Here is an 83,789-nt window from a genome sequence, read left to right on the forward strand (position 1 = left end):
TGCTTTATTGATTTTATTGTTAATTTATAGACTCATCTAAGCGGAGAAGAGCCCTACAGGTATTGCAAAGTTAAAAAAAGCCCACTTTACTGAGTGGGCTGATAATTAATTCAATAGCTGTTCAAACTCTGATGAAAAATCTCCGTTTGAAGACTGGTGGTTATAGAATGGTAATCCCCACACTATAAACTCTTTACCCTGCCAAACTTGCTCAATTTGATGAGTAGCCTTTAAATCAAGTAGAAAGTTTTGTTTCCAAGCATCGTTTTCAAATAAGTGTAAACCTTTAGGTTCGATAAATACTTGATAAGTTAGTTCAAGCTCTTGTTCTTTCTTAGTTAGAAGCAATAAGAAATCAGGCTCAAAAGCACGACCATCATCAAAAGTGTAAAGTTTGAAATGTTTTTCATTTCTTAACAAATATACATCATCATAAACTGACTTAAGATCACCTATCATTGTGTCTAAGTATCTAACGAAATACTTTTCTTCAGATGTTCCATAGTTTTCATTGAAGACAAACCAATCACAATCTGAAAGATCTAAAGAAAGTTCGTCATTTGTTGTTTCACTTTGAGCAATACCAAACTCTTGCTCTGTCAAACCATCATTTGATATGTTTAGAATCTTATTCTTATCATACAATTCATTAATGGTTTTTGGTGTGAACTCTTTTGTTCCTTCGTAATCAATACGATTTACATTTAACTGTTCAGCAATCTTACCAAGAACTTTCTTACACAGCTTCAATTTTTCAATTTGTGGGACATTTTCTAAAATATCCTCTCGCCCACTAATCTCAACTTTTATCGAGCCTAGAAAATCCTTTGAAACAATAAACTCGTCTATTGTTTTCAAACTTGGGAACAATATTTTTAGTTCATTAAATTTATAAGCAGGAATGGTAGCCATTGCCTTTCTGACAATGTGTTTACCAACATCAATTAAGTTAACTCTCTCTCGTTTTACCTTAAGATGTTTAACTGTAGCACTTTCAAAAATTGTAAGTTCGTTCGAGTGTTCTGTCTTAATGGCATACGAGTAATTAGTGTTTACAATAGAACTGTCTAGACCTTTAACCTTTGAACGATCATAGGAAACTCGCTTGTTCACGTAAATTAAACCAGATTTATAAAGCGATGTTTCTTTGAACTTATCTTTTACTCTTAGCGAAAGCTCTTTACGAGTTTTAGGCTTGATACCGATTTCTTGAAGTGCAATGTTTAAATCACTGATATATTCAGGGTTGTGAGCTGAGTGATAATATAACTCTTCACAAATCTTAAGTTCGTTCGCTTCTACAGTATCGTCTAGAATGTCATACTTGCGTTGGTATAGTGGTTGTTCATCTTCAACCTTGAAAGGACAGTAACGAGCACCACGACCAATCAACTGTGCTTCTTGTGTAGCGGTTTTACCCCATTTGTTACGAGTATCGTATAAACGAACAATATCGAAGAGGTTGAGAACGTCCCAACCTTCATTAAGCTTATCTACCGCAAAAATCGCACGTATTTCATTATCAGAATCTTCTAATGAGTTAAGTTCAATTTGGTATGTTTCAGCTTTTTTACTATTTACTTCTATTGTCTTTTCTACTGTAAAGTCTTCTTGAAGCTCTAGTGCTAAAGATTCTAACGTAATATTATTATTTTCAAAGAACTGGAAAGCGGTATAAATTACATCACCTTCCTTAGAGGTGTTTTTGATTGCTTCTAAATCTTCTTCACCAATTTTTTCAATGGTGTCTAAAAACTCTTTATGAAAATCTGCACTATCAGCGATAGTTTTTGCTTTAAACAATATTACAGGCTTAATGACAAGTTTATGTTTCTCAAAAACTTTACGGCGATATTGACTTAATATAATTGCACGTAAAGATCTTGGAAAAGCTTCACTATCTGATTGTAATACTTTAACTTCTTTAGAGTATAAATCTTCTCTAAAGTTTTTTAGAGGGTAATCAAAAAGAATAATATCTTCATATTTTTCTTTTATATTTTTGTCTGCTATGTCTGCTGTAGCAGTAAACTCTAACATAATATTAGATTTATTTGCTGAGAAAATTTCTCTAATTGTATTTTCCCAACTATCTACAGAATGCTGCTCTTCTTTACTTTTCTTCTTTATCGTTTCAGCATTAATATGGTGTGCTTCATCAGAAATCAAAACAACTTTGTTATCTTCAAAATCTTCCATTGAAAGAGCGTTCTCTTTCGGGTTAAGAATTACAGCGTGAAGACCTTGGATCGTAGTGAACACAATGTTTATGTCACTTGAATTAGTCATTGCAAAGTTATCAACTTGTTTTATATTTACTTGTTCACCATCAACATTAATTGTACTGTTGAAAAGATACTTAGAAGAACCTTTGTTCAAAAAGTTTTCTTTTGTCTTTTTAATGATATTAGTGCTATTAACAAAGAAAATGAAATTACGATACCCACGCTTGTATAGCGTGAGCATTTCACCTGCCATAATCAATGTTTTACCTGAACCAGTAGCCATATGATACAGCACATTTATTGGTTCATTTTTTGGTCTATTCTGGTATTTATCAAGATAGAACTCAAAACGTCCAAACGCTTCTCTTTGGTATGGACGCATTTCAAAACTTGGGTTTAGATTATCTTTGATATAATCAGGTACAAGATCAGAAAAAACGTTTTCACCAAGCGCAGTTTTCAGAGTGCTTAATGTTTCATGAAGCATTGCCATAATGATTATGCTCCGTAAAACATTTGGTTGAATTTCTTATCTTGTTCAGAAATCTCATTACTTTCATCGTCAATATCTGAGTAATTGACGTAAAGTTGGTTCTTATCAATTACTTCAATAAGAAAACGTTGTTGGTTTTCAAAAGAAAGTTCATTGAAAGAATAAATGTTTTTGTCAAACTGTTTAGGATCGACTTTGTAAGAGAGATTTGAACTCTCTTTTAGTTCGTCCCAAATAGAAATCAATTCTTCTGAGCTTTGAGCTTGTTCAATTCGATCTGAGTATTGTGAAGCTAGTTCAGCCAATTCACAGTAAACAAATGAACCGCCACCTTGCCAGTTAACGTCCTGAGAGATTCCGTTTAGATCACCATCAACTGTTTTTTGCAATCTTGGAACGGTGCAATCGTGAATGTAAGACATTTGCTCTATAGTAATGAACTGTCGTTTCATTTTCAGTGATGTTGCAGCAGTTGAACCACTTCCTGCAAAGAAATCAAGGACAATATCATTTTCTTCAGAACCTAGATGTAAAATTCTTTGCATCAACTTTTCAGGTTTTGGAGTAGAGAAAGTATTTCCTTTCGTAGATATGATTTTCTTCAATTCTTGTTTCGCAGTTTGGTTATGACCTACTTCTTCATACGTCCATATTGTTAAAGGAGTAACACCATCTTTTACTTCAGATAAGAACTTTTTAACAGAAGGAACGTTTTTCCCTTCAGATCCAAACCATATACGATTATCAGACACCAACTCATTAAACCGTTGTTTACTTACCCCCCAACAACGTGATTCTGGGGGTGTTATCTCTCTGCCCGAAGGAGTTGTAATTGTATAATCGTTGCTTGCTGAATAGGTCTTTACCGATAAATCTGTAGATTTCCACAAACCACGGGGATCATTGTCAGGATTTTTGTAAGCTTTGTTTTGCTTATCACTTCTTGGAAGAGGGTTCGGTCTCCAAACCTCTTTATTTTTCGCAAAGCACAAAATAAAATCATGGTTATCTGAAAACCAACGTGCGTCATTTTGTGGAGAGTATTTCTTTTGCCATATTAGTGTGCTGACAAAATTTTCACTACCAAAAACTTCATCACATAAAACTTTTAAATATGCTTGTTCATTATCATCACAAAAAATGAAAATACTACCATCATCGCTTAACAAATCTTTTGCAACATTCAATCTATTCTTGATAAATGTGAGCCAAGTAGAATGATTAAAGCTATCGTTATAATTAAATCCATCACCATTAGTATTATATGGCGGATCAATTGTTATCAACTTAACTTTACTCTTAAATTGATTTGATAATGAGTGTAAAGCTAGAAGATTATTACCTTTAATTATTAGGTTATCATTCTGTTCTAAATGAAAATCTGCGTGTTCACCGCCTTGTGAATACTTAATAAAACTCTGAAGTGCTTTAGGCGCAAGAAGTGTATCTACCTGTTCTGGTGCAAGAGTTTCATTCCAAAATACTTCATTTCGTTTTTGGTCGTCTTTTGTCTGACCACCTTCAAGCACACAGTCTTTGTATGGCCAAGATAGAACCACATCGTTAGATTCATTTAGGTAGTGATTGTCTACAGAAAGGCCAATCTTGTTTTTGAACTGAGTGAAACTGTCAGGAAGGAATGATTTGTTGTTTACAAAACGTTGAAAAGCCACCTTGTCGAAAATCAACATACCATCAACATCTTGGAAGAAATGACCTTTTAACTGATCATCGGACAAGAGCAGTTTCAGTAGCGAAGGATCAAGGTTCAAAGCCAGTTCAACGATTTTGTTCTTAGCAAGCTTGCCGTCTATAACAAGTCTTTCATCTGATTGCAGAGCGTTAGTTAGAGCACTTAGAATAGGTAACATTATGTTTTCTTTAATATTTATATCAAAAAGATAAGTTTAAAAAGTTTAGAAGATTATACTAAAAAATGAGCTAATAATCATTGCATTAAAATAGACTCCACCCGCCCTAAAAATACGATTTTTAACCTCTTTCACAAAAATAGCATTGTCTAGCCCCCTTAAAGGCGGATTAGAATTAGTAAGGGAAATTCATATGAACAGTATGTGAATGAGTATTTACTCTGGATGATAATGGGGCAGAGATTAGCCAGGCAGAGAATCGCTAAGGTTCCAACCTGCATAGAAAATGCGTTGAAACCTTAGTTTCTATGAAACACCAACTAGATTGAAAATAAACAAACTAAAACCAATCATCCTCAAAGGAAAATAACTCGGATGGATCCATGTTTAAAAGCTGATTTTCAAAGCGCGATGCTTTAACTCTCTCCTTTAAATGCACCTGCAACTGCTTAACAGTTTTTACATCTTGGCATTTTTCATGTAACTCTATCGTTTCTCTTTCTAACGTAGCCCGATACTGTCTTAGGCCTTTTTCGCGTCTGGCCTTGTTACCACCACCAAACTTTTGCCAAATAATACTTTTTAGATCATGACCATGTTGGAGCTCTTGATACGCCATATTCAAATGCCTAAGTTTTTCTTCGAGCGTCGCTTGTAAACGCTCAATCATTTCACTATCCATTATCATCTCGTGATCTGGTAAGTATTGCTGAGCCATTAACAATAACGCTACGACATCTTTATCTTTCTTCGCCTGTGATAACTGCTGCATTAAAGCGCTTTTTTCAATCTTCTTTTTCTCGTCCGTTTCCCTATCTGGATGCAACTGCTTTGCCAGCTGGCGATAGAGTTTTGTCATTTGCTTATCACTGTAAAGCGCTTGACTTTTTTCGTTATAAGGCGACTTAGAGTTTACTGGCTCATTGTCCTGAGAAAAAAAGTTATCAGCTCCCCAATCAATATCATCGTCCGCTTCTGACGGCTCTTTTTCGACTTTTTCAGCCATCAGTGCTTGTAGATAGTCGTGAAACTTACGAGGATCCTCAACCATCTCCAACAGCTGTTCATTACTGATGTTGATATCCTCACCAAGCATCATAGAGATCTCTTCTCGGAGCTCATTAAGCTGCTCTTCAGTCATCGAGCCCGTACCAGGTTGACTGGTAACATCGGACATCAACGCTTCATCAAAGGCGTGGCGCAGTTCATCGGTATTGATAGGGTTAAATGGGTTGGCTTCTAAAATACTCAATTCTTCTAGTATCCAGTCATACAGCGCTTCACGTTGTGCACCTTTAATCGTTTTACGTTGAGTAAAGGAAATTAAATGATGAATCCACTTTTCTGTCGCTAAACAAACCGCTTGCTCTTGTGGTTCAGCATACGTTTTAAATTCGAGATGAAAACTGTCTAACTTGGCTTGATATCGCTCGTTACGACGTTGTTTTTTTTCGACCTCCTCCCACAGTTGATTGAGTTTGCTCTTCTTCTTTTTCGAAGCAGGGAGGGTTGTTAAGGAAGATATGGTCACAGCATTCATAGTCATAAAATATTTAAGAGTGTTGGTAGCAGTCTACCTTTAACAAATCGAAATAAGTAGTGTGTAGGGTTTTCAACTAACATTATGATGGCTTAACTGCTCTCTGACACTTTAATTAAGCCCTCCCCCATAGAAATGAATAAAGACGATCAATTGAAAATAGGTCAATTAAACACCATGTAAAAGATTCTGTACCTAAACTTGACTCATAATAACCAAAAATAAAGGCAGCTCCATTCCCAATAAAAGCAATCTCACCTCATTACAAGACTTAGCTCGCTGGAATCAAGATAAACGAATAGGACGACGTACAACACACAATAAAGAGAATGTTGTCAATCGACAGTACCACGTACCTCAAAGCCGTCTAGAGCAAGCTCTCGTGGATTACGCGTCTGGTCAGTTTCGATTTAAAAAAGAAGTCGCTAAAAAGTACAAAATGTCAGCACAAACCTTGGTTCATCATGCCAATCTTCGGGGGATCAGTTTCATTAAAAAAGACACAGAAGATTAAATTGAAGCCCAATCAGCTCGGCAAATATGTCGCACTGGCGACTGATAGCTGCGTGTTTTAATCTTAAACCGTCTATACTAAAGAGTGCTATGCCTTTCCCTAAAGATACAAACGAAACGTTTATTAAAAAAGCCATTAAGCAATGGGGCAACCGTTACGACTACTCTTTTGTCCAGTATGTGAACAGCCGAACACCTGTTGTTATTCTTTGTAACAAGCATCAGCAAGTGTTTGAACAAACCCCTAAAGCCCATTTTGCAGCGAAACGCCATTGCTGCCCACTGTGTTATCAAGAGGTGGTGGGAAGTTACCAAAATGAGTGGCGATTACAGAATAAGTCAACCTCAATTGACCCCAATTTAGATAAGCTCGCACCCATAATTGACCGTGCCTTTCGTGATGATGAGCCATAGACTGACGTGTACCAGGCCTGCAGCTGCCTAGTTGAAAGGCATCTTCATCGGACTTTATTTTTGAAAATCACCGCTTTAATTCCAGCACGTGTCACCAACACAAAGTGGTTGACACGCTTCCTACCCTCTTTTAACCTAAATACTTCAAACGTTGAATACTGACGCACCAGTATTAAGCACACGGGTTTAACCGCCCTTAAATGGCTCTCTGAAACGTGTCGCGGCTTCTTTTTAAAGAAGTGAAAGCATACTGATAATCCATCAGCTACCCCTCACCACCCATAGGAAACCTTTCCTTTGGGCTAGTGTTTCCTTGTTTTATAACAGGAGAAACACATGGACTACACAACCCTACTCGATAACTTCGTTTTTTGGGGCATCTTTCTACTGGTCTTTTGGCTGGTTTGGAAAAGTCATGCACCCATGACGTTTTTTGCTGCGCATTGGACACTGTTTCAACGCAACGCTGCGCCGATCCTTCGCATGAAGTTCGCACGCCAAAGACGTTAACACTCAAGCTATCTTGCCGAATCACCTCACCTTTTTAGGAGCTTTCTCCTAAAGGGGGCGCTCCTTTTTTATTAGGAGCGATTATGAGTCAAACTACCCCACCGCTATTTGGTCACTATGTACTTAATGACGCCCTCGATCCTTCGGGTTTTATTGATATCACATCCACGGCCAAGGACGCGGGCTTTTACTTCCCGTACACAGGCATCAGTCAACAAGCGTACTTTCAAGCGGTTGATGTGCCGGACGTTATCATTGAGTGCAGCAAAGAGAAGCTTACCCTTCAATTGCTGAAACTGGCGCGGCGAGCCGCCCGTAAAGTACCGGCTCAGTCGCAGGTGCCCTTTACGGTGTGCCAACCACCCAGTCTCGATAATCTGTACGTAAACCGCTCACTCGACTTAATTGCGAGCATTGAGCGAGACCGACACGATCAACCTATGCTCATCATCACGACCAAAGAGGACGAGGTGCACGACGCATAATCATTGACCGTCAATGCGGTGGTGCTCTGCACCACCTTTACCCATGAGGGGGCTTCCCTTCATGGGTGCTCCTTTTTATTAGGAGTACCTGTATGCGATACCAATCCTCCTATGGCCAAGGCAAATTGCAAGAGCTGCAAGACGCCCCTGGCGAATACTACCAACTCACCGAGCCGGTGAGTCCCGATGAACTGCTGGATATGGCAAAAGCCATCGCCATCGACCGTTTATCACGCGGGGCCACCTTAGACAGCCCAGAGCAAACAAAACGGACCCTCAGTGGTTTACTGCAGGGAATGGACAGAGAAGTCTTTGGCGTGCTCTTTCTTAATACCCAACATCAGTTGATTGAGTTTGAGATCTTGTTTTATGGCACCGTCAACTCGGCCAGTGTCTATCCAAGAGAGGTCGTGAAACGCGCCCTACTCTGGAATGCCACCTCGGTCATTTTATGTCATAACCACCCTAGCCTATGCAGCGAGCCCAGTCAGGCGGACCGGCGCATCACACGGCAATTGTCGGATGCTCTGGCACTGATTGACGTGCGCATCCTCGACCACTTTGTGGTCGGTGAAACCGTCACCTCGTTTGCTGAGCGCGGCTGGCTTTAACTTTTATCATTCCCTAACCGGAGAGGTCTTCCGGTGGGAGGCCTTTTGACGTTTAACTCAGGAGGCCAACATGGTCCAAGTACCCGGCACACTCACCATCAAAACCGTTAGCGGGCGTTATGGCGACTTTAACGTCGCCATGCTCGATACCGACATTGGTCAATTCTCCGTTCGAGACGCGGTCTTAGATGAATACAGCGAAGGCACCTATCAAGGCACCTTTGGATTACAACGTATCTATCCAGGCAGTTATCAAACCAGCAACCGATTTGTGATTGAAACGCGCGCCGAGCTTAACGGCATTTGGCTCAGTGATTACAAAGAAGAGGCGCTGCCACGAGACGAGCCGATGGAAGAAGACCCGTTAGCCAAAGAGCGCAAGGCGCAGCAACAGCTGACCGAGCAGCGAGACGTGGCCAGTCAGGCGTTGGCGTCGCCTCACGAAAGTCAAGAGGACTTAGTCAGCTTGTTTGGGGCGCTGTGGCCATTACCAAGTCACATTGGTGACATCGTCAAGCTCACCCCAGAAGTGGGGCGAGAAGTGATGGGCAAGCAACTGGCTTACCTCAAGCGTCGCATCAATGATGAGCGCGTGTGGAAGTTTGAGCCCAAAGCGCAACATTGGATGCGCCTTCGTCTTGATGAGGAGGCAAGCTAATGGCCGTGATGCACCCGCGCGTGGCGCACAACTACCTTAAAGACGGGTATTACCCGACCGATGAGGCGACCTTAACCCAGATAGCTAAGCGGCTGCGGTTCAAAGCCGGCACTCAGCGCTTGCTCGACCCGTGTTGCGGGGAAGGCAAGGCGCTGGCTCAGTTGGCGAGTCAAATCGTCGACCATGAGCAGAGCGCGCTTCACACCTATGGGGTGGAGCTGGATGAGGCGCGAGCCGTCACTGCCAGTCAATGTCTTGATTCGGTGCTGCGCAGCAATGCGTTTGACACACAAATCGGCTCAGGCAGTCAAACGTTGCTGTTTTTAAACCCGCCGTATGGCGCGGTGGTCACCGACCAGGTGGACAAGCAGCATCGTGACATGGCCAGACTGGAAGTGCAGTTCACTCAACGCCTGCTCCCCACGCTAAAGCGTGACGGCGTATTGGCGTTGGTGGTGCCCTATCCCTCTCTCTCGCCTGCATTTAGCCGTTATCTTGCGATGCGGCTACGACAGGTCGAGGTGTTCGCCGCCTCTACGGGCCGCTTTAAACAAGTGGTCATCTTAGGGCGCAAAGCGGACATGAGAGGGCCTGAGCATCAAGCGGAGCGCACACAAACAGCGACCCAATTGATAAGCGCTGGCGAAGGTAAAGCAATACTGCCTCACCCTGCTCGACCGTTTGAGATAGCTCCGGTCAATGACGCGCCATTTCGTTTTGAAATGATACGACCAGACACCGGGCAACTAGAGCAAGCGTTTGGGGCGCATGGGGGGCTTTGGCCGACCTTTGACACCCAATTTAACCTCGCGAGGCACCACCAAGTGCCTCGGCCGTTAAGGAAACTGTCACCTTGGCATTTATCGTTGTCGCTCGCGGCGGGACAAATTGCCGGCAAGGTGCACAGCAACGATGGCGCTCAGACACTACTGGTCAAAGGCGGCACTCAAAAAGTGCAGCGCACCGTGACCACTGTTGATGAAAGTCAAACCATCACCACCGTGATAGACCAATTTCAACCGATCATTCGAGCGATTGACCTCACCTCGGGTGAGCGCTTTGGTCGCATCGTGGTCATACAATAACTTCACTGCCCGTCAGGCGCTTTTCCTGACGGGAAGGCGCCTTATTTTTTAATAAGGAACCTAACCATGAAGACTCCACTGATTTCGCTCGATAACGGGCTTTATCTCGATGCGGTGGTCACCACCGCTGATAACCAAGTGCAATTTCTCTCCGTATGGGGACGCGATGGCGCCATGCAACACTTTTTCGCCGCGCTCACGCTACCGATGAGCGAAGGCGGAATACGCGTCATGACCGTCAAATTACCGGAAAGCAATCTGGTGCTCGACTTTGCCCAGGCGAAGTCACTCACCAAACGCACCACGCGGTTACCCAAACACACGCCTGTGGGCGAATGGGTGCACACCTGGCTGATTCACCCGTCGTTACTGAAACCTAGCGGTCAAAGTATGACGGTGATGAGTCAAACCCCGCTTTCTCATACCGCGTTGTGGCCAACGCTCAAGCAGCTGTGTCATTTGCCGCTGTTAGAACATTGGCAACCGGCCCTGCAACCGAGACTGCAATCCATGATTCATGATCTGCCCGCTTATGGGGTGTTTGCGTATCACTTGGACTTGCAGATTGATGTGATGGAGCCCTTAGTCAGTGAAGCGCTGCAGCAAGGCGTGTTAACCGTACCGCAAGGAGCGATGGGATGAGCGACTCGACAGACACCACTCAACAAAACGAGCAAGACAACGTGTTGTCTCTGCATGACTTTATCGACCAATTCGGTGACGGCCTATTGGCCAACATCGAAGCGGCGCACCCGGCGCGTTATCAGTCGGCGTGTAAAAAGCGTGCGGCGGTGATGCAATCGCTTAAACGGGTGCCATTTGAGGCGCAAGCCGAAGCGATCCAGGCCATCAGTACCCTACTGCTCGATGAGCGTGCCCCTGCGGGCATTCTCAATGGCGAAATGGGGACCGGCAAAACCATCATGGGTATCGCCACCACAGCGATTGCCTACCATGAAGGTAAAGCTAAGCGCTTTTTGCTGTTAGCCCCGCCGCACCTGGTGTACAAATGGCGCCGAGAAATTCTCGATACCGTTCACAACGCCAAGGTGTGGGTGCTCAATGGCCCTGATACGTTGCGCTCTTTGCTCAAGCTGAGACAAGCTGCGCCTCATGATGGGCCTGAGTACGTGATACTGGGCCGGGTTCGAATGCGCATGGGGTATCACTGGGAGAGCGCTTATCAAACTAAGACGCTCAAACGCACGTTAGGCCATGACGGTCTGCAGGCGCAAACCGCTCAATTGGACTTTGTTCGTTGCTCGGATTGCGGCGCATTAGCCAGAGATGAAGAGGGCGAGCTTATCGCTCCGACGCATTTTTCGGTCGATGTGCAACAGAGCTGTAAAGTATGCAGCGCACCGCTGTGGACGCTTAAACGTCAACGCCAACACGACAACCTGAGCAAGACCATTTCACGCGCCCTGCAGACCTTACCGACCATCGGTAAAGTCACCGCAGGGAAGCTGCTCGATGGCGTGGGTGAGCGCGTGCTGGCGAAAGCGCTGACGGACAACATCTACGAGCTGGTTAACTTGCTCGATGAAGACGGGGAGTTTGTGTTTAACGACCGACAATCGGAACGCATTGAGCGCAAGTTGGCCAAAACGCAATTTGCGTTTGGTCAAGGCGATTACCAAGCGAGTGAGTTCATCAAACGCTACTTCCCGAAGGGGTTCTTTGACTGGCTCATCATCGATGAGGCGCATGAATATAAGAACGCAGGGGCGGCCCAAGGCCAAGCCATGCAGGTACTCGCCGGTTGCGTAAAACAGTGCTTACTGCTGACGGGAACACTGATGGGCGGCTATGCGGAAGACCTTTTTTATCTGCTGTGGCGCACCATGCCATCGGTGATGATGGAAGAGGGCTATCGTTACCACCGAGGAAAGCTCGGCAGCGCCGCCCTCTCGTTCTCGCAAGAGCACGGCATCATCAAGGAAACCATGAAAGTGACCCACGATGTGAACCACAAAACCGCGAAAGGTAAAAACGTCAAAGTGAGTCAAACCCGCGCGCCCGGCTTTGGGCCGATGGGGGTAGCCAAATACGTCTTACCTTACACGGTGTTCGTCAAACTGGCCGACATGGGCGACGGCATTTTACCAGACTACCAAGAGCACTTCATTGAAGTGGCCATGGAGGATGAGATGCAGATGCATTACGCTGACATGGAGCAACACTTAACCACGAGACTTCGTCAAGCCTTAGCCGCTGGAGACCAAACCCTATTAGGCGTGGTCATGAGCGCGCTGCTGGCGTGGCCAGATTGCGCGTTTCGAGAAGAGAGGGTGACTCACCCTCGCACTCAAGAAACCCTGGCTTACATTCCGGCTTTGTTTGATGAGCAGACGTCCACGCCCAAAGAGCAACAGCTCATTGAAATGGTCAATGCGAACAAACGTAAAGGCCGACGGACCTTGGTGTACACCGTTTACACCGGCAAACGCGACACCGCATCGAGGCTCAAATCACTGCTAAGTGACCAAGGCTTAAAATGCGCCGTGCTGCGTTCAAGCGTAAAAACCGAGGACCGAGAAGATTGGATACTGGAGCAGGTGGACAGAGGCATTGATGTGCTCATTACCAACCCAGAGCTGGTCAAGACCGGACTGGACTTGTTGGAGTTCCCTTCGATTGTGTTTACCAACACCGGCTATAACGTCTACACGCTGATGCAAGCGGCCAGGCGCAGCTGGCGTATCGGTCAACGAGAGGACGTGGACGTGAGCTTTTTAGGCTACCAAGACAGCGCGCAAATGGCGTGTCTGGAATTGATGGCCAAGAAGATAGCGGTCACTCAATCCACTTCTGGCGACATGCCCGACAATGGATTGGATGTACTCAACAGTGATGGCGACAGTGTGGAGGTGGCGTTAGCCAAATCCTTACTCAAGCAAACAACGCGTTAAGACGTTAACGTCTTAACTTAACCCAATGGGCATCTGATGCCCATTGGAGCTTGGGTGCCCATCGACCTTTAAGGACACAATGATGACGCAACCCATATCAACCGACCATGCCTTAGCCTTTGCGTATTTCAAAGAAGGGTTCCCGTATGGCGACGACAACCACTTATTGTTTGAGCAAGTCTCAAACGGTGGGGACTTGGAATTTTTCACTCTCGTACTGGAGACGGTCATTCCTGTAATAGAGCAATATCTGGCGCAATTTGAGATAGACGCGCCTGATAAGTTGTACCTCTTCTACGGGGAGGTATTTCCTTGCCAACTGAAACGGTTACTTGAGCGAGAGCCCAATCCTACCCGACAAGCGTTGGAGCAATGCGCTGACAAGACCTTGCAACACATCGCCCAGGTGATGCGTGAGATCCGACAATAACTCAACCCTAACCGGGAGCTTGCCTCCCAGTACGCTCCCTTTTTTATTTTAACGGGAGCAAACCATGAACTATTGCATCAACTGTGGAGAGCAGGGCGCATTACAGCCCCTGGATGTTCCAGCCAATGACGAACCACCGTTCTTAGAGCGTGGTGAGTTTGGAGCAGATAACCGCTATAGCCAAGAGCAGCCTGTCACGATTTTACAATGTCAGCACTGCCAACATGAGATGATTGACTTATCATCATAATTAAAGGAAGGAGTTTTCTCCTTCCTTTTTTCTATTATGGCGTTCGATAATGTACAATTGTTCATAAATCATTCAGCGAGAGAGCATCATGCCTACTGCAGAAATCTCCTCCGGTGTTAATGAATTGATATTGCTACTTAAACTATTTATTGTTGAGTATTCCCAATCGAATCCTCTTTTAGCCTTACTGTTGGTTATGACGGTGAGTAGCTTGATTTTTTCTTCGTTATTAATACCGTATAGAATATACACCATCAAACATACCACTATTCGCCATAAACATGTGCTTGAGTACAAGCTCAACATGGCTAAGGTAAAAGCGGAGAAACAAATAAAAATAGCGGAATTAGAGCAAAAAATTCAGGAGAACCCCAATGAGTAATCTATACATCGTTAGCATCATTTTGGTATTTATTTACTCTGTATGGTGTTTTTTTTCAGCTAGGCATTCTCTAAAGAAGGTAGCCGACGAGCTAGATATCTACCTGCAAAGTAATCATCCAGATCTATTTAAGTCTTTACTTGTTGCTTTATTTGATAGCTCACTCAAGCACACTCTGGCTTACCAACTCTTTGCATCCAGTATGTTGGGGTTTAAAAAAACGGCCTCTCCATTATCAAGTACTCGACTAATGTCGGAGTATCAAGAGCTAACAGTAGAGCAGCAACATGCTTTCTCTCGTCTATTACTTTCCATACTTTTGGTGAATTTTAGACTTTGTCCTATTACATATTTTGTATCTACGGTAATCTTTGTTGTTATTTGGACATTACGAACTTTACTTAATCAGTCTGAAAAAATTGTTGATCAGTTACTCTGCACCAAAGAGCAGGTCATAGATGATATTGGAGCATGGTATATAAACCGAATCATCTAACCCATACAAGAAAGGGAGAGCATCACTGCTCTCCCTTCTTTTTTTGACTCTATCTCACCAAGCAAACGTCTGAAGCAACCTAACTACGGTTACCTATTTCCAATAAGACTCAAATCATTGTTCACCGATAGATATTGAAGCAATACCTCTAATGTCCTGCGCCCAAGCTCTGTGGTTCAAAAGGCTAGTGTTTTGTTTCAAAGGGTAGGCTGCGCCAAAGGGGAAAGGGGTCAAGGGAAGGGTTTTCCCAAGGGAAAAGCCCTATCCAGAAAGGGTGAAAGGGGAAATGCGGATTGCCATGATTAATAAAAACCAAACACGGTTAGTCGCTGTTTCTACAAAGATAATAAACCTTTTCGCACTCTAGGTTTATGAATACCTACACTTAGACTGTCTCCGATGGAGACAGTCTAAGTTATCTCTATCTAAGGTTGATTAATAAAATAACATACGTATACTATTGATATGTATTATTCCCTTGGAGTAACGAAATGAGTTCAAAAAACCCCCTAATATTAGGTGTTTTTCAGCAAAAAGGCGGTGTTGGTAAAACGGCAGTTTCTTCTATTGTTGCTGAATATGCATCTATAAAAACACATATGAATGTCTTAGTTGTTGATCTAGATATGCAATGCAACAGTTCGGATTATTGGGTAGGAATGGAAAGTTCTTCTCAATCTACCGGTGGTCAGCTTCCCCCTATCCACCCAGATTGGAGCGCAGATGACCCCGATTGTGAAGATATAGAAGAGCGTTCAACAATCGCAGATACGTTTTACGGTAAAGAAGTATTACCTTACGAGACTTTTGTAAACCCTAAAAACGGTTTTACAGGAAAAGTTGATTGTCTACTGGGACACCCTGCTCTTCTTGAAAAAATTAACACTGAATTTTCTAATGAAAGTGGGCAAATAGAAAAAAAAGTCATAAATCGTCTTAAAGAGGTCTTGTTTAACGAGTATGTCGGTGAAGATTATGATTTGGTTGTTTTAGATACAGGACCGTCAAGAAATCCAGTTTTCAGATCGGCTATTCGTTGCGCAACTCACGCTGTTATCCCCTTCGAACCAGAAGAAAAATCAATGCAGGGTATTAATGCAATGATACAAGTTATCCAATCCGATAACTTTGCAAGAGACGATGAAAATCAGTTGAATTTGGTTGGTTTAGTTCCAAACAAGGTTAAAATTAACACCAAACTTCACAAGGGCACTTTAGACATGCTTCACGAAAGCTTAGGTTCTATTATGCTCCCCGACGATATCTACCTACCTTATTCAATCGCTTACCCTGAGCGAGACTTAAAAGGCATCTCTCCTAAATCAATATTTCAAATTAGTAAACATCACACAGCTTTAAAGCATAGTGAGAGTTTATGCAAACACATCTTATGTGAAATATTTGGTTCTGTAGAGATTAATAATCGTCTCAAACAACAGTAAGTGTCTCCATCGGAGACAGTAGACAAAAAACAATTTATAGGTGTCTCCATCGGAGACAGTAAGGATTTAATGTGGTTAAAAAGTTTGGTTCAAACAAAAGTAGAGCAGGGACTGGTAAAGTTGAAGCTGATGGTGACGTAAGTAGCAGTAAAAAATGGACAAATGCTACTGCTTCCCAACTCGACAGTAAGAGCAAAAGCATCTTAGTTAAAAACCTTCCAATCTCCCATATAAAAACTGACCAAGATAACCCGAGAAAATTAGCGATTGACACGGTTCTTGTTTCGAAAATACAAGCAAAATATCCGATTAATCTGTCATTAGAAAAGGAAGAAGATAATGGCTGGATAGAAGAATACGTTGAAAAAGTAGTAAAGGACTTTGGACTTAAAGAAAAACAAATTGGTGATTTAACGTCAATTATTGAGTTCTGCGCAGTTCTTAAATCCCCTACTCGACTCTTACACCCAATCGTTGTTTGGCAAGAGGACAGTGTATTTCACTTAATCTCTGGCGAAAGGCGTTTACTCACTCACATTATGTTGGGTGAACAATATATTTCTTCAAGAATTAATGAGGAACGTCTAACTAAAAACGAAATAGATGTTCTGCAATGGGAAGAAAACGTTCACCGTGAAGATATGACCATCTTTGAAAAAACGATGAGACTTGAAAAGTTGATCCACGGAACGCACGGAATAGAAAAAATATCCGTTAGGAAATTAGGAAAAGTCTCCGGCTTATCGACAGCAGACGCCCAAAGATATCTAGCGATCATTAAATATAAAGTCAAACACAAGACAGATATTTTAATAAAAGCTATTGAGGAAGGTAAAATTACCAGTCTTCAAAAATGTGCAGCATTAGCACAATTAGAACCAGAAGACCTGAAAGCAAAACTTGAAGGCAGACCAACTAAACAGTCTTTAACGGCTCGCAAACCCGTCATTAAAATTAGTAAAGAAGCTGATGTGGATATCATGAAGAGAATTATTGAAGCAGCCACTAAAGAGTTTAAAGCAGAACAAGTGTTAGAAAGTTTAGATTTAAATAAATCTAAAGACCTCAATGAAGCATTCAATTTATTAGTTACTTTTTTGAAAGATGAGAAAAAGTAGGGCAGTTATAAATGATTAAAACAAACAAGGCATCTCTACAACCAGTCAAGCGTATAGCCGTAAGAATACCATCAAAGATGGTAGAGAAGATTGAAACTAACCTTCTTGCTTCTGGTTACAATAAAAAACAACGTCTTTATTGGTTTGAAGATGTGTTAGCCGAATTGTTTGAAAAGGACGATTTTCATAATTTAATTGCTGAAGAGTTCATTGAACCTGGAACAACAAAAACGATCAATCTGAGTCTTACTATCAAAACCTTCGATATAGTGAAGAAAGTAGTTAAAGAAGTAGAAGCCCAAGAAGACGTCAAGACAGATCGAAGTTCGGTGATTAGAACAGCTATTATTCAACGATTGTTGAAAAAGGTTTAGATATGGCTAAAGATTTGATACCAACAGAACAATTAGAACTATTTGTCGCTAATATCATTGATGCGTCTCCAAAAGGGGAAACGCATTCTATGGAGTTTCCTTTGTTTAGCATTAGTTCTAAAGTCGATACTGATACATATCATTATCATAATAAAAAGACAGGTGCATCAATTGAGATAGTGCCAAATGATAAGGGTAGGGCAACGATACACGATAAAGATTTATTGTTGTATTGCTTCGGTCAAATAGCAGAGGCACAAAATAGAGGGCAAGCAGTCGGTCAAAAGATACATATTACACTGTATGATTTTCTAAAAAGTACGAATAAAAGTACTGACGGTAAATCCTATAAAGCGGTACTAGAAAGTTTAAAGCGTTTAGCAGGCACAACCGTTTATACCACTACACATAATAATGGTTTAAAGAGGGATAAAGGTTTTAGCTTCGTTAGTGACTACGACTTAATCACTGACGAAAAAACAGGTCGAATGAAATATGTAGAGCTTATTTTACCTTCTATTTTGTTTGATGCCGTAAGTAACAATCAGATCTTAACTTATGCGCCCCAATATTTTTCTTTAAGATCACCATACGATAGACGATTGTACGAACTCTGCAGGAAACATTGTGGAAATCAATCGAAATGGGAGATAGGGTTAGAAAATCTCTATAATAAATTCGGGGTTAAATCTCCCTTACGAGAATTTAGGCGAAAAATAAAAGAGATTGATAAGAAACAGTCCATTCCTGATTATGTCGTGACCTATTCAACAGCAAAAGAAACAAAAACAGTTGAAAAAATAATTGTTTATAAAGACAAAGAAGGAAGTATAAAAGAAGAATATAAAAGGTTTAAAAACACTTAAAACTCGGGGTTTTAACCACACGCTCCAAAAACAGATGCTATTTTGAACAAAAACTTCGAGGTTTTAAACACATAATTTAGAAAACATACGCTTTAACACTTATGAAAAATACAAAGTGACTAATAACATACCGTATATTTTTAAGTTTTGTTTTTATTGTTGGTGTTCGGGGTTTTGACCACAAAATAAACTGTGCATAACCTGTTAACAATAGGTGCGTAAGTCATTAATTGACTCGTGGTTTGAAACACAGTACGAACGTGGTTGTGAACACGCACCATCGTGGTTGTAAACACGCCACTAAACACGCGCCATCGTGGTTTAGAACACAATCCATCGAGGTTCTGAACACAAAATGACTCGGAAAGCCCCGTTATACAAGGTCTTAGGGAAACGTAACCTTTTAACTGATTAACTATATTACTAACTCTTTATAACGGATTTTTTCAAATTAGAAACTATTTAACTATTATTAAACCACTTTTAATAATCAAATAATCTTAAAAAACTTGTGAGACCAATCGAAAGGCGAGTACCCGTTAAAAAACGCCTATATCAGCATCAATTATTACAAAAGATTGGCCACAACGTGTGTGGGAGCGTCAACGTAACGTGTTGATATTCACACTCAGGAAAGACATGTTGTTACTTTCGTATCCACCGCTCTGTGGCTTTTATGCCACAACTGCTGCAAAAGCGAGATTTACACGTCTGGTGAATGTATTTTTGATGGGTACAGTTGACTTGGCTGTATCGATAATCTTTAGATCCAAAAGTAACGGTACTGCAAGCGAGCATCTTAGTGACGTTTTCAATGACGACGGTTCGGAGGGTTTCTCGGTACTTATTGAGGTAGTTCAACCAAGTATCGTTGGCATTGAAGAGTTGTTTGATGGGCTTATTCGGATGCATGACTGATAGGATAAACGATTCATGCAAAGCGACCTAGCAGGTTGAGTCTCTTTGTTTTCGGCCGTAGGCCGCTAAGGCGACAACGTCGCCGGCTCAACGTGGATGAATGTTAACTACGTATGGAGTTGTGAAAGTAAGTACCCGTGTAGGCACGGGGGGATCTTTAATTATAGAGTAAACCAAACTACACACGACAGACTAATTAACTAAATTTTTTTGTTAGTCTAAAGTCCATTCGAGAATCGATATTTAAGACAATAACTTTCGTATCGCAGGAAGATAAACGGACTTCTCTTTGTTACTTTGCTTTAATAAATTGATTATTTCTTGTTCAATTTCCGATAAATACTGATCTTCTGAATAGATCTGAAGAAGTTGATTAGCATCAATTCCTAAGAGAGAACATAGACCTCCTAAATTCTCAACAGAAATTTTCCCTGTTTTAGCCCATCTTCCTACTAATGATCTAGAAACATTAAGATTCTTCGCTATTTCATAGTTACTCAATCCACTTTTATTGATTGTTTCAACTATTGCTAATTCTATCTTTGTCATGCCTGGCAACTTATATCATTTAATAGTCTTGATCTTAATCCTATTTTTGGTTACTAATAAGTTCCACAATTAGAACTAAACAGTTAAATATATTGAACGCATGGTTAAACAGTAATAGTATGGGTTCTGGCTCTTTAAAAACCCACTCATGCACTACACCCCGACACCAAATTTAGTGCGCGCATCCCACTGCGCACTATTGCGAGCCCCTACTGCTCTGGGGCTCGCACCTTATTCTTGTGCTCTTATGTGACAATAGTTCCAATTCAAACATTTACCTAATACCAATGAAGAGGGACGTCTTTCCCCTCTGTGATGCTTAGTCAATCGCCTATTGGTCCAGATGAACATGACTCATAACCACATCAATATTGAATCAACAAGCGGTGTCCTGCCTTCTCAATTTCCCACCCAAGAGGTTGATCTCTTCGTTCAACTTTTATACAGTGATTAACGTCTGCCACTGCGCAGTCAAGCACACGGGGTTCACCCCCCTTAAATGGCTCTCTGAAACGTGTCGCGGCTTTTTCCAAGTTCAAACGGAAAAAGTGAAAGCATACTTAACTGCCCTTAGCCTACATCGCTTCGGTGCTATCAAACCCGACGAGCTTAGCGCTCGACTTAGCGTCATACACAATTCGTGCTGTGTCGCCTACCAATATCCAGAGTACAGGGCTATCACGCCTTGATTTTTTCGTCTCTGTTACTTTTATTTCGTGCATGAAATGGGTTCAAACCTAGGGGGCAGTGTTTCTGCCTCTAATTGAAACAGGTTTTTGAGCTGTGTTTCAGTGCAATGAAATGACATTATTTATGTTTATTTATACAGTGATTTTGTTTTTTTATGCAATAAGGCGCCTTTTTTGCTGTATTTATATACAGTATAATTTTATTTTGGGAGTCAAAAAGGTAGGGTAGGATGTTTAAATATATTAAACGGTTCATTGATTGGCTTTACGAGGATGAACAACACAATCAATCCGATGTCTCTACCTCTGGTACGCTGAGCGCTCCAGAGGGTTTTGTGTTGCCTGCGACTCGGGCTGAGCTTGAACACGACGAGATTATCCAGGACAAACTCCGTGTCTTAAAACGCAGCGGCCTTGCGCTGCCGTTTGAGGTGTGGCCTGAGTTTGTCGTCGATACGGTCGTGAACTACGCCATGTGGTGTCAAGATATCCCTGCTTCAGAAAGTTATCACCACACCGGTAAACGCGGTTTACTGCTTCACAGTCTCGATGTGGCCATTTACGCCATGCGTCTGCGCCGTAATGCGATATTACCGCCCAACACCCCACCAGAAGAGGTTATCCATCGTGAAATTGTGTGGGTCTATGGCGTGTTTTTATGCGCGCTGCTGCACGACTCAGGCAAGATCAATGATGTGGACATCGAATTGCATCAAGAAGGTGGGGAGGGGGAGCGTTGGAGTCCAGTGATGGGCGCCATCACCAGACCGTACCGCTGCCGATACCACAAAGCACGCCAGTATTCGACGCACCAATATATGGGCCATACCCTACTGACTCAATTGTTAAGCTCTGATGCCATGCTGGCTATCTCCAGCGACAAAGCCTTGTTTCATACCATGGTTGAGTACCTATCAGGTCATAAGAACCCGGACAATGTCATTGAGCAAATCGTCACGCAAGCGGACGCGGCCAGCGTCGCGCAAGACTTGGGCGCCGACAAAGAGGGGATTAATCTCGCCGCTGAGCAAGCGCGCGGAGCGACGGTGTCCCTAGCGGGACAACTCAAGTTGACTTTATCGCACCTTCTGCAAAGCGCGACCATCCCACTGAACAAAAAAGGCGCCGAAGGTTTTGTGGAGGGGGAGCTTCTTTACTTGATGAGTAAGCCCATCGCTGACCGTCTACGCAGCACGCTGCTTGAGCGTGGCATCACCTCCGTCCCATCGGATAATTCCCGTTTGTTTAACGAGCTGCAGCAACATCAACTCATTCGACCTAACGCTGACGACCTGGCGATTTGGAAGTGTGAGGTGCTGCTTTCTGAGTTTGACTGGCGTCAAACCTTTACCTTTATCTGTGTGCATTGGCCGACATTCGCCCCAGAAGCAGAGCTGGAGAGCCTGGTGGGACACATTCTTCCTGTTGAGGTAGACGTTGAGGGAGAAGCGACACCTACTCAACCTCAGTCAATCGTGCCTGAGGATGAAGACGCGCCTATGGCAGACACCACTTATCTTGAAGCGCCCCTCAACAATGACGCCATCAGTGATGACCTCATGGCTTTCATGCAGCCCGCTATGACGCAGGCTACATCGCCCATCGAGCAAGAGGATGAAGACCCAGAAGCGATACCTCCTACAGCAATAGAGCCCGCAGCGCCGGTGGATGAGGTCGAAGCCGCGTTGGAAGCGTTAAACGCTGAGCCTGTATCTGTGCCTGAGTCCAGCGAGCCTCACGCTCTCCTGCAGAAGATAGATTTAAGGGAGACCCACGGCGAAGACTTGGGCCGTGCTTTCTATGAATGGTTAGATTCAGTCCTTAAAGGCGGCGTGCACCCGGTGAACCGTCAAGACGCGTTATTCCATCGCCTTGAACAAGGTTTGTTTGTGGTCTCGCCTGGCGCCTTTCGTACTTTCATCGATGAGCGTTGCCAGTACGCCAAAGCCAACAGTTACAGCGAAGTTCAACAAGGGTTGCAACCTCTAAAGCGTCATATCGTCACCAAAGAGGCGCGTAACGTACACAAAGCGCGCATTCAAGATTCCAATCAAGCGCTGAACGGCTTTTTGTTTCCTTTGACCGAAGCGTGGGAAACTCGCTACGCGGTCAATCCACTTGTGATGTTGGAGGGGGTGTGAGCATGAAAAAAGATGATCTTACCAGTGAAGTGTGTCAGGTCGTGATCACTAAACTGGCTTACTTGGCCGTCTCTGGTCAAGAGGAGGTGCTAAAAGCCATTGGAGTGAGTGATGCGCAGATTTCTAGATTAGAGCGCCTTTCGTATCGCGAGCTGGATGGTTGGATTAGACAGCGCAAAGGCGCACTTGATATCACACCGTTGATGCAGGCGTTATTTTCTGATGCAGAGCCGCCAGAAGAGCATAAAACGTTTTTATTACATGGTGCGAACAACAAAATGATGATGCATTTTTTCGGGGTTCGAGCCGAAGAGTGCTGTGCCTTTCGAGATAAATTATCCATTGATAAATCATATCGAGGTCGAAGCATTTCCCATAAACAACACAGTGCCGTATGCAAAGCGCTGATGGAGCAAGGGGATTACCGTCAAATCAGTGCAGAGGCACTGTTACAGATAGCGAGGACGTACCAAGTCAGTTTGGGCGCGTTATGGAAAGAACTAGAAAAGTGGGATAAAGAGCATGAGCAATAAAAAGCAGCAAAGCAATAAAATGGGCGGCTTGGTGGCCAGCGCCGAAGTGCAATTGCACAGCGTCGAAACCGTCAAACTGTGGAATCCATCGAAACGGAGCAAAGCCCCCGGTGTTGGGTTGTTTTTTCAACGTCTCTCGACACTGGAGCATGCGGCGCGCCATGACGATCCCTACGCGGATTTTGCCCTGCTTGAAATCGAGCGCGCCATCAATGCGGCGTTTACTCTGTGCCAATCCACGCTCGATGTACTCCCTCAGCGCAATAGCTCTCGCATTTTGTATCATGAGACCTTGAGTCGCGCGCCGGTGAAAAAGTCGGTATCGGTCAAGACGCGCTTTGGTTGGCGCCTGCTGGCGCTGTTAGAGCAATTTGATATTGCCATGGTGCAGCTCTCAGATGCGCACTTTAAAGCGCAGATGACCCGCAGTGATTTTGAACAACATCGCCTTGCGTGCTTGAAAGCCCTGCGTGGGATCATTTCAATGAGCGTCACCTTTCAGCATTCGGGGGTGACCCGACAAGATGTGACGGACAACAATGCGAAAGCGCAAGCGGCTCAGGCTAAGCTCGGCGCTATCCCTTTTGAAGTCCTTGAAGGGGTCGAGCGCGCGGAGTTTGCGCCTGTGATTAAGGTCTCTCATGGCTAAACGAACCGTGTTTCAGGGGGCGCCAGAGCCCCTAACGGCTAAGCCAAGCACGGTCTCTTTTGCAGTGGAGCAAGGCGCGCCTTATCACCCCGATGAAGCGTATCAAGTCTTGTCGGGCGAGAGACTCGCGCCAGAGGAAGAGCAAACATTGCAAGATAAGGCTAATGAATATGAAGAGCAGCGATATGCGCGCGAAAGCAAGCGTTCACGAAAGCGCTCTGAGCTCTTGGTCGAACTCGAAAAAGCCAAGCAAACCCCAATGGGCAAGGCCACCCAACCGCTCTCGGATTATGAAGCGGCTTTGGTTGCGTTCCATCATCGCCCTGAGTATGCGCTTGAGCGCTGGAAGAAAAGTGGCAAACCGCCTAAGCTCCCAGCGGGTCTAGCGGATGTCTTTCGTGCGGTGTTAAAACACGGCGCTCGGGCTAATGGTGGACTCTACTACCAGTTGCAGCGTCAAGGCAGCACGGTGTTGTATCGTAAAGATGCGGCGCAAACCTTCGATCACTTAGTGCTCTATATGATTTGCAACACTTGTCTCAGCACGCGTTCGTTCTCACTAAGAGGCACCCAGTCACAGATTGGCGAAGTGATTGGTAAAAGCCAATCCACGGTCTCTCGTTGGTTCTCCTTACTGATCAAGTGTGGGTTGCTTCGTCATGCCTTTATTGGGGATAACCTGGCGACCGACCCACGTGGTGGCCTGGTGCACGACAAAACAGATGGGCAAAAGCGTAATCTCAACAACGTTTATGTCTTAACGGATGACTTCGGGACTTTAGTTGGCGGAGAAACCGCTGGAAAGAAACTTTGCCAAGAATTTGAAGCAGCGGATAAGCGGGCGATTCAAGAGGGGGCAGGGAGCCTACCTGCACGCTTGGCCATACTGCGTAATACACTATGGGAAGGCACCATTGAGCGTCGTAATCAGGCGATTGGGGCAGCCAGTACCAAACAGAAAGTTCAACAAACCAATGATCGCTCACGAGCGTTGAGCCTCGTTGTTAAAAAAATGCTCGATGAAGGGTTAGACAGAATACTGAGTAAGCAAGAGTTCGAGGTGACAGCGAATACCCGCCTTAAACATTTGGGCTTCTCTCCTACCGCTTCACCGCCCGAGACCCTCGCGGCTTAATCTCCCTTCTTTTTCATCTTTTTGCTTCTTCGAAGCGGCTTTAGTACATCCCTCTACCCACTTAATTTGACCTTCATCACGCTCTATTAGTTAGATTTTACCTCTATTGTTTCTCTTTTCGACTGATTTTCAGTCTGCGGTGGATAAAATTCTCCGATGGGGAGCGTTTTGCTGGCTTTGTACGTTATCCACACAAAATGGATACTAACTATTGAGATATATAGATACTACGACGGTGAAAAGTAGATACCCCATTTTATAACTTACATTCGATACTTTTCTTTCTATTACTAATTTTAAAAATCTGTGGATAGAGTGGATAAATCAAAGAGCCTTAAACTACCTCCCATTCTTATCGTATCAAGTCTCTCGATAAACTCACCTTCAGACGATATCACGATAAGAACGGGCCCCACTTCCACTGATCCTCCGGTAGCACAGCGATACACTCCGAAGACGCGTTAATATCACCGCCTTATCTTACTCGCTACGCTCGCGCATTCTGGCAAGGCGAGGGGCAAGATTTAAGCCATGGTGACTGACAGTGCGACCTTTTTTATGAAAAGCGCAGCGGTCAATATTTTTTCGCTTTGCTCATTCTGTATGTCGTCGCGCGCTCCTCCATGGCTCTACCTAGCGAGCGTTATGGGATTATAGATGAGTCTGAAATATGAAGAGGTTTACTTAAAAGCTTACACGACACATTGTGAAGCCGAACTTGAAATCGGCAACTACATGATGTTTTATTATGGATATTAATTCCGCATGACGTCGTACTTTCACAATAAGTTGGCTTTCCCCATTACAATGTGTCATTCATATGAAAAAGGAAAAACGATGCGAAAAACTAACATGGCGTTGTTAGAGAATCCTTTCAGGGAGTTGTTAACAGAGCTTGTAAGCTCTGCAGAATTTGAAGCTGATATTCAGGGCTTAAACGGTAGTGAGAAAGATGTTTTTGTTGTTGAATATATAAAGGGTTTTACAATTGAGGAAGATATATACCTTAAATGCCCTACATGTAAGAGTACTTCCGTGAGGGAATCCGTGACAGAAGCACCGGGTAACTGGATTTGCCTTGATTGTAGAACTCAATGGATTATAGAATGACGAATGTTTATGAAGGTTGCACAGTGTCGTTGTCTAGCGTTGTTAGATATTACATAGAGAAAGAATAAAAGTAAGTGTGTATATGCATTGAGTGTTAAGATAATGACATGAAAAAAACAACGCCAACCCCACATGATGCGCTTTTTAAGCAGTTTATGACGCATCCAGAAACCGCTAAGGACTTACTGGATATTCACCTGCCAGCTGAGCTGCGTGACATCTGTGATTTGACGACGCTCAAGCTCGAATCTGGCAGCTTCATTGAAGAAAGCCTGCGTCCTTACTATTCGGATGTGCTCTATTCTCTCAAAACCTCTCAGGGAGAAGGGTACGTCTACGCGTTAATCGAACACCAAAGTCGGCCAGATAAGCACATGGCGTTCAGGCTGATGCGCTACGCTATCGCCGCCATGCAGCAGCATATCGATGCTGGCCATGAATATTTACCTTTGGTGATACCATTGCAGTTTTACCATGGCAAAATATCGCCTTATCCCTATGCCATGAATTGGTTAAAAGGCTTTGCTAATCCAGACCAGGCTAAAGCGCTTTATACTCAAGACTTTCCATTGGTCGATGTCACGGTCATATCCGACGATGAAATAATGCAGCATCGCCGTATCGCCTTGCTTGAGCTGGTACAAAAGCACGCGAGACATCGAGATATCATGGATTTCCTTGAGCCTCTGGTCACATTGCTCTTAACCGATTACACTACAGACAAGCAAGTACAGTCATTGATGAGCTATTTACTCCAAGTGGGTGAAACGAACAATCTAGAGGCGTTGATCACGTCGCTGGCCTCATCAGTACCGAAACACGAGGACACACTTATGACGATTGCAGAGCAATTACGCCAACAAGGCGAACAACGTGGCATTCAACGTGGCCGCCAAGAGGGCATCCAAGAAGGACGCCAGGAAGGACGCCAGGAAGGTATTCAGCTAGGCGAGCAACGCGGCCGCCAAGAGACACTCAATGAAATGGCGCGGAAGATGATGCTTAATGGGATGGACCAACAAGCCATTATGGACGTGACTGGATTGAGTAAAGACGAACTCGCCCAACTTTCTCACTAGTCTAGAGAGATAACGTATCAGCCTTGCCCGTTTAAAGGTAAGGCTAACTTCCGTTTCACTCAGCTCTCATTTTTTGACAACACCACCATTCGTTGTTTTTTTGAACCTTACCTTTCTCAAAATCAGGTACAAACGGTATTAAGCCGTTTGTAGTCCTAAGTCTTTAGTCAAACATATTTACGGAATAGTTTCCATTAGTCAAAATACTTTACTAAAATAAATGCTTTGGTCAAACATTTTGACTAATCAGTTCGGAGGTCTCTCATGAGTTTTGTACCAGACTATAAACTCTCAGAACTCAGTAAAATGGCTGGGTTTGACACTGTTGACGAATTGGCCAGGTACGCATCTACAACGCGCCAGAACCTAGATAATTGGAACAAGTCCCAATCAAAGCAGGGTTTTCTTCGAGTTGTGATCATGGGAGCCAAGGTTTTGAAGGCTCAAGACCTTAAGCGCCGAGTGACTATGTCTAGCTAACAAATAATAAACATCGCCCTATCTAGGCGGTCACTTGTCAATCAAACACCTTCAGCAATAGGTGGTTATATTGTTTCGTCCCTCCTCGAACATTGAAGTTATCCGTCCCACACCCCCTGACTTCATTCTTTTTAGTGGCTTTTTGTGGTGTACGTTTTGCCTTCTGCACACGACTGCAAAGCGGGCAACCGATCTTTTTTACCGTGGCCAGAAAATTATTGGGTGTTGTATGGAAGGGTCCGTGCTCTGGGCATAATATTTCGACAGGGGTAGAACGATTGACGTACTTCATTTTCGAAAAATCGTACCGCTCACCGTACTTTAGTTTTGCTTTTTGGATAAAGAGGTTTTCTCGATCTTGTCGTGATGGTCTTAACATAGCGTCTTGTTGTTTTTTATTAATTTAGAAACTTTGGAAATAGTGTGTCTGGAGCAACCTATAAGCGTTTCAATCTGGCTGTAGCTTTTGCCTTCTCGAAGCAGGCCTTCTATCTTTTGGTGCAATTTGACATTAACCGGTCGACCTTTGTATTTCCCTTCTTTTTTCGCTCGTTGTACGCCTTGCGCTTGGCGTCGACGTCTATCTTCATAATCTTTTCTTGCGACAGCGGCAAGCATATCGAGCATCATGCTGTTGAGTGCAGCAAGCATTCGTTCTGTAAACTCATCGGTGGTCTTCATGAATTGATGACTCGTCGGTAGGTCTAATGCCACCACCTTTAGCCCTTTATTGGCGATGATGTTTTTCAGTTGCTCCCAATCTTTGGTGTTCAAACGACTAATTCGGTCTACCTGCTCAACTAGGATGATATCACCGGCCATGGCGACATCGAGTAGTCGAAATAACTCAGGACGATGTAATTGAGCGCCAGATTCATTTTCTTCAAACCAGCACGCGATCGGGAACCCCATTTTGTCTGCAAAGTCAATAAGGTCATTTTTTGCTCGTGAAGCATCTTGCTCGTCGGTCGATGCTCTTAGGTAACCATAAATTCGTATATTACTGTTCATTGGTGCATTTTACATTGGTTTAGTTATGTTGGTGCATTATACATCTATTTTTGCTATTTACAGCACTAAAATAACCTGGTGCATTAAAGGTGTACCTAAAGGAAACCATCTTTAAATGAATTGACAATACTCGCTTGTCCTCATACTGTTGATTTAAACAGTGTTGTGATGTGATTGAATATAAGGTAGGCAAAAATGCGTGTTGAAATGATGGTCGATGAAAAAGTATTACCGAAAGGCGGGTTAGGAAAAATAACCGAGGAGCTAGAGCGTCGTTTAAAGCCTCTTTATCCTGATGCTCGGATACGAGTTCGTAAAGGGACGAATAATAACTTAGAAGTGTACTCCAGGGATAAAGATGAGAAGAAGAGAGTAAATAAGGTGATCGAGCAAGCGTTCAATGAAGCTGATGAATGGCTGCTTGTATGATTAATGAAGAGGGTATAGGTTTGAAATTGTGCTCTCTTTTTGACTTTGAGTCGCTTGGTGGTCACACACTGTGCTCTCGGAATTTAGATGATAATTTACTGCATTACGTATTAGAACAATCAAAGCCTAAGATCAATTTTTTATCATTTATTTAAAGTATGCTATATGGGAGGTTGGGATTTCTCTCATATCTAACCTTTAAATTACGGTTGGATAGCCGTTGGATTTCATAATCATTAGTTTCACTATAACAAAGTGAATAATCGGAAAGAGCGTTATGTTTTTAAAGGAAAAATCAAATGGAACAGTTACTCGAAGCTTTAGAATGTTGGGCTAGACGTCCAACATGGTTTAGCCCCCATCCAAGTGATCAGCAAAACTTAAGAAAGGCGGTGTTAAATATTAAGAAATTGCCTTTTACTCCTTCAGTTGAAGATATTTATGCTTCAATTCTTCATCATGTCCAAGATGCACCTGTTATGTTGGGTACTCCCTCTAATATCGAAGGTGAAGTTATGAAATTTGCAAAGAAAATTGCGGTGAAGCTAGAGTAAGTTATTTGTCGAAATAGAAGCGGAGCTAGGTAATTTAGAGGATTGGGTTATTGCTAAGCCAGTTTATGAGTAAGATTAGCCTAAAACGTTGTTAATTACGCCGCTTACGATTTTAAGCCTCACTAAAATCATCAATATTCTGGTGAGGCTTAGTAAAGTGTTATGGATTCAACACTTCTTTCAGCGCTTTACCTGCTTTAAATGTTGGGCTTTTTGATGCGGCAATTTGAATGGTTTCGCCCGTTCTAGGATTGCGGCCTTCACGCGCTGCTCGATGGGCGATTTTGAATGTGCCAAAATCAACCAAAGTCACGTCATCACCATCGGCGAGTGTTGTGGTAATGCCTTCGATGATGGCTTTCAGTGCGGCATCGGCTTCTTTTTTTGTGATATCGACTTCTTCTGCGATATGATCCACTAATTCTTTACGGTTCATCTCTTTTCCTTGTTTTATGGTTTCTTTTTCTTCTTCATCCCACTTGCCAGTCGCATAGCGAAAGGCGAGAGGCTTATCGACAACGTCGCTAATTTCTATTTTAAACGTATTTTCGGTTGCTTGTCCGGTAGCGCTGGTTTTGGCTGCGGTTAAAGAGCGCATGTACACGGTTTCGGACTTGAGCGTATTTCTTTCTTTATCCAAATAACGGATATTAAAGACCGCCATCCCCCCTCCTGTTATATAAATGTCAAAAGTGTCATGAAGAGTCGCTATGTTTCAACTAAGGCGGCGAAAGTGAGCATTATAACCTCATTTTTGAGTCGTCTAGCCAGCCCATCACATTGTTTTATCTTATGTTATACTAAGACTGTTGTAGTTGAATACTGACTGCACAGTATTAAGCACACGGGGTTAACCCCCCTTAAATGGCTCTCTGAAACGTGTCGCGGCTTCTTTTTAAAGAAGTGAAAGCATACTTAACTGCTCAGGCTCTGCGCCTGTTCATTCAACTGCTTGATTTTATATCAATTCAATATGGCCACTGCGTCATTATACTGCTCTGATTTCTAAGGGCTAAATTCTACTTTGTGACAGCCTGTTGCAAGCACATAACCTTACTTGATGCCCAGGTTCTGAGGGGGACCATTGCGTCAAAAGACTTAACTTAAGGAGTGAACCTTTATCTTTAGCACTACCAGTCAGCGTGCAAGCTGGCGAGCCTAAATCATGCTTGAATGATTAATTCGTGGGGTAACTACGTCGCCGTAAGGCGTAAACTTACGATGTACAAAGGGCATTCATTTGAAGCACAAATGAATGCCCTTTGTCGTTTTTGACAAGCTTGATATCAATGGTGAAAGTGGGGGGGCTGGAAACAAACGTTCTTGATTTGAAAGGCTTGTGGTAGAATTTGTTTGGGCGCTCTTGGCTTATTTGCCATGAGTGACTGACTTTTATGTTTGCTTGTGGCAGATAAACAAAAGCCCCGTTATCCGGTTACTGTTGACGCAGTAACTTTCATTTAACGAGGCCTAAGTGATGATCCACAAACTCATTGTAGAGCCTCTTTACTGTGGAGGCAACAAAATATGCCGAAAAATAAAACAGCACTCGCAGGACTTATTGTCCTGTGCTTTACGTTCTTGTGTAGCTTATGGTTAGTTCGAGACTCACTCTGTGAGGTTCGCTACCAGGATGGTGGCACAAGTTTTCTGGCTCAATTTGTTGTCTACGAAGCAGTAAGGTAGAGCTGGGCAGGAGGGGGTAAAACCCCTCCTGATTCAGTTTTGTGAAGCATGGTCTAAGAGCGCCCTTATTTCTACGAACACGTACCTCGATGAAGATAGTGAGGTGTGATCTCTTTTCTGAAATGGCCAAGCTCTTGGCTGATGATTTCCAGTTTTTCTTCGTAACTTTTATCGGGAATAGAACGATTAAGCCGATCTTGTGCGTAAGTATATCTTAACCCATGAGCACCGTGTGACCAGCCTAGAACTCGCTTAGACAATTGACTGAAAGCATCGGTAAATTTTTTCCCGCCAGTGATGTTGTACCGGTTAGTGATAGTACATTTTCGGTCTTTGATTTGTCGGGGTTCACTCAGACGATGCCTCTCTAATTTTTTCGCTAAACAATGCGGGATCATGACGGCTCGATATAGTCCCCCTTTGCCTTTCACTACGTATTTCTCGCCTTGCAAACCCGAAAACAAATCACTGCGCCATTTTCGATCTTTTGACGCTGAAGCTTCGTCAAATCGTTGGAGGGTGAGGAGCTCTTGTACTCTGAGCCCCGCTGTAAAACAAAGCGCGGTAGCTAACTGATTTTCTGGAGTTTGATGTGTCATGATTTGATGAATTTGTTCGTGAGTATAAGCTCGATTTACCCACTCTCTAGGATCGAGTTTTTCTTCTATATAAAGCCTACGCTCTGGCTCATGTAAATAAACGATCCGCTCTAGTACACGCCGCTCATTTGCAAGCATTTTACTACAAACTTTACCGACTCGGGATGATAAATAATCCAATGCCATTTGTGGCGTAATATCTATTAGCATGGATGCGCCCATCCGCTCTTGAATAAAGGCAGCTGTCTCCACATGTCGAAAAAGAGTGGATTGACTTCTTAATTTTCCTTTCGCCTCTTTTTTGTTTTTACCTAGCCCAAAATAGTGGAAATTGAAAAAATTTCTCGCCTTGCGCTCAAACTTTTTTCGTCGGGAGCTTTTTTTGTTTGGCATATTCCGCCTCCCATTGTTTAATTCTTAAAGCAACTTGAGTATGAGAGCGGTGAACGTTTTTATGTATTGCAAGCCACTTTACTATATCGTGATAAGAGCAGCCCATCTCGCGCCTGAAAAATAATAGTTCAGAACGATAGCGATCTAAAGGCGATCCTTTTTTCTGTGATGGTTTTGTTATTTGGGTATATTCATGATCGATAACAAGATAATTGTTATCGATTAATTCATTAAATAATTGATTACTCATACTTTGCCATGGATTTAATATCTTTTAGGAAAGGATCATCTTTCCAAGCGACAGAAGTCATATAGTGGATCTGGCTCAAGGATGCTTTCGTACTATGTTTATTGTCAAGCCAAATTGAAATTTTTTTATAACTTAAATTAACATGCCTCAAGATGAGTATTTCCTTTTTGAATGATTCAAGTTTAGAATTTTTCTTTTTCTTATCACGTTGAATCTGCCTCATTTGATTAATAAGACTTTCGCGATATTTAGGTTTCATAATAAAGACTCAAGTAAAACAGGTTTCTAGATAACCTTAAGGTAAGAATTTGCTTCAGTAAACCATTAAACGGCTTCAATGTGGCGCAAACAGGCCCCCTCAGCGGTGAGCAAGGCGATCAGCGCTGAGGGGGCACGGGGTGAAAAACGGGGGATTTCGGTATTACGTTGAGGCAAGGTGTAAATAAATGAGGCAGTAAATAGAAATAACACGTGTGAGGCAGTAGCAAGGTGAAAAATGGAGCGTACGCGACAACCTTGTTGATGGAACAATATATTGTAGTTTGAGGCAGGAGGGGAAAGGGAAAGCAAAGGGGTGAGGCAAAAGAAATAAAGCGTTAAGCGATCAGTTTTGTGTATTGATACGTGATGAGTATAATAATAAATTATTGTTGGGCGAAACTTTAAATAGTGTAACACAAAATAAAAAATAAATACTCGTTAAAAATACATCCACCAATGTATTTTTAACGAGTATTTTTCTATTGCCTTTTTGATACTGTTTCTCGTGATTTTATTCAAAGGAGAAAAACAGATGGCAAAAGGTCTTTTTATTTTTGATGGCAATATTGGTATGACACCAGAATTGCGTTGGCAGCCGGCGAATGACCGCTCGAATGGTGAAGCTAGACCGTTATTAAAATTTAACGTCAAGTACGACCGTTTAATTAAAACACAAGATCCAGAGCGTCCTTATGAAGATAAGGGCGGTTTTTGGGTAGATATCAGTTATTGGGGGCGTGACGCTGAGGCGTTAAGTAAGTTATTACAAAAAGGCATGCGCGTACGTATTGAAGGCGAACTCCGCATCGACGTTTGGGAAGATAAAAATAACCCAGGCCAAATGACGTCAGGCATGGCATTAACGGCTTCGTTAATTACCATCATGGCGCAGCGTGTGGATGCGGTGTTATTAAAAAAGCCACAACAATCAGGGGCGAATAATAACCCAGCCTCTCAATCTGAACTTTAAATAGGGAGTGATAGATGAGAGGAGTGAATTTATCTAACGCGATTGCGGCGCTTCGATTTCGTGTGCGGTCGCGCCGAAGTGGTGACGCCGACCAACGCGCTCAAGCGGAGCTCGGCGTGAAAGCGCAAGAGCCATTTTGTTCGCAAGTGCAGCAAGCTTTAATTGGCAACCGTGAAGGCATGACGCTCAGTAAGGTCACGCCAGGTTGGGTGAAGAAACAACTCGCCAGCAAGGTGACGACATCATGATGGGTGACTTGTTATTGGGTCAGTGCTTTCTTTATCAAGAAGGCGCTCTAAATGTGACGCGGTCACCTTATTTGTGCGTCGGTTGGAGGTAAACCATGCGTGTGTTTTTATGTGAAAAACCGTCCCAAGGACGCGACATTGCCAAGGTATTGGGTTGTCATGAAAAAATCGAGGGGGCGCTGCGCGGTCAAGGTGTGGTCGTGACCTGGGGGTTTGGTCATATTCTGTCTCAAGCCGACCCGGAGCATTATGACCCCGCATTAAAAGCTTGGTCTTATGACACGCTCCCTATCGTGCCATCGACCTGGCAAATGGTCGTGCCACCGGACAAGAAGAAACAGTTCAATGTCATCAAGAAATTATTGGCCAGCGCGACAGAGGTGGTGATAGCCACCGATGCTGACCGTGAAGGGGAGGTGATTGCTCGTGAGATTTTAGAGTTTGTGGGTTACCAAGGCCAAGTCTCTCGACTTTGGCTCAGCGCCTTAGACGAAGCCAGCATTCGAAAAGGTCTGGATAATCTCAAACCCGGCAGTGAAACCGAATCGCTCTATTGGGCGGGGCTTGGCCGCAGTCAAGCCGACTGGTTGTTGGGTATGAACCTAACGCGGCTTTGCTCTCTAGTGGGACGGGAAGCCGGTTATCGCGCCGCTTTATCGGTGGGCCGTGTTCAAACGCCCACCTTACGGTTGGTGGTTGAGCGAGACTTGGCCATCGCTCACTTTGTCTCTAAACCGTTTTATGACGTCGTCGGTGACGCAGGATTCTCGTCTAAATGGCAAGTGCCAGAAGCGCAAAGCGATGAAGCAGGGCGTTGTTTGTCTCGTGAGGTGGCCGAGCGTGTGGCTCGTGACTGTCAGGGGCAAGCCGCGACAGTGACGGCGTTTGATACCAAACGCCAAAAAGCCAAACATCCTGCGCTGTTTTTCTTGGGCTCTCTGCAGAAGGCCATGTCGGCTCAGTTCGGTTACACCGCGCAGCAAGTGCTCGATACGGCGCAAGCCTTGTATGAAAAGCACAAACTGACTACCTATCCGCGTACCGATTGTGCGTTCTTGCCGGTGAGTCAGCAGGGCGAAGTGACTCAAATCTTGAAGACGCTGGGTCAGACTTCCGAGTTCGCATCGATGTGCCAGGGCGCGGACGGGGCAATAAGCAGCGCGTGTTGGAACGATAAAAAAGTGGCGCAAAGCTCGCACCACGCCATCATTCCCACCGCGAAAGTGCCGACGCTCACCGGACTGACCGAGTGCGAAAAACACGTGTATCAAGCCATCGTGCAGCGATACGTGGCTCAGTTCTATCCGCATGCTGAAGATGACGCCACTGTGATTGAATTGCAGTGTGTGGGTCACCGCTTTAAAACCTCCGGCAAAGTGGAGCGCGTTAAAGGCTGGCGGGTTGTGGCGAAAGAAGAAAAAGAAGAGGGGAAAGGGAAGAGCGAAGACAGTGCATCTCAATCTCTGCCTTCCTTAACGGTCGGTCAGTCGCTGACGTTTTCCCAGGTCAATGTGGTGAGTAAGAAAACCACGCCGCCTTCTGCGTTTACCGAAGGGACGCTCCTCGATGCGATGGCCAATATTGCACGCAGCGATAATGTTCCGGCTCAATTCAAAGCGATTTTGAAAGAGACGGCAGGGCTTGGCACGCAAGCAACGCGCGCGGCCATTATTGAGACGCTCAAAAAGCGCGGCTTTGTGGAAGCAAAAGGGAAAAAGCTCCTAAGTAGCGAAGCGGGACGCGGTTTGATTCAGGCGCTGCCGAACGAAGTGAGCAATCCGGTGATGACCGCGATTTGGGAGCAGTCGCTCGAAAGCATTGCCAAGCGAGAGATGAGCCTCGATGCCTTTATGCAAAACCAAGAAGGATTTGTGCGCGCCATTGTTAGTAAGGTGAAGTCCGGAGACATCACTATTACCTTACCGAAAGTCGTTGAGCCCGAAGCGCCCTGCCCGTTGTGTGGCAAAAAAATGCGCCTTCGCTCGACCAAGAAACCGTTTTGGGCATGTGAAGACCGCGAGCAATGTGGCCTTATCCTCGATAGCGTGCGCGGCAAGCCCGCCAAAAATCAAAAGTGTGCCTGTGGCAAAGGTGTGTTGGTGCGCAAGTCCGGGAAAAACAAAGGCAGTTTCTATTGGAGCTGCAGTGCGTGGAAACAAGGCTGTCAGAAGCGTCATTTCGATGACAAAGGCAAGTTAGGAAAGGAGATGGGTTCATGATAGTCGCCCGTTCGTTATCACCGGCTGAGCCCGACCTGATGGAAGGGCGCACGTTGGCATTGCTTCGTATTCTGAGCTTGGAGGGGGTGGAAATGGTTCAGTACCACGCCCCCAAAGGCGGCTGGACGCACGATACGTTGGAGTGTGTCGACTATTTCTCAGTGAGTCCTGATGGTTGGGATGCTTACCTCGATGAGCAGTGGATTGGCTCTTCTGAGGTTTGAAGTCAAAAAGGATTAAATTATGAGTCGGCTAGACGACACAAAAAATTCAGCTTTAAGCGCTTAATGGGTGAAAGGGGTATGAGGCAGTTTCTCACAGAAAGGCACCTGAATGCGTTGTTGTCGATGTATTCAGAGCGGGACTTTCCTAACAGTACTCGAAAGGCGGTGCGCCTTCGTATTATTCATGGCCACACTTACGAGTTGGCGGAGTTTATCACCGGCGTTTCGCGCCGCAATATTTATAACGGGGTGAAAAAATTGAAAGTCGCGCATGACGTTATGATGAAAACTTATGGAGGGGAAGGATGAATCCGTCTATCGAGATGACGTTGCTTGAGTTTTTCAAGCGAGCCCGTCGCCCACTGTATTATAAATCTAAATTGAATCAGCTTCGTAATCATGAAGTCTTGTCACTGGGTGGGGTTCGTCAATCTATCGGTCAACGTCGTTTTGCGTATGGCCAAGCCTACCTCAAGAAACTGACGAAAGGCCAATATATCTTTGTTGGGTTATGGACGTTACCTAGTAAACCTGAGCGTCAAGATTGCTGGATACAAGGCACCTTTACTTTAAGTAAAGGCGTGATGCGTTTTGAGTCAAGCGTGACAATCGCGCATTTGCACGGCTTTTTTAAAGTCTGTCGTTATCTTGGGGTGCATAAGCGAGCCTGTGTCACGCGATATCACCGTGCCAGTGAGGCCTATAGACAGGCGCAACGTCAATGGGAGCAACAGTGGGAAGACTCGGAGAACGAATATACCACTCACCTTGAGCCAGAAGATTTTTCTTACACATTGTCGATAAGGATAGGGCCTAGACCTTCTCGTTCTGATTTTGGTTGTTGGTTTCTTGCGCACGAGCACTCGCCGATTTTTGATGGTGAAGTGATGAGCTTTCATCACTTGAATCTGGATAGGGTGGACTTTGACACACACGACCGCATGGTGACGCCTCCGCGCAGCGCGTTAATTCAAAAAAGGGAGGGCCGATGAACACGTTAACGGCCTTGCCGCCACCCCAAGTGTTACTGTCATCGACGATGGCTTCGTTTCACGGTATGGAGGGTGAACAAGAGCAATCGAAGGTGCTGGCATGGCAAACGCTCTACCGCTTTTTAAACGACCAGTCTTGGCGAAGAATGGTCAAACGCGAGCAAGATGGAGCATTCGATACGTTAGTGCTGGCTGGACTCTTTCGTCTCGTTAAGCACCCCAATCAAAAAGTCACTATGCAGCGTCTCTCGTTAACGTGGGATGGGGAGCATAATCTCCACGGGTCTTGGGTTGGATGCCAGTATTCGCCTGATTTTATGATGCAATCTCGTCAGGATTCATTGGCGTGGCGGTTTTACAACATATTGGAATACGTGATAGGCGCGCTATTGTCGGATTTGGAAAAGCAAGGGATTCAAGCGCTCAGTGTGCCAGTGAAAGCGCCGAAAAAAGGCGATTATGACGGGATGGATATGACACCAGTACCGATGGCTTATCTTGATATGGGGAAAACAACCAAACAGTGGGTTTCAAAGCGGTTTGGTCAGCAATTTGGTTTTCTTGAACATGGCATCAAGCTAGGTGGACGCGCGCTCTATAAACACCTGTGGGATTTTGTCGATAAAGAGAAGTTGTCGCTCTACCTGCAAATATACCAATGCTCGCTGAGCCAGGTATCTTTTGGGCAGCTGCATTCCTTTAGCAATAAGGTCAAGGATGTGAGTGCCTATCAACGTCACCGAGTATGGTTGCCCTGGTTAAGTGTGTTGCCAGGAGGAGTCAACCGCCACATACATCCTAATCTATTCAGCTACGAACATTTGCTTTCCCATTTGCCTACAGAGGTCAGTAAAGGCGTCATTCGAAAAATTAATCGTCAACCAAGAAAAGTACAAGCTTTGCTTATCCAAGCAAGGATGTGGACACCTTCAGAGCTGTCGCTGCTTGATGCGCTTACGGGGTATTCCACCACGATTCAGGTTCGCCTCTTATCAACCATAAGGGACCAAAAGGCGCGACATGACCATCACGGGGTTTTGGATTTTGAGCGCCTTCAGCGTGTGGTGTTTCGATGGGCGCAATACTTCAAGCCCATGATTGGGCGCGTTAAGGTGCGCAAACAAAAAGAGCAATGGCGCCGAGCCCTCAACCAATTTAATGATGTGTTCGATTGGGTAGAGCGCGAGGATGCCGTCATCCACAAAAATCAATCTTGGTACGCTTTGGTCCAGCAACATGAACGCTGGGTGGCCAGAATGAACACCGACAGGTTGGATGCGGACGCGCAAATGAATGCGTTGACGTGGGAAAGAGCCGAGTGGGAGACGTTTGACACGCAAGGCATAACAGTGGAAGAAATCACCACAGGACTTGGGCTGAGAAGGGAAGCCAGAGAAATGGAACACTGCGTATTTTCTTACCTCGATGACTGTGTGAAGCAGCGTTATCGCGTGTTTACATTGACCTCTGATGCAGAGCGAGCGACGTTAGGGCTTTATCAAGACTCCGTGTCACGCCTCGTACAATACGATCAATTGCGCGGTGCAAGAAACGACTTGAGTAGCCAAGCTATGGAGCAGGTAGCGAAGCAGTTGATTGAGACAATAAATAAGACGAAAAATGAAGGAAGTTAACATGATAAATTCAATTGCGCCGACTCAAATTCCAACATTAAAAGAGGTTGATCCTAAAGCTGACATGAGATGTGACATTCCCATTCGATTGCATTATTGCTCAGAAAGCCATCATGAGTACCAATCCCAAAAAGCGCAGATATCGGTAGGAGCCATTTCGCCTGACGACGACATTGAAGAGAGACTGGAACAAAGCCAGCTCACGTTATCTGTTGAAGCATCTCGCTATCTGCTTGCGCATATATCCTATGCGTATTTTGATTACGGAATTGATGTGGTTCATACCAGCGTGCTCCCTTATAAAGGGAAAATTTCGCATTTACCTCTCTGTTTATTATTACCTTACGTGCTAAATTGCGCACGCGTGAAGTTGTTTATTAGGTTTTATAATGAAAAAAGAAACAGATTCTCTCATTGTTGTTCAGCGGATTCGCCTTAAAAAGCATATTAAAAATAGTAAATCATTGAAAAGTAGACTGCGTAGGGCGAAACGGACTAAAAAGCAAAACAAGGATGCTCAGAGCATTCAGGGTTACAAGCTACACATGCCTGATGCTTTGTTATGCAATGAACTCTCAGTGTTATCACCCAAGAGTCAACCTAGCTTTTTCGCGATCAATAATGGTAAATATAAATTTAAAGTACCTGGTTGCTTTGACTTATTTGCTGCTCCTGAAGAAGTATTAACGGCTATTGCAAAATTTAGGTCGGCAGCTCTTAACCCTAAAATTGATGAAATCAATATTTACCACCGAAATGTGGTTTCAAATTGTTTAGCTAGTGAGGTTTTGTTAGGAATAGTTGCTAGTGAGGTTAGAAATTTTAGAGGACGACATAAGCACCCTTTGAGGTATCAAGGTGTCTTGCCGAAAAGTCGTTCACGAGCAGCTAGAGTACTACTTGTTCATACTGGTTTGCTGAGGCAGCTAATGGACAAAGATAATGAAGACGCTAAACAAATTAGTCACAACCGAGACGTTCATGTATATCGTGCTGAGAATCGATTTGAACAAGCTTTAAGCTCCACAGGTGATGATAAGACAACAGAGGTAGCTGAAGAGTGTGTGGAGCACTTAGAAGAGTGTTTAAATGAACACCTATTAACTTTGAGCGCTTCAGCTAAGTTCCGACTTGTCGCCTGTCTAGGGGAGATTCTAGATAATGCTAATGAGCATTGTAATAGAACGTCAAAGGTTTGGTATGTGCGCAGTTATCTGAACAATAACTGGAAGAAGCATCGTTATTTTGAGTTGTGTGTATTTAACCTTGGTCAATCTATAGCTGAAAGCTTTGAAGTGCTTGATGATGTTAGTGCAATAAAAAGAGAAGCTCTTTCGTATGTACAAAAACATATCAACGTTCCGGGGCTGACGAAAGAATCGCTACTTACGGTTGCTGCGTTACAAGGAAACGTAAGCTCCAAAAGAGATACGGATGATACTCGTGGTCAGGGTTCGGTTACGTTAATTGAAACCTTTGAAACAATATATAACGATTATTGTAGCTTACGTGTAAATGGTTCTGATAATGCACCTTTGCCTCAGATGAGTTTAATATCAGGCAATACGGTTATAAACTTTGATAGTACATACTCATCTCTAACACATGAGCATGACGATGGTTCGGAAAGTTTTGTAATCTCTTTCAATAAAAGTAATACTCTAGATGAAAGACCAGATCCTGAGTACGTACGAACTATGAAAGAGGTTAAGTTTCCTGGTGTGATGATAAATATCAGAATACCGCTGCAGGGACACACGTTACCTCTTAGTTCTGAGGAGTGATAGGTGAACCAAGATAATGGTAATAATGACATGCTAATAATTGACTTCACTAAACTGGAGAGCACAACCCTTTTTACTGGGCGTAAAAATGGTAAGCGCGCAAAAGATAAATTTGGCATCAAGACAGCAAAGAAGTTTCTGTTTAAGGCGGCTCCGGAACAAGTGATTACTAGCTCATATTTTTTAGGCTTAGTAGGGGATGAGCTTAAACATTTACTGTTGGGTCTAAAAGATATAAATGAATTACTTGAGCATATGGATACTGATAGCTTAAATGAAATTAGTAAAAACGAATGTATTAGGGCTGTACGACGCGGCTTGGTTTCAAGTAGCAGCTTGAGCTAGTTTGATGGTACATCATATTCGCCTTCTAATATTGAGCCTTACAATTTTAATTACTTGCGTATCCTGCTCATGGTATGCAAATAATTATACCTTGACGAGTAATAGCTCAAAGGTTATCAGCTCAGAAAGTGTTGTTGTTACACTTTCTGAATCAACTCCGATCAAAGGAGTTTCAATCTCTCTTCCTTCCTCAGATTTTTCTACAAATAAATCGCCATCATCCATAGCAGCTGAGGTTCCTGTAAAGTTGGAGTCTTACGAGTTTGATGACCTTAATAAACAACATGTAATAAGGTTAGTGGTTAGTCCTCCACACGAGGTTTTAAAAGAAACAGAAACTGTAGGTGCGAGCAGAGTTTCGTTGTCCGATTTAGGAAGTATAGGTGCTCTTGTTATTGCAATAGTTACTTGGTTCGGGACTAACAAACAGAGCAAACGTCTTCAGCGTCAGTCTATTGAGGAAGGCTTCTGGATGAGGGAGGTTCTGATACCTCATTTTATGGATGACTTCTTAGAGTTTGTTAAGGATGCACCTAAGCGGTTTTCCGAAACCGGAAATATAACTCAATTTTACGCTAATTATGCTTTGGCTGAACTAAATAAACTTCGAGAGTCATTGATACTTGTAAAAGCGATCAACGCAGAATTGAAAATGAAATTTGAAGAAGCGATTGAAGATTTTGAAGATACAATTGGTGAAGATGAATCTATGGATGGGCAAGCCTTAAATCAAGCTCTTACAACAATGACAGTCACAGTAACGAACTCTATCCGCAAAGCTCAAATTAACATAACGTAAGCAAATAAAGCATCTGAAGTTCTATTGGACTCAGCCCTATCACTCTTTAAGAGTGACAGGGCTGACAACGCCCGCCAATACTAAGCTGATAAGCCTTATCTACGAATGCTAATCGAATGACCACGGAGCTATAGACGCTCTCAGCGCCTCCTTTCTTGCTTGTTACTACCTTAGATACAATAATCAGGTTCAATCACTTCAATACAGCAGTCGCTGTCAGGATGATTGCAATAAAACCCAATACTTTTATCGCATTCTAATTTCTGGCCCACTCGGGCTATACAAAGTAGGCTACTTATCCCTGAGTAATTCTCGGTATATAGGAACCGACTGAACAATGACTATATCCAGGACTTGAGCCTGTTGGATTATGATGAAATCAGAGACTTGGTTCAATGGATGAAGAAGTATAAAGAAGAAGGCTGGTATCTCGTGGGGCTTCACGATATTCACATCTCAGGAGAGTTATGCGAAAACATTCAGTTTACGTTGTTTTTAAGCCCCTATGTGTTTGCGCTTGAAGATAGGTTAGCGGCACTGACAGAAGGTCACGACAAAAAGTAAGTGGTTTTTGTTTCAGCTCAGCGACTCTTCATCCAGGTTGAGCGTAGGTTTTGGATGCTGCTGCAGTACTTTAGACAGCACGCCACGGTTCACGTTGAGCGTTCGGGCTACTTTGGTTTTATTTTGGCTGATGAGATCGACGGACTCTTGGAATATGACGGGTTTAAAAGCGTCCAGTATGACGCTGACGTCTGGTATTTCAGCCTTCTCGTCAAACTGAGCCAGATACGATTTTAAACTGGCTTTGAAGGCTTTTTTAGCTTGTTTCATTTCGTCAGAAGGGGGCGTTTGCATGAGGACTACCTTAGAGCGTGAGTTGGAGCGTGCAGCGGGAATCGAACCCGCATCATCAGCTTGGAAGGCTGAGGTAATAGCCATTATACGATGCACGCAACGAAGCGCCTGTGAGGAGAGCTCCGGCCAATGGCGTTCCTGTACCCCACTGGCGCAAGCATTGTAACGAATAATCGTTTTGGTTCAAGGGGGCGTTAACGTTATCATGACGGTTTTGGTGGTTGATGTTAACGGTTGGAGTAATAGATGGCTTTTAGTGAATTTGAGTGCGCTCGCTATTTGAAGATGATGGAGCAATTAGTCGAGGACATTCGGCCTCCTCTGGCGATAAGGTCGGAGATCGATTATGTGACTGAGCTGGAGAAGCAAAGTCTGATGCTTTATGAAATGTCCCCTTCATTTTCTGGTGATGGGACAACGCAACGTTTCCCCGTTGCAAAAATAACGTACGTAAAAACCAAGAAGCACTGGGTACTTTATGGGATGCGTGCGTCAGGTAAATGGATGCAGCACTCTACCCATCATTTACTGGATTTGGCGATAGGAACACTTAAATTAGATCCTGATAGTAATTTTTTTGGTTGAGAAGATATTTAAAATATCCGTTACTCACGTCAAGTAGTATCAAACACGCGGGTTGGTAATGTGATCAGAAAATATATTATCAACATTTTACCCGTGGCACTTTCTAGCTCGAAAGTGGCCCATTGTTGGATAGACCTTTTACTCATTCACATCCTGTTTATGGGCTTTCCCCTACTAAAAATTATCAATTCTTCCAATGCTGTTTGTTGTAAATTCCCGTGTTGTATCACGGGGGTAAATTCGACGTACTTAATAGCTATCACTGAAACTCAGGCTCTACGAGCTTCTCTATAAAGAACTGCCGTATTTTTTTTACGGCAGTTCTAAGTTGCCTATGTTAGACTGTTATCAGGTAATTATTTATAGTACTGGGGCATTTTATGTTAGCCAATTTTGCTGTATCCAATTTCAGAAACTTCTCTGAAAGATTTAACTTTAGCTTTGAAACAGAAAAGCATTATGAATTCAATACTGATAATGTACAAGATTGCATAATCAAGCATTCAATAGCTTATGGCCATAATGGGTGCGGCAAATCAAACCTTGGCATAGCAATTCTTGATTTAACGTGTCACATCAACGATGTAAACATAATGCATTCATTGAAAACCAACTACTTAAACGGTGATGCACGTAAAGATGAGCTAGCCGTTTTTGAGTATAAGTTTAAGTTTGGGAATGATATCGTTGAGTATTCGTACGGAAAAAGTGATGTTGCAAACACTAGATACGAAAAGTTAGTAATAAATAATGAGCTTGTAGTTTCATTAAATCGTGATGAAAGCGAAAAACTTTTTGTTAAGTTGGCAGGTACAGAAAGCCTTCGCTCTGAAATTACAAACCCCAATATATCAGCTATAAAATATATTAAATCCAATTCCATTTTAGATATGGAAGATAAGAACGCTCAGCTTTTTACTAAGTTTATCGATTTTGTGTCTGGGATGATTTTCTTCCGTACCCTCACACAGAATGCTGACTACTTTGGTCAAATTATTGATACAAATAAGCGCCTATCTCGTGCAATCATAGAGGCAAATAAACTTGGTGATTTCGAGAAGTTTCTCAATGAATCAGGTGTTAGATGTAAGCTAACTGTTATCGGTGAAGAAGAAGATCAACGCATTGCATTCGAGTATAAAAATAAGAATGTAGAATTTTCATACGCAGCATCTACCGGAACAATGTCTTTAGGGATTTTTTATTACTGGTGGTTAAAAGTTGATTCAGGTGAATTAACTTTCGCATATATTGATGAATTTGACGCGTATTACCATTATTCATTATCCCAAGCCATCGTAACTAAAATGAACCAGAGTTCAGGTCAAACAATTCTGACGAGCCATAATCTAAGTATTCTTTCAAATGATTTACTAAGACCTGACTGTTACTTCGTCTTGGCTGATAAACAGTACCCACTCTATAAACTTGTAGATAAAGACTTAAGAAAAGCTCATAACTTGGAGAAAATCTTCAAGGGTTTAACCTATGAATATTAAAAGTTCCATTCTTTGCGTTTTTGAAGGTGAAGTAAGGGAACCGCTATATTTCAATGGTCTTAAACAGTGCTTCTTTGGTGAACAAAGTATAGTTTACTGCTGTTTTGGTAATAATATTTACGAACTACACAGTAAGATGCTAGAAGATGAAGACTTAGATATTTTTGAGGTTATTCAAGAATATAATACTGTCGATAGCAATAAGGACTTGTTTGAAAAATTTAGTCGCGATGATTTCAACCAAGTTTTTCTCTTCTTCGATTTTGAGTTTCATGATGATAAATTCAGCTCTGAAGACTTAACTAAAATGGTTGAAACGTTTGACGAGGAAACTGAATCCGGCAAGTTATTCGTAAGTTATCCGATGGTTGAAGCTATCAGGGATGTTCCTTGTCACAACTCATTTATAGAGCACAAGATAAAGACTGAACAATCCAAAGGTAAAGTTTATAAAGGCTTGTCTACACAAGGTATGACCGACTATCTTGACCCTAGAAAGATAAACGAAGAGAGGTGGACAGACTTAGTTCGCCTAAATGTCGAAAAAGGTAACTTTATTCAAGATGGGACTCGAAATAACTTTAAAAACCCAGAACAATCTGACGTTTTAGATTGCCAGCTCAAGTTGGTTGAAGGCTCAAATGAGTTGTATGTCCTTAGCGCATTTCCTCTTTTTGTCTATCATCAAAAGGGAAGTCAATTTAACTTTGCTAAAAAATAGAGGGCTTGAAGCCCTCTTTTTATTTCACTCCAAATTGGCTCTCTATCTTCTAGTAGCCACCTCTTTCAACCAACATCTTCGAAAGACACCTAGCATATCTAAGTAAGTGAGATGTCGTTTCTAGTTCTAATTCTGACTGTATCTCTAACAAAGCGATGCCAAGTAAAACTTGTTGCGCTGTGACCAAATCGCCCGTTGGTAGTTCTAGTTTGTCATAATGAATTTTAAATTGCTTCCAGTCACTAGTAGGACTGAGTTCTCGCCCTTTTGCCATACGCATAAGCCTTTTACACTCAGGCGGTATTGGTTTTCCTTCATCTCACCCTGTGACCGTTCTCACAGTTTTAAAACACAGTTCAGCAACTTCGTCATTTGGCACTCTAACTCTCGAAAAATGTAATTCTTACTCATTCGCGATACTTCAATGATAAAACCTCTAAATACAAGAGGTTGCACTGATTTAAGGAGATATGCACTATTGAACATTAGCAGGCAAAGTGCGCACTGTAAGAAGGCGTATTAAGTGGCAATATTTGTTTTCCTAAACGAATTATTGTCCAAAACCTTGTTAGGAATTAATAAAACCATTGCGCGGTAAAGCGATTGCCTGCCGATATCAGACACTAATAATGATGAAAAATGAATCAAATAAGATGTGATATAAATCACTTTACAAGCCCATTTGGACTGTTATCCTCAAGATGTTAAACGTTGAATACTGACGAATAGTATTAAACACACGGGGTTAACCCCCCTTAAATGGCTTTCTGAAATGTGTCGTGGCTTCTTTTTAAAGAAGTGAAAGCGTACTTAACTGCCCTCAGCCTATTATTGATAGAGCTTTGGCGCTATACACCGACTTTTTATCACCCCACGGGAAAATTATTTCCCATGGTGGGATGTAATTTTTTCTCGTGCAGCCTGTCTCGGAGAAAACATTATGTCTGATAACAATCAAAACACTTATTTCGACCTTCACACTCATGGATTTGGTTTTCTAAACCGCGTGAGAAAAGTGACACCGAAAAAAGGTGACCCGTTCTACGCAACCACCATCACGTGTTTACGTGGTGATGATAACGAAAGAACGTACATTGACTGCAAAGTAGTAGGGAAAGAGGCGATTGAGCTTTTTGAAGCGCATGGTCTTGATAACTACGACTTTAGCCCACAAGGTGGCGATAAAGGCTCACTGAGTTTTACTATCAGTGATATCTCGCTCGACACCTTTACTTATCAAAGCAACCACAGTACGAAAGCGGGTCAGTTTGGCGCAACCATTAAGGGGCGTCTACTCAAAGTGAAGTATCTGAAGGTGAATGACGTTGTACTTGTACAATCGCCAACACCGACTGGTTCTGATGCAAATCAGCAAGCGGCTTGATGTTTAACTGCCCCAATACACTTTCGTGTGTTGGGGCTTTTTATTACTGTCATTGATTACCCACAGGGGATACGTTCCCCTGTGGCGACGTTTCTCCTTTTTGCCAATATTAGGAGAGCGACAATGAACAATACAATGATGATTCAAGAGACGTATAACGCCTTTGTACTAGAGAGCGTACTCGACACAAATGGTTTCACAAATGAAGAACCCTGTCCTTGCTGCGGTCAAGCTGCTGTAAGACGTGAATTTGATGAGTTACTGGGTGGTTGCATTAATTCAGTTTACTCATTGGATTGTACTCACTGTGACCATCATGAGTGTGACCAAGAGTTTTGCTCTAAGTGCGAAGCCAACATGGAGGAAAATAAACGCGGTTATCTCAAAGCTTGCCACTACGCTGATTTATTCGAAGACATCGAACAAAAACTCCGTAACGGTAAAGCGGTAACAGGCGTTTATTTAACTGAATTGAAACAGACGCTGTACAGCGAGCCCGAAGTGGTGAGTTGGCTGTGTACGTTTTATCTTCTTGATGCTGATGAGCCGCAAGCGGTGGTTCATTGGTTGAAAAAGACCATGCTGGACGCGCGTTTTGATGCACGCCTAGAGGCGCGTATTGAACAAGCGAAATTGAATTAACTATTAACCCAACCCACAGGGGACTCGCTCCCCTATGGCGGCGGCTCTCCTTATTTATTTTCGAGGAGAGCAAGATGGACAAACTCAATCTTTTACAGAAAAAAGCCCTGGCGCTTTTTTCTGTGGCGAGGGGCAGTGATATTTCACCACCAGAGCTGGCAAACGCTGGTTTTATGATGCGTGAAGGGCGCTTTTACCCCGTCGAAGACATTGAAGTGATCCAACAACGCCTTAGCCATGGTTTCATGGTGTGGGATGAATCTACCCCGTTTGTGAACACGCTGAGATTTCAGCGTCGCTCGCATTAGGGGCAACCCATAAACCCATAGAGGGGAATGCCTCCTCTATGGGGGCATTCCTTCTTTTTTACATTAGGAAGAAATGAGATGACTCAACTTATGGTGACGGTAACATTGGCCGGTGGGCAGAAAATCGATTGTGACGTCTCTAAACATCACTATCGTAATAACAAGCAAATCGCGCTCCAGTTATACACAGCCGATACAAAACGAAATGAAGCTTCGGATTCGTTTCCAGGAGAGCCTATGGGCACTCCAACGGTGTGTTTACCAAATAATCACTTCAACGAGAATGAAACGGCCATTAAAGATTGCGACGAGTACGCTGGATTTTTAGGCGCGCTTGAGCAAGCAGGAGTGGTTCGACGTACCACGAGAACCATTCATGGTCCGTATGTTTCGTACAACGTCGTGGAAGTGTTGATCTAACCGTAATGTAACCCATCCGACAGGAATCTCATTCCTGTCGGGGATTGGGGTTTTCTGTCTTTTTTGTTATAGTGTTAACAGAGAATAGGAATAGATAATGACGATGAGTAGTCCAAACGAATTTACCCAAAAAGATCTGATGAAGCATTTGCTCGATGTGTCACAACATGCCGTGACGCGAGAGCAGCTGCAAGAGACAGAGCGTAATCTGAATCGACGTATTGACGAAGTTCGTACTGAGATTGTGGATGTTCGTACTGAATTGAAGCAAGACATTGCGGATGTTCGAACCGAAGTTAAAGAAGTGCGTTCTAAGCTTGATCGATTGCAATGGGCGATTTGTGGAACCATCACTGTGGGTACAGTGACATTACTGTTCAAAGAGCAGATATTAATGGCATTGCTCTCATAAGCATTAGTCCCCAATGACCTAAACCAAACCTACTGACAGGAATCTCTATTCCTGTCGGGATTGGGGTTTTCTGTCTTTTTTGTTATTCTTATTTCATGAATATGGAGAAAGATAATGTGCGAAAAGCAAAAACGTATAGAAGAGTTGGAAAAAGAGAACGCCGAGCTTTACCAAACTTTGTCTAATACATACAAGCTTAATGCTGAAGGGCGAAAGTTCGAAGCTGAGCGAGAAAAGCTCAATGCCGAAGAACAAAAGTTTGAAGCTGAGCGAGAGAGGCTATTAATCGATACGATGAAAATGGTACGTGATATTAAATATCAACCGATATTACTTATCACGCCACTTGTCGTGTCATTGATCGCTTTAGTTGCTGCTATCGCTAAATAACCTCAATTCGACTTAACCTTAAAGCCTCTATCTTAGATAGGGGCTTTTTTAATTACATCGCGCTTTGCGCACCACCCACCAGGGATGTCTCCCAGGTGGGGCATCCTTTTATTTTTTTAAGAGGAACTGATTATGCCAAATTGGTGTGTCAACCAAATTCATATCGATGGGCCTGATTCTGATGCCATCATCGAACTCATGACCCAACCTAAACCACTGCTTCATCAACAAGCGTCACGCGCGGCGGCTAAGCTGTTTTTAGCCGGTGTCGGTGGGCTGTTAAAACCCACTTACCCGATGAGTTTTGAACTCTACCCAGACCTTGTTCGCGAGGTCGGAAGTTCAACACCAGAAAATCGTGCGTTTACAAAGTTTGTCACGTTAATGAAACAACCCGATGTGGCACTCAATGAGGAGGTCTGCCAGTGGCTGTTGGCGCTTTTTGATCAAAGCGGCCTCAAGCAGCGTTATTGGGGTGACTTACCTAAAGCCGCCAGAATGAAGATGGCACCCTTGCTAAAAAAGCAGGCCTCAGATTGGACAGGACTCTATTTTCGTCGATTACCACTCGATATTGTTTGGGCAAAGCTGGATTTACCTGAGCCAGAGCAAGCGTCTAAGAACTTTTCTCTTAGTGCGTTAGCGCCGCCGATGTTATTGGTTGAGCTCAATGGCTTTAATGGTGGTTTGTTTTCTCGCGATAGCCAAACTCCATCGGGGTATCACGATAACGTTGAACGCCTTGGCACGAAGTGGGATCGAGTCTCTGTTTTAGAGGTTGGCGAGAATCAATTGGAATTTGATACCGCTTGGTCTCCGGCGATACCACCGATAGAGGTGCTAGCGCGTCGTTTTCCAAAGACCACGCTCACCCACTTCTTTGCTGAATGCGGCTGCGCCTTTGCCGGTTACGTTCAGTATGTGAACGGGGAGAGCCATGAAGAGATTTGGGAAGACCTGGTGTTTTCTGAGCAAGAGAACGAGGAGGGCTATTACGACGTGGTGGGGCCTGACTACGTGCTTGAGCATTTCTCTCACTATGGAGGGTGATGTTGATGCAGATTATCTATGTATATGATGATGAAGGCACCATGGCACTGGCCAAAATAACGGAAAGTCAATCAGCGCAAGATGCTGCGATCGATGTGGTTGAAGCGGTGGTGAAGTGGACAAAAGAGTTCGGCTTCTCGGTTTACTCTCACAGCGAGTGCTGTGCGCACCTTCAAGAATTGGAGCAGTTAAAGCTGCAGGTGAAAAACCATGAGGTTGATGTCCATCAAACCGACTGGTTTCGTAGCATGTTGGGTTTTACCTTTTCGGTTAAAAATCCTGAGAGCGACGAGGTTGAGTGGCCGACTTGCAAAAAATATCGAGAAGAGGAGGTGTTACCGGATGAACAAGGTCACTGTTCATTGTGTGGCAGTCTTATGAACAATAAAGGAGAGTGTCTGTATCAATGAACAAGGGAATTGACTTAACGCTTTAACATCAAACGCCAGCGATAAGCTGGCGTTTTTGTTTCTACTGTAAATGTAAACCTCTACTTGAGGTTTAATGCTTAGCAGTTAAAAAACCAGTAATGATATCACAATTTAAAAAATAAATACTCGTTAAAAATACATCCACCAATGTATTTCTAATCGAGATTTTCCTCTTGCCTTTTTGTTAGCGTGTCGGGGTCTTTTATTGTCAGGAGAATGATATGCAAACGCGCTGGCTCATGTTGTCTTTTGCAGGCTTGTTGGCCGGGTGTCAAACCCCGCCTGAGCCTGTAGAGACGCCGCCACCCCCATTAAATATTCGCACCGCCCCCGAATTATCGGGCAGCAGCGTGCAAACCTCACGTTATGTCATTGAACGCTCGGCAGGCGAGCAAATGACCGACATCTTAGGCGTGCCGATTGAAGCTCGTTTACCCGTAATGAGCAAAATGAGCATCAAAGACGGTGTCGAGTTTTTATTGTCAGGCAGTGGCGTGTCGCTGCGCACTCCAACGTCTTACGCTGAAACGCAGCTCTATGCGCAGCCGTTGCCTTTGGGTCATACCGATATGGGGCACATGAGCCTTCGACAAGCCTTGCAAGTCATCGGTGGTCAAGCGTTCTCGCTTGAGGAAGATGTGGTTCGTCGCAATGTGGGCTTTCGACTTAAGTACGGGTACGAGTGGCATGCGCCCAAGCCTGTGACTGGATTTTCAGAAGGTAAGTCTCCTCTGGCGGGGACGGTGAAAGCGAACAAGGTGGCGTCGACATCGTCTATGTCCTCTTCCCCAAAAGACGCGCCGCCAAGTGTTGTCATGACCCCGCAACTGAAAAAGTCGCTGGCATCGAAAAGCACTTCATCAGAGGCGATGTCCAGTTTTGAGGATGACAATGATGCGTTTTTCGCCAGCGATATGCAGGTTAAAGCCTCGTCAACTTCAAAAGTAAAACCCACACCGTCTAAGTCGTCTGTGAAGAAAAAAACGCTCACCACTTATCGCGTCCATGCTGGAGAAAGCTTTCGCAGCGCCTTAACCCGCTGGGCTTACAAACATGGCGACCAACCTCTGGCGTTTGCTCAAGATGAGGCATTTTTGACTGCTTTGGATGAAGCGGCCACGCAAGATTTTATTCGAACGGGCTCACTGTCGGGTGCTGTGAAAGCACTGTCGGCCTCTAATCCGTCTCTCAATACGTTAACGCTGTACTCAAACACACTTTCGAAGCTGTTGACCTTTCATCCGTGGAAAGGCGAGCGCGTGACGACCTTAATGGTCTCAGGTGACACATTGAAAGCGGCGACTAAGCAGGTCACCGGGCATTATGGCTGGCGCTGGGATGAAAAATCGTCTTGGCCTGTGGCTGACTTTACCTTCACGCCTTATCCATTGGTGACCATCGATGGGGACATCAGCATGGCCATGACCACGTTGCTCGGTCCCTATCCACTCAAAGCGCAGCGCCTAGATGCGACTAAAACTATTTACATCAAAGAGGTGACGCCATTATGAACCTATTTCGTCTCTCGGGTTTTCAATCCTTCTGTCTCATTGGCGTGCTCTTAACGCTCTCAGGGTGTGAAACCCTTGGGCTCAATGAATACGACAAGCGCAATGATGAGTCCGCCTCACTGCTCAGTGACATCGAGCGCCACCGACATCGTGAGTCTCTCAAAGTCGAGCGCATTGAGCAGCCCCCGGCCAGCCTGATACCGATAGAGCGCCGCACCGATACCGACTATCTGAGTAAGACCGTTCGTGTCAGCACGCCCGCGTCGGGCTTGCCACTGAACATGGTGCTCAGCGATGTGTTGTCACCCCTTGATAAACAAGCGTGGTTTGGGGCGGGCGTGAGCCCGAATACGCGCGTGCGTATTCAGCATGATGGCTCACTGTCAACGTTACTCAATGATATTGAGCGTCAGCTTAATGTTGGCTTCACCCCAAAAGGGGACACCTTGAACGTCGAACGCTTTGTGTCTCGCACGTTTGAACTGGAATTGCCGCCAGGGATGCTCAGCGACCAGATTGGCAGCGGTGAAAGCAGCGAAGGCGGAGACGATGAGGAAGCCTCTGCGAAAGTGGACGGGCAATACGTCACCTTGTCGAGCAGCAATGTGGATGTGTTTGGGGAAGTGGCGCTGGGCGTGAAAGCATTGCTGCAACTCGACCCGGATTTAACCGGAGAGGGTGATGCGCAAGAATCCTTAGTGGGCTCTGTGCAAGCGGTGCCGTCCCTGTCTCGCTTAGTGGTACGCACCACGCCAGGGCGTATGCGTGAAGTGGTGGCGTTCGTTTCGCAGTCGAAACAATCGCTGACGCGCCAGGTGGCCTTGGAAGTGCAAGTGCTTGAGTTTCGCTCCAACCTTGGCCACGACCGAGGGATTGACTGGAATATCGTTCGCGATATCGGCGGCGACAACAGCCTGAGCTTTTTCATTCCTGGCACCAGTTTGGTTTCTGGCTCATCGAGTCCTGGGTTTGCGTTTACCGGCGGCGGTAAGTGGTCCGGCTCGACGGCCTTGATAAATGCATTGAACCAGCAAGGGCAGGTATCCACGGAAACGCCTATTACGATATTGGTGCAAAACCATCAAACCAACCACATCACACAAGAGCGCATCATCGAGTTTGTTGAAAACATCAGCTCAGACAGTGATGAGGGCGTTATCACCACTGATACGGAGCGTGGTAAGCGCAGTGAAGGCGTCGATTTCATTGTCGTTCCGAACATTCAGCGCGACCACGTTTACCTTCGAACTTCGGGCATGTTAACCAAAATTGAATCGCTGGAGACGCAAGAGGTGGGCGGTGAAACCTTGGTCTTCCCACAAATGCGTGAAGCCAAAATCAACTTTGCCAACAAGCTCAAATACGGACAAACGATTGTGGTGGCCTCAGTGTCACAAATCGACACCACGACAGAAGAAAGTACCTTCCTGGGTATCCCCTTTTTAGGCGGTAACAGTGCGGTGAAACAGCGCGTCGATACGCTGGTGCTCCTCACTCCACGGAGGGCGGACGGATGATGGAATTACTGTCTCTTCCCCATCACGGTCACGCAACTAAGACGATTCGTCGCCTGAAAAGCCGTAGCCAGCAGCCTTATCAGTACGTGTCGCAGCGTGGTGACTGGGTCTGTCTGTATGGCAGTGATTGTGAAGGCGTGGCGCGCAGTGAATGGTGGCTCGATGTGCTAACCGCGCGCGGCTTGCTCGATGAGCAAGAGGCTGATGAGCAAAATGTCACGATTATCGAGAGTATCGGAGACCTGTGGCACGCGACCTTGATAGACGCGGGTGTGGTGCGCCAAATCTGGACTGATGCGCACTATCACTTGTGCGCAGCAAATGCGGGCACCTCACACATCTTCTTGGTTGAGTCTTCAGAGGCTTTGTCCGTGGATGAAAACCATGAACGCATCGCACCGCCAAGCAACCAAGAGCTGAGCTTACTGGAGCTGTACCGGTTAACGCCACCCGCTCAACCCTTAAACAATCGCAGAGTGATAATTGGAGTGAGCGTGTTGCTCGCCGCAGTGATCGCTTTAACGCTTTATGTTCAGCGCTCTGACTCTAACGAGCCTGCGACTTCTCAAGTGAGTCATGAGAGCGTCTCGCCTGAGTTAAAAGCGCTCCCGCCATGGGGAATGTATCGCTTGGTACTGTATGAAACGGTCAGCGCGCAGACGGTCATGGAAGGGGCGCTATTGAGCGCGACTCACTTTGCCCTGCTACCTCCTGGTTGGAAAACCAAAGGCTTGACTCAACAAGGCGCAGAGCTGACGGCCACTATTGAGCGTGAGCCTAATGGCCTTATTGGTGTGTGGCAACAATGGCTGCGTCAGCATGACTCGCTTTCTTTGTTTTTGAGCAGCGATGGGGACCAACACACGCTGCGTTTACCCCTCGCGTCTGGATTGCCTTACTGGCAGTCACACGTGATGCCGATGCAGCCGACAGACCAGCGCTTACAAGACGCGCTCGTGACCATGGGTTTTATCGCGCAGCAAAGCAGTGATAAGTCATCAAGCACTTGGCAAAGTAAAACATGGGAGGTGACGCATCAAGGGGTGAGCGCATCAGAGCTTGATACCCTGGCGGCGCTGTTTGCGGTCATGCCACTCTCGATGAAGGCGCTCACGCTGACACCGGTGAGCCCACATCGTTGGTCACTCTCTTTTTCCATCACTTTATATGGAGGTCTCTAATATGACCCTTCCCCCAGTCAAAATTGGTCTCATCGCCCTGTTGGGCGCGGCGGCCGTAGCCATGGGCTACACCACGTTATTTCCTGACGTTGAGTCCGAGTACGCGGGTGCGTCCGCGGAGCACACCGAGCAAGACAACCCTATTGAGTGGGGTAGTGAGGCGCCCGCTTCAACGTCTTTATCAACATTAACCGCAGAGGCGCCGATGGCTCTGGAGCAGTCTGTAGAGGCCGTCAGTGAGGGTTTAGCTCAGCAAATGGCCAAACTCAATCTTGAGCCAGAGTCGGTCGCACCCCTGCCACCTCTTAGCGACGATATTGAGACGTACCTTAATAAGCTGTCTGAGCTCAACATGGCGACGCTTGATGCGCAGGTGCGTGAGCAAAATTTACGCTCGCAACCGGACAGTCTGGAAACCGAGTTGAGCCTCATCGGCGCCCCCGTCAGCGTGACCCCGGTGGTGAGTACGTCTTCAAGAGCGTCAAAGGAGGTGCAAACCGCCGGCTTGATGTTGGGCAGCCTTGTGCAAATCGACAACGGCGCGTGGCAGGCCCGCATTAACGTGCATGGCCGTTGGCATAAAGTGCAAAGAGGCACCGTGGTCGGAACCTTGTCGATTATCAGCGTGAGTGAGCAAGGCGTTCGTTTACGTGATAACGGCGCGCCGCGCTTTCTACGCATGGAGGGTTTTTGATGAATGAATCCAGACATGACCTGTCTTTATTGCACGACCAAACCTTACTTGAGCTGTGCATCGAAGATGGCCACACCATTGTGGATGAGGAGGGGGTGATTTGGGTGGACTGTTATGACAGCCCAAAACACGCTGATATTCGCCGTTACGTACAAGAGACGGAATCGCTCAGTGGCGGGCGCTTTTTTGCTCGTGCCCCGATGGTGAAATTAACCGATGAAACGCGTGTGCAAACCTTACTAGATATGGCGCGCACGCTACTTAATCAAGAGACGCAAGCCGCGTTGGAGTCGGCCTATGGCGATAAACTGACGCAGCTTTGCCAAGCCGCGGTGGAGGTCAAAGCCTCAGACATTCACCTTGAAGTGCATCGCAACAGTACTCAGATTTTACTGCGCGTGGATGGGCGCCGTGAAAGGCTCAAAACCTTTGCTGGCGGGGAGAGCGCTGAGCGACTCGACCGGGCGATGGGTCAATCCTTAGCGGCGTACACGTTCAGCTTAGGTAACTCCAACTACTCTCCTAGGTTGCCACTTAATGACCGCTTTGAACTCCCTTGCTCCGTCACAAAGCTGGATGAGGAGGGAGAAAGTCACCGTGTCACTATTATGGTGGAGTGGCGCGTCGCGATGATGCCGCTCAGTCACGGCATTAAATTGGTACTGCGTTGTTTGACGCCCCTTGGGGAGCCTCTCACGCTTGATAATATGGATTTGTTGCCTGCTCAACGTGATTTGCTGGAAAGTAAAATGCAGCGCCGCTCAGGCATTATTGTGCTCACCGGCCCCATGGGCTCAGGAAAAACCTCGTTAGTGTACGCCTTGTTTGACACGGTTGACCGCGTGGCGCGTTGCTGCCATACGCTCGAAGACCCGATTGAGTTTGAACAAACGGGCATCACGAAAACCTTGGTTGAGCCCAAGCGTGAGTTGGTCGATGGCTCGGGGCAATACCTGGACTACACCTTCTATGCCCTAGAGCAGCTTCGTCAAGACATCGACATCACCTCGTTTGGTGAGCTTCGAAGTCATGACACCACCAAAGAGTTTACGCGCAAAGGCGAAACGGGTGGTTTAGCCCTCTCGACCTTGCACGCCAACAGCGCGCTAGGGGTGCCGGCTATTTTTATTGAGCAGCTCGGCATTCCGTCTTCCATTGTTTCGGCGCCAGGATTGATGCAGCTCTTTACCCATCAAAAGCTGGTGCGAAAGTTGTGTCCGCACTGCGCCTTAACCCTGGATGAAGCGAAAGCGGTCTATGACCATCACGATGAGCAAGCCGCTTATCAAACCAAGTTGACTCAAGTTTCAACGCTGTTACCCGAGGCGCATCATCAAGTGCGCGTAAAGCATCCTGCTGGCTGCGAGCATTGCCGTCAAACGGGTGAAAGTGGCCGTTTGTTGGTGTTGGAGCTTATCGCCATCGAAGATGCGGACCGCGAGTTCATCAAAGCGCAGGACTATTTGGGTTGGAGTCGTTACCTGCAGACGCAAGGTTGGCCCGATATTCGTCGCCATACCCTTCATCGTATCGCCCTTGGTCAAGTGGACGTTGCGTCCGCCTCTGAGCAAGTGGATGGCTTGATGCCGGTGTCCTCTCAATCTTTATATCAACAAATCGGTCAAGAGATGGATGAGCAGGCGAACGCAGACCAAACGGAGGTCAATCATGTCGGTGTCTCTTGAACAGTGGTTGTTTGACAAAAAAGACCAAACCGCCCTCCTTGAGCAGTGGCGTACCTGCGCGCAGTACGGCATGACCACCAAGGATTTTTGCCAAAAGCTGGCAAGCAGTGGCTCGGGGAGCACGCAAAAAATTGGTCAAGCGGGTCTAAAGGCGCCTGGGGAAGGCAAACGCTTTACCGATGTGCTCAGTGGCTGGCTTTCGCCCGTCGTGGTGTCAACCCTCGCCATTGCTGAGCAAAACGGTCAGCTCAAAAGCGGCTTAGACATTGCCATTAAAGAGCTCGAAGGCGGTCAAGGCGTGATGAAGTCTCTATTACTCATGATGGCCTTTCCACTGCTGACTTTGCTGGGACTTGGCGTATTAGGCGTGTACATCAGTGGTGAAATCATTACGACTGCGGGTCTTGAACACTCGATGGCCAGTCAGGTTCGAGAGACGGTTTCAGGGCCGGGACTGGTGGCGCTGAGCCTCTTCATTGGCTCGCTGGTTATTCAAGCGCTACTCATGCCGATATGGACAGGGCAAGGGCGCGATATGGCCGATAACATCTGGCCATTTTGCGACTATCGCATGGCGGTAGCGGGCAACCTTTTGTCCACGCTCGCCAATCTGTCACAAGCGGGCATGAGCCTCAAAGCTGCCATGACGGAGGTGGACGCTTATTCGTCTCGCTATTTGAAGTCTCACCTCAATCAAATGCAGCGCCAGCTTGAAACCGAAACCAACCCAGGGCGCGCGCTCGATACCGGGCTTTTGCTCCGTGACGCGCAGGTCAACCTGAACGTGATGGGGGATATCGCTCCGCTTTCGACCTTGCTGGAAAAAAGCGCCGAGCAACACCACCGCCATTTATCGAAAAAAATGGCCACGCTGAAACTCATTGTCCCAAAAGTCATTTTAGTTTTGGGTATCTTGCTGCTCGCCGCCCTGGTGGGCAGCGCCATGGCATCCCTTTTTATCTCGATACAACTCTAAGGAAACACAACATGAAACGCATTCGTTCAAACCCAAACCAACAACGTGGTATCAGCCTGATTGATTTCATCATGTACCTCATCCTGGCCGTTTTTCTCTTTCTTGGCATCGTCAAACTCTACAACATGGCAACCGCTTGGTCGGCGCAAGCCAATACCGTCTCGGCGGTCACGCAAATCAAAGCCGGCGCGGAGAAAGTCAAAAGCGTCAATCACAGTGGTACTGGCATGAGCAAAGTGTGCAGTGCCACCCGCAATGCGGTGTCCTCCACGATTTGTGGTGATACGCGTGATGGCGTTGGCACCAATGAATATGGCGGGAATTACACCTTGACGGTCGATAGCGCGAACATGCAGCGCGTGAAGGTGGGCATCACCAACATCGATACGCAATACATCGATGACTTGGCCGATACGCTCGCTAAATTGAGTGCCGGTAACTGTAACAGCGCCGCCAGCTGCGCGACCTTAGCCGTCTCTGGCAACGTCATCACTGTGACACTGTAAGGAAATGATATGAATATTACCTCCCTCACACTAGCCAGTACGCTGCGCACCTTGGCCATGTTAGGCGTCGTCACTGGCCTATTGCTGGCGTACAACGGTGCGCGAGAAAAAGCGTTGTTTAAGCAAACAACCTCAGCGGTCATGCAAGCGATGGATGAGCAGATACGCAGCGAAACCGAGCGCACTGGCTGTCTGCACATACCGATTGACGACAACATCAATACATTGGTCAGTGAGGGATGGTTGGATGCGAGCATCCGGGATAACAGCCCTTGGTCGCTCGATATTGCCTATCAGGCGAGCCGCAACAGCGGCCGCGTGATAGGTAAGCACCTCACGTTGACGGCGCACTCCAGTCAGGAGGCAACTCGCCTTAACGAACTGGCTCAAACCGTGATAGGCAGTTGGCAATTTCAGGGGCAAACCTTAAAGATACTTGAAGTCGTTAAAGGGCCAACCGATGTATCACGCATGGAGTTTGACCCAGCTACGGCGTGTTTTGCTTGGTAAAGATAGGCTTGTCGAATAAAGGAATGAATGATGAACAATAAAATGAAAACGCTCTTATTTAAAACGAGGCCAATGATGAACCAAAAGACCAAAATGGGACTGTATTTTTTGTTAGGTTGGGGGATCGGTCTACTGACCGGTGTGAGTGTTGGCATAAATCAGAAATTGTTCATCAATCTCATTACTGAACAGCCACCCGCTGTAATGTCTCCATCCTATATTGATGCAATAACCGTAGTACCTGCCATTACGACGGAGAGCTTCGCTGATGAATAGTGCCTTCAAACAACGCGGTGTGGGGCTCGTCGAGTTCATCCTTACGCTCGTACTCAGTCTGATTATTTTTATAGCAGCCTTACCATTTTATAACGACTACCAAACTGACAAGAAAGCGAAAGCTTACAGTGAGCACATAAGAGGACTGATAGAGCGCATTCATCAATATCAATACTACAAAATCACCGAAGAAGGTGTCGATGCGACCAGTAAAGCGAGTTGGCCAGCAACGTTGGATAACCTCATGAACGACTACCCCGAACAATACTGGGGCAGTTGCACGATTGACCAAGAACTCAACAGTGAATGTAAGTTGCCAGATTATGTGCCGTGGAGCCATTCGCGTCTGAGTACTTACTTTTACACCGACCTTACGCACATACCGGCATTTAACGAGCATTTAGTCATTCGCATTCCTCTTTCTGAACTGGCTTCAGATCCGAAAGAGTGGACACGTTACTCAAATGTGTTGATTGACATTCCAGGAGCTGAGCGTGCAGGTAATGATATCCACATTACCTTGCGTCAAGCGACGTTAGCACTGATGTACGAAAACATTGTCATGCGCGATGGGAGCGCCACATTAACAGAGGATTGGGATGTGGGCGGTCAGCACGGTATTACGAATGCGAAAGACTACACGATTGCCGGCAAGGATAAGGATGGTAAAGATCGTCAAATCTCAGTTGCAAGAGGTTTGTCGACTAAACAGTATGCAAATGATGGAAATAAAATAGAAAAACCTACTTGTCCAAGCTCTCTAGCTCCGCATATTTGGATGAGCGTTGCACGCACCAATGTTACAGCCGATTATACGGCAACAGGCTCCGTCATTCCTAATTCAACGGACAACGGTAAATATTGGACTATAACAGTCAAGCAGCGCGTAATAAAAAATGACACTGGACAAGCTTACATCAATAACGGGGCGACAGTGCTCGCGGAAACCACATGCCAATAACTCACGACATAAAGGAAGAAATACAATGTTAAAAAAAAGCATGACAACACTCTTATTCACTGGAGTCTTTAGTGCCTCCGTGTCGGCGAAAGTCACACTTGACGATGCGAATACCGATGCTGAGTGGTACGCCCAGCAAAATGCCCATTTGTCAGATACATTGTTGCCAATGCAACCCGATGAGTTTGACCAGAATGCAAAAAGCGGGGCGAATCAACTTGGTATATGGGTGAAAACTTCAAGCAGTGTCACGCAATGGGAAAATGCGGGGGCGTATGCTCAAGTGATTTCACCAAATGCCACAGGACAGTCGTGCATTAAAGGTGCGAAAGCGTTAATTTCAAACCAATATACCGGTAGAGAATGTACATCATACAACTCGAATGGAACTATATGCACTGGTTATAAAACAACGGTAATAACACCTACAGACTCAGGTTATAAAGCCGAGTGTCAATAAACGAACTTTCGATCATATAAGGACGTTTTTAGTCGTAAAGATCATAAGTAAATGCAAACAATTACAAGGAAACAGACCTCTTTTGATGGTATAATGAACGCCAACTTACAGAGGTCTATTTTATGAAAAAAACATGGATATCTTTAGCTTTTTTAACCTTGTCGGCACCATCATTTGCTATTGTGAACGGCACGTCAGTTGATTGGTCACAGAACAACAACGCAGTTCAATTGGATTCTCAATTCATCGATTCAGAAGCGAATTGTACTGGGACATTAATTGCAGGTCGCTTTGTGCTAACTGCAGGGCATTGCTGGAAAGAAGGCTCTCCCTCGTACAGTGCCGATACCATTCGTTTATACTCTAATGACACTTATTCATTTACCCCGCATAAATTGGGTGAAAATTGGGGCGATGATGTGGCCCTGTTGGAAGTCGATGAAATTCTACCATACACACACTTCCAGGCCCTCATAGAAACCAATCCGTTAAATAAAGCTGGGGAGGCAATGACCATTGCAGGGTTTGGCAGGACGGCTCGCGCGCTCAATCAAGCTGACTTTATGGTTTCTAATCGGACAATTGAATTTGGGACTCAAACTCTGGAGGCTATTTTTTTAGGTACCTCGAACACGATACAAGGTGATTCGGGCAGCGCTTGGATAAACAATAATGAAATTATAGCCGTACACAAAGGGAGCGAAAATAGTCCAACATACGGTAGGCAAACCATGGGAACCAATATTGATACACCTAACGTGCGTCAATTTCTCACCGATACGGTTAACGGCTGGCACTATCCAAGTATTGTAAAAACATCGGGCGGTCAAGCGACCATTACACTGCAATCTCTGCACTCTGCACCGTTATCTCGCTCTGATATCTCTTCAAACATCATGCTCACAAACGGTACTTTAAATGTCGCAGGCAGTACATGTATTGATGCATCCCTTGCCAGTCTGAATGCGTTTGAAAAATGCACATTATTGGTTAACTTGGATGATGCGCAAAATGCAGACCTTTATCTTGGTCAAAACCAAGGAATTGATGAAGTTATTAAAGTTAATGGAACGATGCCAACCATTAAAGATGATAATGATGAGACCTTACCTCCAACAACGACACCTAGCTCAGGTAGTGGCGGCTCTCTCGGCTTTTTATCTCTACTTGGATTAGCTGTCTTCGTGCGCTTAAGAAAGAGACAGATCTGATATGGATTACAAAATTAACGATCCTGTGGTGTTGGAAATGCTCGATGGCAATGATTGGCGCGTAATACGCACCACTTACCGTCAAGCCATACGACTACTCAGAAAAACGCAGCATCGTGGGTATTTGTTGTACCACGAGGGCGCGCGGTGGGATGCAAAAGCCTGACGCTTTCACGCTGTTCAATTGTCGGCTTCATCTTGCCCCAACAAGCGGGGCTTATTGCCGTCAAAATGAACCTTATGGGATAATCTTGTGATACTTTTTGTCAACACACTCTTACTTTTCATTTTCCTACAGAGATTATTGACCTTCTCTCATGCCCCTTCCGCAAAGATAAATTTGATTAGGGGAATCAAAGGTGTCGTCATTTTAATGGTCGTCACTGTCTGGTTGATGCCGCTTCATCTCCCCTTATTCCTCCATGGCGGTGTTCTTCTTTTCTCTGTGTGGATAGGTTTTGGTTACAGTGTAAGGATCGCTTTGAATGAACTCACCTTACTCAAGCTAACCCCGTCCTTAAAGAAAAACCAATACCATGTTCACCTTTCAACGGCGATCTATCCTTTTACAAGAGATACGTACCAAGAGCTCGAACTGTTGATTGAACTGCTCCCCAAATACAGTGGGCAATCATTAATACTAACGTCACCTCTACTGAGTAAGCACGGCTCGTTCTTTAACATTGAACAATTAAAGCCACTCCCTGTGAGTATCGAGGCTTCTTATCATTCTTATTGGCGTTCACCGCTAGCGTTTCTGGTATTGTGTTATTACAAGTACATCCAGCGTGAAACTATTCTTATGCATTCCGATTTATCAAGGCAATGTCGAATACATTTAACGTTGCCTAGAGTCGATGGTGTCTAAAGAGGTGATATCAATATGAAAAACTTGGCTGGTCATGACATTTCCCTGTTTCTTTTTCGGTTTGTTCTTCATCGTAGAGGGATCAATTTTGTCATGAATGAGTCGATTGCGGAGGATTTATACCCAGAGACCGAGCTAAAACTCAAACCTATCGTACACGCCTGCTCTGAAACTCTCTTGCGCTATAAAGACCAATGTTGCGGGGAAACCATCATGGACGGTAATCTATTGGTGGATGGCGACTTTGAAGTGATGCTATCACCAGGGCTGGGCCGACATTTCATTCTGGAAGAGAAAAAGAACCTTTTCTCTGATGCTCATGAGATTGCTAAGTTGCTGATGGATGTGATGGACAGGCGAACGATTGAGATTGACTCTGGGGAGTATCTAGGTCCCCAAGCCGTGATCAGCTCTATCGGTCGTATGGGAATGAACCTTCAAGGGCTTGAATCGTTGGGGAACCGACAACAAAACACCTTTATCACTCAACTTCCTCAACTCACCAAGGATGTCCTTCCCGATGGAGTCAATGCTAGAGTCAGCTATGATCATCGTGGACATTGCATGATGTTTTTACACGATAACTTCGGCGTGATAGGAAAGGTCGTACTGGTTGATGGATCCATGCCTAATATCATGGCTGAATTATCTAAAGAGCGCTCAGAGCATGTTGATATCAAAAAGACACTGATGGAACAAATCCTTACCGCGATTGAAGTTGAGTTAATCAATCAAGTTTCGTCGTCGAGCTCTACCTTGCGTTATTAAACAATATCGAGCGGTTAGGAAAGGAAGTGCGAAGTATTTTCTTTTCTGACTGCTGTGCAGGTAGGGCGCAGCCCGTAGGACGGCATAGAGTCCTGTTAAAAATGGTCAGGAGCTGCATGATCAGATAGATTCGTTTATTATGTGCACCATCCACTGTTAATAACCTCACCTTTATGCCCACGACCAAACCTAGCCTAGTCAAAGCCAATTTCAAACGATTCATGCGTAAACCCAAATTACGTATTGAAAAAGCACAATCCCTTGAGGATTTACTTAACTGCGCGGCTTTTGGAGTTCGCTGTAAAATGAACAAGCTTTCGATTAAGGTAAAAGACGGACATTTGGTCCCGCACCAATACACCCAAGGCAAAACTAAGCCCTAGTCGGTCTCAACCCACAACGCTTACCCCTTTCGATGCAACAAAAGATGAATCACTTCATGTTCATCCACATGGTCGACTTCCACGCGATAAATGCCATTGGCCTGCACCGCTTCAATAAGTGCTTTCAACCGTTCGGTTTTCACCGTCATAGCCAGCGGCTTGATTTGGTTATTGTCTTCATCAAACCCATTCTCAATGCCTTTCTCTTTCATATAGAGCGTATCCCTTTCAAGGTCTTTTTCTATGTCTTCCAGCATCGAGGGGAATTGATGCTGTTCAAATAGACCACTCAGCATGATGTAGAGTTCATCCGCTTGTGAAAATTTAGCCTGGTACTCAAGATTCAGACGGTTCACATCCCAAAGCTTGCGCTCTAAGTTGCCAGTTGGACTGCGGCCAATGCTGAGCATGGTTTTGATTTCAGGTTTACACGTTGAGAACTGAGGCTGTTTGACTTTTGGTTTGATGAATTTCACGAGACGTTCATTTCTTCTTTTCACTGTCCAGAACCCACCTTGCTTGCTCATGGTGCAATAGAGGGCAAGCAGCGCGTGGGTCGCGAGTGCATCAAGGGCTTGATAGTGTTTCAGGTTTCGGCTCATACAGTCATTTTATCTGTTCAATTAAAGCAAGAGTTTACCAGAAAAGAGCCCAAATCAATTGAGGTTGCTCGCTTTAAATTAAAAAAACCAATAATGATAGCATAGTTTTAAAAAATAATACTCGTTAGAAATACATCCACCAATGTATTTTTAATCAAGATTTTCCTTGGGTGTTTTTGCTACGGTCGTCCCATCACTGACAACCGTAGGAGCGAGGTGTGAAATTCACTCTCAAAACGTTACTTAGAGGGCTACTGTTTAGCCTGTGGAGCCTTATTTTAAGCGCCGCTTGCCTGTTCGCCTATCAGCAGGTTTTCTCACCGGTTCAACAGGAAAGCTTTGACTCGCGATTGGACGCACTGCATCAAAGTTTGGTGTTGGCGATGAATGAAAGCCGCGACAAGGAGCGTCAAGCGCGCATTGAGGCGCTGAACTCATTGCAATTCGCGCTTGATGGGTTAACCCAGCGCATCGATGAGCAACAGGGTGAAATCACCGAGCTCATCAACACACAATCCAATCAAGGCGCTCGTTTGGATGAATTGGGCTTAGACAGCAAAAAGCTGGAAGTATTGGAAACAAAACTTCAACGCCTCTCTCGTCAATCCACAACAAAACATGCGCCCCCCGTGCGTGCCAAACCTGTCGTTAAGCCCACCGTAAAGACGCCGACCATTACCGCGCCTTTTGTCTTATTTGATGTGCAAACGCGGGGCCACATCCCGTTGGCGATTGTCGGTAAGCCTGGTGCCAGCACACTGGCAGAGTTATCCGCCCTTCAAGCAGGTCAACATTATCTCGGCTGGAAAATCACCGCCGTCAACGAACAGCACATCGAGGCGCTTTACAAAGGCCAACGTACAACGTTAACGGTCGGGGAGGGGTAAGGATGAAGATGAAGATGAAGATTTCCATCTTATGGGTAATGTGCGCATTACTGCCAATTTTTTGGGTAGGGGCAACAGAGCTTGAGCGCAATCAGGCCTCACAAACCAACATTGAACATAACCAATCCCGCTCGCTGAGCGTCTCGCAAGACGCTCAATATTGGCAGTTAAGTCAAGCGGACTGGGCGCGCTATGAGCAATTAATGCAAAGCCCACTCACCTATGACATGCAAGAAGCGAGTCCCCTAGAAGTCTTAGCTCAGTTTGCGCGCAGTGATACTGAACGTGCGCGTTTGGCTGAGCGTTTGGTCGCGTTTGATAAACAACGTACCGATGGCTTGTTGGCGCTGGAAGTGGCGTATCGCGCCGCGTGGGCGCGGCTCTATCCTAACTTGAAGCCGATAGGGCCACGATTGCCAGAGCGCGTCGCCCTGTTTGTTCGCGCCAAGTGCGACACCTGCGTCGATGCACTTAAGCAATGGCGCTCTCATGGTGTGGCCGTGGACGTATACATGCTCGGAGGTGATGACAAAGCGTTGCAAGCGTGGGCCTCGGTCGCCGGGGTGCGCCACGGTGATGTCGAGAAACAGTGGATAACGTTAAATCACGACACGCGCGCCTTATGGATGACCTTGGCTAAAGGCAAACCTGTGCCCGTGGCCATTTCAGAGCAAGGGGAAGGCCAATGGTCGGTCGTGGCGTTGCCTTAATCATAAGCCTGTGGTGTTTCAGCGCTCAGGCGGCTATTCCGCCGCTGTATCAGAAGGTCGCCGCTCAGCACGGGATTCCCGCGAGCGTCCTATATTCCTTGGCGCTCGGCGAAAGCAAAACCCAACTGCAAAGCGGCGCAATTCGCCCTTGGCCTTGGACGCTCAATGTCAAAGGTCAATCCTATTTCTACGCGACATACCCTGAAGCGTGCCAGGCGCTGCATGGCTTTTTGAAATACACACAGATGGTGGATATTGGCCTCACGCAGCAAAACTGGCGCTGGCAAAAAGACCACTTTAACCGCCCGTGTGAGGTCTTCGACCCTACGGTGAACCTCAATCACGCCGCTGTCTTGCTCAACGAAGGCATGCGTAAACACGGCAGCTGGGTAAAAGCGGCCGGGTATTTTCACAGGCCAGGCGGGGGCCAGCCTGCTCGGCGCTATGAAGCCACCTTTGCCCGTCACTTACAACAATGGAGTCCCTCGTCATGAATCGCCGATTAACACTCATCACTCTACTCTTGTTGCTCAGTAGTCACGCCTTATCGGCCGCGGATTTATTGCAAGGCATGGTGCCGGTGAGTACGCCGCAGTTAACCCCTGGCAAGGTGGAACGACGCACGCTCAAACAAAGCGTGAGCACGCCTTTGTTTATCGTTGGGGATGACGCTTTATCCCATCACTGGCTCAGTGCTAAGCGGGACTATCTAGCGAGCATTGGCGCCATGGGGATGGTCGTCAATGTGCAGACGAAGGCGGGGTGGCAGCGGTTTAAGCGCTATAACTTAACACTCTACCCTGTGGCAGGCCGTGACTTTGCCGCCGCTTTTGGCCTTCGCCACTACCCGGTACTCATCGAGCGCGGCGAGCTCAAACAATAATAATTCACGACTTTTAATGAGGACAGCGCCTATGCCGACCCACGCTTTATCTTACGCAGATATTCAGCGCGCGATTAACACCACCCATCAAGTGCTAGAGAGTAAGACGCTAGCACCAGTGATTCTTACGCTCGCCCAACAAAGCCAGGCACACAACGTAAGTCCTGAGCGCGCTTTAATGATGCTATTAAAACCTCAAGGAGACGATGATGAGCATTAACAGTGACAACCCCTTTGCCCAGCGCTGCTTACCTCCAAAGCGCCTTGAACTTCCGTCAGCTAAAAAGGTAAGTACTCAAGCCAAAGAGGCGCATCAAGTGAAGCGCCGCATTGAAATCCTCGAAGAGCGCTGCGCCTGGCAGCGAGAGTGGGGAGTGACGCTAGATGATGAGATCTTGCAATGAGTGGTTACGCCGAAGGTCTGCTTCGCCCTGCTGATGAGCTGCTGAGCGCAGCTATGTTTAGCATGGCCGCTATCGTGGTGGTCATCGCCCCACAAGTGTTCATGCTGGCCTCTGTTTTCGCGCACCCGCTCGGTTTTTGCCTTGGCTTGTGCGCGCTGATTCGCCTTAAGCAAGGGCTCTCCGTGCTCGGGTATCGCAAGCGATTACTTCGTATGCCCTATTGGGCGATGAACTCCGATGACATGCCGGTGTATCAAAACAAGGTTTTTCTCGGTAAGGGATTTATAGTCCTGCCTCGCCATGCTCAGCGCCTTTATGATACGCGTCAAATCTGGGCAGAGCGCTACGTCACACCGTCTAAACTCTATCGCTTTGCGCGCACCATGGAAGCCAAGTACGAAGGCAAATGGATAGAGCGCTTTTGGTCTGGGAAACGTGTGATAGCCAGGGCTGGTAAAGGCTGGGGTATCATTAACACCTTTCTTAGTGCCATCAACCCGGTGAAACCTTTACCCCCGGTAGGGGGCGACTCTCGAATGCACGGCATCGGCCTTGATGAAGAGGTCGATTGTTTATTGCCGAGCAGCGCGAGAGCGGGGCACACCTTAGTGCTGGGTACAACCGGGGTCGGTAAAACGCGCCTTGCTGAACTCTTGGTAACGCAAGATATCCGCCGTGGCGATGTGGTGTTGATGTTTGACCCTAAAGGGGACGCCGACATGCTGCTTCGCATGTACATTGAGTGCTTGAGAGCAGGGCGCCTCGATGAGTTTTATATCTTACATTTAGGGTATTCCGACCAAAGTGGGCGATATTCCCCCGTCGGCCGATTTGGCCGTATTACGGAAGTCGCGACTCGCGTTTCTGGTCAACTCGACGGCGGCGGCAACAGCGCCGCGTTCAAACAGTTTGCGTGGCGATTTGTCAATATCATCGCAAGGGCGCTGGACGCGCTCGGCAAAAAGCCCGATATGGCGGCCATTCAACGTTACGTGACCGCCATTGATGAGCTGTATGTCGATTACTGCGTGAAAAAGCTGCCCTCTTATCACCCCAAAGCAGCAGAATTGGTGACCGCGCTTGAAAGTAACGTCAACGAAAAAAACACCCCGCGTCACCTGCAGGGGCGCAGCGCTCGCGTGGTCGCCCTTGAAATGTATTTTGGCGCGCACCCCGCTGCAGACGATGTACTGGCCGGACTTCGAAGCGCCATCCAGTACGACAAAACCTATTTTGATAAAATTGTGGCCTCCTTACTGCCCTTGCTTGAAAAGCTCGGTACGGGTAAGACCGCTGAAATCATCTCACCGGTGCATACGCCCGCCGATGAGCGGCCCATCATCGATTGGCGCGAGGTCATCATGCAAGGGGGCGTGGTGTATGTGGGGTTGGATGCGCTTTCTGATACCACGGTGGCCGCTGCGTTCGGTAACTCCATGTTTGCTGACCTGTGCTCTCTGGCGGGGGAGATTTATAAGTTTGGTAACGCGCCGGGCTTTGCCAAGGTCAAGCCTCGCAACATCATGATACACGCGGATGAATTTAATGAGCTGATTGGTGATGAATTCATTCCTATCCTCAACAAAGCGCGCGGAGCTAAATTTGTCGTCACCGCCTACACGCAAACCGAATCCGATATTGAAGCGCGCCTAGGCTCGCCTGCAAAAGCGGCGCAAACCAAAGGTAACTTCAACAGCTTGATATGCCTTCGGGTTCGTGAGCAAAAGACCGCGCAAATCCTCACCTCCCGCATGGCAACCGTGACCATCAAAGACATTGTGCCCGATACGGGCGCCAGTGATGCGCCCGGCAGTCAGACCGGGTTTCATTCAAGCAATAAAGACACTTTGCAAAACAAAGAGGTGCTGCTGGTCAGCGATAACGACATCACCAATTTACCCATTGGCCAAGCCTACGCTGAGCTCGAAGGCGCCAAGATTTGGAAGCTTCGCTTTCCATTGCCAGGCAATGAAGGCGACCTCGAACTGCCAGAGGATATCCAAGCCTTAGTCGATGGGATGCTCCAAAAAAGTCAATCGGTCAAAAGTACGCACGACTGGCTGCACGACACCGAGCAGTTCAACAGCTGGATGAATAATGCCTACCTTGGGCTCGATGAAGATGAATCAAAGTCGCCTATTCATGAAGTGCAATAAAACCCAGGAGGCCTTGTGGCAGAAAAAACACCAAACCCACCCGTAAAGCGAGAGGAGCCGACGCCTTGGTATGGCCTGCCTTTTGTGGCTTTGGGGCATCTTTTCTGGATATGGGTGCTATTAATACTGATCGAGTGGTTCGCGCCTTTTTGGGGGCAAGTGACGGGGCAACACGCCAAAACCGTGTTAGTAGAGCACATCACCTTGCTGCAAAGCGATCAGCCGCATCTGGCGGCAAAGGTGATGGGACTGGTGAATGCGCTGAGTCAACGCATCGAGACTCTGCTTAGCATTGAGTTTGATGGGGCATTGGCTTTTGCGAACGTGTATTGGCACGGCGTGGTGTATGTCACCCTTGCGCTGTTTGTTCGCGTCGCGCTGCTTTTTTTTAGTTGGCCTTTGTTCTTACTGACCAGCTTTCTTGGGGCCTTCGATGGGCTGATCTCTCGTCAGCGGCGCACCGCCTTTGTCGGACGTGAAACCGAGACCACCCATTACTACGCGCGACGAGCTGTCTCTATGACCATGATCGGGGCCGGTTACTTATGGCTGTTCATTCCTGGGATTTGGCCCCTACCTCCGACCTTAGTGTTGTTGCCTGCAGCAGGCATAACAGGGTTACTGGTTCGCACCAGTGTGGCGAGCTATAAGAAGTACCTCTAAAGACCTGCCCTAACTAGAGCCTGAATAAATCCTTTTGAGACTATATCACAATTTTAGAAATTAATACTCGTTAAAAATACATCCACCAATGTATTTCTATCGAGTATTTTCTATTGCCTTTTTGCTAGCGTGTTGACGTCTTTCTAATTAGGAGTCAACACCGTGAAATGGCCACTTTTATTCTGTCTGAGCGTGCTCAGTCCTAACCTGTATGCCGACGTCGATACCGAGCAGCGAGAGCTGGCGTTAGTCTCTTCTCAGCTCAACACCCTCGACTATCTCATCACGCGCGCTGAGCGCGAAGCCGATTATCGCGCCGCACGTCAGTTTGATTACGATGCGCTGCGCCTTGATATCCGCACCCTTCAAGCGGGCATCGATGCCTATTTACGCCCTGAGCGCAGCGCGCCAAAGCCTGTCACCCCACTGGGCGGCGACTACCTTTCGCAGGCGCCTCATGAATGACCCCCTTTTAGCCTTCGAGCATGGCGCCGGTTTTGAGGCCAATACATTGGCACTGGTGTTAGCGGGCCTCACCAGCGCCTTGCTGATGCTCTGGATGCTGTGGGTGTTCTGGAGCGGCTTTCGCGGCATGAAAAACAAAAAAGTGACCAAAGAGGTGTTTCGCCGCTTGGTCTTTCGCGCCGTGTTTATCTTTCTCATCCTTCAATGGTTTTTATATTACGGAGTCGCAACATGATCCAACTTCGAGCGTTTTTTCTTTTTGTCGTCACTGGGCTGCACAGCCTGAGCGCGATGGCGGACATCCCCACTAACAATACCCCGTCTCAGGGCGGCAGTGACAACATCTTAGAGCTCATTTACGCCTATGCCTACGACATCTTGCTTTACGGGGGCGGCATTTTCATTGCCTTCTGCTTTGTCTATTTCCTGGGGCACATCTGGGATGTATTCAGCAAAATCAAAGAGAAACAGGCCACCAAAAAAGACCTGCTCAGTGACGGCGTGATTGGCGCTGTGCTTTTGCTGCTGTCGGTATGGGGGCTCAACTACGGCCTTGATATTTTGGAGGGCGTGTAATGCGCTGCGCTTCAACCTTAAACGTCATGCCGCCTTTTTATAAAGGTCTCTCGATGGGCGAGATGGGGCTGCTGGTCCTGGTGTGCATGACCCTTACCGGATTGCTGGGGTTGGCGCTGTACGTGGCGTTTGGCGCGCCGCTCATTTTATTTACCGCCTTACTGCTCGGGGCGCTCGGCGCCTTTGCACTGCCCAAGAGCCTCATGCGAAAGCTCAGCCGAATCAAAACGCACCATTGCCAACATTACGCCAGCAAACGCTTTGAACGCTGGTTTCACCCAGAGCGCTATCACGTTGAGGCGCGCCGCTTTGCCTGCAAACGCATCGGCTGATAAGGAGAAAACATGAGTCAACCACCGAAAAGTCGATTTCGCGCCTCACTGGCCGGGCGAGACAGTCACATCCGGTCGCTACGCTGCGCGCTCGCCATGATGAGCACTCTTGCGCTGGTTACCACTTGGGGCTGGTATCAAGCCGGTCAAGACATCACGGTGCATACGCCGCCCGATTTAAGCTCAGGCTCCTCACGCCCGTGGTGGGAAGTGCCTAAGCCCAATGTGTATGACTTTGCCGTCAATTTATTTGGACTGATTAACCGCTGGCCCAGTGATGGCAATCAGCAATACAGCGAGAACCTGCATCGTTACACCGATTACCTGACGCCCAGCTGCAAAAAGGTCTTAACGCAAGACTTTCAAAACAAGCGCCGCACAGGCGAGTTGTCGGGACGCGAACGCAGTCTAGCGCCCATTCCCGGTTACGGCTTTTCAGATTGGCGCGTCACCACGCACAGCCGTGACAGCTGGACGGTGCAAGCCGATTTAGAGCTCAAAGAGTACGTCGATGGCACCTTGGTCAAACATAACTTCATCCGCTGGCCACTGCGCATTGTGCGTTACGACATTGACGCCGAGCGCAACCCTTGGAAGCTCGCCATTGATTGTTTTGATGGCCCAGCAAGAGAAATTCAATTCAATGAAGCGCAGGAGAAAGAGCAATGATGCGAACAATGATGAAAAGAAGTGGGGGACTGTGGCTGACATTGCTGCTGAGTCTGATGACTCACATTCATGCTCAGGCCAGTACGCCTCGCGCCATGGAGTGGCGGGGCGTCCCGCTGCAAGTGGTGCTCACGCCAGGACAAGAGACCATTTTGGCATTAGGCAGCGACGTGCGCGTCGCGCAACCGGCGCACTTAACACCTTACCTGTCCGTAACCTCACTGGCAGGGCGAATTTACCTCACAGCCACCGAGCCTTTTGATACCACTCGCCTTCAAGTGATGCGCCTGAGTGATGGACTGCGCTTAATGCTTGATGTCAGCGCCAAAGCAGGCGTCGTCACCCCGCCGCAGATTGATATTGTCTTACCAAGCAATGAGACAGACAGCCATGATCGCCAGAGTGACGCCTTGACCCAGCGAAGCAACGAGTCACACCTCTCACAATTGAAGATGGCGCCGCAAGCCCTGTTGGTGCGTTATGCCATGCAAAGTCTTTACAGTCCATCGCACGCCATTGAGCCTTTATCTGGCGTGATGCGAGCGCCGATGGGGCTGCCTCGTGATATCAGCCTAAGCGCGTTCAGTCAGTGGCAAGTAAGCGCCAAACCCATCGCGGCTTGGCAATTGGGCGAGCAGGTCGTGACGGCTGTGAGCCTAACCAATAAGGCACCGGGGCGTGAAACGCTCGACCCACGACGCGTCACCCTCAGCCCTCGCTGCTTTGCACTGCGCTGCGCGGTGAGCTTTTCCCATCCAGAAATCGGGAACGCAGGCTCACCCACCGCCCAAGCGACGGCCTTTATTGTCACGCCAGGGCCCCTGACAGGATACCTATTACCCAGCCATTTACCTAACCATGGAGGGGAGTAGCGATGTTAAATAAAGGAAACCCCGTCATACGACTGGCGGCGCTTATCGGCGCGACCGGCTTTATCGCGGTGTTGGTCATCGCAGTCTTAAAGCCGTCAGACATTGAAGCCAACGTTGAGCCCGCCGAAGACATTACCCCGGTCAGCGTGACGACGTCACAAACCCAAGCGCAAGTGCTGCAGGCGTTTGATGACAGCCCATCGGACACCATTCGAACGCTCAATGCCGCATACTCAAAAAGTGAAGCAGAAAAGAAAGCCCTCTCGGACGCGTTAAAGCAAACGCAGCTTCAGGTTGAACATCAGCAAGCCCAAAACAATGAACAAGTGAAAGCCCTTGAAACCCAATTAAGTCAGCTTGCCCAAAGACTCAACTCATCATTAAGCACCATTGAAGAGAAAGTCAGTCAAAGCCGAGATCACCTCAAGGTGCGTCAAGCGCCAGTGCGTGAGGTGATAGATGTCTCTTATGACGACCTTGGCATTGATTCAGGACGACAGGGACTGGCCGTGGGCACGGCGCCGGGCGACTATCACCCATCCTTTGAGGCTAAGGGCGTAGCTCAGGACGACTGGGTTTGGACCGAGCCGCTGGATGCAACTCAAGACAAAGAGGGCAACTGGGTAACCCCTGCCACCCAAGCGGTCAAAAACGCCTTGAGCTCGGCGGACGATGCGTTTACCCGTCAAACCGGTCGATTTGATGCCAATCAACAAGACGGAATACCAGTCTACACCCTGCATCGCGGCACCATGTTGGCCGATGCGGTCAGCATGACCGCACTGATGGGGCGCATTCCCTTGAACGGCCAAGTCACCGACCCTTATCCGTTTTCGATGATTCTAGGGCGTAAGAACCTGATGGCCAGCGGGTTTACCCTGCCGGATGTCCAAGGGGCTATCGTGACGGGCACGGTCACCGGCGACTGGAGTTTGTCTTGTGTGCGCGGCGTGGTCGAATCCATCGACTTTATTCGCGCCGATGGCTCGATACTCTCTTACCCAGAAGAACTTGAGACGGTAGATTCGGGGTTTGACGGTTCATCGATTAAAACCACGGATTTGGGTTTTCTGGCCGATCCCAACGGCAACCCATGCCTAACCGGGGAGCGTATCTCGAATGCCCCTGAATACCTCACCACCAAAGGATTGCTTGACGCCGCTTCTGCAGCGGCCAATGCAGCGGCCAATGCCGTGGCCATTTCACAGCAGACCATTTCGGTCGATGGCTCAACCAGTACCTCAGCCTTGACGGGCAATGCGGCGAAAAACGCCGCCGCTGAGTCTGCTGCAGCGTTCACGGGCACCGTTTCAGAGTTTATTGAGGCGCGCATGGGCTCAAGCTTTGATGTGGTGTACACCCCGCCCGGTACTAAAGCCAGTATTCACCTTAGAAAACCCGTGACACTGCGCGCACCAGCGATACCTGTACGCGTGCGTTACGACACTCAAACCCAAGGAGCGACGTATGAATTACCGTAACCTTATTAGCGCGATGAGCCTGCTCGGATTACTGGGCTGCTCAACGTCGCAAGATGACACCTTACCCAACCCCCAAACCAACTCAGAGCAAGTGTGGCAAAACCAAATGTCAGGCGGTGGAGTCAGTACGGATGCGCTCAGCCAAACGCAAGGTGAGCTGCGCATGCCGCTTGATATGACCACATTGGCGCAGCGCCAAAGCGATTACACCCGAGACAGTTGGCGCGAAGCGACCAACGTCTTCCCAAGACTGCCCAATCCCGATGTGGTGCTCTATGTTCTGCCGCATCAATCGGGCGCGCTGCCGGTACCTGGATACAGCACCGTCTTTCCTTTGTATGAGCGCGTGCATTACGCCGCGCCCCTAGACAGTCCGGCGAATCTGCCTAAGGAGCATTGGTAATGTTGAAAAAAATGCGTCATGCCGTCACCCACTTTTTTACCGAAGGTAAAGCGCTGGAAGCCCCACCAATAGATTACAGCGTGCCACCGTCGTTTGCGGCCAAACTGCCTTGGATTGAAATCAGCGATAAAGGTCTGGTGCAACTGGAAGACGGTCGTTCGATGGGCCTGTTTTTTGATATTACGCCGCTGGTCACAGAAGACAAAACGCAAGCGCAGCTTGACAGGGTGATACAAAGCGTCACGAGTACCTTGTGCAATCCTGAAATAGTGAGCGATGAACACGCCTTTGTCGTTCAACTGTTTGCCAGAGACATCGAGAGTGCGGGGGAAGTTGTCGATACGTTGTGGGATAAAGCCAAATGCCAAGATGGGTTTACTCGCGCCGTATTGGAGGCCGATAAACGCCACTTTGAACTGATTGGCAGAGAGCAGGGCATTTTCTCAGTGGGCGGGAGAGCCTGGCGCGGCCGAGAGCGTCAAGTGCGCCTCGCCGTGTATCGCTGGATGCCAGAAAACGCGACACCCGCCGCGCTGAAAGCCAATCTCAATCAGCTAAAACGCATTCGCCGCGCCTTTTTGGAGCCGTCGAGTTTTTACTCGCAAGGTATCGCCGTGACGCCGAGCAACGGGGAAAGCATTCATGCGTGGTTAGATCCGTTTTTTAATCCCTCCGGCATTGCCGGCGAAACTCCGCGCTATCGTCCGCCGCGCAGTATTATCGACCAAGACTTTTCAGAGCGTCTGCTGCGAAGTGGCATTCGCTCCGACGTTGAAAACGGCCTGTGGTGGTTTGATGGGGACAAGCCCATGGGGACGCGCGTGATGGAGCTTGATACGTGGGGCAATGAGCACTTTTTGGCGGGCGCCGTGTTTGGTGAAGTCAGCGAGGATGTACCAGAAGGCGAAAAACAAACGCGCCCACACCATGTGCTGTTTGATGAGCTGCCATCGGGCACCATGATGGCGATGACCTTACTGCCACAAACCAAAGCCGAGGCCAGAGCGCGGCTTCATCGCGTTCGTGAAGCCGCCGTCGGCGAAGAGCCCGCACTCGAAGCCATTCGCAATGAGTGCGACGATTTCAACGTTCTGGTCGAAAAGCACCCGCTGTGGCGCGGTCAACTGGCCTTCTACGTACAAGGGGAAAGCGTTGACGACATCGACGCCCGCACCCAATCGCTGCGCTCAATCTTTAATAGTCGCGGCCTGTCTATCCGCTTTATTAAAAACAACGACCAAGAGTCCCCACTGGACAGTTACTTGCGTTGGCTGCCCATGAACTACCACCCAGAGCGTGATGACAAGTTGTGGTATTGCGGCTGGGTGTGGCTGGAAGACATGTTGCGTCTGTCGCCGCTGTTTGGCCGCGCAACCGGCACGGGTAGTGACTTGTTTCAGTATTACAACCGAGGCGGGGAATTATTGGGGTTTGACCCATTAAAAGATTACTCATCGAACGCCCATTTAAATCTCTTTGGCCCCTCAGGCTCAGGCAAATCGGCCACACTCGTCGGCCAATGCTTGCGCCTGATGGCGCTGCACAGACCGAGGCTGTTTATCATTGAAGCCGGCAACAGTTTTGGGTTGTTTGGGCAATTTTGTGAACGCTACGGGCTCAGTGTCAATCGTATTCAGGTGAACGCCAAATCCCATGGCCTTATGGCGCCGTTCGCCGACGCCAAACATTTAGTGGGTCAAGCCGTCCCCCATGTCAGTGACGATATCGCATTGGACCTTGAACACCTTAATGACAACGACTCTCCAGAGGATGACCATCGCGATATCTTGGGCGAGCTGGAAATCATGGCAAGATTAATGATAACCGGGGGGGAGCAGCGCGAAATGGACGATTATCGCCGCGCTGACTCTTCCATGGTGCGCGATGCAATTAAAGAAGCCGCCGAGCATTGTCATCGTTTAGATGAGCAAGTCAGGCCCACTCACGTGAAAGACGCCTTACTCTCATTTAGCCAAGATACGTCAAGGCCTGAGGCGCGCCGAGAGCGAGCCCGTCTGATGAGCGAAGCCATGGCCTTTTTCTGTGATGGATTGGAAGGGCAAATTTTTGACCAAGAAGCGCAGAACTGGCCAGAGGCGGACGTTACCATCATCGATTTAGGTCTCTATGCCAAAACCGGGTATGAAGCGCAAATGGCCGCCGCGTACATCTCCTTGATTAACCGCATCAATGGCATTGCCGAGCGTGACCAATACTCAGGGCGTGACATTGTCACCCTGACCGATGAAGGCCACCTCACCGCGTCCAATGAGCTGCTGGCGCCTTATGCGGTCAAAATCGTCAAAATGTGGCGAAAGCTTCGCGCCTGGTTCTGGCTGGCCACGCAAGACCTAGCGGACTTCCCGGCCATTGCGCGCAAGATGCTCAACAACGCTGAGTGGTGGGTAATGCTCAATATGCCCGAAGATGAGTTGACCAACCTAAGCGGCTTCAAAAAACTCACAGAAGCGGAGAAAAACCTCATCCGCTCGATGCAATCAGAAAAGCACAAATACAAAGAAGGCGTCGTCACCGGACAAGATGGCAAACTGATGCAGCGTTTCACTGTGGTTCCCCCTGCGCTGTACCTAGCGTTAGGAGAAACCGATGGGGAAGCCAAAGAGCGACGCGCCGCTCTTATGAAAGCCCATAGTATCAGTGAGCTCGATGCGGCCTTAATGAAAGCCAAGGAGATAGAGCAAGCCAGACGTGACTATCAAGGGGAATGGTCATGACCAAACTTGTTTGTTCGTTAAGCCAGCGGTTAGCGGTAACACTACTCGCCAGCCTTTTGCAACCCGGTTTAGCCATAAGTCAGGAGGTCACCACCGCCGAGGTCATCGCCAGCGCAGCCTGTCCTGAGTGCTTGGATTACGAAGTGATAGGAGCCTGCGTGTGGATGACCTGTACGCCAGCAGGGTGCTCCACCGACACCTCGATTAAGGTCAAACACCGCTTGCCCGACTTTGTGGTGATGAGCTACCCCGAAACCGGGGAGGCGCCTTGGCAAGACACCGCTTGGATGTCACCAGACAATGCCTATTCAGAGAACGGCGGCCACAGTGCGCGTCGCAGTGTGCAAGGTCTGGATAACACCTCGATGCGTTTTTACAACAGCGACGTCATCGGCCACCCAGGCGGGCAGACGATTTTCTCACTGCTCGCAAGCTTTGGTTACTCGTTATCAAGTCAAGCGACGCCGCTCATGCCGCATTATTTATCAAGCCTTGACCCACTGGGTTGGCGCTACAACTTGCCGGACATTCTGTCCACTCAAACGTGGAACCCACTGACCGATGCGCTTGGTAACTTTGGGGATGTCTATCCGCGTGGCGGCTTTGTCTTGCAGCGTCATTCGTTTAAAGCTGCAGCACTCACCGCCTTTCGCGCGCTGCATGTGGTGACTCGAATGGGCGAAGGCCGAGTGTATCAACCTTTTACCCCAACGCCGCACCCAGGCTTTTGGCCACCGGGGCCCGTTAAACCCAATAACGAAGAGACCGCCTGGCAAATGCTCTCACCCATCGCCCAAACCGATGCGACTGTCTGGCCACAGTTCGATGACAGCTTAACGCCTTACGACCCTTACGCGCCGCACATCGCCTCAGACGACCAGTACGTGTGGGCGGCGTGGCGCCTATACAAAGGCTGTCAACGCCGTGGTAGCACGCTGATTGCCCACTTTGGAGAATAATGATGACCCATATTTGGCCGCTCAAAGCGGCATTACTGCTCCCCCTATTGATGAGCGCCAGCGCGCACAGTTCGATAGGAACGAACGTAAGCCTTAAAGCCGACAACGACAGCGTTCTTCACTACACCTTAGGCGGCGGGCCGGTCATCGCACTGCCCGCCAGACAAGAGCGCATCAGTCCCACCGCCCTTGGCGTCGGTTGGGACATGAACCTGCAGTGCGGGATGTTAGACCCATCGGTCACCGTTGAGAATCAACTCAACGGCGTGACCGAAGGGTTTCAGGACATGATGGGCGATATGCTCACCAATGCCACCTCAGCAGTGCTGAGCCTGCCAGGCTACTACCTGCAGAAAAAAGACCCCGGGCTTTACGATTTGATGACCAACGGCGTGCTGCAAGGCAAGTTCGATTTTGATGACGCCAGCAGCTCGTGTGAGGCCATGGTCGACACCATGGGTGAGATGAACACCGATAAGGCCTACGCAACACTTGCCCGCGCGCAGGCGTGGACCAATGCCGTAAAAAGTGGCGACGCCGTCAGAGCCAAACAAGAAGTGCAAGACGACATGGGCGACTCTGGGGTGACCTGGGTGGGCGGCGCCAAATACGGCGGTCGCAACCAACCAGCCATCAACGCCACCACGGATGCGACGCGCGCCGGCTTCACCTTACTGTCGGATGAATCGCAAAAAGAAAGCCACCAAGGCCTTTATCGCTATTGGGACAGTGAAGAGACCATGAGTGACTGGGTGTCTCAAGTGATTGGTAGCCAGTCGGTGCAAACCGGTATGGACAAAAGCCGAACCGAAGCCACACCGGGTATTGGTCTATCTCAAGAAGTCACAGAGGTGAGCACCGCGCTGGAAAGTGAACTTCGAGGCGCCATCGCAGAGAACAAAGAGACCGAACACTTTCCCAAAACGCTGATAGAAGCGCTTACCGAGCGAGAAGTGGACAACAACACCATATCGCGCATTGCCAGTGAGCTCGCGCTCTCTCAAGCGATTGAAAAAGCCCTGTACGCGCGCCGCGCGCTGCTCACGGGCAAGTACGAAGTCAATATAGCTCAGCACGCCACGGCGCAAAAAGACATCGACAACTCGATTGCTCGCCTTGAGCGTGAGATTGACATGCTGCGCTACGAAGCCGAGGTCAGACAACAAATAGGCACCCGCACCGCCCAAGCAGTGGTGAATGACTACCGCTACCAAAGACCACAAGTTATCCCGCAAACCCCTAAATCCGACTCGGTCTTTTTAGACAAAGACCGATATGACAACAGCCCTGGAGAAGAATAAATGAACATCTCAACAGCCCAACCTCAAAGCCGGTGGCGCCGAAGCCGCCACGTCATCACACTGCTTTTGTGCTTGCTCGTCGCCAGCGCACTGGCTTTTTCACTGGACGGGGACACGCTATCAAACAGCGCATACGCCTGGTACATGGTCGTCATTCGAGCGGCCGTCTACGGCCTCGCGCTGTGGCGCGCTAAGCGCTACGCCTTTGGTATCGCGCTTGCCCTCATGCTCAACGAACTCATCTTACTCACCCAATACGTCGATTTAGGAGCCTTCTCATGGTAGTCAACGATCCGCTTTCCGTCTTACTGACGCTGACCAGCTGGCAAATCTCTGGCAAAATTTTCATGATATTGAATCAAACCGGCCTGATTGTCTTTATGTTGGCCGTCATTGTGTTCCAAGTGTGGTTTGATGTCGCTCAAGAGGGCGAAGACGAGGGCAACAAAGGCCTGCTCAGTATGAATCGCACCGAGGTCAAACTGATGTTGGCCGGATTAGTGTGCTTTTTTGCCGTGATACCGATGTACCCAGTTAACGTCAACACGCTCGTCATGGACCAAAATGCCAGCGAATCGTGCGGCGTAGGTATCAGCAGCGGGGCAACCCACAGTGACCAAAGCTCGTTAAATGGAGAATTGGTTCATGCCCCGATATGGTGGGTGCTCTGGCACAGTATTTCGCAAGGACTGACCAACGCGGCGGTCTCCTCGGTGCCGTGTCACTACGATGTCGAGCGCAGCATGCTAAAACTCTCTCAAATCGACATTAAGAGCGAGCAACTCAGGCAGGAAACCCAAGACTTCTACGAGCAGTGTTATACGCGAGCGCGTCTGATGATGAAGGCAGCCGCGCGTAAAGAGCGAATGACTCAAAACGACTTTGATAATGCCAATTGGATTGGGGGCTCCTACTTCCTTGGCTATAATCTGGCCGCGCCAGAGACCACCTATAATGGCTTACAAGCTGAAAATATCGTATTCAACTTCCCGTACAACGCAGAGCGAGACGATCCGGTGCAACAGAAGTATCGCCGCACAGCGATTGATACCAGCGCCGCGTACCCAATGTGTGACGAATGGTGGGACAGCACTCAAGGCGGTCGCAGTGATGGCCAGCGCGCAGGCTTGTTGTGGCGCTTGTTCAATCACATTGAAGACACCAACCCTGAATTGATTCATGACGTGCTGGACTATGATGGCTTTTTCTCAAAAATAATGGGCTCTGAAGTCACACCTGCCGATAAGGCGAACATGCTGGTTCAGCGCGTGTTGAGTGTTGAAAATCAATCGACCAGTGGCCGCATTGTTCGTGGCTATGGCCAGGTGCTTGATAAATCCCTCGATCACCAAGTCAGAGAAGTTTGGAATAGCGCGGCAGGCTGGGCAGGGTTACAAATTGGGCATATCTTCACAGGCCCGGCTTACTTCATTGTGCGAGAAGCGATGCCGATGCTGCAGTCTTTGTTGCTCATTGTGGTGGTGATTGCGAGTCCGATTGTGTTAACGGTCAGTAATTATTCGATGATGACGCTGATGTCGCTGTCACTCTCTTATACAGGATTGTTGTTCTTAACGTTTTGGTGGGAGTTGTGTCGAAGTCTGGACAGTAAGCTGTTGGAGGCAGTGTATTCCATGCATGACAACTTTAATCCGATAACCGGTACGATCAACAGCATGGATGATTCGATATTAGCGTTTGTGATGATCACGTTCTACGTGGTAGTGCCCGCGATATGGTTTGGGGTATTAGGTTACGCCAGTTATCGCGTGAATGGGGTGTCGATGGATAGTGCTATGGAAAGGGTAAATCAAGCTACTCAAAAAGGCTTTGAGTTTACTCATAGCAAAATCGCGGCAGCAGCAAAAAAATAAGGTGAAGTATAATAGAGGAGGTTAATGGTAACCTCTTCTACAACCTTCTTCATATAAATCATCAGCAGCTTTAGACCAAGCATTTATGAATGTGTCTCGACTACTTTCTGATTTTAATGTCGATAATACTTCAGTATCACTAAGAGTAGAATGGCGACACAAAGCATTACGCTCCGCTTCCACTTCAGCATGTAGACGATCACCTTTCTCATCTCGGTATGCCTGACGCCATTTTTTCAGGAATGCTAACATTTCGGCCTCTTTTGACTCAATACGGTTAAATTACCATCAGATTACGCTTTTATGCAGACGGTTGCAAATCGAATCTTAAGCTTGACTGATTTTCACACAGGTTACGCCCAATTTTTGTGGATAACTGTTTTAATGTGTTATAAAAACATAATGTTAAGTTGGAATTCGACGAAAAAAACGGAAGGCTAAGTCAACCATGGCAAAGACAATTCACTATGACATTCAGCAAGTTAAAGTTAGAAGCGATAAAGAAAGCGCTCGCCTGACCAGTCAGTGGGATCAGGTTCGACAAATCTGTCGTGAAAAACCACTCGGAGAGGTCGCGAGAGCAAGATTAGCGTTTAACCTTGTCGATTACATCACAAGTGAAGATCTGCCTTTTCGCTTACTTATCACCCGTGCACCACAAGCCATAGCCACCATCGCTGAAGAAACCCGAGTGTATAAAGAACATCGCGTCATTAATGGTAAACAAAGCGGGATGATTTACGCCAAAAGCGAACAAATGTTGCCAAGAGAAATCATCTATACGAATGAGTTTGTGGCAACCCGCTACGTTGATGGGATAAAAACACCACTATCAGGCACTTCTCTCGTTGATTGCCTCAAGACTGGAGAGGTCATAACACCACTCGATGGCATTCTGTTTTTAGACTGTAAGCGCATCGCCAGTGACATAGCGCGCCTTAAAAAAGTCGAACCAACCATGAAAATCAATATGATGCGCATCGAAGTATCAGACAGCTTCACAGGCACAACAAGAAAGATGGCGAGTTACGGATGAATATCGAGGGAGCTGTTATTTCCTTATTGGTTATCATGATAGATAGCTGAAACTAATTTTTGGACATTTATTTGTCAGCGAAATTGCTAAATTAGTAATTCATGAATAACTACAGGGGCTCTTCTCCGCTTAGATGAGCTTGATTTCTGGGTAAAAGGTAGAGTGAGTTTCTAGGATTGAGGTTTGTCTAATCTTCAATTTAAAGTAATCAGTATCCC

Annotated in this window: 96 protein-coding genes, 1 tRNA gene and 2 pseudogenes; 84 read left to right on the forward strand and 15 right to left on the reverse strand. The window is 46.6% G+C overall.

All coding sequences use genetic code 11. The features are described from left to right. Positions 1-105: 105 nt before the first annotated feature. The 3 genes from ACED60_RS17410 to ACED60_RS17420 form a co-directional block, all read right to left on the reverse strand. Positions 106-2,718, reverse strand: coding sequence for a DEAD/DEAH box helicase family protein (locus ACED60_RS17410; protein ID WP_371728069.1), 2,613 nt, complete (start codon positions 2,716-2,718; stop codon positions 106-108). A 5-nt stretch (positions 2,719-2,723) separates the two neighbouring features. Next, positions 2,724-4,589, reverse strand: a complete 1,866-nt coding sequence (locus tag ACED60_RS17415; protein ID WP_371728070.1) for a DNA methyltransferase — start codon at positions 4,587-4,589, stop codon at positions 2,724-2,726. A gap of 340 nt (positions 4,590-4,929) precedes the next feature. Beyond that, on the reverse strand, positions 4,930-6,129 hold the full coding sequence (locus ACED60_RS17420) for a J domain-containing protein (protein WP_371728111.1): 1,200 nt from the start codon (positions 6,127-6,129) through the stop codon (positions 4,930-4,932). Between the two features lie 603 nt (positions 6,130-6,732). Between ACED60_RS17420 and ACED60_RS17425 the strand changes: the two genes are divergently transcribed. From ACED60_RS17425 to ACED60_RS17500, 16 genes are all read left to right on the forward strand, one after another. Then, positions 6,733-7,056: a hypothetical protein gene (locus ACED60_RS17425; RefSeq protein ID WP_206361533.1), complete on the forward strand. Its 324-nt coding sequence runs from the start codon at positions 6,733-6,735 to the stop codon at positions 7,054-7,056. Between the two features lie 336 nt (positions 7,057-7,392). Continuing rightward, positions 7,393-7,566 carry a hypothetical protein gene (locus ACED60_RS17430; protein WP_170960938.1) on the forward strand — a complete coding sequence of 58 codons (174 nt, stop codon included), beginning with the start codon at positions 7,393-7,395 and terminating at the stop codon, positions 7,564-7,566. An 83-nt stretch (positions 7,567-7,649) separates the two neighbouring features. Then, a complete protein-coding gene (locus ACED60_RS17435) occupies positions 7,650-8,051 on the forward strand; it encodes a hypothetical protein (RefSeq protein ID WP_102333687.1) in 402 nt (133 codons plus the stop codon). A 92-nt stretch (positions 8,052-8,143) separates the two neighbouring features. Further along, positions 8,144-8,662 carry a DNA repair protein RadC gene (radC, locus tag ACED60_RS17440; RefSeq protein ID WP_019820928.1) on the forward strand — a complete coding sequence of 173 codons (519 nt, stop codon included), beginning with the start codon at positions 8,144-8,146 and terminating at the stop codon, positions 8,660-8,662. A gap of 70 nt (positions 8,663-8,732) precedes the next feature. Beyond that, positions 8,733-9,320 (forward strand): DUF3275 family protein, encoded by a 588-nt coding sequence (locus tag ACED60_RS17445; RefSeq protein ID WP_371728071.1) that lies wholly within the window; start codon positions 8,733-8,735, stop codon positions 9,318-9,320. Continuing rightward, positions 9,320-10,405: a DUF6094 domain-containing protein gene (locus tag ACED60_RS17450; protein WP_371728072.1), complete on the forward strand. Its 1,086-nt coding sequence runs from the start codon at positions 9,320-9,322 to the stop codon at positions 10,403-10,405. The genes ACED60_RS17445 and ACED60_RS17450 overlap by 1 nt, the downstream gene beginning before the upstream one ends. Positions 10,406-10,471: 66 nt before the next feature. Beyond that, a complete protein-coding gene (locus tag ACED60_RS17455) occupies positions 10,472-11,047 on the forward strand; it encodes a hypothetical protein (RefSeq protein WP_102420921.1) in 576 nt (191 codons plus the stop codon). Continuing rightward, on the forward strand, positions 11,044-13,317 hold the full coding sequence (locus ACED60_RS17460; RefSeq protein WP_136984710.1) for a DEAD/DEAH box helicase family protein: 2,274 nt from the start codon (positions 11,044-11,046) through the stop codon (positions 13,315-13,317). The genes ACED60_RS17455 and ACED60_RS17460 overlap by 4 nt, the downstream gene beginning before the upstream one ends. 79 nt (positions 13,318-13,396) lie before the next feature. Further along, entirely contained in the window at positions 13,397-13,747 is a 351-nt protein-coding gene (locus ACED60_RS17465) for a hypothetical protein (RefSeq protein WP_240698833.1), read from the forward strand. A gap of 64 nt (positions 13,748-13,811) precedes the next feature. After that, on the forward strand, positions 13,812-13,997 hold the full coding sequence (locus tag ACED60_RS17470; protein ID WP_102420918.1) for a hypothetical protein: 186 nt from the start codon (positions 13,812-13,814) through the stop codon (positions 13,995-13,997). An 88-nt stretch (positions 13,998-14,085) separates the two neighbouring features. Next, positions 14,086-14,379 carry a hypothetical protein gene (locus tag ACED60_RS17475; protein ID WP_102420917.1) on the forward strand — a complete coding sequence of 98 codons (294 nt, stop codon included), beginning with the start codon at positions 14,086-14,088 and terminating at the stop codon, positions 14,377-14,379. Then, positions 14,372-14,875, forward strand: a complete 504-nt coding sequence (locus ACED60_RS17480; RefSeq protein ID WP_102420916.1) for a hypothetical protein — start codon at positions 14,372-14,374, stop codon at positions 14,873-14,875. Before ACED60_RS17475 ends, ACED60_RS17480 begins: the two co-directional genes overlap by 8 nt. 491 nt (positions 14,876-15,366) lie before the next feature. Continuing rightward, positions 15,367-16,317, forward strand: a complete 951-nt coding sequence (locus ACED60_RS17485; RefSeq protein WP_102420915.1) for a ParA family protein — start codon at positions 15,367-15,369, stop codon at positions 16,315-16,317. Positions 16,318-16,388: 71 nt separating this feature from the next. Further along, the gene (locus tag ACED60_RS17490; RefSeq protein WP_136985458.1) at positions 16,389-17,435 is read left to right on the forward strand and encodes a hypothetical protein; all 1,047 of its coding nucleotides are present in this window, start codon (positions 16,389-16,391) and stop codon (positions 17,433-17,435) included. An 11-nt stretch (positions 17,436-17,446) separates the two neighbouring features. Next, the gene (locus ACED60_RS17495) at positions 17,447-17,809 is read left to right on the forward strand and encodes a hypothetical protein (protein ID WP_102420913.1); all 363 of its coding nucleotides are present in this window, start codon (positions 17,447-17,449) and stop codon (positions 17,807-17,809) included. Between the two features lie 2 nt (positions 17,810-17,811). Then, entirely contained in the window at positions 17,812-18,675 is an 864-nt protein-coding gene (locus ACED60_RS17500; protein WP_019820939.1) for a replication initiator protein A, read from the forward strand. Between the two features lie 564 nt (positions 18,676-19,239). On the opposite strand, the pseudogene ACED60_RS17505 reads toward ACED60_RS17500, so the two are convergent. Further along, positions 19,240-19,587 (reverse strand): annotated as a pseudogene (locus tag ACED60_RS17505) (transposase zinc-binding domain-containing protein); the annotation flags it as partial. A gap of 249 nt (positions 19,588-19,836) precedes the next feature. Next, positions 19,837-20,142 carry a hypothetical protein gene (locus tag ACED60_RS17510; protein ID WP_019821545.1) on the reverse strand — a complete coding sequence of 102 codons (306 nt, stop codon included), beginning with the start codon at positions 20,140-20,142 and terminating at the stop codon, positions 19,837-19,839. Between the two features lie 919 nt (positions 20,143-21,061). On the opposite strand from ACED60_RS17510, the gene mobH reads away from it, so the two are divergent. From mobH to ACED60_RS17545, 7 genes are all read left to right on the forward strand, one after another. After that, a complete protein-coding gene (gene mobH, locus ACED60_RS17515; RefSeq protein WP_371728073.1) occupies positions 21,062-22,972 on the forward strand; it encodes a MobH family relaxase in 1,911 nt (636 codons plus the stop codon). 2 nt (positions 22,973-22,974) lie between these two features. Beyond that, on the forward strand, positions 22,975-23,505 hold the full coding sequence (locus ACED60_RS17520) for an STY4526/YPO1902 family pathogenicity island replication protein (RefSeq protein ID WP_371728074.1): 531 nt from the start codon (positions 22,975-22,977) through the stop codon (positions 23,503-23,505). Beyond that, positions 23,495-24,154 (forward strand): PFL_4669 family integrating conjugative element protein, encoded by a 660-nt coding sequence (locus ACED60_RS17525; protein WP_371728075.1) that lies wholly within the window; start codon positions 23,495-23,497, stop codon positions 24,152-24,154. Before ACED60_RS17520 ends, ACED60_RS17525 begins: the two co-directional genes overlap by 11 nt. Beyond that, positions 24,147-25,289, forward strand: coding sequence for a hypothetical protein (locus ACED60_RS17530; RefSeq protein ID WP_371728076.1), 1,143 nt, complete (start codon positions 24,147-24,149; stop codon positions 25,287-25,289). Before ACED60_RS17525 ends, ACED60_RS17530 begins: the two co-directional genes overlap by 8 nt. An 837-nt stretch (positions 25,290-26,126) precedes the next feature. After that, entirely contained in the window at positions 26,127-26,399 is a 273-nt protein-coding gene (locus tag ACED60_RS17535) for a hypothetical protein (protein ID WP_019821550.1), read from the forward strand. Positions 26,400-26,506: 107 nt separating this feature from the next. Next, complete coding sequence (locus ACED60_RS17540; protein WP_371728077.1) at positions 26,507-27,478, forward strand: Rpn family recombination-promoting nuclease/putative transposase; 972 nt, start codon at positions 26,507-26,509, stop codon at positions 27,476-27,478. 264 nt (positions 27,479-27,742) lie between these two features. After that, complete coding sequence (locus tag ACED60_RS17545; RefSeq protein ID WP_017110299.1) at positions 27,743-27,958, forward strand: hypothetical protein; 216 nt, start codon at positions 27,743-27,745, stop codon at positions 27,956-27,958. Positions 27,959-28,330: 372 nt separating this feature from the next. Here the strand turns inward: ACED60_RS17545 and ACED60_RS17550 are convergent, their stop codons facing one another. Then, positions 28,331-28,969 carry a recombinase family protein gene (locus ACED60_RS17550; protein ID WP_102305866.1) on the reverse strand — a complete coding sequence of 213 codons (639 nt, stop codon included), beginning with the start codon at positions 28,967-28,969 and terminating at the stop codon, positions 28,331-28,333. Positions 28,970-29,164: 195 nt separating this feature from the next. Between ACED60_RS17550 and ACED60_RS17555 the strand changes: the two genes are divergently transcribed. Together ACED60_RS17555 and ACED60_RS17560 are read left to right on the forward strand one after the other, a co-directional pair. After that, positions 29,165-29,398 carry a DinI-like family protein gene (locus ACED60_RS17555; RefSeq protein WP_017110297.1) on the forward strand — a complete coding sequence of 78 codons (234 nt, stop codon included), beginning with the start codon at positions 29,165-29,167 and terminating at the stop codon, positions 29,396-29,398. 299 nt (positions 29,399-29,697) lie between these two features. Then, the gene (locus ACED60_RS17560) at positions 29,698-29,952 is read left to right on the forward strand and encodes a hypothetical protein (RefSeq protein ID WP_371728078.1); all 255 of its coding nucleotides are present in this window, start codon (positions 29,698-29,700) and stop codon (positions 29,950-29,952) included. A gap of 160 nt (positions 29,953-30,112) precedes the next feature. Here ACED60_RS17560 and ACED60_RS17565 read toward each other — a convergent pair whose 3' ends face one another. Beyond that, on the reverse strand, positions 30,113-30,406 hold the full coding sequence (locus tag ACED60_RS17565; RefSeq protein WP_371728112.1) for an HU family DNA-binding protein: 294 nt from the start codon (positions 30,404-30,406) through the stop codon (positions 30,113-30,115). Positions 30,407-31,479: 1,073 nt separating this feature from the next. Between ACED60_RS17565 and ACED60_RS17570 the strand changes: the two genes are divergently transcribed. Next, positions 31,480-31,638, forward strand: coding sequence for a Hok/Gef family protein (locus ACED60_RS17570; protein WP_017110292.1), 159 nt, complete (start codon positions 31,480-31,482; stop codon positions 31,636-31,638). Positions 31,639-31,709: 71 nt separating this feature from the next. On the opposite strand, the gene ACED60_RS17575 is transcribed toward ACED60_RS17570, so the two are convergent. The 3 genes from ACED60_RS17575 to ACED60_RS17585 are packed head-to-tail and all read right to left on the reverse strand — an operon-like array spanning position 31,710 to position 33,139. Then, entirely contained in the window at positions 31,710-32,630 is a 921-nt protein-coding gene (locus ACED60_RS17575; protein ID WP_019821568.1) for a tyrosine-type recombinase/integrase, read from the reverse strand. Beyond that, positions 32,593-32,880, reverse strand: a complete 288-nt coding sequence (locus ACED60_RS17580) for a hypothetical protein (RefSeq protein ID WP_371728079.1) — start codon at positions 32,878-32,880, stop codon at positions 32,593-32,595. The genes ACED60_RS17575 and ACED60_RS17580 overlap by 38 nt, the downstream gene beginning before the upstream one ends. Continuing rightward, complete coding sequence (locus ACED60_RS17585; RefSeq protein ID WP_102420902.1) at positions 32,873-33,139, reverse strand: hypothetical protein; 267 nt, start codon at positions 33,137-33,139, stop codon at positions 32,873-32,875. Before ACED60_RS17585 ends, ACED60_RS17580 begins: the two co-directional genes overlap by 8 nt. 534 nt (positions 33,140-33,673) lie before the next feature. On the opposite strand from ACED60_RS17585, the gene ACED60_RS17590 reads away from it, so the two are divergent. The 11 genes from ACED60_RS17590 to ACED60_RS17640 all read left to right on the forward strand — a co-directional run bounded on the left by ACED60_RS17590 (position 33,674) and on the right by ACED60_RS17640 (position 42,920). Continuing rightward, a complete protein-coding gene (locus ACED60_RS17590) occupies positions 33,674-34,111 on the forward strand; it encodes a single-stranded DNA-binding protein (RefSeq protein WP_102300587.1) in 438 nt (145 codons plus the stop codon). Positions 34,112-34,125: 14 nt separating this feature from the next. After that, positions 34,126-34,359 (forward strand): hypothetical protein, encoded by a 234-nt coding sequence (locus ACED60_RS17595; RefSeq protein ID WP_019821570.1) that lies wholly within the window; start codon positions 34,126-34,128, stop codon positions 34,357-34,359. Between the two features lie 95 nt (positions 34,360-34,454). Continuing rightward, the gene (locus ACED60_RS17600) at positions 34,455-36,578 is read left to right on the forward strand and encodes a DNA topoisomerase III (protein WP_371728080.1); all 2,124 of its coding nucleotides are present in this window, start codon (positions 34,455-34,457) and stop codon (positions 36,576-36,578) included. After that, positions 36,575-36,802 (forward strand): hypothetical protein, encoded by a 228-nt coding sequence (locus tag ACED60_RS17605; RefSeq protein ID WP_102420898.1) that lies wholly within the window; start codon positions 36,575-36,577, stop codon positions 36,800-36,802. The genes ACED60_RS17600 and ACED60_RS17605 overlap by 4 nt, the downstream gene beginning before the upstream one ends. Positions 36,803-37,107: 305 nt before the next feature. Continuing rightward, entirely contained in the window at positions 37,108-37,794 is a 687-nt protein-coding gene (locus ACED60_RS17610; RefSeq protein ID WP_371728081.1) for a hypothetical protein, read from the forward strand. Further along, positions 37,791-39,428 carry a PcfJ domain-containing protein gene (locus ACED60_RS17615; RefSeq protein WP_371728082.1) on the forward strand — a complete coding sequence of 546 codons (1,638 nt, stop codon included), beginning with the start codon at positions 37,791-37,793 and terminating at the stop codon, positions 39,426-39,428. The genes ACED60_RS17610 and ACED60_RS17615 overlap by 4 nt, the downstream gene beginning before the upstream one ends. A gap of 1 nt (position 39,429) precedes the next feature. Next, on the forward strand, positions 39,430-39,867 hold the full coding sequence (locus ACED60_RS17620; RefSeq protein ID WP_371728083.1) for a hypothetical protein: 438 nt from the start codon (positions 39,430-39,432) through the stop codon (positions 39,865-39,867). Further along, a complete protein-coding gene (locus ACED60_RS17625) occupies positions 39,818-41,212 on the forward strand; it encodes a hypothetical protein (RefSeq protein ID WP_136985038.1) in 1,395 nt (464 codons plus the stop codon). The genes ACED60_RS17620 and ACED60_RS17625 overlap by 50 nt, the downstream gene beginning before the upstream one ends. A gap of 3 nt (positions 41,213-41,215) precedes the next feature. After that, positions 41,216-41,557: a hypothetical protein gene (locus ACED60_RS17630; RefSeq protein ID WP_136985037.1), complete on the forward strand. Its 342-nt coding sequence runs from the start codon at positions 41,216-41,218 to the stop codon at positions 41,555-41,557. Between the two features lie 91 nt (positions 41,558-41,648). Next, on the forward strand, positions 41,649-42,356 hold the full coding sequence (locus ACED60_RS17635; RefSeq protein WP_206360793.1) for a hypothetical protein: 708 nt from the start codon (positions 41,649-41,651) through the stop codon (positions 42,354-42,356). A gap of 399 nt (positions 42,357-42,755) precedes the next feature. Continuing rightward, a complete protein-coding gene (locus ACED60_RS17640; protein WP_371728084.1) occupies positions 42,756-42,920 on the forward strand; it encodes a hypothetical protein in 165 nt (54 codons plus the stop codon). A gap of 12 nt (positions 42,921-42,932) precedes the next feature. On the opposite strand, the gene ACED60_RS17645 is transcribed toward ACED60_RS17640, so the two are convergent. Together ACED60_RS17645 and ACED60_RS17650 are read right to left on the reverse strand one after the other, a co-directional pair. Further along, the gene (locus ACED60_RS17645) at positions 42,933-43,214 is read right to left on the reverse strand and encodes a hypothetical protein (RefSeq protein WP_102333834.1); all 282 of its coding nucleotides are present in this window, start codon (positions 43,212-43,214) and stop codon (positions 42,933-42,935) included. Between the two features lie 23 nt (positions 43,215-43,237). Next, positions 43,238-43,312: transfer RNA gene (locus ACED60_RS17650), tRNA-Gly, on the reverse strand. 148 nt (positions 43,313-43,460) lie between these two features. Here ACED60_RS17650 and ACED60_RS17655 point away from each other — a divergent pair. The 3 genes from ACED60_RS17655 to ACED60_RS17665 all read left to right on the forward strand — a co-directional run bounded on the left by ACED60_RS17655 (position 43,461) and on the right by ACED60_RS17665 (position 46,019). Further along, positions 43,461-43,799 carry a DUF3024 domain-containing protein gene (locus ACED60_RS17655; RefSeq protein WP_017110279.1) on the forward strand — a complete coding sequence of 113 codons (339 nt, stop codon included), beginning with the start codon at positions 43,461-43,463 and terminating at the stop codon, positions 43,797-43,799. 380 nt (positions 43,800-44,179) lie between these two features. Continuing rightward, on the forward strand, positions 44,180-45,298 hold the full coding sequence (locus ACED60_RS17660; protein WP_136985707.1) for an ATP/GTP-binding protein: 1,119 nt from the start codon (positions 44,180-44,182) through the stop codon (positions 45,296-45,298). Continuing rightward, complete coding sequence (locus tag ACED60_RS17665; RefSeq protein WP_136985708.1) at positions 45,288-46,019, forward strand: hypothetical protein; 732 nt, start codon at positions 45,288-45,290, stop codon at positions 46,017-46,019. Before ACED60_RS17660 ends, ACED60_RS17665 begins: the two co-directional genes overlap by 11 nt. Positions 46,020-46,068: 49 nt before the next feature. Here ACED60_RS17665 and ACED60_RS17670 read toward each other — a convergent pair. After that, positions 46,069-46,430 (reverse strand): annotated as a pseudogene (locus ACED60_RS17670) (regulator). A gap of 529 nt (positions 46,431-46,959) precedes the next feature. Between ACED60_RS17670 and ACED60_RS17675 the strand changes: the two are divergent. The 22 genes from ACED60_RS17675 (at position 46,960) to ACED60_RS17780 (ending at position 64,180) form a co-directional block, all read left to right on the forward strand. After that, positions 46,960-47,403 (forward strand): DUF3577 domain-containing protein, encoded by a 444-nt coding sequence (locus tag ACED60_RS17675; protein WP_371728085.1) that lies wholly within the window; start codon positions 46,960-46,962, stop codon positions 47,401-47,403. Positions 47,404-47,526: 123 nt separating this feature from the next. Beyond that, the gene (locus tag ACED60_RS17680) at positions 47,527-48,045 is read left to right on the forward strand and encodes a hypothetical protein (RefSeq protein ID WP_371728086.1); all 519 of its coding nucleotides are present in this window, start codon (positions 47,527-47,529) and stop codon (positions 48,043-48,045) included. 74 nt (positions 48,046-48,119) lie between these two features. After that, on the forward strand, positions 48,120-48,353 hold the full coding sequence (locus ACED60_RS17685; RefSeq protein ID WP_136985710.1) for a hypothetical protein: 234 nt from the start codon (positions 48,120-48,122) through the stop codon (positions 48,351-48,353). Positions 48,354-48,431: 78 nt separating this feature from the next. Then, positions 48,432-48,773 carry a hypothetical protein gene (locus ACED60_RS17690; RefSeq protein WP_102423182.1) on the forward strand — a complete coding sequence of 114 codons (342 nt, stop codon included), beginning with the start codon at positions 48,432-48,434 and terminating at the stop codon, positions 48,771-48,773. 97 nt (positions 48,774-48,870) lie between these two features. Beyond that, complete coding sequence (locus ACED60_RS17695) at positions 48,871-49,185, forward strand: hypothetical protein (protein ID WP_198599960.1); 315 nt, start codon at positions 48,871-48,873, stop codon at positions 49,183-49,185. A 114-nt stretch (positions 49,186-49,299) separates the two neighbouring features. Then, positions 49,300-49,575, forward strand: coding sequence for a hypothetical protein (locus tag ACED60_RS17700; RefSeq protein WP_102420885.1), 276 nt, complete (start codon positions 49,300-49,302; stop codon positions 49,573-49,575). A 132-nt stretch (positions 49,576-49,707) separates the two neighbouring features. Continuing rightward, positions 49,708-50,625: a DUF1281 domain-containing protein gene (locus ACED60_RS17705; RefSeq protein WP_371728087.1), complete on the forward strand. Its 918-nt coding sequence runs from the start codon at positions 49,708-49,710 to the stop codon at positions 50,623-50,625. 5 nt (positions 50,626-50,630) lie between these two features. Next, positions 50,631-51,035, forward strand: coding sequence for a hypothetical protein (locus ACED60_RS17710; RefSeq protein WP_371728088.1), 405 nt, complete (start codon positions 50,631-50,633; stop codon positions 51,033-51,035). A gap of 242 nt (positions 51,036-51,277) precedes the next feature. Next, positions 51,278-52,567, forward strand: coding sequence for a hypothetical protein (locus ACED60_RS17715; RefSeq protein WP_371728089.1), 1,290 nt, complete (start codon positions 51,278-51,280; stop codon positions 52,565-52,567). After that, positions 52,564-54,084, forward strand: coding sequence for a type II and III secretion system protein (locus tag ACED60_RS17720; RefSeq protein WP_371728090.1), 1,521 nt, complete (start codon positions 52,564-52,566; stop codon positions 54,082-54,084). The genes ACED60_RS17715 and ACED60_RS17720 overlap by 4 nt, the downstream gene beginning before the upstream one ends. Beyond that, positions 54,081-55,265, forward strand: a complete 1,185-nt coding sequence (locus ACED60_RS17725; protein ID WP_371728091.1) for a hypothetical protein — start codon at positions 54,081-54,083, stop codon at positions 55,263-55,265. The genes ACED60_RS17720 and ACED60_RS17725 overlap by 4 nt, the downstream gene beginning before the upstream one ends. Position 55,266: 1 nt before the next feature. Beyond that, complete coding sequence (locus tag ACED60_RS17730) at positions 55,267-55,959, forward strand: hypothetical protein (RefSeq protein WP_371728092.1); 693 nt, start codon at positions 55,267-55,269, stop codon at positions 55,957-55,959. Continuing rightward, complete coding sequence (locus ACED60_RS17735) at positions 55,959-57,644, forward strand: GspE/PulE family protein (protein WP_371728093.1); 1,686 nt, start codon at positions 55,959-55,961, stop codon at positions 57,642-57,644. Before ACED60_RS17730 ends, ACED60_RS17735 begins: the two co-directional genes overlap by 1 nt. After that, positions 57,628-58,620 carry a type II secretion system F family protein gene (locus ACED60_RS17740; RefSeq protein WP_371728094.1) on the forward strand — a complete coding sequence of 331 codons (993 nt, stop codon included), beginning with the start codon at positions 57,628-57,630 and terminating at the stop codon, positions 58,618-58,620. Before ACED60_RS17735 ends, ACED60_RS17740 begins: the two co-directional genes overlap by 17 nt. 11 nt (positions 58,621-58,631) lie before the next feature. Beyond that, positions 58,632-59,126: a hypothetical protein gene (locus ACED60_RS17745; protein ID WP_102479402.1), complete on the forward strand. Its 495-nt coding sequence runs from the start codon at positions 58,632-58,634 to the stop codon at positions 59,124-59,126. Between the two features lie 9 nt (positions 59,127-59,135). Next, positions 59,136-59,636: a hypothetical protein gene (locus ACED60_RS17750; protein WP_371728095.1), complete on the forward strand. Its 501-nt coding sequence runs from the start codon at positions 59,136-59,138 to the stop codon at positions 59,634-59,636. 72 nt (positions 59,637-59,708) lie between these two features. Beyond that, positions 59,709-59,912, forward strand: coding sequence for a hypothetical protein (locus tag ACED60_RS17755; protein WP_237297747.1), 204 nt, complete (start codon positions 59,709-59,711; stop codon positions 59,910-59,912). Further along, a complete protein-coding gene (locus ACED60_RS17760; RefSeq protein WP_371728096.1) occupies positions 59,905-60,873 on the forward strand; it encodes a hypothetical protein in 969 nt (322 codons plus the stop codon). The genes ACED60_RS17755 and ACED60_RS17760 overlap by 8 nt, the downstream gene beginning before the upstream one ends. Positions 60,874-60,898: 25 nt before the next feature. Then, positions 60,899-61,333, forward strand: coding sequence for a hypothetical protein (locus ACED60_RS17765; RefSeq protein WP_371728097.1), 435 nt, complete (start codon positions 60,899-60,901; stop codon positions 61,331-61,333). A 122-nt stretch (positions 61,334-61,455) separates the two neighbouring features. After that, a complete protein-coding gene (locus tag ACED60_RS17770; RefSeq protein ID WP_371728098.1) occupies positions 61,456-62,544 on the forward strand; it encodes a trypsin-like serine protease in 1,089 nt (362 codons plus the stop codon). A gap of 373 nt (positions 62,545-62,917) precedes the next feature. Continuing rightward, a complete protein-coding gene (locus ACED60_RS17775) occupies positions 62,918-63,412 on the forward strand; it encodes a hypothetical protein (RefSeq protein WP_371728099.1) in 495 nt (164 codons plus the stop codon). Between the two features lie 93 nt (positions 63,413-63,505). Then, positions 63,506-64,180 carry a hypothetical protein gene (locus tag ACED60_RS17780; RefSeq protein ID WP_371728100.1) on the forward strand — a complete coding sequence of 225 codons (675 nt, stop codon included), beginning with the start codon at positions 63,506-63,508 and terminating at the stop codon, positions 64,178-64,180. A gap of 403 nt (positions 64,181-64,583) precedes the next feature. Here the strand turns inward: ACED60_RS17780 and ACED60_RS17785 are convergent, their stop codons facing one another. Beyond that, a complete protein-coding gene (locus ACED60_RS17785; RefSeq protein WP_371722060.1) occupies positions 64,584-65,165 on the reverse strand; it encodes a DUF2913 family protein in 582 nt (193 codons plus the stop codon). Positions 65,166-65,383: 218 nt separating this feature from the next. Between ACED60_RS17785 and ACED60_RS17790 the strand changes: the two genes are divergently transcribed. The 21 genes from ACED60_RS17790 (at position 65,384) to ACED60_RS17890 (ending at position 82,535) form a co-directional block, all read left to right on the forward strand. After that, positions 65,384-66,052, forward strand: coding sequence for a hypothetical protein (locus tag ACED60_RS17790; RefSeq protein WP_371728101.1), 669 nt, complete (start codon positions 65,384-65,386; stop codon positions 66,050-66,052). 2 nt (positions 66,053-66,054) lie between these two features. Then, complete coding sequence (locus tag ACED60_RS17795; RefSeq protein ID WP_371728102.1) at positions 66,055-66,762, forward strand: TIGR03759 family integrating conjugative element protein; 708 nt, start codon at positions 66,055-66,057, stop codon at positions 66,760-66,762. After that, the gene (locus ACED60_RS17800) at positions 66,738-67,256 is read left to right on the forward strand and encodes a hypothetical protein (RefSeq protein WP_017108832.1); all 519 of its coding nucleotides are present in this window, start codon (positions 66,738-66,740) and stop codon (positions 67,254-67,256) included. The genes ACED60_RS17795 and ACED60_RS17800 overlap by 25 nt, the downstream gene beginning before the upstream one ends. Further along, on the forward strand, positions 67,253-67,645 hold the full coding sequence (locus tag ACED60_RS17805; RefSeq protein WP_136984685.1) for an integrating conjugative element protein: 393 nt from the start codon (positions 67,253-67,255) through the stop codon (positions 67,643-67,645). The genes ACED60_RS17800 and ACED60_RS17805 overlap by 4 nt, the downstream gene beginning before the upstream one ends. 31 nt (positions 67,646-67,676) lie before the next feature. Further along, positions 67,677-67,865 (forward strand): hypothetical protein, encoded by a 189-nt coding sequence (locus ACED60_RS17810; protein WP_371728103.1) that lies wholly within the window; start codon positions 67,677-67,679, stop codon positions 67,863-67,865. Continuing rightward, a complete protein-coding gene (locus ACED60_RS17815; protein WP_136987434.1) occupies positions 67,855-68,049 on the forward strand; it encodes a hypothetical protein in 195 nt (64 codons plus the stop codon). Before ACED60_RS17810 ends, ACED60_RS17815 begins: the two co-directional genes overlap by 11 nt. Next, the gene (traD, locus tag ACED60_RS17820) at positions 68,046-70,205 is read left to right on the forward strand and encodes a type IV conjugative transfer system coupling protein TraD (RefSeq protein WP_102420866.1); all 2,160 of its coding nucleotides are present in this window, start codon (positions 68,046-68,048) and stop codon (positions 70,203-70,205) included. The genes ACED60_RS17815 and traD overlap by 4 nt, the downstream gene beginning before the upstream one ends. Positions 70,206-70,220: 15 nt before the next feature. Next, positions 70,221-70,868 (forward strand): DUF4400 domain-containing protein, encoded by a 648-nt coding sequence (locus tag ACED60_RS17825; RefSeq protein WP_102420865.1) that lies wholly within the window; start codon positions 70,221-70,223, stop codon positions 70,866-70,868. Positions 70,869-71,030: 162 nt separating this feature from the next. Next, complete coding sequence (locus ACED60_RS17830) at positions 71,031-71,333, forward strand: RAQPRD family integrative conjugative element protein (protein WP_102300518.1); 303 nt, start codon at positions 71,031-71,033, stop codon at positions 71,331-71,333. Continuing rightward, a complete protein-coding gene (locus ACED60_RS17835) occupies positions 71,326-71,568 on the forward strand; it encodes a TIGR03758 family integrating conjugative element protein (RefSeq protein WP_017108825.1) in 243 nt (80 codons plus the stop codon). Before ACED60_RS17830 ends, ACED60_RS17835 begins: the two co-directional genes overlap by 8 nt. Then, positions 71,565-71,909, forward strand: coding sequence for a TIGR03745 family integrating conjugative element membrane protein (locus tag ACED60_RS17840; RefSeq protein WP_102420864.1), 345 nt, complete (start codon positions 71,565-71,567; stop codon positions 71,907-71,909). Before ACED60_RS17835 ends, ACED60_RS17840 begins: the two co-directional genes overlap by 4 nt. Beyond that, the gene (locus tag ACED60_RS17845; RefSeq protein WP_102420863.1) at positions 71,909-72,241 is read left to right on the forward strand and encodes a DUF3487 family protein; all 333 of its coding nucleotides are present in this window, start codon (positions 71,909-71,911) and stop codon (positions 72,239-72,241) included. Before ACED60_RS17840 ends, ACED60_RS17845 begins: the two co-directional genes overlap by 1 nt. A 12-nt stretch (positions 72,242-72,253) precedes the next feature. Next, positions 72,254-72,910, forward strand: a complete 657-nt coding sequence (locus ACED60_RS17850) for a PFL_4703 family integrating conjugative element protein (protein ID WP_371728104.1) — start codon at positions 72,254-72,256, stop codon at positions 72,908-72,910. After that, entirely contained in the window at positions 72,907-73,782 is an 876-nt protein-coding gene (locus ACED60_RS17855; RefSeq protein ID WP_371728105.1) for a TIGR03749 family integrating conjugative element protein, read from the forward strand. The genes ACED60_RS17850 and ACED60_RS17855 overlap by 4 nt, the downstream gene beginning before the upstream one ends. A gap of 2 nt (positions 73,783-73,784) precedes the next feature. Next, positions 73,785-75,263, forward strand: a complete 1,479-nt coding sequence (locus tag ACED60_RS17860; protein ID WP_371728106.1) for a TIGR03752 family integrating conjugative element protein — start codon at positions 73,785-73,787, stop codon at positions 75,261-75,263. Further along, entirely contained in the window at positions 75,250-75,666 is a 417-nt protein-coding gene (locus ACED60_RS17865; RefSeq protein WP_102420860.1) for a TIGR03751 family conjugal transfer lipoprotein, read from the forward strand. The genes ACED60_RS17860 and ACED60_RS17865 overlap by 14 nt, the downstream gene beginning before the upstream one ends. Further along, positions 75,666-78,401 carry a conjugative transfer ATPase gene (locus ACED60_RS17870; RefSeq protein ID WP_371728107.1) on the forward strand — a complete coding sequence of 912 codons (2,736 nt, stop codon included), beginning with the start codon at positions 75,666-75,668 and terminating at the stop codon, positions 78,399-78,401. The genes ACED60_RS17865 and ACED60_RS17870 overlap by 1 nt, the downstream gene beginning before the upstream one ends. Beyond that, positions 78,398-79,360: a TIGR03756 family integrating conjugative element protein gene (locus ACED60_RS17875; RefSeq protein ID WP_240698829.1), complete on the forward strand. Its 963-nt coding sequence runs from the start codon at positions 78,398-78,400 to the stop codon at positions 79,358-79,360. Before ACED60_RS17870 ends, ACED60_RS17875 begins: the two co-directional genes overlap by 4 nt. Next, positions 79,360-80,661 carry an integrating conjugative element protein gene (locus ACED60_RS17880; protein WP_102420857.1) on the forward strand — a complete coding sequence of 434 codons (1,302 nt, stop codon included), beginning with the start codon at positions 79,360-79,362 and terminating at the stop codon, positions 80,659-80,661. Before ACED60_RS17875 ends, ACED60_RS17880 begins: the two co-directional genes overlap by 1 nt. Next, on the forward strand, positions 80,662-80,946 hold the full coding sequence (locus ACED60_RS17885) for a hypothetical protein (protein ID WP_102420856.1): 285 nt from the start codon (positions 80,662-80,664) through the stop codon (positions 80,944-80,946). Positions 80,947-81,008: 62 nt separating this feature from the next. Further along, entirely contained in the window at positions 81,009-82,535 is a 1,527-nt protein-coding gene (locus tag ACED60_RS17890) for a conjugal transfer protein TraG N-terminal domain-containing protein (RefSeq protein WP_371728108.1), read from the forward strand. A 21-nt stretch (positions 82,536-82,556) separates the two neighbouring features. Here the strand turns inward: ACED60_RS17890 and ACED60_RS17895 are convergent, their stop codons facing one another. Beyond that, positions 82,557-82,787 carry a hypothetical protein gene (locus ACED60_RS17895; RefSeq protein WP_371728109.1) on the reverse strand — a complete coding sequence of 77 codons (231 nt, stop codon included), beginning with the start codon at positions 82,785-82,787 and terminating at the stop codon, positions 82,557-82,559. 196 nt (positions 82,788-82,983) lie between these two features. On the opposite strand from ACED60_RS17895, the gene ACED60_RS17900 reads away from it, so the two are divergent. Then, entirely contained in the window at positions 82,984-83,571 is a 588-nt protein-coding gene (locus tag ACED60_RS17900) for a hypothetical protein (protein ID WP_371728110.1), read from the forward strand. Positions 83,572-83,789: the final 218 nt, after the last annotated feature.

The organism is Vibrio sp. 1F279 (genome assembly GCF_041439815.1).
GTDB lineage: Bacteria > Pseudomonadota > Gammaproteobacteria > Enterobacterales > Vibrionaceae > Vibrio > Vibrio tasmaniensis_A.

Excerpts from the sequence above, each read along its gene's own strand:
- ACED60_RS17410 (WP_371728069.1), bottom strand. The coding sequence starts at position 2,718 with ATGGCAATGCTTCATGAAACATTAAGCACTCTGAAAACTGCGCTTGGT.
- ACED60_RS17415 (WP_371728070.1), bottom strand. The coding sequence starts at position 4,589 with ATGTTACCTATTCTAAGTGCTCTAACTAACGCTCTGCAATCAGATGAA.
- ACED60_RS17420 (WP_371728111.1), bottom strand. The coding sequence starts at position 6,129 with ATGAATGCTGTGACCATATCTTCCTTAACAACCCTCCCTGCTTCGAAA.
- ACED60_RS17425 (WP_206361533.1), top strand. The coding sequence starts at position 6,733 with ATGCCTTTCCCTAAAGATACAAACGAAACGTTTATTAAAAAAGCCATT.
- ACED60_RS17430 (WP_170960938.1), top strand. The coding sequence starts at position 7,393 with ATGGACTACACAACCCTACTCGATAACTTCGTTTTTTGGGGCATCTTT.
- ACED60_RS17435 (WP_102333687.1), top strand. The coding sequence starts at position 7,650 with ATGAGTCAAACTACCCCACCGCTATTTGGTCACTATGTACTTAATGAC.
- radC (WP_019820928.1), top strand. The coding sequence starts at position 8,144 with ATGCGATACCAATCCTCCTATGGCCAAGGCAAATTGCAAGAGCTGCAA.
- ACED60_RS17445 (WP_371728071.1), top strand. The coding sequence starts at position 8,733 with ATGGTCCAAGTACCCGGCACACTCACCATCAAAACCGTTAGCGGGCGT.
- ACED60_RS17450 (WP_371728072.1), top strand. The coding sequence starts at position 9,320 with ATGGCCGTGATGCACCCGCGCGTGGCGCACAACTACCTTAAAGACGGG.
- ACED60_RS17455 (WP_102420921.1), top strand. The coding sequence starts at position 10,472 with ATGAAGACTCCACTGATTTCGCTCGATAACGGGCTTTATCTCGATGCG.
- ACED60_RS17460 (WP_136984710.1), top strand. The coding sequence starts at position 11,044 with ATGAGCGACTCGACAGACACCACTCAACAAAACGAGCAAGACAACGTG.
- ACED60_RS17465 (WP_240698833.1), top strand. The coding sequence starts at position 13,397 with ATGATGACGCAACCCATATCAACCGACCATGCCTTAGCCTTTGCGTAT.
- ACED60_RS17470 (WP_102420918.1), top strand. The coding sequence starts at position 13,812 with ATGAACTATTGCATCAACTGTGGAGAGCAGGGCGCATTACAGCCCCTG.
- ACED60_RS17475 (WP_102420917.1), top strand. The coding sequence starts at position 14,086 with ATGCCTACTGCAGAAATCTCCTCCGGTGTTAATGAATTGATATTGCTA.
- ACED60_RS17480 (WP_102420916.1), top strand. The coding sequence starts at position 14,372 with ATGAGTAATCTATACATCGTTAGCATCATTTTGGTATTTATTTACTCT.
- ACED60_RS17485 (WP_102420915.1), top strand. The coding sequence starts at position 15,367 with ATGAGTTCAAAAAACCCCCTAATATTAGGTGTTTTTCAGCAAAAAGGC.
- ACED60_RS17495 (WP_102420913.1), top strand. The coding sequence starts at position 17,447 with ATGATTAAAACAAACAAGGCATCTCTACAACCAGTCAAGCGTATAGCC.
- ACED60_RS17500 (WP_019820939.1), top strand. The coding sequence starts at position 17,812 with ATGGCTAAAGATTTGATACCAACAGAACAATTAGAACTATTTGTCGCT.
- ACED60_RS17510 (WP_019821545.1), bottom strand. The coding sequence starts at position 20,142 with ATGACAAAGATAGAATTAGCAATAGTTGAAACAATCAATAAAAGTGGA.
- mobH (WP_371728073.1), top strand. The coding sequence starts at position 21,062 with ATGTTTAAATATATTAAACGGTTCATTGATTGGCTTTACGAGGATGAA.
- ACED60_RS17520 (WP_371728074.1), top strand. The coding sequence starts at position 22,975 with ATGAAAAAAGATGATCTTACCAGTGAAGTGTGTCAGGTCGTGATCACT.
- ACED60_RS17525 (WP_371728075.1), top strand. The coding sequence starts at position 23,495 with ATGAGCAATAAAAAGCAGCAAAGCAATAAAATGGGCGGCTTGGTGGCC.
- ACED60_RS17530 (WP_371728076.1), top strand. The coding sequence starts at position 24,147 with ATGGCTAAACGAACCGTGTTTCAGGGGGCGCCAGAGCCCCTAACGGCT.
- ACED60_RS17535 (WP_019821550.1), top strand. The coding sequence starts at position 26,127 with ATGCGAAAAACTAACATGGCGTTGTTAGAGAATCCTTTCAGGGAGTTG.
- ACED60_RS17540 (WP_371728077.1), top strand. The coding sequence starts at position 26,507 with ATGAAAAAAACAACGCCAACCCCACATGATGCGCTTTTTAAGCAGTTT.
- ACED60_RS17545 (WP_017110299.1), top strand. The coding sequence starts at position 27,743 with ATGAGTTTTGTACCAGACTATAAACTCTCAGAACTCAGTAAAATGGCT.
- ACED60_RS17550 (WP_102305866.1), bottom strand. The coding sequence starts at position 28,969 with ATGAACAGTAATATACGAATTTATGGTTACCTAAGAGCATCGACCGAC.
- ACED60_RS17555 (WP_017110297.1), top strand. The coding sequence starts at position 29,165 with ATGCGTGTTGAAATGATGGTCGATGAAAAAGTATTACCGAAAGGCGGG.
- ACED60_RS17560 (WP_371728078.1), top strand. The coding sequence starts at position 29,698 with ATGGAACAGTTACTCGAAGCTTTAGAATGTTGGGCTAGACGTCCAACA.
- ACED60_RS17570 (WP_017110292.1), top strand. The coding sequence starts at position 31,480 with ATGCCGAAAAATAAAACAGCACTCGCAGGACTTATTGTCCTGTGCTTT.
- ACED60_RS17575 (WP_019821568.1), bottom strand. The coding sequence starts at position 32,630 with ATGCCAAACAAAAAAAGCTCCCGACGAAAAAAGTTTGAGCGCAAGGCG.
- ACED60_RS17580 (WP_371728079.1), bottom strand. The coding sequence starts at position 32,880 with ATGAGTAATCAATTATTTAATGAATTAATCGATAACAATTATCTTGTT.
- ACED60_RS17585 (WP_102420902.1), bottom strand. The coding sequence starts at position 33,139 with ATGAAACCTAAATATCGCGAAAGTCTTATTAATCAAATGAGGCAGATT.
- ACED60_RS17590 (WP_102300587.1), top strand. The coding sequence starts at position 33,674 with ATGGCAAAAGGTCTTTTTATTTTTGATGGCAATATTGGTATGACACCA.
- ACED60_RS17595 (WP_019821570.1), top strand. The coding sequence starts at position 34,126 with ATGAGAGGAGTGAATTTATCTAACGCGATTGCGGCGCTTCGATTTCGT.
- ACED60_RS17600 (WP_371728080.1), top strand. The coding sequence starts at position 34,455 with ATGCGTGTGTTTTTATGTGAAAAACCGTCCCAAGGACGCGACATTGCC.
- ACED60_RS17605 (WP_102420898.1), top strand. The coding sequence starts at position 36,575 with ATGATAGTCGCCCGTTCGTTATCACCGGCTGAGCCCGACCTGATGGAA.
- ACED60_RS17610 (WP_371728081.1), top strand. The coding sequence starts at position 37,108 with ATGAATCCGTCTATCGAGATGACGTTGCTTGAGTTTTTCAAGCGAGCC.
- ACED60_RS17615 (WP_371728082.1), top strand. The coding sequence starts at position 37,791 with ATGAACACGTTAACGGCCTTGCCGCCACCCCAAGTGTTACTGTCATCG.
- ACED60_RS17620 (WP_371728083.1), top strand. The coding sequence starts at position 39,430 with ATGATAAATTCAATTGCGCCGACTCAAATTCCAACATTAAAAGAGGTT.
- ACED60_RS17625 (WP_136985038.1), top strand. The coding sequence starts at position 39,818 with ATGAAAAAAGAAACAGATTCTCTCATTGTTGTTCAGCGGATTCGCCTT.
- ACED60_RS17640 (WP_371728084.1), top strand. The coding sequence starts at position 42,756 with ATGAAGAAGTATAAAGAAGAAGGCTGGTATCTCGTGGGGCTTCACGAT.
- ACED60_RS17645 (WP_102333834.1), bottom strand. The coding sequence starts at position 43,214 with ATGCAAACGCCCCCTTCTGACGAAATGAAACAAGCTAAAAAAGCCTTC.
- ACED60_RS17655 (WP_017110279.1), top strand. The coding sequence starts at position 43,461 with ATGGCTTTTAGTGAATTTGAGTGCGCTCGCTATTTGAAGATGATGGAG.
- ACED60_RS17660 (WP_136985707.1), top strand. The coding sequence starts at position 44,180 with ATGTTAGCCAATTTTGCTGTATCCAATTTCAGAAACTTCTCTGAAAGA.
- ACED60_RS17665 (WP_136985708.1), top strand. The coding sequence starts at position 45,288 with ATGAATATTAAAAGTTCCATTCTTTGCGTTTTTGAAGGTGAAGTAAGG.
- ACED60_RS17675 (WP_371728085.1), top strand. The coding sequence starts at position 46,960 with ATGTCTGATAACAATCAAAACACTTATTTCGACCTTCACACTCATGGA.
- ACED60_RS17680 (WP_371728086.1), top strand. The coding sequence starts at position 47,527 with ATGAACAATACAATGATGATTCAAGAGACGTATAACGCCTTTGTACTA.
- ACED60_RS17685 (WP_136985710.1), top strand. The coding sequence starts at position 48,120 with ATGGACAAACTCAATCTTTTACAGAAAAAAGCCCTGGCGCTTTTTTCT.
- ACED60_RS17690 (WP_102423182.1), top strand. The coding sequence starts at position 48,432 with ATGACTCAACTTATGGTGACGGTAACATTGGCCGGTGGGCAGAAAATC.
- ACED60_RS17695 (WP_198599960.1), top strand. The coding sequence starts at position 48,871 with ATGACGATGAGTAGTCCAAACGAATTTACCCAAAAAGATCTGATGAAG.
- ACED60_RS17700 (WP_102420885.1), top strand. The coding sequence starts at position 49,300 with ATGTGCGAAAAGCAAAAACGTATAGAAGAGTTGGAAAAAGAGAACGCC.
- ACED60_RS17705 (WP_371728087.1), top strand. The coding sequence starts at position 49,708 with ATGCCAAATTGGTGTGTCAACCAAATTCATATCGATGGGCCTGATTCT.
- ACED60_RS17710 (WP_371728088.1), top strand. The coding sequence starts at position 50,631 with ATGCAGATTATCTATGTATATGATGATGAAGGCACCATGGCACTGGCC.
- ACED60_RS17715 (WP_371728089.1), top strand. The coding sequence starts at position 51,278 with ATGCAAACGCGCTGGCTCATGTTGTCTTTTGCAGGCTTGTTGGCCGGG.
- ACED60_RS17720 (WP_371728090.1), top strand. The coding sequence starts at position 52,564 with ATGAACCTATTTCGTCTCTCGGGTTTTCAATCCTTCTGTCTCATTGGC.
- ACED60_RS17725 (WP_371728091.1), top strand. The coding sequence starts at position 54,081 with ATGATGGAATTACTGTCTCTTCCCCATCACGGTCACGCAACTAAGACG.
- ACED60_RS17730 (WP_371728092.1), top strand. The coding sequence starts at position 55,267 with ATGACCCTTCCCCCAGTCAAAATTGGTCTCATCGCCCTGTTGGGCGCG.
- ACED60_RS17735 (WP_371728093.1), top strand. The coding sequence starts at position 55,959 with ATGAATGAATCCAGACATGACCTGTCTTTATTGCACGACCAAACCTTA.
- ACED60_RS17740 (WP_371728094.1), top strand. The coding sequence starts at position 57,628 with ATGTCGGTGTCTCTTGAACAGTGGTTGTTTGACAAAAAAGACCAAACC.
- ACED60_RS17745 (WP_102479402.1), top strand. The coding sequence starts at position 58,632 with ATGAAACGCATTCGTTCAAACCCAAACCAACAACGTGGTATCAGCCTG.
- ACED60_RS17750 (WP_371728095.1), top strand. The coding sequence starts at position 59,136 with ATGAATATTACCTCCCTCACACTAGCCAGTACGCTGCGCACCTTGGCC.
- ACED60_RS17755 (WP_237297747.1), top strand. The coding sequence starts at position 59,709 with ATGATGAACCAAAAGACCAAAATGGGACTGTATTTTTTGTTAGGTTGG.
- ACED60_RS17760 (WP_371728096.1), top strand. The coding sequence starts at position 59,905 with ATGAATAGTGCCTTCAAACAACGCGGTGTGGGGCTCGTCGAGTTCATC.
- ACED60_RS17765 (WP_371728097.1), top strand. The coding sequence starts at position 60,899 with ATGTTAAAAAAAAGCATGACAACACTCTTATTCACTGGAGTCTTTAGT.
- ACED60_RS17770 (WP_371728098.1), top strand. The coding sequence starts at position 61,456 with ATGAAAAAAACATGGATATCTTTAGCTTTTTTAACCTTGTCGGCACCA.
- ACED60_RS17775 (WP_371728099.1), top strand. The coding sequence starts at position 62,918 with ATGGTCGTCACTGTCTGGTTGATGCCGCTTCATCTCCCCTTATTCCTC.
- ACED60_RS17780 (WP_371728100.1), top strand. The coding sequence starts at position 63,506 with ATGAATGAGTCGATTGCGGAGGATTTATACCCAGAGACCGAGCTAAAA.
- ACED60_RS17785 (WP_371722060.1), bottom strand. The coding sequence starts at position 65,165 with ATGAGCCGAAACCTGAAACACTATCAAGCCCTTGATGCACTCGCGACC.
- ACED60_RS17795 (WP_371728102.1), top strand. The coding sequence starts at position 66,055 with ATGAAGATGAAGATGAAGATTTCCATCTTATGGGTAATGTGCGCATTA.
- ACED60_RS17800 (WP_017108832.1), top strand. The coding sequence starts at position 66,738 with ATGGTCGGTCGTGGCGTTGCCTTAATCATAAGCCTGTGGTGTTTCAGC.
- ACED60_RS17805 (WP_136984685.1), top strand. The coding sequence starts at position 67,253 with ATGAATCGCCGATTAACACTCATCACTCTACTCTTGTTGCTCAGTAGT.
- ACED60_RS17810 (WP_371728103.1), top strand. The coding sequence starts at position 67,677 with ATGCCGACCCACGCTTTATCTTACGCAGATATTCAGCGCGCGATTAAC.
- ACED60_RS17815 (WP_136987434.1), top strand. The coding sequence starts at position 67,855 with ATGAGCATTAACAGTGACAACCCCTTTGCCCAGCGCTGCTTACCTCCA.
- traD (WP_102420866.1), top strand. The coding sequence starts at position 68,046 with ATGAGTGGTTACGCCGAAGGTCTGCTTCGCCCTGCTGATGAGCTGCTG.
- ACED60_RS17835 (WP_017108825.1), top strand. The coding sequence starts at position 71,326 with ATGAATGACCCCCTTTTAGCCTTCGAGCATGGCGCCGGTTTTGAGGCC.
- ACED60_RS17840 (WP_102420864.1), top strand. The coding sequence starts at position 71,565 with ATGATCCAACTTCGAGCGTTTTTTCTTTTTGTCGTCACTGGGCTGCAC.
- ACED60_RS17845 (WP_102420863.1), top strand. The coding sequence starts at position 71,909 with ATGCGCTGCGCTTCAACCTTAAACGTCATGCCGCCTTTTTATAAAGGT.
- ACED60_RS17850 (WP_371728104.1), top strand. The coding sequence starts at position 72,254 with ATGAGTCAACCACCGAAAAGTCGATTTCGCGCCTCACTGGCCGGGCGA.
- ACED60_RS17855 (WP_371728105.1), top strand. The coding sequence starts at position 72,907 with ATGATGCGAACAATGATGAAAAGAAGTGGGGGACTGTGGCTGACATTG.
- ACED60_RS17860 (WP_371728106.1), top strand. The coding sequence starts at position 73,785 with ATGTTAAATAAAGGAAACCCCGTCATACGACTGGCGGCGCTTATCGGC.
- ACED60_RS17865 (WP_102420860.1), top strand. The coding sequence starts at position 75,250 with ATGAATTACCGTAACCTTATTAGCGCGATGAGCCTGCTCGGATTACTG.
- ACED60_RS17870 (WP_371728107.1), top strand. The coding sequence starts at position 75,666 with ATGTTGAAAAAAATGCGTCATGCCGTCACCCACTTTTTTACCGAAGGT.
- ACED60_RS17875 (WP_240698829.1), top strand. The coding sequence starts at position 78,398 with ATGACCAAACTTGTTTGTTCGTTAAGCCAGCGGTTAGCGGTAACACTA.
- ACED60_RS17880 (WP_102420857.1), top strand. The coding sequence starts at position 79,360 with ATGATGACCCATATTTGGCCGCTCAAAGCGGCATTACTGCTCCCCCTA.
- ACED60_RS17885 (WP_102420856.1), top strand. The coding sequence starts at position 80,662 with ATGAACATCTCAACAGCCCAACCTCAAAGCCGGTGGCGCCGAAGCCGC.
- ACED60_RS17890 (WP_371728108.1), top strand. The coding sequence starts at position 81,009 with ATGATATTGAATCAAACCGGCCTGATTGTCTTTATGTTGGCCGTCATT.
- ACED60_RS17895 (WP_371728109.1), bottom strand. The coding sequence starts at position 82,787 with ATGTTAGCATTCCTGAAAAAATGGCGTCAGGCATACCGAGATGAGAAA.
- ACED60_RS17900 (WP_371728110.1), top strand. The coding sequence starts at position 82,984 with ATGGCAAAGACAATTCACTATGACATTCAGCAAGTTAAAGTTAGAAGC.